Annotated in this window: 76 protein-coding genes (1 of these 76 cut by a window edge); 43 read left to right on the top strand and 33 right to left on the bottom strand. The window is 40.6% G+C overall.

The window, feature by feature from the left end; genetic code table 11:
• The 4 genes from VK159_RS08945 to VK159_RS08930 all read right to left on the bottom strand — a co-directional run.
• Window positions 1-2927: VCBS repeat-containing protein (locus tag VK159_RS08945; protein WP_324229788.1), on the bottom strand; the 2927-nt coding region annotated here is incomplete at its 3' end.
• 2 nt (window positions 2928-2929) lie between these two features.
• Complete coding sequence (locus VK159_RS08940) at window positions 2930-6235, bottom strand: VCBS repeat-containing protein (protein ID WP_324229787.1); 3306 nt, start codon at window positions 6233-6235, stop codon at window positions 2930-2932.
• A gap of 134 nt (window positions 6236-6369) precedes the next feature.
• Window positions 6370-7905 (bottom strand): RagB/SusD family nutrient uptake outer membrane protein, encoded by a 1536-nt coding sequence (locus VK159_RS08935; RefSeq protein WP_324229786.1) that lies wholly within the window; start codon window positions 7903-7905, stop codon window positions 6370-6372.
• 19 nt (window positions 7906-7924) lie between these two features.
• On the bottom strand, window positions 7925-10912 hold the full coding sequence (locus VK159_RS08930; RefSeq protein WP_324229785.1) for a SusC/RagA family TonB-linked outer membrane protein: 2988 nt from the start codon (window positions 10910-10912) through the stop codon (window positions 7925-7927).
• 270 nt (window positions 10913-11182) lie between these two features.
• Between VK159_RS08930 and VK159_RS08925 the strand changes: the two genes are divergently transcribed.
• Window positions 11183-12172, top strand: coding sequence for a LacI family DNA-binding transcriptional regulator (locus tag VK159_RS08925; RefSeq protein ID WP_324229784.1), 990 nt, complete (start codon window positions 11183-11185; stop codon window positions 12170-12172).
• Here VK159_RS08925 and VK159_RS08920 read toward each other — a convergent pair.
• The 3 genes from VK159_RS08920 to VK159_RS08910 are packed head-to-tail and all read right to left on the bottom strand — an operon-like array spanning window position 12167 to window position 14976.
• Window positions 12167-13609 (bottom strand): O-antigen ligase family protein, encoded by a 1443-nt coding sequence (locus VK159_RS08920; protein ID WP_324229783.1) that lies wholly within the window; start codon window positions 13607-13609, stop codon window positions 12167-12169. The two genes, VK159_RS08925 and VK159_RS08920, sit on opposite strands and share 6 nt — an antisense overlap.
• Complete coding sequence (locus tag VK159_RS08915) at window positions 13609-14451, bottom strand: hypothetical protein (protein WP_324229782.1); 843 nt, start codon at window positions 14449-14451, stop codon at window positions 13609-13611. The genes VK159_RS08920 and VK159_RS08915 overlap by 1 nt, the downstream gene beginning before the upstream one ends.
• 48 nt (window positions 14452-14499) lie before the next feature.
• Window positions 14500-14976 (bottom strand): Lrp/AsnC ligand binding domain-containing protein, encoded by a 477-nt coding sequence (locus VK159_RS08910; RefSeq protein ID WP_324229781.1) that lies wholly within the window; start codon window positions 14974-14976, stop codon window positions 14500-14502.
• A gap of 699 nt (window positions 14977-15675) precedes the next feature.
• On the opposite strand from VK159_RS08910, the gene trmB reads away from it, so the two are divergent.
• The 3 genes from trmB to VK159_RS08895 all read left to right on the top strand — a co-directional run bounded on the left by trmB (window position 15676) and on the right by VK159_RS08895 (window position 17017).
• The gene (gene trmB / locus VK159_RS08905) at window positions 15676-16383 is read left to right on the top strand and encodes a tRNA (guanosine(46)-N7)-methyltransferase TrmB (protein ID WP_324229780.1); all 708 of its coding nucleotides are present in this window, start codon (window positions 15676-15678) and stop codon (window positions 16381-16383) included.
• An 81-nt stretch (window positions 16384-16464) separates the two neighbouring features.
• Window positions 16465-16683 carry a DUF5522 domain-containing protein gene (locus VK159_RS08900; protein ID WP_324229779.1) on the top strand — a complete coding sequence of 73 codons (219 nt, stop codon included), beginning with the start codon at window positions 16465-16467 and terminating at the stop codon, window positions 16681-16683.
• On the top strand, window positions 16643-17017 hold the full coding sequence (locus tag VK159_RS08895; protein ID WP_324229778.1) for an MGMT family protein: 375 nt from the start codon (window positions 16643-16645) through the stop codon (window positions 17015-17017). The genes VK159_RS08900 and VK159_RS08895 overlap by 41 nt, the downstream gene beginning before the upstream one ends.
• Before the next feature lie 105 nt (window positions 17018-17122).
• On the opposite strand, the gene VK159_RS08890 is transcribed toward VK159_RS08895, so the two are convergent.
• Window positions 17123-17557 (bottom strand): hypothetical protein, encoded by a 435-nt coding sequence (locus tag VK159_RS08890; protein WP_324229777.1) that lies wholly within the window; start codon window positions 17555-17557, stop codon window positions 17123-17125.
• A gap of 159 nt (window positions 17558-17716) precedes the next feature.
• Between VK159_RS08890 and VK159_RS08885 the strand changes: the two genes are divergently transcribed.
• The 6 genes from VK159_RS08885 (at window position 17717) to VK159_RS08860 (ending at window position 31684) form a co-directional block, all read left to right on the top strand.
• Window positions 17717-21295 carry an amidohydrolase family protein gene (locus tag VK159_RS08885; RefSeq protein WP_324229776.1) on the top strand — a complete coding sequence of 1193 codons (3579 nt, stop codon included), beginning with the start codon at window positions 17717-17719 and terminating at the stop codon, window positions 21293-21295.
• 88 nt (window positions 21296-21383) lie between these two features.
• Window positions 21384-22667, top strand: coding sequence for an MFS transporter (locus VK159_RS08880; RefSeq protein WP_324229775.1), 1284 nt, complete (start codon window positions 21384-21386; stop codon window positions 22665-22667).
• 192 nt (window positions 22668-22859) lie between these two features.
• Complete coding sequence (locus tag VK159_RS08875) at window positions 22860-25997, top strand: SusC/RagA family TonB-linked outer membrane protein (protein ID WP_324229774.1); 3138 nt, start codon at window positions 22860-22862, stop codon at window positions 25995-25997.
• Between the two features lie 35 nt (window positions 25998-26032).
• Window positions 26033-27448 (top strand): SusD/RagB family nutrient-binding outer membrane lipoprotein, encoded by a 1416-nt coding sequence (locus VK159_RS08870; RefSeq protein ID WP_324229773.1) that lies wholly within the window; start codon window positions 26033-26035, stop codon window positions 27446-27448.
• Window positions 27449-27565: 117 nt separating this feature from the next.
• Window positions 27566-28873: a sugar MFS transporter gene (locus VK159_RS08865; RefSeq protein WP_324229772.1), complete on the top strand. Its 1308-nt coding sequence runs from the start codon at window positions 27566-27568 to the stop codon at window positions 28871-28873.
• A 369-nt stretch (window positions 28874-29242) separates the two neighbouring features.
• Window positions 29243-31684 (top strand): PAS domain S-box protein, encoded by a 2442-nt coding sequence (locus tag VK159_RS08860; protein ID WP_324229771.1) that lies wholly within the window; start codon window positions 29243-29245, stop codon window positions 31682-31684.
• 26 nt (window positions 31685-31710) lie between these two features.
• On the opposite strand, the gene VK159_RS08855 is transcribed toward VK159_RS08860, so the two are convergent.
• The 18 genes from VK159_RS08855 to VK159_RS08770 form a co-directional block, all read right to left on the bottom strand.
• Window positions 31711-32934 carry a TlpA disulfide reductase family protein gene (locus VK159_RS08855; protein WP_324229770.1) on the bottom strand — a complete coding sequence of 408 codons (1224 nt, stop codon included), beginning with the start codon at window positions 32932-32934 and terminating at the stop codon, window positions 31711-31713.
• 104 nt (window positions 32935-33038) lie between these two features.
• A complete protein-coding gene (locus tag VK159_RS08850) occupies window positions 33039-35102 on the bottom strand; it encodes an OmpA family protein (RefSeq protein ID WP_324229769.1) in 2064 nt (687 codons plus the stop codon).
• Window positions 35103-35136: 34 nt separating this feature from the next.
• The gene (locus tag VK159_RS08845) at window positions 35137-36162 is read right to left on the bottom strand and encodes a PorP/SprF family type IX secretion system membrane protein (RefSeq protein WP_324229768.1); all 1026 of its coding nucleotides are present in this window, start codon (window positions 36160-36162) and stop codon (window positions 35137-35139) included.
• 51 nt (window positions 36163-36213) lie between these two features.
• Complete coding sequence (locus VK159_RS08840; protein WP_324229767.1) at window positions 36214-39723, bottom strand: gliding motility-associated C-terminal domain-containing protein; 3510 nt, start codon at window positions 39721-39723, stop codon at window positions 36214-36216.
• 288 nt (window positions 39724-40011) lie between these two features.
• Window positions 40012-40584 (bottom strand): DUF420 domain-containing protein, encoded by a 573-nt coding sequence (locus VK159_RS08835; protein ID WP_324229766.1) that lies wholly within the window; start codon window positions 40582-40584, stop codon window positions 40012-40014.
• Window positions 40585-40604: 20 nt separating this feature from the next.
• Window positions 40605-41303: an SCO family protein gene (locus VK159_RS08830; protein WP_324229765.1), complete on the bottom strand. Its 699-nt coding sequence runs from the start codon at window positions 41301-41303 to the stop codon at window positions 40605-40607.
• Between the two features lie 81 nt (window positions 41304-41384).
• Window positions 41385-41822, bottom strand: coding sequence for a cytochrome C oxidase subunit IV family protein (locus VK159_RS08825; protein ID WP_324229764.1), 438 nt, complete (start codon window positions 41820-41822; stop codon window positions 41385-41387).
• Window positions 41823-41859: 37 nt separating this feature from the next.
• Window positions 41860-42531 (bottom strand): cytochrome c oxidase subunit 3, encoded by a 672-nt coding sequence (locus VK159_RS08820; protein ID WP_324229763.1) that lies wholly within the window; start codon window positions 42529-42531, stop codon window positions 41860-41862.
• A gap of 35 nt (window positions 42532-42566) precedes the next feature.
• Window positions 42567-43136, bottom strand: a complete 570-nt coding sequence (locus VK159_RS08815) for a cytochrome c oxidase subunit 3 (RefSeq protein ID WP_324229762.1) — start codon at window positions 43134-43136, stop codon at window positions 42567-42569.
• Between the two features lie 49 nt (window positions 43137-43185).
• Window positions 43186-44103: a heme o synthase gene (gene cyoE, locus VK159_RS08810; RefSeq protein ID WP_324229761.1), complete on the bottom strand. Its 918-nt coding sequence runs from the start codon at window positions 44101-44103 to the stop codon at window positions 43186-43188.
• 36 nt (window positions 44104-44139) lie between these two features.
• A complete protein-coding gene (locus VK159_RS08805; RefSeq protein WP_324229760.1) occupies window positions 44140-45954 on the bottom strand; it encodes a cytochrome c oxidase subunit I in 1815 nt (604 codons plus the stop codon).
• 35 nt (window positions 45955-45989) lie between these two features.
• Window positions 45990-47093, bottom strand: coding sequence for a cytochrome c oxidase subunit II (locus VK159_RS08800; RefSeq protein WP_324229759.1), 1104 nt, complete (start codon window positions 47091-47093; stop codon window positions 45990-45992).
• 52 nt (window positions 47094-47145) lie between these two features.
• A complete protein-coding gene (locus VK159_RS08795; RefSeq protein ID WP_324229758.1) occupies window positions 47146-48423 on the bottom strand; it encodes a quinol:cytochrome C oxidoreductase in 1278 nt (425 codons plus the stop codon).
• A gap of 38 nt (window positions 48424-48461) precedes the next feature.
• Entirely contained in the window at window positions 48462-49130 is a 669-nt protein-coding gene (locus VK159_RS08790; RefSeq protein ID WP_324229757.1) for a cytochrome c, read from the bottom strand.
• Window positions 49131-49140: 10 nt separating this feature from the next.
• On the bottom strand, window positions 49141-49731 hold the full coding sequence (locus VK159_RS08785; protein WP_324229756.1) for a DUF3341 domain-containing protein: 591 nt from the start codon (window positions 49729-49731) through the stop codon (window positions 49141-49143).
• 33 nt (window positions 49732-49764) lie between these two features.
• A complete protein-coding gene (gene nrfD, locus VK159_RS08780) occupies window positions 49765-51207 on the bottom strand; it encodes an NrfD/PsrC family molybdoenzyme membrane anchor subunit (protein WP_324229755.1) in 1443 nt (480 codons plus the stop codon).
• 158 nt (window positions 51208-51365) lie between these two features.
• Window positions 51366-54521, bottom strand: coding sequence for a TAT-variant-translocated molybdopterin oxidoreductase (locus VK159_RS08775; RefSeq protein ID WP_324229754.1), 3156 nt, complete (start codon window positions 54519-54521; stop codon window positions 51366-51368).
• Between the two features lie 72 nt (window positions 54522-54593).
• Window positions 54594-55841: a c-type cytochrome gene (locus VK159_RS08770; RefSeq protein ID WP_324229753.1), complete on the bottom strand. Its 1248-nt coding sequence runs from the start codon at window positions 55839-55841 to the stop codon at window positions 54594-54596.
• Between the two features lie 244 nt (window positions 55842-56085).
• Between VK159_RS08770 and VK159_RS08765 the strand changes: the two genes are divergently transcribed.
• Entirely contained in the window at window positions 56086-56376 is a 291-nt protein-coding gene (locus tag VK159_RS08765) for a DUF6787 family protein (RefSeq protein ID WP_324229752.1), read from the top strand.
• A 56-nt stretch (window positions 56377-56432) separates the two neighbouring features.
• Here VK159_RS08765 and VK159_RS08760 read toward each other — a convergent pair whose 3' ends face one another.
• Window positions 56433-57359 (bottom strand): tetratricopeptide repeat protein, encoded by a 927-nt coding sequence (locus VK159_RS08760; RefSeq protein ID WP_324229751.1) that lies wholly within the window; start codon window positions 57357-57359, stop codon window positions 56433-56435.
• Window positions 57360-57468: 109 nt separating this feature from the next.
• On the opposite strand from VK159_RS08760, the gene VK159_RS08755 reads away from it, so the two are divergent.
• On the top strand, window positions 57469-58032 hold the full coding sequence (locus VK159_RS08755) for a phosphoribosylglycinamide formyltransferase (protein ID WP_324229750.1): 564 nt from the start codon (window positions 57469-57471) through the stop codon (window positions 58030-58032).
• Window positions 58033-58096: 64 nt separating this feature from the next.
• The gene (locus VK159_RS08750; protein WP_324229749.1) at window positions 58097-58834 is read left to right on the top strand and encodes a hypothetical protein; all 738 of its coding nucleotides are present in this window, start codon (window positions 58097-58099) and stop codon (window positions 58832-58834) included.
• A gap of 11 nt (window positions 58835-58845) precedes the next feature.
• Here the strand turns inward: VK159_RS08750 and VK159_RS08745 are convergent, their stop codons facing one another.
• Together VK159_RS08745 and VK159_RS08740 are read right to left on the bottom strand one after the other, a co-directional pair.
• Window positions 58846-59592 (bottom strand): FkbM family methyltransferase, encoded by a 747-nt coding sequence (locus VK159_RS08745; RefSeq protein WP_324229748.1) that lies wholly within the window; start codon window positions 59590-59592, stop codon window positions 58846-58848.
• Window positions 59589-60350 carry a class I SAM-dependent methyltransferase gene (locus VK159_RS08740; RefSeq protein ID WP_324229747.1) on the bottom strand — a complete coding sequence of 254 codons (762 nt, stop codon included), beginning with the start codon at window positions 60348-60350 and terminating at the stop codon, window positions 59589-59591. The genes VK159_RS08745 and VK159_RS08740 overlap by 4 nt, the downstream gene beginning before the upstream one ends.
• 187 nt (window positions 60351-60537) lie before the next feature.
• On the opposite strand from VK159_RS08740, the gene VK159_RS08735 reads away from it, so the two are divergent.
• Window positions 60538-61083 carry a hypothetical protein gene (locus tag VK159_RS08735; protein WP_324229746.1) on the top strand — a complete coding sequence of 182 codons (546 nt, stop codon included), beginning with the start codon at window positions 60538-60540 and terminating at the stop codon, window positions 61081-61083.
• 84 nt (window positions 61084-61167) lie between these two features.
• Here VK159_RS08735 and ric read toward each other — a convergent pair whose 3' ends face one another.
• On the bottom strand, window positions 61168-61905 hold the full coding sequence (ric, locus tag VK159_RS08730; RefSeq protein WP_324229745.1) for an iron-sulfur cluster repair di-iron protein: 738 nt from the start codon (window positions 61903-61905) through the stop codon (window positions 61168-61170).
• A 120-nt stretch (window positions 61906-62025) separates the two neighbouring features.
• Complete coding sequence (gene pbpC, locus VK159_RS08725; protein WP_324229744.1) at window positions 62026-64341, bottom strand: penicillin-binding protein 1C; 2316 nt, start codon at window positions 64339-64341, stop codon at window positions 62026-62028.
• Between the two features lie 192 nt (window positions 64342-64533).
• Between pbpC and VK159_RS08720 the strand changes: the two genes are divergently transcribed.
• Entirely contained in the window at window positions 64534-69909 is a 5376-nt protein-coding gene (locus tag VK159_RS08720) for an alpha-2-macroglobulin family protein (RefSeq protein WP_324229743.1), read from the top strand.
• Between the two features lie 133 nt (window positions 69910-70042).
• Here the strand turns inward: VK159_RS08720 and VK159_RS08715 are convergent, their stop codons facing one another.
• Entirely contained in the window at window positions 70043-70516 is a 474-nt protein-coding gene (locus VK159_RS08715) for a GNAT family N-acetyltransferase (protein WP_324229742.1), read from the bottom strand.
• Window positions 70517-70557: 41 nt separating this feature from the next.
• Between VK159_RS08715 and VK159_RS08710 the strand changes: the two genes are divergently transcribed.
• Window positions 70558-71745, top strand: a complete 1188-nt coding sequence (locus VK159_RS08710; protein WP_324229741.1) for a dipeptidase — start codon at window positions 70558-70560, stop codon at window positions 71743-71745.
• Window positions 71746-71768: 23 nt separating this feature from the next.
• On the opposite strand, the gene VK159_RS08705 is transcribed toward VK159_RS08710, so the two are convergent.
• Complete coding sequence (locus tag VK159_RS08705; protein ID WP_324229740.1) at window positions 71769-75896, bottom strand: hybrid sensor histidine kinase/response regulator transcription factor; 4128 nt, start codon at window positions 75894-75896, stop codon at window positions 71769-71771.
• A 226-nt stretch (window positions 75897-76122) separates the two neighbouring features.
• Here VK159_RS08705 and VK159_RS08700 point away from each other — a divergent pair, with 226 nt between their 5' ends.
• The 27 genes from VK159_RS08700 to VK159_RS08570 form a co-directional block, all read left to right on the top strand.
• Window positions 76123-76866: a hypothetical protein gene (locus VK159_RS08700; RefSeq protein WP_324229739.1), complete on the top strand. Its 744-nt coding sequence runs from the start codon at window positions 76123-76125 to the stop codon at window positions 76864-76866.
• 202 nt (window positions 76867-77068) lie between these two features.
• Complete coding sequence (locus tag VK159_RS08695) at window positions 77069-77821, top strand: hypothetical protein (protein ID WP_324229738.1); 753 nt, start codon at window positions 77069-77071, stop codon at window positions 77819-77821.
• A gap of 210 nt (window positions 77822-78031) precedes the next feature.
• On the top strand, window positions 78032-78514 hold the full coding sequence (locus VK159_RS08690) for a lipocalin-like domain-containing protein (RefSeq protein WP_324229737.1): 483 nt from the start codon (window positions 78032-78034) through the stop codon (window positions 78512-78514).
• Between the two features lie 32 nt (window positions 78515-78546).
• Window positions 78547-79434: a hypothetical protein gene (locus VK159_RS08685; RefSeq protein WP_324229736.1), complete on the top strand. Its 888-nt coding sequence runs from the start codon at window positions 78547-78549 to the stop codon at window positions 79432-79434.
• A gap of 115 nt (window positions 79435-79549) precedes the next feature.
• Window positions 79550-80809, top strand: a complete 1260-nt coding sequence (locus VK159_RS08680; protein WP_324229735.1) for a DUF418 domain-containing protein — start codon at window positions 79550-79552, stop codon at window positions 80807-80809.
• A 2-nt stretch (window positions 80810-80811) separates the two neighbouring features.
• Window positions 80812-81999 (top strand): DUF1624 domain-containing protein, encoded by a 1188-nt coding sequence (locus VK159_RS08675; RefSeq protein ID WP_324229734.1) that lies wholly within the window; start codon window positions 80812-80814, stop codon window positions 81997-81999.
• A 52-nt stretch (window positions 82000-82051) separates the two neighbouring features.
• Entirely contained in the window at window positions 82052-82903 is an 852-nt protein-coding gene (locus tag VK159_RS08670) for a sterol desaturase family protein (protein WP_324229733.1), read from the top strand.
• Between the two features lie 5 nt (window positions 82904-82908).
• Window positions 82909-84387 (top strand): M28 family metallopeptidase, encoded by a 1479-nt coding sequence (locus VK159_RS08665; RefSeq protein ID WP_324229732.1) that lies wholly within the window; start codon window positions 82909-82911, stop codon window positions 84385-84387.
• Window positions 84388-84603: 216 nt separating this feature from the next.
• A complete protein-coding gene (locus VK159_RS08660) occupies window positions 84604-85749 on the top strand; it encodes a serine hydrolase (protein ID WP_324229731.1) in 1146 nt (381 codons plus the stop codon).
• Between the two features lie 33 nt (window positions 85750-85782).
• Window positions 85783-87120, top strand: coding sequence for an APC family permease (locus VK159_RS08655; RefSeq protein ID WP_324229730.1), 1338 nt, complete (start codon window positions 85783-85785; stop codon window positions 87118-87120).
• Window positions 87121-87162: 42 nt separating this feature from the next.
• Entirely contained in the window at window positions 87163-87609 is a 447-nt protein-coding gene (locus VK159_RS08650) for a nuclear transport factor 2 family protein (RefSeq protein ID WP_324229729.1), read from the top strand.
• 13 nt (window positions 87610-87622) lie between these two features.
• Window positions 87623-88783, top strand: a complete 1161-nt coding sequence (locus tag VK159_RS08645; protein ID WP_324229728.1) for a P1 family peptidase — start codon at window positions 87623-87625, stop codon at window positions 88781-88783.
• Between the two features lie 11 nt (window positions 88784-88794).
• Entirely contained in the window at window positions 88795-90270 is a 1476-nt protein-coding gene (locus VK159_RS08640) for an amidohydrolase family protein (RefSeq protein ID WP_324229727.1), read from the top strand.
• A gap of 38 nt (window positions 90271-90308) precedes the next feature.
• Complete coding sequence (locus tag VK159_RS08635; RefSeq protein ID WP_324229726.1) at window positions 90309-91097, top strand: nuclear transport factor 2 family protein; 789 nt, start codon at window positions 90309-90311, stop codon at window positions 91095-91097.
• Window positions 91098-91106: 9 nt separating this feature from the next.
• Window positions 91107-92885 (top strand): DUF885 domain-containing protein, encoded by a 1779-nt coding sequence (locus tag VK159_RS08630; RefSeq protein WP_324229725.1) that lies wholly within the window; start codon window positions 91107-91109, stop codon window positions 92883-92885.
• A 20-nt stretch (window positions 92886-92905) separates the two neighbouring features.
• Window positions 92906-93541: a DUF2306 domain-containing protein gene (locus VK159_RS08625; protein WP_324229724.1), complete on the top strand. Its 636-nt coding sequence runs from the start codon at window positions 92906-92908 to the stop codon at window positions 93539-93541.
• A gap of 41 nt (window positions 93542-93582) precedes the next feature.
• Window positions 93583-94902, top strand: coding sequence for a Zn-dependent hydrolase (locus tag VK159_RS08620; protein WP_324229723.1), 1320 nt, complete (start codon window positions 93583-93585; stop codon window positions 94900-94902).
• Window positions 94903-94909: 7 nt separating this feature from the next.
• Complete coding sequence (locus tag VK159_RS08615; protein WP_324229722.1) at window positions 94910-95845, top strand: hypothetical protein; 936 nt, start codon at window positions 94910-94912, stop codon at window positions 95843-95845.
• Window positions 95846-95848: 3 nt separating this feature from the next.
• Entirely contained in the window at window positions 95849-96802 is a 954-nt protein-coding gene (locus tag VK159_RS08610; protein ID WP_324229721.1) for a hypothetical protein, read from the top strand.
• Window positions 96802-97719 (top strand): hypothetical protein, encoded by a 918-nt coding sequence (locus VK159_RS08605; protein WP_324229720.1) that lies wholly within the window; start codon window positions 96802-96804, stop codon window positions 97717-97719. Before VK159_RS08610 ends, VK159_RS08605 begins: the two co-directional genes overlap by 1 nt.
• Window positions 97720-97729: 10 nt before the next feature.
• Window positions 97730-99046 (top strand): agmatine deiminase family protein, encoded by a 1317-nt coding sequence (locus VK159_RS08600; RefSeq protein ID WP_324229719.1) that lies wholly within the window; start codon window positions 97730-97732, stop codon window positions 99044-99046.
• A gap of 56 nt (window positions 99047-99102) precedes the next feature.
• On the top strand, window positions 99103-100515 hold the full coding sequence (locus tag VK159_RS08595) for an APC family permease (RefSeq protein ID WP_324229718.1): 1413 nt from the start codon (window positions 99103-99105) through the stop codon (window positions 100513-100515).
• An 89-nt stretch (window positions 100516-100604) separates the two neighbouring features.
• Window positions 100605-101378: a DUF2490 domain-containing protein gene (locus VK159_RS08590; RefSeq protein WP_324229717.1), complete on the top strand. Its 774-nt coding sequence runs from the start codon at window positions 100605-100607 to the stop codon at window positions 101376-101378.
• A gap of 63 nt (window positions 101379-101441) precedes the next feature.
• Window positions 101442-103625, top strand: a complete 2184-nt coding sequence (locus VK159_RS08585) for a penicillin acylase family protein (RefSeq protein WP_324229716.1) — start codon at window positions 101442-101444, stop codon at window positions 103623-103625.
• A gap of 166 nt (window positions 103626-103791) precedes the next feature.
• Entirely contained in the window at window positions 103792-105363 is a 1572-nt protein-coding gene (locus VK159_RS08580) for a D-aminoacylase (protein ID WP_324229715.1), read from the top strand.
• An 18-nt stretch (window positions 105364-105381) separates the two neighbouring features.
• On the top strand, window positions 105382-106512 hold the full coding sequence (locus VK159_RS08575) for a P1 family peptidase (RefSeq protein WP_324229714.1): 1131 nt from the start codon (window positions 105382-105384) through the stop codon (window positions 106510-106512).
• A gap of 2 nt (window positions 106513-106514) precedes the next feature.
• On the top strand, window positions 106515-107025 hold the 5' portion of the coding sequence (locus VK159_RS08570; protein ID WP_324229713.1) for an aminotransferase class IV. 326 nt of this gene lie beyond the right edge of the window; 511 of the gene's 837 nt are visible here — the first part of the coding sequence; it begins with the start codon at window positions 106515-106517; the stop codon falls past the right edge of the window.

Raw genomic sequence — 107025 nt, 5'->3', positions numbered from 1 at the left:
ACAGAATTACTCAACATCGATTTACTGAATATGTCGGTAAGTTTTGCTTTTGCAAAATCATCCGCATAAAGAAATTTCTTTTTCAGGAAAGGAAGTTGCTTTTCGAGTTCTCCTTTATTAGCAAAAGGAATTTCTTTCCCGTTCAGGAAATATGTAAGCACCTGTTCCTTTTTGCCATTCTCATCAAAATCGTTGTAATACATCGTAACGGGCTCTGCTGATGTAACTTTCAGTCGGCTGTTTAAGCCAAGATTGCCAGCTACAATATCAAGATCGCCATCATTATCAATATCAACTGGCAATGCAAAATTCCACCAGCCTCTTTTTTCTGTCAATTTCTTTTTACTGAAACTTCCTTTGTTATTGATGAATGCCACGATTCCATCCCATTGTAACGATAAAAGCAGATCAGCATCGCCATCTTTATCCAAATCTGTCCATGAAGATCCAGTAACCATGCCAACAGTTTGCAGCTCTTTACTGTATTGAGCTGTTACATCTTTAAACTTTCCTGTTTTATCATTAGCAAGCAAATAAGAACGGGGTACTTCGCCATAAGCCCAGGGAACAGTTCGGCCGCCAATAAACAGGTCAACAAATCCATCACCGGTAAAATCAGCGACTGCTATACTTCCTGCTGTGATGTAAACATTGTTGACAGCATTTTCAAGCAATGAAAAATTTGCTTTCCCGTCGTTCAGGAATACCCTTGTTTGCTCATATTTGTTTTTGCCGTAGTATTCGTTACCTCCACTAGCAAGAATGAGATCATTGCTTCCATCGTTGTTTACATCCACAATTACAGCATCTGTTATCTCATACATGCTATCTGCTTCCAGTTGTGGTTGTGCTGTTTTTATAAAACGGCCCTCTGCAGTTTGAAGAAACAATGCTGGTTTAAACGTTTTGCTGCTGCCAATAAACACATCTTCCAAACCATCTTTATTTACATCACCTGTTGCTAATGCAGGTCCTTCGGTGGTAAGCATGTTTGGTAATAAATATTCACGGTTAAATTCATTAAACTCATTTTCATGGTGCAAAAACTCTAAACCCGTTGCTTGAGTAATGTCTGTAAACTGTGCCAGCTTCTGCCGTGCAGATACGCTGAATGATGAATAGTCAAATTGTGGGAGTCCTTTTCTATACTGTGTCTTTATGTTTTTACCCGAAACAACAAGCTTTTCATAAGTACGATCCGGCCAGATCAGGATAACAGAATCAACTTTTACATTTTGCAATCCAATGTGGAGTGGTATTTCCATACTGCTTTGAAAACCTCGCACTGGTTGTTTTTCAAAAGCATGAATGTTGCCGGTGCTGTCATATACAAGTACAGTTGCACCAATTGTATTTCGGTTCAGGCTATCGCCCTTTAATTCTAATGAAAGATATTGTTGTTGCTGCCAGTCATTCGATGTGTTTTTATACAACATCACCGCATCATCAATATTGTTGACCACAATATCCAGATCACCATCGTTATCAAGATCAGCATACACAGCACCATTGCTGAATGTTGGCTTATCATTTTTAATCAGTGGAGCTTCATCAGTAAACTGAACATCGCCTTTATTACGGTAAAACTTATTGGGTAATTTGATCTGGGGAAACTTATCAATCACCGTCATTTCCTGTTCACCCAATTTTCCCTCTCTTATTTTTTGTTGAATTTCAGCATCGCCTACATAGTTTACATAATCAATATCATTCAATCGTTTGGGAATACCGTTGCTTACAAAGAGATCTTTCAAACCATCATTATCAAAATCTAACCAAAGCGGAGCCCAACTCCAGTCGGTTGCATACACACCTGCATACAAACCAACCTCGCTAAACATTCCATTGCCCCTGTTGAGTTGTAATGCGTTTCTTGCATACTGGTAATTATAACCGTAACGCAGTTTCATATTAAAGGTTTCATACTCATCTTCACCAAGGCTACGTTTCAGAATGTAAGGATCCTGTGGCAGCATGTCCATTGAAATAATTTCCGGCAATGCATCATTGTTGATATCAGCAATATCCACACCCATACTAAACTGACTGGTATGCATCATCCGTTCAGTCAATTCTTCTTTGAATGTTCCGTTTTGCTGATTGATATATAGATAATCATTTTCATGAAAATCATTACCGATATAAAGATCAGGCCAGCCATCTTTATTGATGTCACTCACACAAATACCCAACCCATAACCAATGGCGGAACTGTTGATGCCGGTTTCCTTTGTTGCATCAATATATTTACCATTTTCATTTTTATAAATGCGATCGCCGCTTAATGGGTGGTAAGTGTTTAAAAAGTTTGTACGTGCAGCAAATGTTCCGTTATGATGAACGGAGTGATTCATCAGGTACATATCAAGATCACCATCCAGGTCATAATCAAAAAAAGCAGCCTGTGTACTGAAGCCGGAAAAATCAAGACCGTATGCAGTTGCCTGATCTTCATAAACCGGAACTCCGTTCCTGATTTCTTTACAGATCAATAATTGATTTTTCCCTTTTAATACTTCATATTGTCCAACCCGACAAACATAAATATCCAGCAATCCATCGTTATTAATATCAACCACACTTACACCTGTACTCCATCCACCATCATTGGGAATGGCAGCTTCCTTTGTTACATCAGTAAACTGTAATGAACCTTTATTAATGAACAATTTATTCTGCGCCTGATTGGCGGCAAAGAAGAGATCGATCAACCCATCGTTATTAAAATCACCTGCACCAACACCTGCGCCATTGTAGAAATACATGTAATTAAACATGTTGAATGCGGGTGTTGCTGTGAGACCATTGGTAAACTGTAAACCAGTTTGTCCGCTCTTCATCAATTCAAACAATGGTTGTTGTTTTGGTGATGAACAGGATACAAGCACTGCAACCAGACTATATAAAAGAATTTTTCTACTGACCACTTTTATTGGTTTAAACGATACAACACAGGCGCATCATTGTTTTGCAGAAACAGAACTGCTTTGCCACTACGAGTTGCTACCCATTGAATATCTCTTACAATTCCCCGTACAAAAATGCCCGATTGCTTTTGCATTAATGTTTGCCATTGCCGGCTCCCTTTATTTAACAACACAGTACCATAGCCGGCATCTAACCTGCCAAACTGTGGAATAAAATCAAACTCATTGCCTGCCATGATCAGATCGGGCTTTCCATCATTATTGATATCCTTTGCTGATATGGCATTGATGCTGCTTAGCTGTGCTAACAAAGGAAGAGGTTGCACAGAAAACTTTCCTTTGCCATCGTTCCATGCAATACAACTGCTGCTGTAATTCACTTGTTTCAACACACACTTTTCCAACACATCAGCTGCAAAAAGTTCCTGGATTGTTTTTGATGCGAAATCAGCATGTTTCAGGTTTTGCTTTTTTAAAGAAGGAATTTGTTCCTGTAATTCACGTTTCAGAAAAACAGGTTTATCTTTTTGATCAATAGATTTTGTAATGATCTTTTCAGGTATTCCGTTTCCATCGAAATCGCTGATGAACATTTTTACCGGGTTGCTGCTGTCGGCATGCAGATAAAAATTATCGCCGTAGTTGCCCAAGATAAGATCATCATCACCATCAGCATCCAGATCAGCAGCTGTTATTGTTTGCCACCAGCCTGATAATTGATTTAATGTTGACGAAATTTCCTCATATCTTTTATTTCTATAAATGAAAATGTGTGGTGCCATCCATTCGCCAATGATGATAAGCTCCTTTTGTTTATCGCCCGTTACATCTGCAAAGACTGCACCTGTAACCATCCCAATAGTTTTAATTGTCGTATTGAGCTGTTGCGTTGCGTCTGTAAATATTCCTTTGCCATCGTTTATCAGAACTGAACTCTGTGGTGATACACCATAATTGTATGATTTACTTCTGCCGCCAACAAACAAATCAAGATCACCATCGCCGTCAATATCATTGGCAACAATTACACCTGTGTTATCAGCATTCGGAGGCAATGCATCTTTATCATAAGTAAAATTTCCTTTGCCATCATTTCGATACAAACGGTTCCTGATCTCTGCCTTTTGCGACGGTTGTGTATGTCCGCCACTGCCGACAATCAGATCAAGATCTTTGTCAGCATCTACATCTATCATCAAGGCTGTTACATCTTCATATAATTTCATTTCTTCAAACAGTGGTTGTTCCTTCTTTTTAAACCCGTTGTTTGTTTGCAGGTATAACTGGCCGGCTTGCCCCATTGCTCCACAGATATAGACATCATCTAATCTATCGTTGTTAACATCTCCCACAGCAGCACGTGGACCTTGTGCGCTAAGCTTAACAGGAATATTCCGCTCATAGTAAAAATCAACAAACTCATTTTCCGTGTGCGTTTCAAATATGCTGTCGGTCTTTACAAAAAGAGCTTGAGTTTCCTTGTATGATTCACTCAGCTTTAATTCGTTTCCGGTTTGTTGAAAAAAATGAATTTGATTGATGCCTGGTTGTTTGATGACTGTTTGTGTAAGGTTGGGCCAAATGATCAGCAGGCTGTCAATTTTTTTATTTCCAATACCAATGGTTTGCCTGTAGTCGCAACTGCTTTGAAAACCACGACTTGGAATTACTTCACGGTTGATGATCTCATCGCCTGCATAGAGTTTTATTTTACTGCCAATGGCAAATGTGTTTTGTTCTTTTCCTTTTAGCTGAACTGTGATATAATTATTCTTCAGTTGTTCGTTTGAATGATTACGATAAACAAATGCCTTTTCGTTTACATTATTTACAACGAGATCGAGATCGCCATCATTATCCAGATCAGCATAAGCGGCACCGTTGCTGAAACTTTTTTGGGTAAACCCATTTGCTTCACCTGCATCAACAAATTCCAGCTCGCCTTTATTATGATAAAATTTATTCAGAATAGGAGTAGATGGCATTTTATTGATCACTTCACTTACTTCTTTCTTTTCACCCGTCATCACCATTCGCTGAATAATTTCATCAGCAAAAAAATCAATAAAATCCTGGTCAGTTACATCATGATAAATGCCGTTGCATACATACAGGTCACTCAAGCCATCATTATCAGCATCAAAAATTAATCCTCCCCAGCTCCAATCACTACCAGCCACGCCGCTGATATGTGCTGTTTCCATAAATGCACCGCTTTGATTATTTACCTGCAATGTGTTTTGCATGTATTGATGATAGAAGCCCTCTTTCACTTTTCTTGTATGCACTTCTACATTATCATAGCTTGCTGTTGTTTTTAACCGGTAATCATCAGCGGGATACATGTCGGTTACAAAAATATCCTGATGGTCATCGTTGTTAATGTCAGCCATATCAGCACCCATTGATGATAAGCTGATATGCTGCATCCGTTGTTCAAGTTCTTCCCTGAACGTTCCGTCTTTCTGATTGATGTAGAGATAATCACGCTCAAAAAAATCATTCGAGATATACATGTCAGGATAATGATCGCCATTGGTATCGCCTACTGTCACCCCAAGCCCAAATCCAATTAAACTTCCGTAAATACCAGCTGCTTCACTTACATCGGCAAACTGTCCGTTATCATTCCTTAACAACTTATCGCCGCCACCCTTAATAAATTCTTCAACCGGCCAATCCTTTGCACGCAGGTTACGTTTGTTACTATAGTTAAGTGTATTTACAGGAATGAAACTGTTGTTGAGTAAATAACAATCAAGATCGCCATCAAGATCATAATCAAAAAAAGCAGCGTGGGTTGTAAACGAAGCATCATCTAATCCGTAGTCTTTTGCTTTTTCTGTAAACGTTCCATTCTTATTGTTGATGTATAGTTCATTCTCCTGCCCAACTCCTTTCTGGTAGCCTGCATTACATACATAGATATCCAGCCAACCATCTGCATTTATATCAACCATTACTACACCAGTGCTCCATTTTTGCTTCTCTACAAAGCCAGCTTTTATACTGATGTCATCAAACTTAAAACCACCTTTGTTCAAATACAGTTTGTTGGGCCCCATGTTCGCTGTAAAAAAAACATCGGGCAAGCTGTCGTTATTAATATCACCAATAGCCACACCTCCGCCATTATAGAAATTGCGATAACTGAAAATATTGAAATCCTTGCTGTCGTCTACCTTGTTGGCAAAATCAATTCCACTGTTTTCAACCAATTCAAAAAGGGTTTTACTTTTTTTATCGTTACAGGAAACAACAGTAAAAAAACAGAGAATGGTAACTACAATTTTTATCCTCAGGTTCATAGCTCAATGTAAGAATGAAAGAAATTCAATTTAGTTGAAAATGTTGAGTTCTATTATCGGTTCATTAATAAATAATATCAAAAAAAGAGGCCACTTAAAGAAGTGACCCCTTTCCCTATTGATTATGATAAAAACTAATAACCGGGATTTTGTGTAAGGTTTGGATTTGCTGCAATTTGCTGTGCAGGAACAGGGAACAATAACCTCGTTGCAGGTGATGTTGTTTTCCTGATTTCACCAGCCTGGAGGAATTTACCAAAGCGGATCAAATCCATTCTTCTCCATCCTTCCCAATACAATTCACGACCACGCTCATCAAGCAATTGATCCAGATTTATTGAAGGGAGTAATGAAGCACCTCTTGATGAATGTGTGCGGATATAATTCACAATACTCAATGCAGTTGCACCATAAGGAGCAACATTGGTAGCAGTACCGCCACGGAGAATTGCTTCAGCCTTCATCAACAATACATCAGCCAAACGGAAGATCACAAAATCATTGTTTACGTTATCGCCATTGTTATAATCAGGCGGATATTTTACAACCCTGATACCTGTAACTTCCAATGTGTTTGGATCAGTTTCTACCGCTTTTACTGCTTTAGTAAATGACAGATTACCGCCTTTACGATCTTTCAATGCAACTCCATTCTGGTTAAACTGTTGACCAAATAGCAAACCAACACGTAAACCAGATACATCAGTCACACCAGGATAGGCATCACCCCTTCTCTTATCGGCTGCTTCAAATTTGTCATAAAAATCTCCCAATGTCGTAAAACCATTCCAACCACTAGGGCTTTGATTGTAGTGTAACGAGCAAAAATATCTTGAACGAACATTTCCACTACTTGATCCACCATAGTTGATACCTGTAAAAAGGTTTTCAGTTGATATTGCATCATTATTTGGCGCAAAGTTGTGATAGAAATTAGTAGAAAGCGTTTTACCTGAAGCAATTACTTCATCGGCCAATGCAATTACTTTGTTCATATCAGCTGCCTGATGAACAGGAGCAGTTCTGTTTGCTACTACTGCTTTAGTAAGATAGGCCTTCATCAATAATGCACGACATGCATTCTTATTTGCTGTATTTACCGGACCATCAGGTAATGCAGCTTTAATGGCTTCTAATTCGGTAATAACGTAATCAAGAGCTGCTGTTCCTACACGTACTTGTGGAATTGCCAATGGGTCGCCGCCCGGTTCACGGTACGGTGCCTGGTTCCAACCCTCAACCATATAAAAATTTGCAAACGCTCGGAGGAATCTTGCCTCAGCACTTTGCTGTGCATTTGGGCTTTTACTTAAAACTTCGGTAGCATTAAACACCACACGACCCAGATTTTCGAATGCTCCACGTACATAGTTATGGTTGGCGTCCCATGTATGTTGGTGTAATACACGCCAGATACCGTTATCGTCCCAGTCGCCACCTCTTGTTGGGCCAACACATTCATCAGTTGTATGTTCCTGGATAGCCCAAAGGTTATCCTGGTTCATAAAGTTGCGTAAATCACCTTCATAAATACTTTTTAAAATATCGCCTGCCGTAACACTTGCAGTATTTGCTCCCGCCAAGGCATCATTATGCTTTTCGTCAATCTTTTCACAACCGATAATGGCAGCAAAAAAGAGAAGAAAAGACATTTGTTTGATATGTTTCATAATCAAATAGATTTTGTTTTTAGAATGATACATTAACACCAAATAAGAATGTTCTTGCTGATGGGTAACCGATATAATCAATACCTACAGAAGGAATACCATTTACTTGCTTATCAGTATTTACTTCAGGATCAAAACCAGTGTACTTGGTTAAAAGGAAAAGGTTTTGAGCAGTTACATAAACTGAAATACCACTGATTTCTTTTCCAACGCTTCCAAACTTGTACGACAAAGTAGTATTGGCAGCTTTCAGATAATTGCCCTTTTCTAAGTAACGTGATGAAGAAGTAATTGGATTTGTAGTTGATTCTCCATTCTTATATAATGCCTTAGCAATATTTCTTGTACCAAGGTTACCAATGGGTAACACAGAATTTGCTGTATTGTTGTAAATCACATGACCAAACGCACCATTGAGGTTTGCAGAAAGTGATAAATTTTTGTAGCTAATTGTAGTGGAAATACCAAGTATGGTCGTTGGGTTAGGATTGCCCATTAAATAAAACACATTGCCATCATCTACATAAATTGACTGCCCTGTCGCCTTATCAATTCCCCTAAAATCCCTTGTATAAAAAGTATTAATTGGTTGTCCGTTTGTGATTAGCTGAGATAAAGTACCAGACATACCTTGACCATTCAACTCACCGGTTTGAATTGGAGCTGGTAAACCGGATACTTCATTCTTAACAAATGTGGCATTCACTCCAAGATCCCAGTTGAAATCCTGTTTTGAAACAATAGCAGCGTTAAGTGTAATTTCTATCCCTTTATTTTCAATCTGGCCATTTAAATTTTCCCATTTTACAGTACCTGGTGAAGGTTGTGGAGCAATATTAGGGTATAAGAGTTGCTTTGTTGTTCTACTGAAAAGATCAATTGTACCCGATAACTTACGGTTTAGCATTGTAAAGTCAATACCAATATTAGATTGAACATCTTCTTGCCATTTCAAATTTTTATTAAACAATTGTACCTGAGGTGTTCCTTGACTGTTCTCATTAAGTACATTTCTTATCAAAGCCGCACCAGCAGGAAACTCTTGATTACCTGTAATACCCCAGCCTCCACGAAGTTTTAAGCTGTTAATGAAATCAACTTTAAAGAATTCTTCGTCTGAAAGATTCCAACCGGCAGAGAATGACGGGAAGAATCCGTAACGGTTATTTGAACCGAATTTACTTGAGCCATCCGCTCTGAAGGTAGCAGTAAGATAATATTTGCTTTTGTAATCAAAGTTCAACCTTGTAAAGAACGATCTGATTTCTTCAACAGGATTATTGAAGGAAAAAAATCTTTTATTTGTGTTAAGGCTGTATTCGAGGATATCAGTATAGTCTAATGGGTCACTGGCTGTACTGTTTGAGGCAAAGTTTCTACCAATCAAATTTACTCCTTTATTCTCCTTACGGAAATATTCATAGCCGAGTAGTCCATTAAAATTAAGTTGTCTGCCTATTTTCTTGTTATATGTAAGCGTCTGTGTAACCGTTTGTGTGAGCAATTGATTATTACCAATAGCGGCGGTACCTTGCCCATTAGGCCAATCATTATTGATTCCGTTATTTTCGAGGTTTACCCAACGGCGTATAGAAGTTCTACGTTCACCTGTACCATAGTTAAAACCATATAAAAGCTTATACTCCAAATTATCTGTGAATTTATATGATGGAGAGAAACTACCTACAATGTTTGTAGTAACTGCATTATCACGAAAACCTTCAATAAATTCAAGTGGGTTAAGTGTTGATCCATCAAAATAATTATTGATCGATCCATCAGGCTTTCTTAACGGACGTGTTGGATTCCATTGCAATGCAGTTGATAATACGTTACCGGTAAACCCTGCATTGTTACTGATTGCGCCAATACGCTCATTTTGCTGGGAGGCTAATAAATTAAAATCAAATCCTGCTCTCTTATTCTTGAGAAATTTAAAATTTGAATTAATACCGGCAGTAAGTTTTTTAAAGCCTGTATTTTTAATGATACCATCCTGATCGAGATAACCAACTGATATACGATAGCGTGCACTTTCTGAACCTCCACTTACCGCTAACGAACTATTGAGTGTATTAGCAGTTGTAAGAATAGCGTCATACGCATCCACATCTGCATTAAAATTTCCGCCGGTTAAGCTGTAATCCTGTAAAGACTGGCGATATTCAGTAGCATTTAATACTTCAATTCTACGAAGGATTGAACTAACACCATAACTGGCATTCAGTTCTACTTTTGGTGTGCCGCTTTGTCCCTTTTTAGTAGTAACAATTACCACACCATTTGCACCACGTGAACCATAGATGGCTGTGGCCGATGCATCTTTTAATACATCAATAGATGCAATGTCGTTAGGGTTAATAAAGTTAAGCGGGTTTGCATCCGGCGCATTTCCTAAACCTGTTACAGATAAACCTGGTCTTGCACTTGATCCATCTACAATTACCCCATCAATAACAAATAGGGGCTGGTTGCCTGATCGCAAAGATGAGTTACCACGAATTTTAAATGTAGTAGCGCCGCCCGGCTGGCCGCTGTTATTAATTACCTGAACACCGGCAACCTTACCTTGAATAAGCTGATCGGGTGCAATCTGCACACCTTGGTTAAAGTCCTTTGCTTTAACAGAAGCAACTGCTCCCGTTAAATCACGTTTACGTTGTGTTCCATAACCAATTACCACCACTTCATTCAATGCTTCATTGGCAACTTCCAATGTAGCGTTTACCACATCGCCGGAAATACTTACTTCGGTAGAAGTATAACCAACAGATGTAATAACTAAAGTGGTTGCGTTGGATGGAACTGCTAGCCGGAATGTTCCATCATTACCGGTGGAAGTAGAGGTCTTTGTTCCTTTAACAGTTACAGTTGCAGACGGAACAGCCTCACCTTTAGGGTCTGTTACTTTACCTGTAATCGTTTTGGTTTGAGCTGAGGCAACTGCCACCAGTACAAACACACCGAACATGGTGAGAATGCCTCTTGCAAGTTTCGTCAAGATCATAATCAGTAGTTTTTAAATTGTTGAGGGGTTATAGACCACAGCTGTCTATGCAGGAAATACCTGAAGGGAGGGTTCAGTTTCAAGGGACTGATCTTCCTGAACCATACTTGTATGGCAACCATGCAATCGATGAGCTGTTAATCTTCTGTGAATTTAAACGAAGTTTTCAGCAAATAGTTCCAACAAAACATGCTAAGTTTATGAAGGAGAACACGCAAACGATTGCGAAAATAATTGCGGTGGAAAAATTATCGACCCTAAACTTTCAATATGGCGAACGCAACACTTAAAAAGATAGCCCAGGTACTGGATATCAGTATTTCTACTGTATCACGGGCACTAAAAAATCATCCTGATATTTCACAAAGCACCAAACAAAAAGTAACGGAGCTGGCTGAAACGCTTGAATACGAACCGAATGCTGTTGCTGTTAACCTGCGTAGTAAAAACACAAAAGTGTTTGGTATCCTTATTCCTTCCATCACGAATAATTTCTATGATTCATTTATAGCAGCTGTGGAAGAAGAGGTGAAACAATCGGGTTACTCGCTTATGATATTACAAAGCGCAGATAATCCTGAAACAGAAATAGAAAACCTGAAGATCTATCGTCAAAACAGGGTGAGTGGCGTGTTTGTATGCCTGGCTAAAGAAACAACTAACCTTGATGCATTTCATAAAATGAAAGACGCTGGCATACCGGTTGTGTTTTTTGACAAGGTGCCTGACGATGATTCTTACAACCGGGTTTGTTTGGCTGATAAGGATGCTGCAGTAATGGCTGCTGAAGCGTTGCTGCAAAAAAATAAAAAAAATATTCTTGCAATTTTTGGTGAATCACAGATGTCAATTACCAAACGAAGGTTAAAAGCATTTCAGGAAACACTGTCCACAACTAAAAAGTTAGCTCTTTCGATTGAATATGCAGGTACTACCGAAGAAGCAGAACATATCAGCAACAGTTACTTTAAATTGAAAAAGCAACCAGACGCTGTTTTTTGCATGAGTGATGAAATATTAACAGGTGTAATGAAGAGTGTTCAGAAACTGAAAATCGGGGTGCCGAAACAGACGGGGATTATCAGTTTAAGCGATGGTTTCTTTCCTAAACTCTACTATCCTGAGATTACGTTTGTTGAAACAAGCGGTTACCGGTTAGGTAAGCTCGCCTGTGAGCGTATGATGCAATGTGTAAAAGGTAAAGAAGAACCTAAAGAAATATTTGTCAGCTCACGTTTTGTTGAAGGTGGTTCTTTATAACACAACAGCTTGTTTGTTTTGTACATTTACTTTCACCTGTAATCTTATCAACAACCCAAGTATAATAAAATAAAGACTGCCGATCTTATCTGTTTCAATCAGATCACTCAAAAGGTTCAAGGTTACGATCATACTTAATACAACAGCACAAAGCATAGCAAATGATCGTTCAAACGGATCACGTAATGTATGATATGCTTTTACTGCAACCGCAAACATGTAAATAAGCAGGCTTATTAATAATATCAAACCGGGTAAGCCTTGCTCAATAGCGATCAATAGAAAATAATTATGTACCGATGATTTTTCTTCGTTACTGCTTACCCATGTTTTAAAAGCGGTAACTGTGTATTCTTTATAATAAGTAGTAAAACTGTTTGGGCCAAAGCCATGCATCTTTTCTTCATTCAGCATTTTTATACCGGCGATCCAGCGGTAGAAACGCTCCATTGTTGACATATCCTTCAATGTATACGTCGCCTCAAGATGCTCATTGAAATCGGTATGTTGGGTTGTTGTATTAAAATCTGGTGCAAACTTTAAATAGTTATCATGTTGAATCAGCCAGAACAAAGCAGCTCCCGCTATGATCAATGCAGCAAGAATAAGCGATAACAAAAAACGTCGTTTTACAGCAATCCATGTAACTGCACCGGATAGAAGACAAAGCCATGCACCCCTTGAATAAGCAAAGAATAATGCAACAATGAAAACAACAATGCAGGCGATGATCCATTTACGCAATCTTCCTTCAGAAAAATGATACCACACGAACAGAATAGGTAACAGGCACACGATAACTGCTGAATAATTTACATGATTACGAAAAAACGGATCAAGCGTTGAGTTGATGGATTCAAATGAAAAGCCTTTGCCTGCATGACGCACCAAACTTATTACAATGGGTACCAGCATTGAAAAGATCAATGCTTTTGATGCAAGTATGAGATCATCTTTAGTACGAAGAAATAATAACCCGCCTGTAACAAACGCCAGCAGGAACCACGATTTTGCCAGGCAATATTTTATACTCAACCACAGTTCATGAGAGAACAAGACCGTCACCAACATCCAAACAAGTTGCAGCAGCACCAACAGCACCAAACTGCTTTTCATTAATTCTTTTGGCAGGAGCGAAGGTTTAAGAATCAGCAACAACAATAATGAACCTGCAAGCATCAGCATCATCGGTTCATCGGGCAAATCTGTTGAGAGAGTAGCAGTAACAGAAAATTCTGTTGATAAAGGAATGGCAAATAGGAGTGCAAAAAAAAGATAGCGTAGGTTTTTGGTAAAGACAAGTATTGCCAACACAACAAATGGCATCAGCAGCAAAATTGTTTCATCAAGTACAATACCCGCAACAAAACAAAAAACAGCAGCAATGGCTGGTAACCACCAGTTGAGGAATTCCTGTTTTGAAACGGCTTGTTGCATCAGCTCACTTTTTGTCTTGATCGCCACTCAACAAACAGCAACAGCAACACAGAAAAGATAAATGATACAATTGCTGCCATGATCATTCCCGCCAATACTTTCGGCTTATCCTTCTTTAATGCAGGAAGTGCTTCTTCAATTACAAACAAAGCGCTTACTTCATTCACACTGGTGTTAAATTGCTGGATCAGCTTCTCCGTTTCGTTCAAGCGACTGATCACATCTGTCTTGCGTGATGTAAGTAATGCATCTGCGTTTGATTGTAACTGCAGTTCGATTTGTTGAAGACTGTCTTTCTGCACATTAAAATCATGTTGCAGCTTACGTAAAATCTCCAGCTTCATGTTGTTCAATGAAGCAATGCTCTTTGCATTTGTTCTTGCTACAATAGCATTGGCAATAGCAGCTGCCAGTTTTTTATCGGTATCCCACACATTTATTTTTACATGGCCAAGCTCATTTTTATGAATGCGGATATTCTCTTTGTATTCATAATCGGCTAAATATTCTGCCTTTTCATTCCCTGCATTTATTTTATAGTGTTTGATCAAATCAAAACTATCAACCATAAACCGACACATCTCTTCAGAACGTGCAAGTGCCATCAAACGATCATTATCAAACTCACCACCATAATAAAAGTATTGCTCCCAAAATTCTGTACGGTAAATATTCGAACGGTCACCTAGATTAGGATTGGCAGCAGTGAACACAGCTGTACTCCGGAAATAAGGTTTTTGCAAATACAGGATTCCACCTGTGAGAACAGTTGCAAGAAACACCAGCAGCAAAGCCTGCATCCAGCGTTTACGGATCACATCAAATACGATATCTAAATTCATATGCAGTATTATTCAAAAGGATCATTTGAAAATCAGTTAATGTAGTTATCAGGCAAGATCCTGTACCACTTCCACTTTGCGGTTAAAACTTTCGTCAAGCGAAATAAAGGTTTCTGTACGTTCGATCCCCTTAATTTTCTGCAACGCATCGTGCAACACAAAACGAAGTTGATTGATATCCTTACACACTACTTCAATAAACATACTATAGTTACCTGTTGTGTAATTAAGGCGAACGATCTCCGGAATTTTGCGCAGGTCTTTTGCAACCGTATCGTACAACGAACTTTTCTCCAGGAATATGCCCACAAAGGCTGTGATATCATAACCCAGGGCTTTGAGATCAACATTAAGCTTGGTGCCCTTCACAATGCCATGTTCCTGTAGTTTTTTGATGCGCACATGAATGGTACCGCCTGAAACAAAGAGTTTCTTCCCCAAATCAGCATAGGAGATCTGTGCATCTTCCATCATTTCAGAAATGATCTGCAGGTCCAGTTTGTCAAGATTCAATTTAGCGCCCATATTGCCAGTGTGTTTTAAAATATTTTCAATATTAAGAATTGTATTTTGAATATCATCGAAAGTTTTAAAATTTTTGTTGAAAATTGTTCAAAGAATTGCAGATATGCTTTAATATTGCACTGTAATCGTTCTTTGAACAACATACTGTGGAGTGATGAAATTTTCGGCAGACATGCCCTCTCGTCTCGGGGGTGGAGATAACAGGATAAAGTCCGGCAACGGAACTAACTGCTCCGTGGAGGTTCGATCCCTCCCTCTACAGCTCAAACAAAACCCAAGATACAAAACCCAAAAAACAAACGCCGACTAAGTGTCTTGAATATTGGATTTTGCACATTGGATTTTCAACTAGTTCTTTTTACACTGTGGGGTGATGAAATTTTTGGCAGACATGCCCTCTTGTCTCGGGGGTGGAGATAACAGGATAAATATAGCATAGAGCCGTTTGGTTAGCAATAACCATTCGACCAGGGTCGACCACTGAACTTTGTGCTACAACTAACTGCTCCGTGGAGGTTCGATCCCTCCCCCTACAGCTTATTTCGGTTGCTTTCCATACCGATCAACTCTGTTCCGTACAGATTTTTCTCATGCTTTTTTTACGATTGCCTTTTGTTTTTACAAAGGGCTCTTTCGTTTTATAGACTTCCTCTTTTTTGTTCTACATTCATTTTACACACAACCCTACCTTTGCCCGCTATGGGACAAAAAAAGCTCATCCGTTTTGCTGAAATAGAAACCTTCCCCAATGTGTTGCAGTATCCGCAGGATATGAAAGGGAAGTGGAATGATTTTTTTAAGAACGATCACCCTATCACCTTAGAACTGGCTTGTGGTAAAGGCGAGTATGCTGTCGGGCTGGGCCGTTTATATCCTCAACGGAATTTTATTGGGATTGATCTCAAAGGCAACCGCATTTGGGTGGGTGCTAAAACAGCGCTGAAAGAAAACTTAACCAATGTTGCGTTTGTGCGTTCACAAATTGACCAGGTGACGAACTATTTTGCTGAAGGCGAAGTAAGTGAGATATGGATCACTTTTCCTGATCCGCAGCTTCGTGCATCGAAACACAAAAAGCGTTTAACACATCCTAAATTTTTACGTTCGTATCAACAACTGCTGAAACAAGGCGGGCTTATTCATTTAAAAACTGATTCACCTGTGTTGTATCGTTTCACCAAGGAAGTGATCAGTTTGTATGATCTGCCATTGCATGCTTCAACCGATGATCTGTATAAAGAAGAAACCATCAGCGATGAATTGAAGATCAAAACACATTACGAAGGATTAGATATTGCACAAAGCAACCGCATCCATTACCTGCAATTCAGTTTACCTGCAACGCCATTACCTGTTGAGCCGGATGCTTTGTTAAAACAATGGGTGTTTGATACGGAGAAAGACTGAACGGACTGATTCTCTGCAAAAAATAGTTGCAACAAAATGGGTTGTGGTTGGTTAAACAATTATTACGCCCACGGGAGACACATGAATAACTTAAAGGAAGGACTGGATTTTTATTATGATGAGCATGATAATATTGTGCTTACTGCCAAGTATCATCTTGACAAAGGATACTGTTGCGGCCATGGCTGCAGGCATTGCCCTTACGATTATGAAGCTGTTCCGGAGCCTCGTCGTACCTTGGTATTAAAAGAGCGTAAAGATGCCCTCCAAAAAACAACCTCAACTTCCCAAAACGGGTAAAGTAAAAGAATATTCTTTTTTCCAGGATGTATATGATGTGGTACGACAGATACCGAAAGGTCGTGTAACATCATATGGTGCTATTGCAGCTTATCTCGGCACCAAACTTTCTGCACGTATGGTTGGCTGGGCAATGAATGGTGCACATAAGGTGAAACCGAAAGTACATGCACAACGTGTAGTAAACCGTAATGGCATGCTTAGCGGCAAAGCACATTTTGAAACACCTACGCAAATGGAAGAACTGCTGAAGAAAGATGGTGTTGCTGTAAAGAATGATACCGTAGTTGACTTTGAAAAAAGGTTTTGGGACCCGGCGGTGGAGTTGGGGTAATGAAAATTAATAACGGACATCGAAACGGCCTTCGGTAACATTTACTTTTTCTCCGTTATTATTTGTTGCAGAAAAAGAAAAACGACCGGATAAAATTCTCAGGGTTTAGTTATGCTTCGTTATAACTAATTCCCCTATATTTTCTGCTGATATTTGGTATAAGAAAAGATTAAAGCCATATTGACCCTTTGCAAAACCTTTCTCCTTTTTTAATTGATAAGTCCTCCCCTCAACTAACAATAAACTATCTGTAGTAATTGATACTCTTGGCAAGAATTCAGAACTTCTATCTACTGCTGCAATATTTAAGAACCAACCTCCGCCTTGTCCATTGCCTAAAAATGGATACTCAGTAATTATTCCAGAGAATCCATCTCCTGATTTTGGAACAAACACTTTCCCATTCACCTTACAACCAAAGGTCATTGCACCAGTAGTTGTTTCAGGTGGCAGTTCCGGTTCTGTGTTTTGCTTTTTGCAACTTGAGCTGAACAACAGCAAACTGAAAAATAAAAAAAATGATAACTGAAGTGCTTTCATAAATCGTGTTGATATCTGCTTCTGCAACAAGTTAATAAACTTATGGCAAGTATAGATTACTTCATTCACGATACTATACCATCAATCCCAATAACCACTAAACAAGAATTCCTTCAAAATCTCAACCTCTTATACTAACTTTCTGCAAAACTAAAAAGTATGAGAAAGACTGCATTCGTGCTGGCCCTTATCGGCTTGTCGGGCCCGCTTGCTGCACAACAACCTGCTAAAGACAGTACAAAAAAAGACACCATGCCTTACACGGCATTTGCAAAACTTCCCCTTAAACCAGAACGTACCATAAAATTCACGGCCAAAGAAGGTACATGGATGAGTGTGGATGTTAGTCCTGATGGACAAACCATCGCTTTCGATCTCATGGGTGATATTTATACCATGCCTGCTGCAGGTGGTAAAGCAACTGCCGTTACAAAAGGTATTGCTTACGAAACACATCCTCGTTTCAGTCCCGATGGAAAGAAAATTCTTTTCACTAGTGATCGCAGCGGAAGCGACAATATCTGGTACATTGATATGGAGAAGAAAGATACCGTGCAGTTAACCAAAGATGCAACGGAAGATTTTCCTGCAGCCGTTTGGACGCCTGATGGTAATTATATCATCGCCAGTAAAGGCCGACGTATTCCCAAGCTCTGGATGTATCATAAAGATGGTGGTGGTGGCACTCAACTCTATGACGGAACATTAAAAACAATTGATCCTTTTGTAAGTGCTGATGGTAAATATGTTTATTACAGTCAGCGTAACGGTTCATGGAATTACAATGCCTTGTTGCCGCAATACCAGATTGGTAATTACGACCGTGATAAAGGAATTACCAATACCATTACTACTCGTTATGGTTCTGCATTTACACCCACGCTCAGTAAAGACGGTCAATGGATGGTGTATGGCAGCCGCTACCAGGATAAAACAGGGTTGGTTTTACGTAATATGAAAAATGGTGATGAGCGTTGGCTTGCCTATCCTGTACAGCGTGATGAACAGGAAAGTATTGCACCACAAGGTGTATTACCCGGTATGTCATTTACACCAGACAGTAAGTTTCTTGTTGCAAGCTATGGTGGTAAAATCTGGCGCATTCCAGTTGATGGAAGTAAAGCAACAGAAATTGCATTTGAAGCAGATCTAAATTTAGAAATGGGCCCACGTTTGTATTTCAACTATGCGATTAAAGATACCAGTGCTGCTCTTGCAACACAAATTCGTGATGGCGTTCCAAGCCCCGACGGTAAGAAATTTGCATTCACTGTGCTCAACCGTTTGTACGTAATGGATTATCCAAACGGAACACCCAAGCGTGTAACCAGTAACAACTTTACAGAAGCCATGCCTGCATGGAGTCCTGATGGTACACAGTTGGTGTTTGTAACATGGAATGAAACTGAGGGAGGGCATTTAATGAAAGCAACGTTTGGCAATAAACCAACTGTAACAAAATTAACAACAGAGCCAGGTTTTTATATGCAGCCGGCCTGGAGTTATAATAACCGCATCGCATTTTTTAAAGCACCGCTTCGCTTATTTAAAGATGCTGAAGATCCGTTCTACAGTGGTGCCGAAGCTGATATTGTATGGATGAATGCAACAGGTGGACCAATAACAAAAGTTGATCTTACTGTGAATGCAGGTAATATTCATTTCACAAAAAATACTGATCGCATTTATTTGAACGGACAAGGTGGTACACTCATATCCTGCCGTTGGGATGGTACCGATCTTAAAACACATGTACGCATCACGGGTATTACAACGTATGGTGCAGTGGCAGATGCAGATGATCATTCAGGTCATGAACATATAACCGGAACAGCAAATGATGTTACATACGTCATGGGTAAACCGATCATGAAAACCAGTTCAGTTAATTATTGTATGTTACCAGAAGGAGCAAGCAATCGTGAACCACAGAATATGCCATCATCAGCAGCTATTATTCTGATGGCACCTGAAGGCAACCAGGCACTGGCACAGGTAAACAACAACGTGTATGTGGTTACTATTCCGCAAACAGGCAAAATGCCAACGATCAATGTAGCAGATCCATCATTCAGCAGTTTTCCATCAAGACAACTTACAGAAATTGGTGGTGAGTTCCCTGCATGGGAAGCCGATGGAAAGAAAATACATTGGAGTTTAGGTAATGGGCATTGGGTATATGATATTGAGCGTGCCCAGTTTGTTGAAGACTCTGTGAAAGCTGCAAAGAAAACAGAAACGCAACGATTGGCTGATAGTGTAAAGGCATTACTTGCACTTGGACCTGATGCAAAAAAACTGGCTGATTCATTAGCGAAGAAAAGTGCTGATTCACTTGCAGCCATTTTAAAAGTTGATACTGCACGTGCAAAACGTGAAGCATTGGCAAAAGAAGAATTAAAAAAGAAAGAAAAATATTCGCCTGCAGAAACACAGGTGAAAGTGTATTATCAGAAAGATCTGCCAACAGGAACAATGTTGCTGAAAAATGCACGCATTGTTACCATGAAAGGTGAAGAGGTCATTGAAAACGGTGATGTGCTTATTGTCAACAACCGCATTAAAGCAGTTGGCAAAACTGGAACACTTACTGTACCTGCAGGAACAAAAGAAATTGATTGCACCGGTAAAACAATTACTCCCGGTTTTGTAGATACACATTCGCACATGTGGACATATTGGGGTTTGCATAAAAACACTTCATGGATCTATGCAGCCAATCTTGCTTATGGTGTAACCACCACAAGAGATCCTCAGACAGCTGTAACCGATGTGTTAACATGGAGTGATATGGTGGAAGCAGGACAAATGCCCGGCCCACGTGTTTACAGCACAGGTCCCGGTGTTGGTTTCTGGATGTATAATTTAAAAAGCCTTGAACAAACACGCAATGTGTTGAAACAATACAGTAAGTATTACAACACACAATACATTAAAATGTATTTAGTAGGTAACAGGCAGCATCGCCAATGGGTGATCATGGCAGCAAAAGAACAAAAGCTGATGCCTACAACCGAAGGTGGTTTGGATTATAAATTGAACATGACACAATTGTTTGATGGTTATCCGGGTCATGAACATGCCATTCCCGTTTTCCCATTGTATAATGATGTAACAAAAACAATTGCCGAAAGTAAAATGGCCTACACGCCAACGTTACTTGTGGCATATGGCGGACCATGGGCTGAAAACTTTTACTACACAACTGAAAGCCCGGTGCATGATAAGAAGCTTAACTTCTTTACACCATACGAAGAGTTGAGTGCAAAATCACGCCGTCGTGCAGGTGGTTTGGGTGGATGGTTTACACCGGAAGATCATGTGTTTAAAAAACATGCACAATCAGTAAATGGTGTTGTGCAACAAGGTGGCTTAGCCGGCGTTGGAAGTCATGGGCAATTGCAGGGTTTAGGTTATCATTGGGAACTTTGGAGTGTGGCAAGTGGTGGTATGAACAATCTGAATGCACTACGCACAGCAACTATTCTTGGCGCAACTGCATTGGGATTAGATAAAGAACTCGGCAGTATTGAGGAAGGTAAGCTTGCTGATATTAATATCATGGATGCAAATCCATTGCAAAACATCCGCAACACCAATACCATTCGCTATGTAGTAAAGAATGGACGATTATACGATGGAAATACATTGGATGAAATATATCCAACCCCACGCAAAATGGATGCAGGTAGCTGGACGAAAACAGCACCAACGGTGACAACTGAAGTGAAGCAGTAAAGAGTTTGAAAACAATATGAATCGCCGCTCACTCAACTGAGCGGCGATTTTCTTTCTGAACGATTAATAATACTTTTGTTCTCCTTCTATGCTTTCCAAAACATTCAACTCTTATAAGCAGGCATTTACAGGTTTATCAAAAGAAACCTGGTTACTATCATGGATCATGCTTGTAAACAGAAGTGGAACGATGGTGGTGCCTTTTCTGAGTTTGTATCTCACAAGTCCTGCAATGGGTTACTCACTCAGTCAGGCAGGTTTTGTATTTGGTTTGTTTGGGGCAGGCGCATTTACAGGAGCCTATATCGGTGGAAGACTTACTGATAAAATTGGTTTTTATAAAATTCAGCTGATCACATTGCTGGGTGGCGGGTTGTTATTTATGGTGTTGGGACAAATGAAAAGTTATCCGCTCATTTGCATCTTTACATTTGTATTGAGCTTTGTGAACGAAGCTTTCCGTCCTGCCAACTCAACAGCTATTGCGTTTTACAGCAAGGAAGAAAACAGAACAAGATCTTATTCACTCAACAGGTTGGCCATTAATTTTGGCTGGGCCGTTGGTAGTGGCTTAGGTGGATTGATCGCACATTTCGATTATGAATTATTGTTTTGGATCGATGGTATCACAAATATCTCAGCAGCATTACTCTTGTATCGATTACTGAAACCACCGGTACAGGAACTAAAAAAAGAATCTGTGGCTGCTTCAACTGTAAAAGCTCTTTCTGCTTACAAAGACAAAGTGTATTTATGGTTTATCCTCTGTTCCTTTTTATTTGCTGCCAGTTTCTTTCAGCTATTCACCAACCTTTCTGTTTACTTTAAAAAAGAACGTGGTTTTTCTGAACCGTTTATCGGCTTTCTCATGGCGGCAAACGGAATCTTTATTGTGTTGACAGAAATGGCATTGATCTATCGCCTGGAAAAAAGGAAGACGCCTTTATTGTTTGTTGTATTGGGTGTACTGCTTACAGCCATTGCTTTCCTCCTGTTGAATTTTTTTAACATCGATCATGTCATGGCAATGATCATTATCCTGTTTATTACAGTTGGTGAAATGCTGTCGATGCCGTTTATGAATAGTTTCTGGATCAGCCGAAGCGATCACAGCAACCGTGGACAATACGCTGCGCTGTATACAATGGCATGGTCGGCTGCACAAACCTTTGGGCCCATGTTCGGTGCAAGGATTGCAGATCAATCGGGCTTCACTGTTTTATGGTGGGTTGTTGGGGCAGTATGTATGCTGTCTGTAATTGGTTTCAACCTTTTACGTAAACAACAAACAGGAGCAGATTCAGTAACATTAAACCAGCAAGAAAAAATTATGAAAGATGAAGTTGCGGCCGCACAGGATATGGCGGGGTGAAAACCCGTTTCTTATTGATCAGAAGCAACGGTCTGCAGCTTGGTTCATCCTCTGGAATTAGTCTTTCACAACTCCTTTCCACTCATCCAATTGTTACTAAATTTTTTCATTATGTGCTTTTAAAAAGAATTTTTTCCGTCTATCTTGTTATATCTCTAAGTCATCATTTCTCTTAAAACCAAAACTAAGCGCATGAGAAAGTTCAAACTGCTCAAACTACTATTGAGCCTACTGCTCATTCCATTGTGTATGCAGGCACAAACCAGGAAAGTAACCGGCAAAATTTCTGATGAAAAAGGCGAGCCTGTTTCATTTGCAACAGTTACCGTCAAGGGAACACAAAAAGCCGTTGTATCAGATGTAAATGGCATCTTTTCAATTGAGCTAACCGGCAATCAAAAAACGCTGGTCATCAGTTCAGCCGGTTTTGAAGATGTAACGGTTGATGTATCATCAACAAGTGAAGTAAACGTTACACTAAAAGCTGGTACTGCTTTAGGCGAAGTTGTTGTTACAGCATTCGGTGTTCGTCAACAAAAAAAATCATTGGGTTTTGCAGCAACAGAGATCAACAACAAACAGTTGATGGAAAGCAAACAACCCAATCTGGTGAATGCAATACAAGGTCGTGTGGCCGGTGTGCAGATCAATTCAACCGGTGGCGGCCCGGGTCAAGGCGCTAACATTGTTATCCGTGGACCAAAAAGTGCATTGGGTAATAACCAGCCATTATTTGTAATTGATGGTGTTATTGTCGATAATTCAACTGTAACAGAAGGGGGCAATGCAAATCTTCGTGGTATGAGTAACCGCATTGCTGATATTAATCCTGATGATATTGAAAGCATGAGTATCCTGCGAGGTGGTGCTGCTACTGCTTTGTACGGTTTCCGTGGAAGTAACGGTGTCATTGTTATTACAACCAAGAGTGCGAAGGCCGGTAAAATGCGTGTAAGCTATAATGCAACTTACGGTGTTGAAGAAGTAAATAAGTTTCCTGATGTACAGACAACGTATACACAAGGTTACCGCAGTAATAACCAGATCTACTACAGCTCTACAGATTTCTTTCCAAGTTGGGGACCCACAGTTGCTGCCGCAAAGGCATTGGACCCAACACATCCAGATAAGATCTATCATCACTATGCAAGAGCATACCAACAGGGTAACCAATTCCGTAACACACTCAACGTAAGTGGTGGTAACGAAAAAGCATTGGTGAATACATCGTTCAGTTACTTTACCCATAACGGTGTTTTACCCAACACGAATTACAGTAACTGGAATGCACGTGTAAATGCTGTTCTGAAATTGAGTGATAAACTGCAGTTTAATCCATCTTTCAACTATATCAACAGCGGTGGTCTTCGTTATAATGCAGATCGTTTTAATGAAAGTCTCAGCTACTGGAGTCCACGTTGGGATGTGAAAGATTATAAAACAGCTGATGGTGCGCATAAAACCTACGGCAACAACAACCCCATCTTTGGTGCATATTATAACACGTTCAAAGATAATGTTGACCGTATGCTTTCTAATCTTGCGCTTACATACTCACCTGCAAACTGGTTAGATATTTCTTACCGTCTTGGTTTGGATTTCACTTCCGATAACCGACGTGCAACTGCACCCGGACAAATAGCAAGACCGGGTGTTGTTAATTTCGGCGATAACCCACTGGGCTTTGTTGGTGAGTACAGAATATTGAACAAAGTACTTAACAGCAACCTGCTTGTTACCGGTAAGTTTAATTTCGGTGAGAAACTTACACTCAATGCAAGAGCAGGTCATGATGTTGTTGACATCAATTATAACTTTCAACAAACACAGGGATCTGAGCTTGACATTATCGGGCTTACTACATTAAATAATGCAAGAGTAATTACACAAAACAGCAGACGTACCCAGTTACGTACCATGGGTATTTTTGCTGATGCTACGCTTGGTTACGATAACTTCCTGTACTTAACACTTACAGGTCGTAATGATTATGCAAGCTCAGTAGCAAGTGGCAACAGCAGTTTCTTTTATCCAAGCGTAAGTCTTGCTTATGTCTTCAGTCAACATTTTAAAATGCCCGACTGGATCTCTTATGGTAAGTTGAGAGGCTCATTTGCACGTATTGGTATTGCACCTGTTGAACCATATTTAACCAACACCTATTATAACAGCGCATTCGGTCAACCTGTAAACGGCGTTAATGGCTGGACAAGAGATGATGTGAAAGGATCAGAAAACCTGAAACCTGAGTTTACCGATAACCGTGAAGTAGGTTTGGAAATGCAGTTCCTTAATAACAGAGTTGGTTTTGATGTAAGTTTTTACCAGATTAACAGTAAAGATGTGATCAACCGTGTACTTGTTCCAACTTCAACCGGCTTTACATCGTATGTACTTAACTCGGGTGAAATTGAAAACAAGGGTATTGAACTGGCAGTGAACGGAACTCCCATACGCAACAACAATTTTACATGGGAAGTAAATGCCAACTTCACAGCAAACCGTAATAAGGTTGTTCGTCTTGCAGAAGGTTTAAATGAAATTGTAATTGCATCACAGTTTGGTTATTTGTCAAGTGGTGCTACACAAAAATGGGTGGTGGGTCAACCCGCAGGTGGCTTATATGGTGTTGCCTACACTCGTTATTACGGATCACAAACCGATGATCGTGTAACTTTGCGTCGTGATCTTCCATTACTGATAGCAAGCACCGGTAACCTTGCAGGATTCCCGATACGTGATGCTACCAATCAACGTTTGCTTGGTAATTCACTGCCAAGATTTATGTATGGAGTAAGTAATTCATTTACCTACAAGCAATTCAATTTGTCATTTTTGTTTGATATGCGTGCAGGTGTACAACGCTTTAACCAGTTAGGCAACTTCATGAGTGCATTTGGTATTGCCAAGTATACAGAAGACCGTAACGATTTCAGAGTGTTCAATGGCGTAATTGCAGGAGGTGCAGCTAATACGCAACGTGTGTGGCTCGGCATGGAGGTTGGACCTGATGGCCGTGATTATGATGATGGTTTTTACCGTAACATACATCGTGGCGTTACAGAAAATTTTGTGGAAGATGCAGGCTGGGTGCGTTTACGCAACCTCAGTTTATCTTATACACTTCCCGCAAAAGTATTGGCTAAAACAAAATATATCAAAGGTGCATCTTTCACAGTCACTGGTAACAACCTTTGGCTCAGCACACCATTTACCGGCTTTGATCCTGAAAACAGTTCAAATCCTTCCGGCAGCAATGCAGATGGTTTTGCCGGCTTCAGCTATCCGGGTGTACGCAGCTATTTTGTAGGCATTAACGTAAACTTTTAATGCAGTACAATTTTATCATGCTTAAATCACAGATTATGAAAAAGAATTTCAAACTATATAAAAGCATCGCAGCGATACTACTGATGCTCATTGGTTTTACGGGATGTAAAAAATATCTCGATATCAACAACGATCCAAACAGGCCAACAGAACCAACCATCAATGGTATTCTTGCTGCAACTACACAAAATACCGGGTTGAATGTTTTTCGTGCAGCCAATGTGAGCAACTATTATGTTCAATATTTTGCATCGCCCAATGCCAACTCGCCAACAGACATATATGACCGTGTTGACTTCAGCACCACCTGGCGTTTGCTTTACGATAATATGGCCGACATTTATGATCTTGAGCAGCTGGCAATTAAAACGGGAAGTACTGCACATCTTGGCATGGCAAAAGTAATGATGGCCATCAACCTCAGTCTTACAACCAACATGTGGGGTAATGTTCCTTTTAGCGAAGCATTGTCAGGAAAAAACCTGAGCCCGAAATATGATAATGCACAGGAACTGCATACACGTTGTTTAACATTGCTTGATGAAGGCATTGTTGAGTTACGTAAGAACCCAACCATAACAGTTACTGCGAATGCTGATTTTCTTCATGCCGGTAACCGCACTTACTGGATACGGACTGCCTTCAGTATGAAAGCAAGATTGTTGAATCAATTGAGTAAAACACCCGGTTACAGCGCTACTAATGTTTTAGCTGCTGTTGACAGTGCTTATACAGCTGCTGCACAGGAGGCGAAAGTATCAGTGTTTACATTACGTAACCCGTGGGCAACTCTTGCACGCAACAATGCTGCACTTGTGTTAGATGCATGGCTCAGTACAAATATTATTCAATCAATGAACGGCGTTCGTTATGGTTATGTTGATCCACGCATCAGCCGGTTTACCGACACAACAAGATATGGCGATTACCGTGGTACACGTAATGGCGCAGGACGTGTGGGAACAGGTACCAGTCGAGACGAATGTTATCTCACAACAAATGGTTATTACAGTGCCGATGCCGCTCCATTGTTTGTCATTACACTGGAAGAAGTTAAGTTCATTGAAGCTGAAGCTGCATTACGTGCAAATAATGCATCAAGAGCATACACTGCATATATCGCCGGCATTACTGCTCATATGAATAAACTCGGCATCTCTTCAGGAAACAGAGACACTTATTTGGCCCTGCCGGCAATTGGAGTTGGCCAGGGTAATCTTACACTACCCATCATCTTCCGTGAAAAATATATCGTGATGTTCCTTAGCCCGGAAGCATGGGTGGATGCACGACGTTTCAATTATTCATACACAGGTTTTCAATTACCATTGAGCGCATTACTTGCTCAACCGATCCGACGGTTAGATTATCCATCAACTGAGCAATCATTGAATTCAGGTAATGTACAGCAAGTAGCTGCATTAACAGATCGTTTATGGTGGGACCTCTAATTTCAGTTAATATAACAGAAAAAGCCGCATCAGTTGATGCGGCTTTTTTCTTTGTGCAAACGGTTGTTTTCTGCTTTCAGCATTGATTAACTTATTTTCAGGGCTAAAAGAAACTGCATGCAGCAACAAACAATACAGATGATTATCCCAAAAAAGGAAACCAACCTTATCCCGATGATTATGATCTGCGCCCTGTTTTTCATTTTCGGGTTTGTAACATGGGCAAACGGCACATTAATTCCTTTTTTCAAACTCTCATTCGGCTTAACTGATTTCCAGGCTTTCTTTGTTACGTTCTCGTCGTACATGGCCTATTTCTTTTTGGCTTTGCCTTCGTCGTGGATACTAAAAAAAACAGGATTTAAGAACGGGCTCGTTCTTGGTTTGCTCATACTAGGTGTTGGCTCGTTATTATTTATACCTGCTGCAAAATCAAATTCATTTGCATTGTTTCTAACAGGAATATTTATACAAGGTTCAGCACTTGCGTTATTACAAACTGCTGCAAATCCATATCTCACTATTATTGGTCCAATTGAAAGTGCTGCAAAACGTATCAGCTTTGCAGGCATCTGTAATAAAACAGCAGGCATACTTGTTCCTATTATCATGGGTACATTGTTTCTTAAAAATGCAGCAGCTATTGAAAAACAAATTGAAACAGCCACAGGCATTGAAAAACAACATCTATTGCAGGAAGTATTGGGCCGTGTGAACATGCCGTACATTGTTTTAGCCATTGTTTTTTGTTTATTCTCCTTGCTCATAAAATTCACGCATCTACCGGAAGTACAGGTTGAAGAAGATGTAGTGGATGAAGGAAGTGGTGAAGTAGTGCATCATAAAAGTATTTTCCAGTTCCCGCATTTATTCCTTGGTGCATTTTGCATTTTCGTTTACGTTGCTGCCGAGGTTATGGCCGGTGATATTATTGGTGTGTATGGAAAAGAACTCGGTATCAGTGCTGATATTTCCAAATTCTTTACTTCGCTCACCTTGGGTGGAATGTTGATTGGTTATATCGCAGGTATCATTGCCATCCCGAAATATATTTCACAACAGAAAGCATTGCGCATCTGTGCCATGCTCGGTATCATATTCAGTATTGCCGCATATTTTACCGGTGGCTATGCATCGGTAACTTTTATTGCATTGTTAGGATTAGCCAATTCATTAATGTGGCCTGCTATTTTCCCGCTTGGCATCAGTCACCTTGGTAAGTTTACCAAAACAGGTTCGGCTATTATGATCATGGGTATTGCGGGTGGTGCTATCTGGCCAATGATTTATGCATATTTAAAAGATAACCTAAAACTTGATTTTCAACTGGCATTTTTTATTGCGGTGTTACCATGCTATTTATACATACTCTACTTTGCCGTGAGCGGACATAAAGCAGGTTTGAAAAAAAGATACACAGCATAATCATACTTCGCATCCTTAACTGAATTAAACAATTTCTGAATAAACGGTAAGTTGACAGAAGTGAGCAACAGGAAATTTAGGTGATGATGTTTCAGTAACTAATATGATTGTTTGTTTATTCAATACGTTCAGCATGCTGAACGTATTTTTATTTTCAGCTGAAACAGTAACCGTCTTCAGATTCACATCAGCCTTCAATCCAACACAAACAACATACTACCTGAGTTTAGCTAAGCCATACGAATACATATTTAAAATACTTGTAATTCTTACACATGTTTCATAATTTTAAAAGAGCTTACTTAATGTTTGTGCAAAACCAAATCCACAGTTTATTCATCCGTTTTGTCAAAATAAGTAATGAAATCTATGAAACTATCTATCCGGAGTTCAATACTTTCAGCATTGTTGCTTTTTACAATTCTCATTGTATCCATTGTATATATTACCATTCGTCGAACAGCAACATTGAAAGATACCAACGAGGAATTAATGTATTCAGAAGAAATACGCTACGAATTACAGCAGCTACTGCTTGCTGTGCTCGATAATGAAACAGGCGCCCGTGGTTATGTTATTACCAGTAATGAAAGCTTCCTTGAACCTCTTTATGCGTCTGAGCGAACATTAAAATCGTATACCAGTCAGCTTGAACATCGTATTCAGAATCCTGCCATCAAGTTGATCTTTACAGACTCATTGAAACCCCTTATCAGTAAGCGGATCGTATTTTCAAGATTAATGATTAAAACAAAAATGCTGCACAATCCTGATGAAGTGCTGGCATTGGTTGCAAGTGGTGTAGGGAAAAGATATACCGACAGTATCAGACACTATGGTGTAAAAATAAATGCTTTACAAAATTCTCATCTGCAGCAAAAGCGCAGTAATAATGAGCGTGCGCTTCGGCAAATGAATATTTTCTTATTTGCCATGCTATTCAGCATCTTCTTTCTATCAGTCCTTAATTTCAGATGGATCGTTCTGTATTTCAGAAAACAAAAACAAACAGAAGAAGAACTTGAAGAAAAAGTGCAGAAGAAAACAAAAGAAGTACTTGAAGGTGAAGTAAGGTTCAGGAAAATGATCGAACAGATTTCAGATGGTTTTTTCTCGTTGGATGTTAACTGGCGTTTTACTTATATAAATGCAAATGCTGCACAACTGTTCAAGCAAAGTAATCAATCGGTTACTGGCAAAAACATTTGGGAGTGTTTCCCGGAAACAGTGGGCGGCGAAATTCATACCGCCTTTCAACAGGCCATGAGCTCACAAAAGGAAGTATTCTATGAAGGTTACTCTACTTATTTTAAACGCTGGACCGAGATCAGTATTTATCCTGCAACAGACGGATTGGTGATTTATTTCAGAGACATCACAGAAAAGCGTTTGGCCGAAATGGAAGCACAGCGGAGCCAGGAACAGTACAAAACATTAATTGAACGCATCAGCGATGCATTCATTGCTGTTGATCATGAATTCCGCTATACATTTCTAAACAAACAGGCTGAAGAACTGATCCATAAGAAAGCAGACGATCTCATAGGCAAAACAGTCTGGGAAGTATTCCCTGATGCAGTTGGCTCAGATACGTTTCGTGCATTTGAAAAAGCAATGAAAGAACAGGTTTATGTAACCAATACAGATCATTATCCGGCACTTGATCTTTGGCAGGAGAACCATATCTATCCGTCGAGTGATGGTCTGTCTGTTTTTATCCGCAACATTACTAAACTGAAAAAAAATGAGATTGCAGCAAGGAACAGCGAAGAGATCAGGCGCATCATTATGAACTCTTCACTTGATGCTATTATTTGTGTTGATAACAGCAACAATATCATTTTCTGGAATAACCAGGCTGAGAGTCTTTTTGGTTGGACGTTTGATGAAATAAAAGCAAAGGCTTTCCATGAAACAATTATTCCGATGGCCTATCGCCGGTTCGCAGAAAAAGGCATCCTGCATTACCTGCATTCAAGAAATACTGAAAGCTTAGATCGTATAATCGAGACAACAGTTGTAAATCGGGAGGGCAAAGAATTTCCAGTTGAGTTCTTCGCTTTAAAAGTACTTACCGATAACAACAGTTTTACCTGCGCCTATATTCGTGATATAAGTAATCGTAAAGAGCTTCAACAACAACTGATCAGGCAGCAGAAAAAAACGGCAAGGGAAATTACTGCCACTGCTATCGATGCACAGGAAAAGGAGCGTAATGCAATCGGTCAGGAATTGCACGACAACATCAATCAACTGCTTGCCGGAACAAAACTGTTATTACAGATGATTCAAAGCAATCCTCAAAAACATACGCAATATCTTGCCATGTGTGTTGATGCCATAAACCAGGTAATGAATGAAAACAGGCGTATTGCGCACGAAATGGTGACACCTTTTTTAAACCAGGAAACACTTGTTGACCTGATCTACAAAATTGCAAACAGCATGCTTGCCTTTGTGGGTATTGATGTGGAAGTTGAGCTTAACAACTTTAACGAAGACAGCCTGAACGAAAAACAAAAACTCACACTTTACCGGATTGCGCAGGAGCAGTGTACGAATATTATTAAATATGCCAATGCTTCTAAGGTAATCTTTGCACTTGAATCAAATGAAATGTCAGTTCGATTAACCATCAGTGACGATGGCGATGGTATGCCAACAAAAGCAGCAAAAGATGGTATTGGTTTAAAAAATATTGCAAGCCGGTTAAGTGTGTACAATGGCACAATGGATATTATAACAAGTCCGGGTAATGGATTTATGTTATCGGTTGAATTGCAGACGGAAGATTTGTACCAGGGGGTTTGAGTTTATACTGGCTGAATTAACCCTGATTACTTTTTCATTTTCTTCACTAACTCAATCAATTGCCTTTTTAAGCTCTCGCCATCAGTTGGTTTTGCGGCATTACCATCCACGAGCTTTCCATCCTGATCGATTATAACATAAGTAGGATATCCCAACACTTTGTAGTAAGCTGCCAACAAACTTTGTTTATCCAGCAACTGCGTACCTTTGTAGTTATACTTCTTAATCGCATTTCTCCAGTGTTCTTCATTTATATCAACCGAAACAGGAAGAATTGCAATGGGTAAATCCTTTACTTCATCCATTAAGCGGTTAATAGCAGGAATGCTTTTGACACATGGACCGCACCAGCTGGCCCAAAAATCAATGAGTATAATTTTTCCCTTGTATGATGAAAGTGAAACTGTATCAGCTTTTAATGCAGGAAGAGAAACATCATATAGAGAACGCATATTCTTAACTCTCTTAAAGGTGGCGCTATCGAGGTAATGGGAGAAAAGCTGCCAGTTATCGCTACGGGCAAAAGCATCATTCAAGATATACTTACCAAAAGCACTTTGCTGAACACGTGGACTGAACGATTCAAAATAGTTCATGATTGTGTCTACGGGATATAACCGAACATACCGTTTGAAAATTGCTCCGGAAAAATAGGAATCGGGATGTGCTTTAATATAGTCCAACGCTATAGCGGATCGTAATTCTTTCAATAAGCTGAGTCTGTTTTGAAAATCCTGCATTCGTTTTTCCCGGGCAGCTGTATCAGCAGGATCTTTACTCCTTAAAAATTTGCTGTATGCTCTTGCGTACTTTTCATCAGACCGTAGAAGAATACTGTTTTGCATTTCCCACTTCCGTTTTTCCGTTTGCGCAAGTGATCCGGTAACTCTGTCTTGCACTATATTGGAATCTATCATTGTTAACTCTACATCAATATTTCCTTCTTCAACAATTAAGGTGTAATAACTTGAATCCTCAAACAATGCGTTAGGTTTACAAATAAAGATAATTTCAGCCGACCGGTTCACAGTTCCAGATAAATGAAATTTTCCATTTCGCAAGACAACACGCTCACGAAAACCTTGATTCTTATTACAATCAAAATACAGGTAATAGATGGTATCTGAATAGGGGTTGTTGATCGTTAGGTCTACATTAAACTGCACGCAAGAATCAACAAACTTGAACTGGGCGAAAGATTGAGTTACCGCCAATAATAAAAAAAAGAGAAGCAAGGGCTGTTTTTTCATTTGTAAGCATATGTTCTTTAAAAATAATAATCCTTTCTAAAAAAGCCCTTAAAAAATACAAAAAGCCGCATCTCTCAATGCGGCTTAAATTTATCCTATCAATCTTATTCTTCTTCCTTCGGCGGATAAGAAATATTGATCAACCCTCTTCTGTTCTTCGCACGGCCATCGGCATTATCACGACCATTGATCACTTCCATTTCCAGTGGGCAACATTCACCAAACGATTCAAAGTTGATACGTGCTGTATCCAATCCTTTTGCAATAAGGTAATCTGCACACGCTTTTGCACGCTTATCTGAAAGTACTTTGTTGTATTCAACTGTACCTAAACCATCGGTGTAACCGCTGATCTGTACAATGGCTCCCGGGTTTTTCACGAGGATATCATACAATGAATCGAGTTTGAATGCTGCATCATCTTTAATGTTATGCTTATCAAAATCAAAGTAAACAGTTACAACCGTTTCAGGCGTAAGAATGATTTTGCGTTCAAGCACAACGTCTTTATTTGTAAACTTATCAGTGCTCCAGTCTTTTTCGTCAGTATTTACAATTGTAATATCGCTTTGTTTTTCGCTGTAGCGATGCTTACTTACCGTTACATTTCCTGTAACATCGGTATCCACTTCAACTGTATAACGGCCAGTTGCATCAGTCGTTGACTTCAGTTGTTTACCGCCTGCATTGATCAATACTGTTGCGCCGCTTATTGGCTGATTATCTTTTTTATCGATCACCAGTCCGGTAATGATCTTCTTCTTCGGTGCTTTACTTACAGTATATGTTTCCAGGCAACATTCTGATCCACGATCAGAACTGAATACTGCATTGCGCAATACTGATGATTTATCATTTGTATGATAGTACACATCATCTCTTATTGAGTTAACCGGATGTCCCATATTTTCTACTTGCTTCCAGGCAGTTTCCCAACCTTTTGCTGTAAAGAGATCATACCCACCCATTCCCTGTTTTCCGTTCGAAGAAAAAACAAGCGTACTGCTGTAGCTGTGATAGAAAGGAGCTTGCTCATCAGCTGCTGTATTAATAACAGCACCTGTGTTTACGGCTTCACCTGTTGTACCGTCGGCTTGTAAAGGAGCATACCAGATATCAAAACCACCTGCGCCACCGGGGCGATCAGATGAGAAGAATAAATATTTTCCATCAGTAGAAACATAAGGTTGTTTGCTGCTGTGGCCTTCTGCGTTCACTGATGTTAGCGCAACAGGTGTGCTCCATCCTTCACCTTGTTTTGTTACAAGATAGATGGCAGAACTCTTACGACTATTGCTGTTTTTCCATTGCGTGAAATAAATACGATTGCCATCGGCGCTTACACTCGCAGCTCCCTGGTTAATGGCTGCTTCACTTGTTGGAAGAGAAACACTCTCGCCAACTTTAAATTCATTGTTCTCCAATGTTGCAGCAAATACACGACTGTGATATGGATTTACACCTGCTGTTGCTGCAGTATCTGTTTCAGTGCTTGTGATCAAAAATTGATTACCTCCTAAATGCGTGGCAGCAAATACACCCTTACCTGTACCGTTTGAAAGAGATGTTTTATTAAGCGTGTACATAACCGTATCAGGACGCACCAATTGTGTTTTGATAAACTTCAATGTTTGCAATTCATTTTCTGCAGCTGCTTTCAACGGATCGTTGGCAGTTACATTGCTGAGAAAGCGATTCACACTTTCCGCTGCATCATCATATTTACCAAGACTGCGCTGACATACTCCGTACCAGTACCATGCATCATTATACTTTGATGGCTCCTGTTCTGCAACAGTTTTGTAACGCTCTGCCGCTTGCGGAAAATAATTTGCCAGGCGAAAACTTTCAGCCTGTTTATAAATGATGTCATTTTTTGTTACGCCTTTGCCCATGCCACTTCCCTGGCTGTTGCGTTTTGCATTGAGCGGAAAATCAGCTTTTGATTTTTCTTTGGCACCGGGTTTCAGAAATTGCTCATACAACTGTGCGGCTGTATAATAATCACCAGATGCATAATAGGCATTGGCCTGAACAATACGTTTGTCCTGTGCTTGTGTTTGTACAAAGAGAGTGCAGGCCATTGCCGAAAGAACAATTTTTCCTGCGGTTTTATATACAATGTTCATTGTAGAAGCTTTTTGTTGAAGAGAGATATTGGGTTTCATTTTTTCTTTAGGTTTAACATTCACTTCAATAAGATTATAAACGTGGGCAACGGATCCAGTCAAAGATGCTTCTGGTTCCGCTGCGTTTGATATATGAAAGACTTAATTCAAAACTGTTTACATTTCTTGTCATTGATCCCAGCTTCGAAGCATTCACATCATAACTCAATCCCACAATAAAATTTTTCCAGTCAACTCCAACAAAAGGAGCAATGGCATCTTTCAAACGATAGTAGCCGCCAAACATAAAATCAGTTTCTTCATTTACATTCAGCTGTACGTATGTTCCAATCATTGCTTCCATAGCTGTGCCCTGTTGCATATACAATACATGCGGCACAATGCTGGTACGTTCAGATAAATTAAAACTTAAACCACCGTGCAGCACATAACGCAATGGAATGGTATTAAGACTTACACTTTGTGCTGAAATGATCGGATCTTTCGGTCGATTGATATGAAAAACTGAAAGCCCAGCAAATGCATTTGTTTTCTTATCAGGCGTTGCATCATAATACAAAACACCTGCACCTGCATCAAACGTAGTGGAATTTGTATTTGCAAATGATTCGCTTGTTGCATTAGAAGCATTATACCCTGTAATAGGATTCCATTGGTCACCCCATTTGAATTTTGATTGATCTACTTTACGGTTAATTAAACCGGCTTGTATCGCCAACACTAAACGGTGATTATTATCTGCTCCAAACTTTACACCGGTGTATGCAACAGAACCATAAGCGTTGAAATAGTTAAAGCCACCATCACCCGCTTTTTGATTCATTAAGTTGATACCTACTGCAATGTTTTTATTTGTTCGTGTATCGAACGATAAGCCGGTAGTGCTGTATGGATTAGTTACACTTCCCCACTGATTGCGGTACACTGCAGATATTCTGTAATCTCCATCACTGCCGCCCGTCATTGCCGGGTTGGTATACATGGGATAGGTGTAGTTCTGTGTAAAATGCGGATCTGTCTGGGCAACCGATTGAAGCATGCCGAGCATCAACAGACATGCTGTAAGCAAACCGTGTTGTGTGATGAATTTATTTTTCATTGTATTGAACAGATATAAGATTTTAAATATGGTTATCAGGTTAATAGTATTTTATCGAACTAGTGTAATTGAGCCTTTGAGATCAACAGTGCGGCCATCGGTCATCACTGCACGTAATGCATACACATACACACCCACCGGTTGCGGTTTGCCTTTATGTGTTCCATCCCAACCTTGTGTTTGACTGTTGAGGAAGGCAACCTGCTGGCCCCACTGGTTAAAGATGCGCATCTCCACTTTGTTGATATAATTACCATAGATCATCACCCTGTCGTTCTTGCCATCATTGTTTGGTGAGAACACATTCGGCACAAATACTCCTTTATCCAATGCTTTTACGGTAATGGTATAAGTTCTCGGCGTACCGATACAACCGTTGTTACGTGGTGTAACAGTTATTGTTGCCGTGATATCTGTATTGCCAGAATTGGTTGCAGTAAACTGTGGCACATTACCAGTACCAGATGCTGCTAAACCAATTGCAGGGTTTGAGTTGGTCCATGTTACAGATGCGCCTGCAGGTGTAATTGTAAAGTTTGTTGCTGGCACAAGTGTACCATCGTTCACCGTAATATTTGCCGGAACAGTTACTGTTGGTACTGTACTTACTTCAACAGTATAAGTTTGTGCAACTGCACATTGTCCTGCTGTTGGTGTAAAGGTATAAATAGTTGTTCCTGCTGTTGCGCTGCTTACTGTTGCAGGAGTCCATGTACCTGTTATATTATTTACAGATGTTGTTGGCAGCGCCTGAACAGCTGCACCCACACAAATAGAAGCAGTTGTTCCAAAGCTGAATGTTGGTGTAACAATTGGATTCACTGTAACAGTGAATGTTTGTGTAGTTGCACAAACACCTGCTGTTGGTGTAAAGGTATAAGTACCGTTTGCAGTGTTGCTTACTGTTGAAGGACTCCATGTTCCGCTTACCCCATTATCAGAAGTATTTGGCAGGGCAGGAACTGTTCCGCCAGAACAAATAGTAAGTGTTGTTCCAAAACTAAATGTTGGAACTGTGTTTGCAACAACAGTAACGTTCAATGTTGCGCTTGTTCCGCACTGTCCTGCGTTTGGTGTAAAGGTATAAGTGCCGCTTGTTGTGTTACTGATTGTTGCAGGGCTCCAGGTACCGGCGATACCATTTGTTGATGTGTTTGGTAATGCAGGAGCAGCTGAACCGTTACAGATACTTAACGTTGCACCAAAGCTAAATGTTGGTGCAAGTATCGGGTTAACCGTTACATTAACTGTAACCGGCAGTGCGCATAGGCCCGCCGTTGGTGTAAACGTATAAGAACCACTTGTGGTATTACTTACTGTTGATGGGCTCCATGTACCAGTGACCCCGTTGTTTGATGTTAACGGAAGTGCTGGTGCTGTTGCGCCTTCGCAAATGCTTGTTGCAAAACTAAACGTTGGTGTAACATTTGGTGAAACCGTTACATTAATTGTAACAGGAAGCGCACACAACCCGGCTGTTGGTGTAAATGTATAAGAACCACTTGCTGTATTGCTTACTGTTGATGGACTCCACGTACCAGTAACGCCATTATCTGATGTTGTTGGTAACAAAGGAGCTGTTGCGCCACTACATATTGTTGTAGCAAAACTGAATGTTGGCGTAACGTTCGGTGTAACTGTTACATTAACTGTAACAGGTAACGCACACAGCCCTGCTGTTGGTGTAAACGTATAGGAACCACTGGCTGTATTACTTACTGTTGATGGACTCCATGTACCGGTAACGCCATTATCTGATGTTGTTGGTAACAAAGGAGCTGTTGCGCCACTACATATTGTTGTAGCAAAACTGAATGTTGGTGTAACGTTTGGTGTAACTGTTACATTAACTGTTACGGGTAACGCACACAGCCCTGCTGTTGGCGTAAATGTATACGAGCCGCTGGCGGTATTGCTTACTGTTGATGGACTCCATGTACCGGTAACGCCATTATCTGATGTTGTTGGTAGCAAAGGAGCTGTTGCGCCTTCGCAAATGCTTGTTGTAAAGCTAAACGTTGGTGTAACATTCGGAGTTACTGTTACATTAACAGTAACAGGAAGCGCACACAACCCGGCTGTTGGTGTAAACGTATATGAACCACTGGCGGTATTGCTTACTGTTGATGGACTCCATGTACCGGTAACGCCATTATCTGATGTTGTTGGAAGTATGGGAGCAGTTGCAGCATTACAAATTGTTGTTGCAAAGCTGAAAGTGGGTGTAACATTTGGTGTAACCGTTACATTAATTGTAACAGGAAGTGCGCACAACCCGGCAGTTGGTGTAAACGTATAAGAACCACTTGTGCTATTACTTACTGTTGCAGGACTCCATGTACCAGTAACTCCATTGTCTGATGTTGAAGGAAGTCCAGGAGCTGTTGCGCCTTCGCAAATGTTTGTTGCAAAACTAAACGTTGGTGTTACATTTGGTGTTACAGTTACATTGATCGTTACAGGATTTGCACACTGTCCTGCTGTTGGCGTAAATGTATAAGAACCACTTGCTGTATTGCTTACTGTTGATGGACTCCACGTTCCATTCACACCGTTATTTGATGTTGGTGGAAGCACCGGAGCAGTTACGCCTTCGCAAATGCTTGTTGCAAAACTAAACGATGGTGTAACATTTGGTGTTACAGTTACATTGATCGTTACAGGATTTGCACAAACACCCGGATCGGGGGTGAATGTATAAGAACCGCTGGCTGTATTGCTAACTAATGACGGGCTCCAGGCACCATTCACACCGTTGTTTGATGTTGATGGTAAAACAGGAGCTGTTGCACCTTCACAAATACTTGTTGTAAAACTGAATGTTGGTGTGGTGCGTGGTGTTACCGTAATATTGATCGTTACAGGCAAACCACATTGTCCAGGGGCTGGTGTAAATGTGTAAGAACCACTTGCAGTATTACTTACTGTTGCCGGGCTCCATGTACCAGTAAGACCATTGTTTGATGTTGTTGGTAATATTGGTGCTGTTGTGCCTGAACAGAAAGGCGGTATTGCTGTGAACGAAGGAACAATGATTGGGTTTGATAAGATCACCCCGGAAAACAAGTTGGTTGTATTTCCGTTTTCTGTGATTGTAAATCCTGCATACACACCTGCGTTCAGACCGGTAATGGTTGCCTGGCCTGCACCATTTGCAACAATAGCAACTGGACCAACAGCATTGCCATCATCGGTGTAATTAATATCGTAACTGGTACCGGGTATTAATCCATTGATCGTTACCGATCCGTCTGTTCCGTTACAGGTAGTAGGATTGGAACTTGAAATGGTAGGTGCAAAAAAAGCATGATTGTTTGCAGTAGTAATTTGGTCATCAGTAAGATTCCAATTACTCAACAAAGGGAAATCACCAAGTGTAAATGCAATAGTGCTGGCATTATCAAATACGTTCGGGGAAAAACCCGCTACAGTATAATCGGATTGATTACTGTTGGCACTTCTTGCAGATGCAAATGTTCCAAATGATTGGGCTTGTGAAAAGAATGAAAGTAACAGAAACAATATTGTTCCTGTAAAGGAAATTGGATTTTTTGGGTTCATTTTTTAGCTGTTAGTTCAGGTTAATACGGAGAATTAACGCATAAACATAACACAATCATTATACTTTTTAAAGCGATACAGTATTTTTCCTTAAAAAATGTGTGTTTCTACTTACGGTGTCGGGAACACGAAAATGAGTACTCTTCATGATCAAAAAACGTATTAAGCTTTGCAGCAATTACTTTTTTACAATGCTGATTTCACAGTTAACTAACCTATGTACACACTGATAACTACGAACTGCGCAGATAATTCAAAATTGACAAAAGGGAATAGTTCAAAAAACCTTTAGCTGTAATAAGGGCTTATCATTAAAAACACAATTACACCGGTAACAGCAACATAAAGCCACAATGGCCATGTAATACGTGCAAGTTTCTTGTGTTTATGAAACTCAGCGGTAAGTCCACGGTAAGCAGTAAATAAAATAAAAGGAAGGATCAATCCGGCAAGAATAATATGTGTGATGAGAATAAAGTAATAGACAATTTTAACAAGACCCGATCCTCCATAACTTGTTTCACCTGTAAATAAATGATGACAGATATACGACACCAGAAACATCACTGAAAAACCAATTGCCCAAAGCATTAGTTTCTTATGCGTACGGTAACGTTTGTCTTTAACTGCAAACAACGCACCCAGTAACAGTAAAGCAACAAACGTATTGATCAATGCATTAAACCTTGCAAAAATGTGTTTATCAAAACCAAGATTAATATTCAGCTCTATACGACTAAGGAAAGCTACTGCTACAAATACAATAATGCTCACCGCAAAAATCAGGATGTATGCCAGTTTATCATTCTTTTCAATCGCCGGTGGTAATTTTCCACGTTTGTGTTCTCTACTGTACGACATAGTTGTTTATTCTTATAGCGTTATTTACGGAACAGGTTTCGCTTTTTCTTTTTGTCTTTTTCCAAAAACAACAATCCAATATCTCTTGCCATCTTTGCCATTGCAATGGAATCGGTTCCATCGTACCAGCCACGTATTACACGATCTTTATCTAGCAGATAAAATTTATTCGTGTGAAGAAAAGCTGTATCAACTTCTCCTCCATCAATGGTTGCCGCTTTAAATTCATCATAGGCAAGCTTGTAAATGGTTTGTTTATCGCCAGTTAAAAACCACCAGTTGTTATGCCTCACTTTATATTTATCCGCATAACGTTTCAGTGCTTCCACAGTATCTCTTGCCGGATCAACCGTTAACGAAATAAAATGCACCAGTGAATCTGTCTTCAGAAATGCATCCTGCATCTTCTTCATATTACGAGTAAGCGTGGGACATGGATTGGGGCAACGTGTAAAAAAATAATCCACTACCAATATTTTCCCTTTCAACGAATCAACACTTACTGTTTTCCCTAATTGATTCGTAAACGTGAAGTTGTCAACTTTATGCCATACAGTATCTTTCACCAGCTTTCCCTTCACTGTTTTTTCTGTTACCGAGTCAAAAAAATAGTGACGGGGCATATCCACAACACCTTCGCTCTGGTACTTCACGATAAGATAAGCTGTAACGGGGATACCAACAGCCAGTAATAAACCAAAAATTCCTTTTTTACTCATACACTTTTCATTCGCTGCTAAAAAAATCGTCCCGATACTCCACGAAGGAAAACCGGGACGAATATGAATCAGATAAAATAATTATTTCAACCCACCTTCATGAGCTCCGCCGTGTGCCGGTTCAACTTTCTGTTCGTACTTAACCGGATCTTTCGGACGATATTCATTACGGAGATTTTTCCATGAATCACCATCCCACAAAAATGCAATGATGAACCAGATGAACAAAGCCAACGGTACAACAATGGTCATGATCAAATTACGGATCTCATCACCAAGGTGCATGAAAATAGAAACGATATAAAATGCTTTCGCCAAAGAAAGGATAACAATGATCCCTTTAATCGCAATATCTAATCCTGCGCTGAAATCAGTTCCGTATAATAAATAACCGAGTGCAAGTTCAACGATGGTAATGCCTGAAAGAATCCAGGTTGTTCGCCAGATCCTTTTTTTCGAATCATCGCCCGGTGCATCGTGGGGCATTGTTACTTCACCGCCAAATGTTTGATGTTCCATATATAAATTATTTCTGAATGATAGTTATTGAATAGAGTTAAACAAGATAGAAGAATAAGAATACAAACACCCACACGAGATCTACAAAGTGCCAGTATAAACCGATCTTCTCGATCATGAGGTAATGACCTCTTCTTTCAAACACACCACGCCATGCCATGATGGTTACAATTATGTTGATCACCACACCGGAAAATACGTGGAAACCGTGGAAACCTGTAATAGTAAAAAAGAAGTTAGCAAAATTGCTTGAAGCAACAGTACCATCTGCATTCGGGAAAGGATTGCGACCCCACCATGCACCTTCATGGTGTAAGTGATTCCATTCCCATGCCTGGCAACTTAAGAACGCCAATCCACCAACGATAGTCCAGATCATCCATTTAACCACACCTTTCTTATTTCCATGATGACCTTCATGTACTGCAAGTACCATTGTAACAGAACTTACAATGAGGATAAATGTCATTAAACTCACAAACACCAATGGCAATCCATTACCTAAAAACGGGAAGGACTGAAACACAAAGTTTGGATCGGGCCATGAAATACTGGATACACGTACTGTACCGTACGCAATCAAAAATGCGCCGAATGTAAACGCATCACTCATTAAGAAATACCACATCATCAACTTGCCATACTCCACATTGAAGGGGCTTTTACCGCCACTCCACCATTTTGTGTTTGCTGCTACTGTTTGTGCCATTTATCTGTTTTTAATTGTTCTCAAAAAATTTACGCTCAGGATACCAGTAAGAAAAATGCAAACAGGTAGATCCATAAGAGATCAACAAAATGCCAATACAAACCGGCTGTTTCAACAGGCGCCGTACTGTAGAATTTTGTTTTGGTATTATATGCACGCAAAAATAAAACCACCAGTGCAATGATACCGCCAACTACATGCAAAGCATGCACACCGGTTATGATATAAAAGAACGATCCCGCCACACTATCCTTAAATGTTATTTTGCTTGCCCACAGTTCAGAAAAACCAATGAACTGTGTTGCTACAAATGCTAACCCTAATACTGCAGTTACCGAGATGAGCAAACGGTATCTCGCCATTTCTCTTGCAGCCATCGCTTTTTGAGCAAGAAAAATAGTGATACTGCTTGCAACGATTAATGCAGTTGATAAATAAAAGATCTTCGGCACTTGCACAGCTTCCCAACCTGCCTGGTTACTCTTTACAATGTATGCGCTGGTGAAACCGGCAAACATCATTGTGATACTTCCAATGGCAATCCATAAGGTAAACTTATGCGGATGCATTTTTTGTGTTCGTTCGCTACTCATAACCTTCTCCATCTTTCAAACGCTTTTTATCATTACTGCCGAAGCAGTTTCTTTTCAATTATTACAGTGCAAGCTTATCGGCCAGTAATGCAAGCAATACAATTGGTAAATAAATGTAGCTGCTGAACATTACTCTTCTTGCACTCTTTACATCCATGTTGAAATATAACCTGACACATTGTATAACCATAAACAGGTTAGCGCCAACGAGTACCCACATGCTTACAACACCACTCATGTTAAAGAAAAACGGTAACATGCCCACAGGTATCATCAACAAAGAATAAATCACTGTTTGAATGGCTGTAAATTTAGTTGGTCCTTGTTGCGAAGGCAGCAATTTGAATCCTGCTTTGCTGTAATCTGTGTGTGCCACCCATGCTATTGCCCAGAAATGAGGAAACTGCCAGAGGAACTGGATGGCAAATAAAATCCATCCACCCGTCCATGAAAAGTTTTCTCCATCATAAGCTGCTGCCCAGCCAATGAGGCATGGCAGTGCGCCGGGTATTGCACCTACCAGTACAGCAATAGAATTTACTTTCTTCAAAGGCGTATAAACAAACCCATAAATAAATAAACTCAGTAATGCTAAACCCGCAGCATACCAACTGAAATACAACCATAAAATCAAAGAACCAATTATTGCAGCAATAAAAGCAAATGCTGTTGCTTCCTGCACACTCATTCTTCCACTTGCTACAGGCCTGTTACCTGTTCGCTTCATCACTGCGTCTGTATCTTTTTCTGTTATCTGGTTGATGGCATTGGCACTACCTGTTACCAACATACCACCTAACAATAACAACAGAATACTTCCAAAATCATATTCTACTACATTGGGCGCAAGCATGTATGCGATCACACTGCTGAACACCACTGTAAAACTGAGCGTAAACTTGATGAGCTGCTTGTAATCATCGATCTTGCCCATCACTCCCGACTTCACCTGTTTCTTATCTTCCGGTTGATTGCTCAATTTGTATTATCATAATGACACTTTTGTGTCTGTCAATTAATGCTTGCTTTCATCAGCGCTAACCGGTGTGGTTTGCGGAATGAACTCTTTTCCATCTTTTGCATAATCATATGCCCAACGGTGCACTTCAGGAATTTCACCAACCCAGTTACCATGGCCAGGATTGATTGGTGTAGTCCATTCCAAAGTGTTTGCACCCCAAGGATTTTGTGTTGTTACTTTTCTACCTTTCCAGATGCTGTAGAAGAAGTTAAAGATGAACAGTATTTGCACCAGGAATACAATGATGGCTACTATACTGATGAATTTATTCAATCCATCATAATGCTTGAATGATTCCCAGATATCGAACTTGTAGTAACGGCGTGGCACACCTGCCAACCCTTGATAGTGCATTGGCCAGAAGATAAGGTAAGCACCGATCATCGTTACCCAGAAGTGAATATAGCCGAGTGTGTTGTTGAGATAACGGCCATACATTTTAGGATACCAATGATAGATACCTGCAAACATTCCGAACATACTTGCCACACCCATTACAATATGGAAGTGAGCAATTACGAAATACGTATCATGCAGGTGAATATCCAATGCTGAGTTACCAAGGAAGATACCTGTTAAACCACCTGAAATAAATAAGCTCACAAAACCCAATGCAAAAAGCATAGCTGGCGTGAAGCGGATATTACCTCTCCAGATAGTCGTTAACCAGTTAAACACTTTGATGGCACTTGGTACCGCAATCAACAACGTTAACAACACGAAGAACGCACCGAGGAACGGATTCAAACCCGTTACAAACATATGGTGAGCCCAAACAAGGAACGCTAGGATTGTGATGGCGAACAAAGAACCAATCATCGCCATGTAACCAAAGATTGGTTTACGGCTGTTTACTGATAAAATTTCTGATGCCATACCCATCGCCGGTAAAAGGATGATGTATACTTCAGGGTGACCTAAGAACCAGAACAAGTGTTGATAGAGAATTGCACTACCACCTTCGTTCGGTAAGGCTTGTCCGTTTATATAGATATCACTTAAGTAGAAACTTGTTCCAAAGTGACGGTCAAAGATCAACAAGATAAAGCCTGAGAACAATACAGGGAATGATAATACACCCAATACTGCTGTAAAGAAGAATGCCCATATAGTGAGTGGCAACCTTGTCATGCTCATACCTTTTGTACGCATGTTCAATACAGTTGCGATATAGTTCAAACCACCTAGTAAAGATGATACCACGAACAAGGCCATCGACACAAGCCATAGATCCATCCCCACTTTAGAACCGGGTGATGCTTCACCCAATGCACTCAATGGAGGATAAGCTGTCCAACCGCCACTGAAAGGTCCGGTTTGTACAAACAAAGAAGACAACATGATGATACTGGCAGTAAAGAAGAACCAGTATGAAAGCATATTTAAGAATGGTGATGCCATGTCTCTTGCACCAACCTGTAAAGGAATAAGGAAGTTAGAGAACGTACCACTTAAACCGGCAGTTAATACAAAGAACACCAACACCGTTCCGTGCATGGTTACTAATGCATAATAAGCTTCAGCTTGTAACTGTCCGCCTTTTGCCCATTCGCCGAGGAGTGTTTCCATCCAGGGGAATTTTGCATCCGGGTAGCCGAGTTGTAAACGGAAAATAACCGAGAACAAACCACCTAATAAAGCCCAGAACATACCGGTGATCAAAAACTGTTTTGCTATTGTTTTATGATCCTGGCTGAATACATACTTCGTCAAAAACGTTTCATGGTGATGACCATGATGCACTTCATCATGCGTTTCATGCGGAACGCTTACTACTGAAGTGTGTACGTGTGATGTCTCGTTACTCATAATCTCTTTTTTATTCAGTTCTATTGACTATACAATTATTTATTCATGGCTACAGTTGTCTTAACTGCAGCAGGTACTGCTACTGTAGAATCAGCAGCAGGTTTAACAGCCGATGGATCCTTGTCAGGAAAAGCCGCATAATAGTTTGGCTTTTGCTTCGCCATCCAGATATCAAACTCTTCCTGCGTAACTACTTCAATAATACCTTTCATTGAATAGTGACCGTTACCACACATCTGATCGCAGGAAATTTCAAACGCAAAATTCGGATTACCGGTACGCTCTTTCATTTCTTTGGTTGTGTACTTAGGTGTAAACCAGAGTGTGGTTGGAATACCCGGTACCGCATCCATCTTTAAACGGAAATGGTTCAAACCAACATCATGAATTACATCACGACTGCCAATGATCAGTTTCACCGGGCGGTCTTTTACAATGTACATGGTTTGTGTGGTTACCACATCATCAAAATTTGTAGCATCTGCTTTCAGTTTCAGATCAGCATTGTCTTCCCAGATCTGTCCGAAAGGATTGCTGTTTTCATCACTGATCACTTTAAAATATGTTTTACCGAATTGCTTGTCTTTACCCGGGTAACGCATCATCCAGCCAAATTGCTTTCCAACAATCTCCACTTCAAGTGCGCCTTTCGGAGCATCAGATGTAATACGGAACCAGAAACGCAAACCAAACACAACTAATACAGTTAAGAAGATAGCCGGTACAACTGTCCAGATCAATTCCAACTTATTGTTATGTGGAAAGAAGAATGCTTTACGGCCTTCTTTCTCCTGGTATTTCCATGCGAAGTAGAACAACAGGAACTGTGTGATCACGAATACCAATCCTGTAACTGCAGTTGTGATCATGAACATCTCATCGATCTTTTCACCTTCAACAGATGCAGATCCTTGTGGGAACAATGTTGTTTTGTACAACAACTTATTGCAGTAGTACACACCAATGAAACCTACAATCATAAAACCAAGCAGCATAAAGCCGTTGATACGGTTGTTTTGTTTGCGTGATGTTTCTTCACCTTTTAATACACTCACATACTCGCTGGCCTTCGCAATCTGGAAGATAACAATGAACACCAGGAGGGCGGCTGCAATGATCAGATATGTTGTAGTAGTCATAGCTTGCGCAAATTATTTATAGTTCGTCAATTCTTTTTTCTTTGTTCAATCATCAGGTATGGTGAATAATACTTTCTTTCACCAACGGATGATTTTTCGGTAATAACGGTGCTTTTGTTAAGTGTTTTGCCGTGAGATAAATCACTAAACCAAGGAAACCGGCACTCACACCCAAACTGTACACGAAATGACTGATCGGGTTTGAATCTTTACCTAATTCTTTCAATGGACCAGGTGTAACCATTTGGTAGAAATCTAACCAGTGACCGAAGATGATGATCACAGACATTAATGTTACTACTGTATAGTTACGTTTTGAACCACGACGCATCAGAATAAGCAATGGTGCAAGGAAGTTAATGATCAAATTAAGCAAGAACATTGCTCTGAATGGACCATCGCCTTTGCCACCAAAACCTAAACGGTCAATAAAGTATTCTGTTTCTTCCGGTTGGTTACTGTACCAGATCAACATGAACTGAGAGAACCAGAGATAAGTCCAGAAAATAGAGAATGCAAACATGAACTTACCAATATCGTGGATATGCTCTTCGTTCACAAATTCGAGGTAACCATGATTTTTCAGGTACACCACAAACAACATCATCAATGATAAACCTGCAACCCATGAGCTTGCAAATGTGTACCAGCTATACATAGTGCTGTACCAATGTGCATCGATACTCATCAACCACATCCATGGCAACGTACTCAACACAGTTAAACCATACGTAACGAGGAAGGCAGCAGCAATTTTTAACGACTTCCAGTAGAAAGAACGATCGCCTTGGCCGGCAAGATCTTCAGCCAATGAATTTTTACGGAACCAGTTACGGAACCAGATCCATAAACCAACTGCAGTGATTGATAATACTGTATAGAAAACAGGATTTAAGAATCCGCTTTTCGCTTTTAATTTTTCATCGAGATGTGCTGCATCTTTCCAATGATAGATATGATGATCATCAGAGATCCAAACGTAAGCTAACAGGATAACAACTGTAATCGGACCCAACACATTCAAACCACCGGAGATAGCTTCAGGCACACGACGGAACACCAACGGAAACCCTGCCTGTGCAAGTGTGGTAGCAGCTACAAAAAAGAAGCTCGCTGCAACTACCAATAACCAATAGATACTGTTTTGCATTAATGCCATCCAGAATTTGGTTGCACCATATGCTTCAGCTCCATGTTCTTCACCATGACCACCGGAGAATGGATGCAGAAATATAATGCCCAGTATGAGTGTTAACACACCCACACCCATCAATGCATAGCTCCATTTTTTTAATCCGCCCGGTATTTCAAATTGTTCTTTCAGTGCCATTGAACTTCGTTTATAGTTGAATGTTAGTTTGGTAATTCTTATTTCGACGCCTTGGTTGTATCTGCAACAGGAGCAGCAGTTGTTGTATCTGCAGCAGGAGCTGAGATAGTTGCACCGCCCGGTTGCAATTGTTTAATGTAGCGAATGATCATCCAACGCTGCTTTGTACTAAGCTGAGATGCATAACTACCCATCAGGTTTTTACCATAGGTAACAGAATACATCATCTGTCCTTCAGACATGTTCTCATACTTCGCATCACCTACCAGGGTAGCAGGTTTTGCAGGGTATGGACCATCACCACCTTTATACAAAGGCCCATTGCCATCTAATTTCTCACCATGACAAATACCACAGTTGATCTTATACAACCTTGCTGCTTCAATAATTTCTTTATCGCTCAGCTTTGGCAAAGGATTCTGTATTTGCTTTGATGCAACATAATTCGCTGTATCACCTGCTTTGTCAATTGCCAACGGGAAATAAGCAACATCGCCACGTTTTACTGTTCCTGCAACAGGTGTTGCATCGTAGTAAATATTAGCATCTTTTAAATGGCTGTGATCAGCATAAGTTTCTACTGCACGGCTGTAAGCCATATCGGGCATATAGATTCTGCCTGTATCACGGCGTGGGCCGTTGTTGCAGGCTGCTGCTGCCAATACTACTGTAACCAATCCAATTGTAACAATCTGTGTTGAACGCATTTCAATATGTTTATGCTGTAACGATTTCTTCTTTTTCAAATGCTTTTCTTGTTTTGTCGTAACGACCAAGCCACCAGCCTGTTTCTGCATCTTTCTCAAATATTTCTACTGCACCTGCACTTTTAAAGAAAGCTTTGACTTCCTCGATGTTTGTTTTTTCTGTAACCTCAATCGGCATTACAAACAGATCATCTGTTGCACGCAGGTGGAAGTGATCTTTGCGCACAAACGGTGCCAGCTGACACAGGTAGCAGAACGTTAACACCATGCCTACTGCAGCGCATAATACCGTTAATTCAAACACAATCGGAATAAACGCTGGCAACGGCAAATTAGGCTTACCACCAATATTCAAGGGCCAGTCTTTGGTAAACACCCAGCTCATAAATGTTAGAGCGGTGGTTGTACCCGTCATACCATAAATGAAGCCGGCAGTGTGTAGGCTGGTATCACGCAAACCCATTGCATGATCTAAACCATGAATTGGAAAAGGCGTGTACACATCATGAATCTTGTAACCTGCCTTGCGTGTATTTTTTACCGCAGGGAACAGCGTTTTTTCATCATCAAAGCAGCCAACTACGAATTTTTTTACAGACATATTTTTTAGCTTTTAGCTTTCCGTTTTATTCAATTAATGTGCATGCACCTGTTCGTGTGCAAATTCTTCCACTGATTGTGCTTCAATCGGATCCATTTGTTCCTTGTAGCTTTCACCATTTTTCTTGAGAATATGTTTGATCTCAGCAATGGCAATTACAGGGAAGTATTTGGAGAAAAGGAAGTAACAGGTAAAGAACAAACCAAATGATCCGAGGTAGAAACCAACTTCCCAAATGGTAGGACGATAGTACACCGACCATGAAGAAGGAAGGTAATCACGGTAGAGCGATGACACGATGATCACAAAACGCTCGAACCACATACCAATGTTCACCACAATACTCATTAAGAAAGTAAAGGCGATGTTGCGGCGGAGTTTCTTCACCCAGAACAACTGCGGAGTAATTACGTTACAGGTCATCATCAACCAGTAGCTCCATCCATAAGGACCGGCAATCCGGTATTTGAAGAAGATATCCTGTTCGTACTTCACAGCACTGTACCATGCCATGAACAACTCAGTTAAGTAAGCACAGCCCACAATTGAACCGGTTAATACAATAACCTTGTTCATGTTTTCGATGTGGCTGATGGTAATATAATCTTCCAGGTTCATGATCTTACGTGTAACCAACATCAGGGTTTGCACCATGGCGAAACCGGAGAAGATGGCACCCGCAACGAAATAAGGAGGGAAGATGGTAGTATGCCAACCGGGAATAACCGACGTGGCAAAGTCAAAAGATACGATCGTGTGTACTGATAATACAAGTGGCGTACTCAAACCGGCTAACACCAGTGATAAACTTTCATGACGTTGCCAGTGCTTGGTTGAACCTGTCCATCCGAAAGAAGCAACACCATAAAATGCTTTTGCCCATTTCTTTTTAGCACGGTCACGCAAAGTGGCCATATCAGGAATCAAACCACTATACCAGAATAAAAGAGATACCGTAAAGTAAGTAGAGATCGCAAATACGTCCCACAACAAGGGTGAGTTGAAGTTTACCCATAAAGGACCACGTGAGTTAGGATAAGGCATTACAAAGAAAGCCATCCATACACGACCCATGTGCCAGATCGGGAACTGGCCCGCACAAATAACCGCAAAGATGGTCATGGCTTCTGCCGCACGGTTTACACCTGTTCTCCATCCCTGACGGAAGAGCAACAAGATCGCAGAGATCAACGTACCGGCGTGACCAATACCTACCCACCATACGAAGTTGGTGATATCCCAACCCCATCCGATGGTTTTATTCAGGTTCCACATACCTGTACCGTACACCACCTCTTTGTAAAGGCTCACTACACCAAACAACAGGAGGGCCACCGAAATAATGAAACCGATCCACCACAAACGTGTGGGAGCAGCTTCCACCGGCTTACAAATATCCTCTGTAACATCGTGGTAGGTTTTGTGACCATCAACCAATGGTTCCCTAACCTGTGATTCGTACCTTAATAATGACATACTTGTTTTCGCTTTTAGCTTTCAGCTTTCGCAGTAAGCTTTGGTTTTATGTTTTGTACTTAGCTCCAGATTCTTTGTTCGTCTTCTGTTGCGTCGCACTCTTCAACTTTTTTAACTCTGTTCAACAGCTCCCTCCTTCGTCGGGATGACAGCAGATATTAATGTGCTGCTTCAGTTGTTGCTGCTTCTTTTGCTTCTGAATGCGCTTCACCATGTCCGCCTTCTTCTTCGTTACCAACTGTACGGTCGGTATTACGCAGTTTCGCCATGTAACTTACGTTTGGCAATACGTGCAGTTGCTCCAGTACATAATAAGTACGGTTAGCAGCTTCAGTTGTACGCACTTTACGAATCGCACTTTCTTTGTCATTCACGTTACCAAACACGATAGCGTTTGTAGGACAAGCTTGCTGACATGCAGTTTTGATATCACTGTCAACCAGTGGACGGCTTTCTTTCTTAGCATTGAGTTTTGATTCCTGTAAGCGTTGTACGCAGAAAGAACATTTTTCAATTACACCACGGCTACGAACAGTAACATCAGGATTCAACACCATACGGGTGAGATCATCATTCATATCCAGTGTTACTTCATTGATTCTTCCGCTTTCTACCAATGGATTCTGATTGTCTTTAAAGCTATCGGCACCATTCCAATCGTGCCAGTTAAAGCGACGGACTTTATAAGGACAGTTGTTGGCACAATATCTTGTACCGATACAACGGTTATACGTCATCTGGTTCAAACCTTCACTGCTGTGGTTGGTTGCTGCTACCGGACAAACGTTCTCACAAGGAGCGTTATCGCAGTGTTGGCAAAGCATTGGCTGGAACACAACATCCGGGTTTTCCATATCACCGCTGAAATAACGGTCGATACGTAACCAATGCATATCGTGATATTTCGCAACCTGAGTCTTGCCAACAACAGAAACGTTGTTTTCTGCACTACAAGCAACTACACAGGCGCCACAACCATTACACAAGTTCAGATCTAAACTCATTCCCCATTTAATACCTGGCTTATCAAACACCGGATACATGGTTCCTTGTTCTTCCAATCCTTCTGTACCACCGTAATCTTTCAACTCGGCCATACGTTCGTTGATGAAGTGCTTCGGATCTTTTTTGAATACCGCAAGACTTGTTTCCTTCACTACTTCAATACGATTGCCATAAGTGCTATGAGTTTGCATCTGCGCAATGTCATACATCTTATCTGTCTTTTCAACTGTTACATCGAAAGCAGCGTAATCATATGTTTGCCCGTTAAAGCTTGCAAACGGATAAATGTTTTTGCCCACTCCTTTTGCCGCACGTCCCACTTTTTCACTTCGTCCATAACCGGTTGCTATAGCAATCGTGTTGGCGTTTGTACCGGGTACAATAAGCAATGGAAGTTCAATTGGCTCTCTTCCTGCAACAGTAATTTTCAATACAGGCTTAGGAGGCTCTACCTCATACGTATCAAGATTCATGTCGGGGAATAATTCCTTCTGCAATGCAGGAGAAATAATTGCATAGTTATCCCAGCATGCACGTGTAATTGGATCAGGCATTTCCTGCAACCATGGGTTGTTGGCCATTTTACCATCACCAATACTTACTTTCTGATAGATCACCAGTTCATGCTTGCCTGTTTTCTTTGCAGCACTGAGTTTAGCAACGGCATCTGTTAATGCAGCTGCGTTAAATGAGGCACCTGCAACAACAGGAGCAGCCGGTTCAATTACACCATCCTGCAATGCTTTGTCGAAAGCAAGTTGCCCGCCGAGTTTTGTGATCCAGTAATTCTTGAAATATGTTTCGTAATCCGCAACAGTGCTGCCACTCCATTTCAACAATGAAGTTGCAAAAGCTCTTGTTTTAAATAACGGATGAATTGTAGGTTGAATGAAAGAGAGGTAACCAGCTTTTGCTTCAACATCGCCCCAGCTTTCTAAATAATGATGATCAGGAAGAACATATTTACACTCAGCAGTTGTTTCATCTTCACGTTCGTTGAATGAAACGGTGAGTGCAACTTTCTTCCATGCTGCTACAAATTTCTTTGTGTCGTTGTAAGTATAAACAGGGTTTGCACCGAGTACCAATACAGCACCAACATTGCCGGCATTCATATCAGCAATCAGTTGTTCCATATCAGCATCAACACCCTTGCGGTAGTTAACCGGTGTACCGAAGTTGACTGTTTTGCCTAATGCACCAATTTGTGCATTGATAGCGTTTACAAGTATCTGTGCATTTACATTATTGCTGCGGCTTACTACTAAGGCGTTCCCACCGGCAGCTACTAATTCTTTCGCAGCAGCATCAATACCTGCAGCCAAACGTTTATCAGTAATAGCAGGAGCTGTAACAGCACCGCCAACTTTTGCATATAAATTCAATAACACCGCACCAAGTTCACTTGGTTTGTGTGTGTAACGCTCATCGGCACTAGCACCCGTCATGCTGTACATCGCTTCAAACTGGAAGTGACGGCTCATGGTTGGGTTCTTCTCATCGATCCTGCGACCTGTAGCATATTGCTTTGCAAATTCAACCGGGCTCAACCATGTACCAAGAAAATCGGCGCCAAAGCTTACGATCACTTTTGCCTGGTCGAAATGATAAGAAGGAATTGCACGTTGTCCAAATGATGCTTCGTTTGCCTGCAACATACCGCTGTATGAAACAGCATCGTAAGTTACATGCTTGAACGTTGGATATTTTGCTTTGAATTCTTCAATTACAGCAGCAACAGAAGGAGAATTCAATGTAGAACTTAATAAAACAATTTGTTTGCTTCCAACAGTTGCCAAAGCAGCGGCAATTTTTTTATCTACTGCTTCGTATGTTGGAGCTTCTTTAAAACCATCGCCTGCTTTCTCCATCGGGTAACGAACACGGGCAGTGTCGTACAAACTAAGTACAGAAGCCTGCACTCGTTGTGAAGTACCACCTTTGGTGAAACCCATTTCGTTTCCTTCCAGTTTAATAGGACGACCGTCTCTTACTTTCGCTAATACCGGCACCACATCACCATCTTGTATAAATGTAGTGGCATAATAATTCGCAACACCGGGAACAATATCAGCAGGTTTGTTAAGAAAAGGAATGGCCTTTTTTACGGGAATTTCACAACTGGCAGCCAATGTAGCGGCAGCCGTGCTGAAACCGAGATACTTTAAGAAATCACGGCGTGGCGTTTTGGCTCCGTTATCATCCATCTCAAACGGGAGATCTTCTTTAAACTCGTTCTCCGCATCGTTGATGTATGCCTTTGTATTGTTCAGCTCTCCGAAACTTTGCCAATATTTTTTCTTGCTCATATGCTTGGTAGATAGCTAATTTGAAAATTTGTCCTTCGACTTCGCTCAGGATTAAAAATCAGACTCCGATTATTAATAGTGACATTTTTGACATTCAGTACCACCGATCTTTTCAACGGTTACACTATCCATTTTGCCGTTTTTGATATCGTTGTGGAATTTCTCGTACATGCTGTAAAAGCCGTTTTCCTGAAACTTCACATTTGTTTCACGGTGACAGTTGATACACCAGCCCATGCTCAAATTGCTGAACTGATAAACTTCACCCATGTTCTGAATTTCACCATGACAGGTTTGACATTGTACACCACCTGCTTTTGTGTGCTGTGAGTGATTGAAGTATACATGGTCGGGCAGGTTGTGAATTTTGATCCACTCGATTGGTTTGCCTTCACCAGTGTATTTATTTGCTGCCGGATCCCAGCCAGCGTATTTGTATAATTTCTGAATTTCTGCAGTACCGTTTACTTCTGAACCATCTTCACGCACGAGTTTCTCACCCTTGTACTCATTGATAGCCATGTGACAGTTCATACACACATTCACACTTGGAATGTTTGCATGTTTGCCTTCCATAGCACCTCCATGACAATACAAACAGTTTACCTGGTTGATGCCTGCGTGTACTTTATGCGAATAGTAAATTGGTTGTTCGGGTTGATAATTTGTCTGGCGACCCAAACCAATTGCACCCTGTGCAAAGAAGTAACCAGCAACAATAAAGAAGAGGATGGTTAAGGTTGACATGTAAGCCTTGTTTCTCCAGAAAGGAATTGGCTCACCACGTACAACACCTTCTTTCTCATCGGTTAACTTCTTCAGGTTGCTGTTGATCTGTAATAAAATCAGGGTAACAATAGCTAATACCAAAGCAAGGATTCCGAAGAGGAGTGAATTATCTTCAGCTGGTGCATCAGCTGCTACTGCACCCGGAGTTGCACCAGGAGCTGGTTTAGATGCTTCTGCATTGATATAAGTAATGATCGCATCGATCTCGGCATCAGCTAAACCAGGAAAACCAGTCATCAATATGCCATTATACTCTTTGATCAGGTTAGCCGCATAAGTATCTGTTTTTGCGAAGCCAGCCGGATTGTGAATCCATGCATATAATTTTTTACGATCACTCCATGGCCCACGTCCCTCAACACCTGCAAGTGCAGGGCCGGTCAGTTTCTTACCAACTGCATGGCAACTTGCACAATTGGCCTGGAACAAAGCTTTCCCATCCTGTGCAAACAACTTTTCAGTAATCAATAATGAAACTAAGACCAGACAGAGCGTGACCGACTTTCGGAGTAGTAATTTTGGTTGATTCATAACGTTCTGGAACCGATTGTGATTAGGAAGAATATCCTGTTATACAGGCTGCAAAAATAGGGGAGGATACTGACATAATATCCACAGTTTCAAAAAAAATTTTACTTAGTTGTGACTTGAGAATGAACAAATTGCTGCGCTTCGGACCTTTCAATTCATCCTGAAAAAACTGAATGGCTTTGTTGCACTGTGTTTTTTATAATGTGTGTTGTGGTTAAACAAAGTTTTCCCCGATTTTTGTGTGATGTTTGAAAAGCTGCGTAATAAATGGAAGGTGGGTCCGCTTCAACTGGCCCTCATCTTATGCACTTTTGCCATTGGCGGCAGCCTCACCGGTTTTTTGGGAAAACGTATCATGCCCCTGTTTGGCATTGAAGCTCCCTGGCTCTATATTCCCGTCTATATTGTGTTGATCACGCTCATTTGGCCGTTGATGGTATTAGTAGTCAGCATCCCGTTCGGCCAGTTCCGGTTCTTTGCCGGTTATTTAAAAAAAATGGGGCAGCGGATTGGATTGGTGAAAAAAGCACCTTAAATCCTGCTGAATGGGACTTGCGTGGTTACTAAGGAACAAACGGTTTCAAGCAAAACTCAGAACGAAAAATGGGGTCGCTTTAATTCTCCTAGCATCGCTTCAGCAGCCATGTAACCAAAGCTTGCCCATTGCGGTCCTTCAGTTACTCTTCGAAGAAGATCTACTCCTTCAGCAGCATGACCAATACTCAGGTAATAATTTCCAAGTCCAAAACCGATCGTTGCATTTGAAAGCGGACTGGTATCATCCAAAAACTTGGTTCTGATCTCAGCCGGGTTTTGTTCTCCTTTATATATTAACAGGATGGTTTGGTAATCCGTATTCTCGATCAGCTTTGTTTTCTTATGGATCTTTTTGAGCAAAGCATTCGCCTTGGCCACCTTATCCAGCTTCCACAACGTTATATAATACCAATTGGCTGTGGCCACGTACATGTCGGGGTTATTGGAAACCTTCAGGCATTTTTTATAGGCTTCTTCCGCTTTCGCATAATCCTTCTTTAAATAATAAGCCAACCCGAGATGGTACCAGATGTTCGATTGGAGACTGCTGGTGGGCGTGTTCTTTGCATTGGGTATGCCGTCTGGTTCCATCTCATCCTTCTTTCCTTTGATCAGTTCACCCGCTTTTTCAAAATCGGCAATGGCCTTATCGTAACAACGGGTGGTGAGATAACGGTGGCCACGGTGGCGGTACATTCTTGCATCGGTTGGGTGAAGGGTTATTCCTTTGCTGAAGATGGTAATGGCTTCATCGTATCGGGCGAGATAAGCTAATCGTCGTCCATACCATATTATATGATCAGCTTTACTGCTGTCGGTCTCATAATTTTTCTTTGCAGTCTGCAGATTGGCGTTCAGTTTCAGAAGAGCCGAATCAGAAAAAACAGGAGCAGCATAGCTTTTCCCGTTACAGGTACTGTATTGTGCATGCAGTACATGAAAAGAAATCAGCAGGGTACAAAAAAGAAACAGCTTTTGCATTAGAGAAAGTTACAATTTTGCACGAAATGAAACCGGGCATCTTCATTCTCAAAAAAGAAAGAGACAGTTGTACGGTTACATCTGGTCGATAAACAATAATAAATAACAGATGACAAGTATCGCCATTTTCGCTTCCGGTGCCGGGAGCAATGCCCGAAAGATCATTGAACACTTTTCCCAGCACCCAAAAGTACGGGTTGAACTGATAGTTTGCAATAAACCTCATGCAGGGGTATTAAATATTGCTGATGAGCATGGCATTCCTACCTTATTATTAGATAAGGAACAGTTTTTTCGTGGCAATGCCTATGTTGATGAATTTAAGGTTGATGATATTGAGTTTATTGTATTGGCGGGATTCTTATGGAAGATACCCGATGCACTTATTCATGCCTATCCCGGAAAGATCGTTAACATTCACCCGGCTTTATTACCGAAGTATGGAGGTAAAGGCATGTATGGAAATCATGTACACGAAGCAGTGATCGCCAACAAAGAAACCGAAAGCGGTATTACAATTCATCTTGTTGATGAAGTGTATGATCATGGAAAGATCATTTTCCAGGCAAAGTGTGAGGTGAAGGAAGATGACACGCCCGATACATTGGCAGCACGTATTCATGAACTGGAGCACAAGCATTATGCAAAAGTGATTGAGCAGTTGGTTTCGTAAAAGCTTCCTAAAATAATTACAAGACCCACTTTTTTCAGTTTTAGCGATTATCATTGCAACAGTTTTGAAGAAACTTACCCTTTATATCATTGTTTTCCTGTTTGCCAAAACCGGTGCCGCCCAAATACAATTATCGGGCACCGTGTACGATAGCACCAAGCGTAATGTGGTGATGAGTGTGCAGGTGATCTGTACCTGTGGCACCATGAGTTTTACTGATAGTGCCGGAAACTATTCCATTTATGTGGGTGCAAAAGATTCTGTTTTCTTTTTCTTCAGCAACCGGCCCACGCAGAAATTTTCTGTTGCCTCCATTAAAGATTATTCAGCGTTTGATATTTCAATACAGATGCATGTGCCGGGACGTTACAAACAGCTGAAAGAAATTATTGTGTACGGTAAGAACCGCAAACAGGATTCCATTGATAACCGTGTACAGTACGATAAAGTATTCAACTTCGATAAAGGCGGCGTTCGTTTCTCCGGCTCTAATCCCGAAGCAGGCATGAGTGCAGGTATTGATCTTGATGCGTTGATCAATGTATTCCGTTTCCGGCGCAACAGAAGTATGGCCCGTTTTCAGGAACGATTGATCCGTGAAGAACAGAACCGTTATATCGACTATCGGTTTAATAAAACCATTGTACTGCGTTTGACTACGTTGAAAGACGGACCGGCTCTTGATGAATTTCTGCAACGTTACCGCCCCGAGTATGATATTCTTACACAGGTATTGGATATTGAACTCTATCAATATATTCAAACTGCAGCAAAAGCTTTTCAGCGGGAGAAAGGGTTGTAGAAAGCACCTGCTCACGGCAACGCCGCAAAATAATAATTCAGCTTTTGGTAGTACTGTTCTTCAAATGACGTTTTGCTGAGTGCCTGTTCCTCTTTTAAATAATTCTTCAACAGTGAAATGGTATAACCAAGATCAGCAAAGAAGGTAAACAGTTCGGCAGGCGTTGTATCATACACATCAGAACCACCAAGCCCACATTCAAATACGATCACCGGTCTGTCACGTTTGATCAATTGTGCTGCGCCTTTCAATACTCCCAGCTCGGCTCCTTCCACGTCGATCTTCATAAAATCGATCTTCTTGTTTTGTTGCAACAACACGTCATCAAGTCTTGCTGTTTTTACCTCAATGGTTTCATCGGTTTCGTTGGTACGATCGTAATTGCGTTTTTTAATACCACTGTAAGATGGGTTACTGGTAACATGGTTGAAACTGCTGTTACCATTTGCATTACTCAAGGCAAGATCGAATAACACAATATTTTTCTGTTGCCGGTATTTTACACGAAGCGATTCAAAGTGACCCGGCAGTGGTTCAAACCCAAAATGAGTGCCTTTGGGCGATTGCTGCAGCAACACATCCAGTATATCACCGTTATGCGTACCCACATCAACCGTGTTGCTGTGTGCAGTACATACTTTACGGATGATCTGTTTGGTCTGGCTGTCGTACTGTTGATTTCTTGTAAACACAACAGGCAGCTTTTTTACCAAACGTTTCAAGCGAAGTAAGATGCCGGTATTGCCAGATAAATTCAATTGTTTGATCGTTTAAAATTGAGCATAACCAAATCCCGTTCTGTTGGAACGATTTTATCCAGGGCCGAAGTAACAGGTAACACAAGTTTCTGCAACCAAACAGAAACTTCCGTAGGTTTTTCTCCTTCCTTCCTGCTCTTGGGATTAAACACTTTCCGTATAAAACCACAGGCATAATAACTTACAGGGGTTGCAACGGGCCTGGTTGCCTGCAATGCAAAACCAAACTCCCCGAAAACGGATTGATAGTAAGAAACCGGACGACCTTGATTTGATTCATGGCCTTTGATATTATTTTCAATACGTTCAAAGATGTAGATCTCTTTAGTTGTGATGCGACATAACTCAGCAATCAGTTTCTTTAGCGATGCGGTGTTTGTATTATGTTGCAACACTGTAATTGTAAACGAAAGATCAAAATACTTATCGGGAAATTCCAACTCTGTGCCATTGGTTTTCTTTAACTGAACAGGTTTCCCTGCCAACTGTTTTTCGGCAAGCTTCAACATTTCCGCCGACACATCACAGCCCCATAACTCTGCCGGATTCATCAACGATACCTCGTACAAATTCCCACCCGGCCCACTACCAAGTTCAAGTACCTTTTGATTTTTAAATGGAATTGTTTTCAGCAGCTTTAATAAAACACTTCGTTTATACCTGTAGTAAGGTTCGTCATCACCGGCAATGATGTTTCCATCTTCACGGTTTCCGATCTCTGTTGCTACAGCATTCCAGTATTTTTCAGGCGAGTACATTCTATATTTTATAGCAAGATAAACCGTTTTACAGATAAAGATTTACTTTGCCGTAAACTCAATTGTTACATTTCGTTGGTCGGGTGACGCAACCACTGCTGGTTTCAGATTTCAATCATCATACAACAAACATCACTCACACTATTTCCCGTTTCAGTTGTACTTTGCTCTTTCAAAAGTTTCGAACATGGAACAAACAAATCTCGGCATAGGCACACGCCTGCAACATACACAACACGGTCCAGGTGTGATCGTTGGCATCCGTTACGCCACGTATTTAATTTCATTCATCCACAGCGGTGTAAAAGAAATTGATAAAACGGATGCGGCACTTGATGAGATCATCCCCGAAAATGTAACCGAAGAAATTGAAACGCACAGCGAAGTAGAAAGATCGCTGTTGAAAATTTTACGTTTATGGAACGGCGTGAGCGAAGTTGTTCCGCTCGGCGAAAAATGGGAAGGCGGCACCATGCTCCTGCAACCCAAAGACAAATCACTAAAGCCCAAAGAAATTCCTGTGGAAGATTTCTTTCACAAAATTGTGATGCTGCGTGATCGTTTGCGTGTGCTGGAGCAAAACATCAACAGTAACAAAACCCTCAGCGACGAAGAGAAAGTAAACATCCAGCAATACATTACCCGTTGCTACGGTTCGCTCACTACGTTCAATGTGCTGTTCAAAAACAAAGAACAGTGGTTTGTGGGCGAAAAAAGCAGCAAAGAAGATTAAGCAGAAAGGCCGCAATACTGCGGCCTTTGTTTTTTCTCATGTTGATGTACGTTAACCGTTGTTTAAAATACTCCCGCCCTTTATTTACAAGTTTGCCTGTGCAATCACTTCCTGTTCCAGCGTTTTTGCTTTCGGAAAAAGAATATTATTCTCAAGGTGAATATGCGTGTGCAGATCATCTTCAAACTCTTTCAATTTAGCATACAACACACGATAGGTGTTACAAGCTTCCGGTGGTGCCGTGTACTGATCGCTGAGCGTAGCAATTTCGTGAAAATGATCGCCTGCATATTCATGCTCGGCTTCCATCATCGTGATCGGATTTTTCACGGTACCGAAATGTGGTGCCTGAATTTTTACGTTGTTACGTTTAGCTGCTGCCAGTTGGCTTACATAAGGAAATAAAATGATCTCTTCTTTTTCGAGATGATGCGCCAGTTCATCGGCTACTTCATTGTACAAGCGTGCAATGGCTTTTGTTTCCGGACGATGCCCACCATGCACCAATGCTACCTTGTTTGCATACTGACGGATGAGTTCAAGATTATTCGTTACATAGCCATGATGTTTTTCTACAATATAGTTTGCCAGTTTATCTAACGGCCACTCTTTGAAATTTGTATCTGTTGTTGGAGTTGACTGACCAATGCGGTTCAGTTCTTCGGTCAACTGTTCGTACGAGATATTCTTTTTTACACAGATCTCCTCCACTGTTACTTTTCCACCACAGCAAAAGTCGATACCGAATTTTTTAAATACATCAGCCGTACGGTAATCTTCGGTTACCAGTTCGGCCACTGTTCTTTCGTTTGTTGCATTCATGATTGATAGAATTTGTTGCAACGAAACTACTGCCGTTCAAAAACAAGCATTATGAGGCAAATCATAAATAAAAACTGTGACGGTAAGATTACAATACAGCCCACATCAGCCGTTCGGGCCTCACAGATCAACATACTTCACCATGATCTTAATATCCCTGTTGCGGCCTTTATCATCGGTGCAGGAAATTTTAATGTTGCCTTCGGTTGGTAAAAAGAATTGTTTGCTGCCTGCATCGGTTGTTTTGTAGAATTGATTATTGATGTACCAATAAACACGACTCACATCGTTACCGGTTTCGCAAACGAGTTGTAACGGTTCCGGATTTTTTTTGCTGATGAGATATTCAGTTCCGTTCACCGGTGATTTGATCTGCGGTGCGCCCGAAGCAAATATTTTTTCGCATTGCGGATTATGTGGTGGAATTACTTCAACTGCTAAACCATTTCCCTGCATCCAGTTCTGCACTTCGGCAGCAATGAGTTTGTAGCCTTTTCGTTTGAACCCTGTTTCGGGTTCGCAACTTTTGCAATAGCTGATCTTTTCATCGGCACTCACAGCAATTTCTTCAAAGTTGTTACAGGTTTGCGTTGATGAAATACCAGGAACAAAATAATCCAACACCAAATTGGTACAATGTGCTGATGGCGGCAATCCTGTTTCGCTGCAGATCTTCCGTTGCTCAAGTTCTTTCGGCGGCGTAAACCATGCACGGTCGGCATCGTAATCGAGTGTATTAAAAATGCGGAAGAGCAAAGGCGTGGCGGTATGTGCACCGCTTAACTCTGCATTGCCGTCTCCCGAAAAATTCCCGACCCACACGCCTACTGTATATTTTTTATTGTAGCCGATGCTCCATGCATCTCTTCGTCCGTACGAAGTGCCCGTTTTCCAGGCGATCTTCGGTAAATGTGCCGTTGCATCCCAATGCAAGGGAAAGTCAGGTCGGTTGATGCGGCTGAGAATATCGGTGACCATATAACTTGCATCCGCCGAAAGAATGCGTTGCGGTTTTGATCCGCCATCGTGTTGCACAAACAACGGTCGGTAATACATTCCTTCTGTTGCAAAACAACTGTACATACCCGTTAGTTGTTCAAGTGTGGCACCACATCCACCAAGGATCAAACTCAACCCCAATGCTTTTTGTTTGGCCTGTATTTGTTTGAAGCCGATGCTGCTGAGTTGCTGAATCATTTTATCCTTGCCCAGCATGTTCAATGCTTTTACCGATGGTATATTGAGCGAATGCTCCAACGCATACTCCACTGTAACCGGACCGTTGAAATTTTTATCATAGTTCTCGGGTGCATAGCCTGCGTAATTCACCGGCACATCGTTCATCATTTTTTTGGGTGTAAGCAAGCCTTCATCAAAACACAAACCATACAACAAAGGCTTTAATGTACTGCCCGGCTGACGAACCGCTGCTGCACCGTTTACCTGTCCACCATCAGTTGTATCAGTAAAGTCGCCGCTGCCAACATACGTAATCACCTTGTGCGTTTCGTTATCGATGATGATAACTGCTGCATTGCGTATCTTACTCAACCGAAGCGTTCGCACATAATCCTGCACCAGCTTTTCAGTTTTGTATTGTGTGTTGAGTTGCAGGTTGGTTTTAATGATCGGCCCGCCGCTTTGTTTTAGTTTGTAGGCAAGATGCGGTGCAAGCTTAGGCACCACGCCACGTTTTGCTGTTAACGGTTCGGCCAACGCATCTTCAATTTCTTTTTTGGTAAACACTTGCTCTTTTGCAAAACGGTTGAGCCATTTGTTGCGTTGTTTTACAATTTCATCGTTATGCTTTCCAATTACCAATGATGATGGCCGGTTGGGGATGATGGATAAAGCAGTTATCTCAGCCAACGAAAGATGATCAGGATTTTTACCGAAGTATAAAATAGAAGCCGACTTTACGCCTTCGATATTACCACCGTATGGTACAAGGTTGAGGTAGAGTTGCAGGATTTCATCTTTGCTGTATTTCAGTTCGAGTTGCAAAGCCCTGAACATTTCAATGAGTTTGTTGCCGATGTTACGCTTTTTCGGCTCCAATGCTTTGGCCACCTGCATGGTAATGGTACTGGCGCCGGATGTTCGTCTGCCGGTAAATACATTCATCACAAACGCACGACCAACTGCAATTGGATTGATACCGAAATGACGATAGAAATACTTGTCTTCTTTCTGAACAATGGTTTTACGGAGCAACGGTGAAATTTCTTCCAGCTCGGTTTTCATGCGCCACTGTTCATCACTGGTAAGAAAAGCGTGGATCACTTCGCCTTTATCGTCGGTAATAATAGTGGAGTATTCTATTTTATCGGGCAGCGGAAAAATAAAATGCAGGATAAAAAATAAAACAATGAAGCCAAGTACAGCGATGCCTGTTCTTCGAAAGATTTTTTTCCACGACGGTTTTGGTAGCTTCATATTTGCGATGGCATTACCTGTTATAAATGTAGGATGTAAATAAACAGTTACAACGCAGTTGCTTTGCAGTAAGCTAATATTTTACATCATTTATATATTCTTTAATAAATAACACTTGGAAATATGATGAATGTTGTATTAAATTCAACTTCAAATTATCTCCACTTCAAACGTCTTTCAACTTTAACCTTTATGCGCAACCGCCTGCACCTGCTGTTTGTAACAGTAGCAGTTTCTCTTTTTGTTTCCTGTAACCGTAATGCCGTAAAACTAACCGACAGCAATGCCAAAGGCGAAATTCAGCAATTACAAAATCTCGTGTTCCGGTTTAATAAAAACCTGGTGCCCGATTCTTTGCTCAACCGTTGGGATTCGATTCCTTATGTGGAGTTTGAACCCAAGATCAGCGGACGATTCCGTTGGGAGCATGGCGACGAACTGATCTTTTCTCCATCTGCGCCGCTTTCACCCGCTACTTCATACAAAGCAAGTATTAATAAGGAAGTGTTGGCTTTCACCAAATACAATAAAGTATCTGTTGATGAACCGCTGGAGTTTTATACCCCCGAACTGAAGTTGGAAAACTCAAACATCACCTGGGTATTGGATGATGCAACCAACAAAGCAATACCGCAGGTTGATCTTTATTTCAACTATGTGGTTACGCCTGCAGCCTTAAAAGAAAAGCTGAAAGTAAAACTGGATGAACAGGAGAAGGATTACAGTGTGCAAACCATCAACAACGATCGCAAGGTATCGATCCGGCTGTTAAATGTAAAAACGGAAGACCGTGATTACAATACAACCGTAACACTCGATAAAGGTTTGGTGCCCGATGGCGGAAAGAATGCAACCAAAGAAGCCATCGAAGAAAAGTTCACGATTCCGTCGCCTTACACGCTTACTGTTACCAATATGGAAGCCAGGCATGATGGATTATCGGCAACGGTGAAAGTATTCACTTCGCAACAGGTGGTGGCCGATGTGTTGAATCAATACATCAAACTCAACCCCGGCGTAAAGTATGACGTGGAAGTAGAAGATGATGGTTTCATTATTACCGGTGATGCGTTTGATGTGAGTAAAACCTATGAACTGTTATTAACGAAAGGTCTGCGTGGTAAACTTGGCGGTACGTTGAAAGAAGATTATAAAGAAACGGTTGCCTTTGGCGAACTGGAACCGGATATTGCATTCGGTAACAGCAAAGCCGTTTATCTTTCTTCACAGGGAAATAAAAATATTGAGATCAGGATCAGCAATGTGCCCAAGGTAAAAGTGATCATTTCTAAAGTTTATGAGAACAACTTACTCGCTGCACATAAATATGGTTACTATCCCAAAAACAGTGAAGATGATTATTACTACGATGAAGAAGGTGGCGATGCAACGTTGGGTGATGTGATCTACGAAAAAGAAATTGATACCCGCAGCTTACCAAAACTCGGCGGCAGTCGTTTGTTCAATTTCAACATTGCCGACCGTGTGAAAGATTTCAATGGCATTTATCATTTGCAAATTCAATCAACTGAAGATTATTGGATCAGGGACCGACGCTTTATTTCACTCAGCGATATTGGCTTGATAGCTAAAGAAGGCAAAGAAAAAATGCTGGTGTTTGCCAACTCCATTAAATCAGCGGCATCACTAAGCGGAGTGAACGTTTCTGTATATGGCAGCAACAATCAACTGCTCGGCACAGGAACAACCAACAATGATGGTGTGGCAGAAGTTGCCTATGCACGAAAAGAATACAGCGGTTTTAAACCGGCAATGGTGATTGCAAAAACGGCTGATGATTTCAACTACTTACCATTTTTTAATACGAAAGTAAATACAAGTCGTTTTGATGTTGGTGGTAAAGCATGGAGCACAACCGGCATGGATGCATTCATTTATGCAGAGCGTGATATTTATCGTCCCGGTGAAAGAGTGAACGCAAACATTGTATTGCGTACCAACGATTGGAAAACTCCCGGCGAATTACCGGTGAAGCTCAAGTTCATTATGCCGAACGGGAAGGAAATGAAAAGCTTCCGTAAAATGCTGAACGAACAAGGTTCTGCTGAAGTAAGTATTGATCTGCCAGTTGCTGCCATCACCGGCAGTTATCAACTCGAATTATATTCCGGCAACGATGTATTGCTCAGCAGCAAATCATTCAGCATTGAAGAGTTTGTACCTGATCGTATTAAAGTGGCGGCATTACTCAGCAAAGAATTTTTAACTGTTGGTGATTCGGCTTCATTACGCATCAATGCAACCAACTTTTTCGGACCACCTGCTGCCAATCGCAAATACGAAACAGAAATTCAATTCAAGCAGGCTTACTTCTCTCCTGATAAGTATGATCGTTATACATTTTCGTTAAGTAATCAATCTTCGTTCTTCGATAAAGTGGTAAAAGAAGGAACAACCGATGCAAACGGAAATGCAACCGAAGGCGTGAGCGTTCCTTCACTTTATAACAATCTCGGTTTGTTGCAGGTTGATATTTATACAACCGTGTTTGATGAAACAGGCCGGCCTGTAAGTAAACTCACCAAGGCCGATGTGTTTACTCAAAAAGTGTTTTATGGTTTGGGTTATGACGGTTACTGTTATTATCCGTTGAATCAGAGCATCAAGTTTCCGTTGATCGCTTTAAACAAAGATGAAAAAGTAGTAAACGCAATGTCTCGTGTGCAGGTGATCAAACATGAATACAGAACCGTGTTAAGCAAGAGCGGCGATTACTTCCGTTACGAATCGCAGAAAGAAGATAAAGTGATGAAGGAAGATGTAGTAACCATCATGGGTGAGAATACCAACTACGCGTTTGTTCCCCGTCAACCCGGTAATTATGAAATACGCATTTATGCACCGAACGCCGATACCTATGTGAGCCGCAGTTTTTACAGCTACGGCAGTTGGGGTGGCAACAACAGTTCGTTTGAAGTTAATACTGAAGGACAAATTGATATTGAAACCGACAAGAAAGAATATGCCACCGGTGAAAAAGCAAAGCTCTTATTCAAAACACCTTTCAGCGGTCGTATGCTGGTAACATTTGAAACAGATCATGTGGTATCTTATCAATACATCAATGTTGAAAACCGTTCAGCTTCGCTTGATCTTAATATTGCTGCAGAGCATTTACCAAATGTGTTTGTAACTGCAACGCTCATCAAACCACATACAACAGGCGATATCCCGTTGACTGTGGCACATGGTTTTCAATCGTTGAAAGTAGATGAGAAGAGTCGAAAGATCGATGTGCAGATCACAGCGAACAAATCAACACGCAGCCGCACACATCAAAAGGTAAAAGTAAAAGCAGCGCCGGGCAGTTATGTTACACTCGCTGCAGTTGATAATGGTGTATTGCAGGTGAGCAATATGAAAACACCTGATCCGTATTCTTACTTCTATCAAAAGAAAGAACTGGGTGTAAATGCATTTGATCTTTATCCGTTATTGTTTCCTGAATTGCGTGCACGGCTCAGCAGCACCGGTGGTGATGGAAGTGATATGGAAAAACGCAACAATCCCATGCCAAACAAACGCATCAAAATTTTGAGTTATTGGAGCGGTGTGCAAAAAGCAAATGGTAGTGGTGATGCAGAATTTGAATTTGATGTACCACAGTTCAGCGGTGAAATACGTTTGATGGCTGTTGCTTATAAGAACGAACAGTTTGGTTCGGCCGAAGAAAATATGAAAGTTGCTGATCCAATTGTGATCAGTGCAGGGTTACCACGTTTCTTAAGCCCGGGTGATACCGTACTTGTTCCTGTTACATTGAGCAACACAACAAAAAATGCAAGCAGTGCCAGTGTAAAAATAAATGTAAGCGGGCCGTTGCAGGTTGTTGGCGTAAGTACTCAACAGGCTCCATTGCCAGCTAATGCAGAAAGCAGGGCCGTGTTCCAGGTTGTTGCTCAACAACGCATCGACTCAGGTCGCATCCGTATTGAAGTAAAAGCAATGGGCGAAACATTCTTTGATGAAACACAGATCACTGTTCGTCCGCCATCCACCTTGCAAAAAGAAAGTGGCAGCGGCAGCATCAATGGCGGTTCATCACAAGCCATCAATATACCTGTCAACAGGTTTATGCAGGGCAGTGCCGATTATCAACTCATCATCAGTAAATCGCCTACGTTGGAATTAAGTGATCAATTAAAATATCTCGTGCAGTATCCTTATGGTTGTACAGAACAAACAGTATCGGCTGCATTTCCGCAACTATATTTTGCTGACCTGGCCGATCAACTCAAACCAAACAAAGGAGCTTCTGCTACTTCTGTTGCCAATATCAACGAAGCTATCCGCAAAATAAAAATGCGGCAGTTGTACAATGGCGCTGTTACGTTATGGGATGACGAAGGCACTGTTCATTGGTGGAGTACCATTTATGCTGCACACTTTTTATTGGAAGCACGCAAAGCCGGTTATGATGTTGATAATAGTTTGGTTGAAACCATGATGGGCTATCTCATGACCCGTTTAAAAACAAAAGAAACCATCGATTATTATTATAACCGCACTCAGAAAAAGAAAATTGCGCCAAAGGAAGTTGCGTATAGTTTATATGTGTTGGCATTGGGCAACCGTGCACAGATCAGTGTCATGAATTATTACAAAGCCAATCAAAACATGTTGGCTCTTGACAGTCGTTATCTTTTATCTGCGGCGTATGCATTAAGTGGTGATAAGAAAAGTTATGCGGCGATGTTACCATCTTCCTTCAGTGGAGAAATAAGTTTACCGCAGACGGGTGGAAGTTTTTACAGTGACGTACGTGATGAAGCCATTGCACTCAACACCTTGATGGATGTTGATCCGGGCAATGCACAAATACCACTCATGGCAAGACATGTATCACAATTCTTAAAAGAACGTCGCTGGTTAAGTACACAGGAACGTGCATTTGGATTTTTAGCATTGGGCAAACTTGCACGTACAGCAGCAAAAAGTAATGTAACAGCTGATGTTGCTACCAATGGTAAAACAGTAGGTAAACTCAACGGCACAGATCTGAAACTGAATGCAAAACAATTGGGTTCTTCCAACATACAGGTTGCAACAAAAGGTAGCGGACTTTTATATTATTATTGGGTGGCAGAAGGAGTAAGTGCAACCGGTGATTATAAAGAAGAAGACAGTTACCTGAAAGTGCGTCGCCAGTTTTATAACCGTTATGGTCAACCGATTACAGGTAATACGTTTAAACAAAACGATCTCATCGTTGTGAAAGTAACCATTGAAAAAAGTTTCTCCACTTTAGTTGAGAACGTGGTGATCACCGATCTGTTACCTGCCGGTTTTGAAATTGAAAATCCACGCACCAAAGAATTGCCGGGTATGGATTGGATCAAAGATGCATCAAACCCAACTGCATTGGATGTGCGTGATGACCGTATTCATTTCTTTGTTGATCTGAATAGTGGAAGACAGAGTTATTATTATGCAGTGCGTGCAGTATCGCCTGGTAATTATCGCATGGGACCTGTTAGTGCCGATGCGATGTACAATGGCGAATATCATTCGTACCATGGTGCAGGTGTTGTGAAAGTGATACAGTAAGTATTGCTTAGGAATGCCATATCTATAACAGGTTGATGATATCAATCAGATTGCAGTAGATATGACATACCTAAAACAAGAAGTCCGCATTTCATCAAATGATAAAATGCGGACTTTTCTTTATTGATCAAATTCAAATCAAATCTTTCTCCATATAAACCACTTCATCCAACGGATTTTCATAATAAGCGGTGGTTTCCACAAAACCATATTGCCTGTACAAACCAATGGCAGGTTGTAATTTCTCTAAGGTGTCGAGTTTCATTTTTGTATAACCCAGCATCTGCGCATCTTTAATCAGTTGCTCCACCAACACTTTCCCGATCTTATGTTTACGATAAAACGGTTTTACATAAAGCCGCTTCATTTCGCAACTACCTTTTTCACGCAAGGGTTTCAGGGCAACGCAACCGGCCACCTCGTTATTCCACTTGGCCAGGTACAAAACACCTTTCGGGGGCCCGTAAAATTTCAACGGATCTTTCAACTCATCTTCAAAACTCTGGAAACAAAGATTTTCATCCAGCTCCGTTTCATATTCCCGAAACAGCTTCCTCACCTCATCCATCAACCAGCCTTCCTGCTGTATATAAATTAACTCCGTCATTTTTGTATACCTTAACTGCAAACTTACAATCTTAGCTGCTCATGTTACTACGAATTTTGCTTTTATTATCAGCACCGTCTTTCGTTTTTGCCCAGAATTATAAAAAGATCCATAAAGCCAGTGTGTTAGTGGATACACATAATGATATTCCTTCATCTGCTATTGAAAAGAAAGTAGCGTTTGATGCAGATCTGAGAGGGCAAACACATTCCGATCTCAACCGCATGTTTACAGGTGGTGTGGATGCTCAGATGTTCTCGATCTTTTGTGGCGGCGAACAAAAAGAACCTTATGCATTTGCCAACCAGGAAATGGATAGTGTGTATGCATGGGTCAACCGAAATCCTTCAAAAATGATGTTGGTGTACTCGCCTGCTGATTTTAAAAAAGCCATGAAAGAAAAAAAGCTGGCGACCATGTTTGGTGTCGAGGGCGGACATATGATCGAGAATGATTTATCAAAACTCGACGCATTGCATAAAAGAGGCATGCGTTATATGACCATTACCTGGAATAATTCCACACCATGGGCAACCAGTGCGGCAGATGAAACAACCTCTAGTGGTGCATTGAACAGCGAGGGAAAAAAAGGATTAACAGAATTTGGCAAGCAGGTTATCAAACGCATGAATGAATTGGGTGTGATGGTTGACATCAGTCATGTGGGCGAACAAACATTCTGGGATATTACAAAGATCACAACCAAACCAATCATTGCTTCACATAGTTGTGTCTGGAATTTATGTCCGCACAGAAGGAACTTAAAAGATGAGCAGATCAAAGCCATTGCAACAAGTGGTGGTGTGATCTTTCTGAATTTTTATGCAGGGTTTATTGACAGTACCTATGAAGCCAAGCGTAATGTGTTACTGCAGCAATACCAACCGGAGATCGATTCGCTCATCAAACAAAATATGCAACCCGATTATGCACGGATCATCACCGCAGAAAAATACAAAGATCAACTGTTGAGTATTCGTCCTTCATTATCTGTTTTGCTCGATCATCTCGATTACATTGTAAAACTTGTTGGTGTTGATCATGTAGGTATGGGTAGTGATTTTGATGGTATTGAAGCACCGCCATTAGAGTTGAATGGTGTGGAAGATTATCCGCTCATCACTAAAGCATTATTGGAAAGAGGTTACAGTAAGAAAGATATCAGGAAAATATTGGGTGGTAATTTTGTGAGGGTGTTTGAGGCGAACATGAAGCACACCGTACAATAGTTTTAAAAGAATTTTTCAGCTTTCTATTTATTGATAGTGACCCGCCAATCCTGCGGTGTTACACCGTATTCCTGTTTGAATACTCTTGCAAAATAACCGGGATCGTTATACCCGCAATCCAACGCAATGGTTGCAATGCTTAATGAAGGATTGGCTAATAATTCTTTGGCTTTATTCAAGCGTATGATGCGGATAAACTTATTAGGTGAGCAACCGGTAAGCGCTTCCAGTTTGCGATGCAGTTGCGAGTGACTCATAAAGATCAATTTGCACAATTGCTCCACACTGAATTCATAGTTGGTGAAATTAGCTTCCACCAGTTCTCTGACTTTTTTCACAAACTCATGTTCAGTTTTTTCTTCTGCAACAATTTCTGTTCCTTCTGTTGATGTAGTTTCAGCATTATCTGCAATACCCATTTGTTTGCTGTAATACTCCTGCAAATTTTTCCGCAGCTCCAATAGTTTTTTAATACGCAGCAGCAACTCTTCTTTATGAAACGGTTTTTCTAAATACACATCGGCACCTTTTTCCAATCCTTCCAGTTTGCTTTGCATATCAGCTTTTGCAGTAAGCATAATGATGGGAATATGACTGGTGCGTTCATCTTGCCTCAATTTCCTGCACATTTCAAACCCATCAATAAATGGCATCATTACGTCGGTAATGATCAGATCAGGAATCATTTCAATTGCAATTTCAAATCCTTCTTTTCCATCTTTACCAACCGCCAGTTTGTATTGGGGCAGGCAGCTTGCTGTATAGGCTACAACATCTACATTGTCTTCTACCAGTAAGATCAACGGTGTGGTTGCTGTTGTATGTTCATTGTTAATGATAATAGGTTCCTTTCGTGCAGAAACAGGTTCAATAGCAGGTTCTTTTGTAAATGCAGGAACGGTTACTGCAACTTCTTCCGCATTTGCTTTTTGTAGAGGTAATGTGATAGTAAACTCAGTTCCTTTCGTTGCACCTACCGGCGGACTTTTTACAGCAATGGTTCCGTTCATGAGTTTTACCAGTTCTTTGGTAAGCGCAAGACCAATTCCTGTACCTTCTGCTTTGCGTGTATGACTGTTATCCAGTTGATAAAAACGATCGAAGATGTGCTCCAATTGGTTTTCAGGAATACCAATGCCTGTGTCTTTTACTTTCAAAACCATAACAGTAGTACCGGGTTCTTCCGCTGCTTCCTGCGAAATACTTACATACACATTGCCCTTTGCCTGAGTAAACTTCAACGCATTGGATAAAAGATTGGTAATGATCTGTCGTAACTTTTCTGCATCATACGCTACCACCAACTCATCTGCATCCGCTAAAAAGTGAAATTGTTTTTGCTGACTTGCTGCCAATGATTGAAATGATTCTACCACATAACGTAAAAAATTGATGACATCGCCTTTTACCAAATGCAGCGTCATCTTTCCATCTTCCAGCTTCGACAGATCAAGCATTTCATTTACAAGGTTGAGCAAATGCTTTCCGTTGCGAACGATCATATCCATTCCTCCATCAAGATGCTCTTCAGGCTTTTCTTTTACCTGCTGTGCCATTCCCAAAATAACGGTAAGTGGTGTGCGGAATTCATGGGTGATGTTCGCATACAGTTGTGTTTTCAGTGTATCTAATTCCTTTACACGTTTTGCTTCCTGCTGCTCGTAATGTAATTGCGATTGCAGTTTCGCTTTATTGATCCTGAATAAAAAATAGGCTCTTGCTGCAAAGCCGATCAACAGCGCATAAAAAAGATAAGCCTTCCATGTTCGCCACCAAGGTGGCAGCACTCTTATCTGCAGTTCTTTTATTTTATCACTCCATACACCCTGACTGTTGCTGGCTTGTACTTTAAAAATATAATTGCCGGCCGGCAGATGTAAGTATGTAGCATTACGTCTTGTACCACTTTCTACCCAGTCTTTATCAATACCAACCAACTGGTAGCGGTATTTATTCTGATCGGGTGCCGTAAAATCAAGCGATGAAAATTCAAGCGTTAAAATATCCTGTGCGTGATTTAAGGTAATGGACGGAGCATATTCGATCGTCTGTTTCAGTAGTCCGGTTTTATCATTTGGCAATACCACTTCATTACCTACTAAAACACTTGTGATAAACACATTTGGTGAAATACCATTTTGCAAAACGGCTGCCGGATTAAAAACGTTTAGCCCATTAACACCACCAAATGCCAGATCACCGTTGGGAAGTTTTGCATAAGCGCCTGTATTAAACTCATCGTCCTGCAAGCCCGACGCTTTTGTGAAATGCCTGAACAACCATTGGTCTTGTTTTTCTTTCTTGCTATTCAGCAAACAAAAAATACCGTTATTGGTACTGCCCCAAATATTACCTGCACCATCAGTCAACAATCCATACACCACATTATTGCAAAGACCTTCTTTGGTTGTGATATGTGTAAATTGATCGGTTGTTTTATTCAGGCGATTGAGACCGCCGCCTTTTGTCGCTATCCACAAAATGTTGTTATCGAACGCATCATTGATGATGCATGACACATGGCTGTAATTCAACGCTGTTTTATCAGCAGCGTTTGTTTTGTACCATGTAATTTTTGGCGGCGCGGCAGCATTGAATTGAAAATTAATTTTTGCGAGGCCGTTTTCGGTTCCCGCCCAAAACACACCGGTTGCATCTTCATGCAAAGCATTTATCTGTGCACCTTTCAGCATCGGGTTGGCAGCATCGGTGTTGATTGTAAATTTTTTATACGCTCCTGTAAAAGGATTTAATACAATCAGCATTCCGCCAAGACCTGTAACCCATATATTGCCTTTGCTGTCTTCAAGTTTTGGTTCCCACAATTCTTCTTCCCTGTTAACATTGATCTTGTAAGTAGTTGAAACTTTTGTGACGATGTTTAATTTTTCAATTACTTCATCATAATTATTGGCACTGTAACCGCTTTTACGGCGCAAGCCCCAAATGGTAAAGTCTTTGCCCATAAAAAAATCACTGCCATCAAACAACAGCTTTTCTTCTTTACCGGATAAATTTTTTCCATCAATATCAAACCTTTTTAATTCGCCCCAGCCTCTTATAAAAACCTCGTTGTTTGGCAACCCCATTATTTTACGCACACTAAAACCACGATCAATATGATGAAATTTTTCCGTTTCGTTGCTGTACTTGCGCAAGCCGTAACCATTCGTGCCCACCCAAACAAGCCCCGAACGGTCTTTGTAAATTCTTGTTGGTGTTACTTCTGAAAAACTATACAGTCTTGTTTGTTCCGGGTCAACCGGGCTGCCCCGCTTCCAGTTTTTAATATCATAAATTTCCAGCCTGCCCGAATCGGTGATGCCCAGCCAAAATCTTTTTTTATCCATTTCGTGAAAAAAAACTCTGCCATGACCTCTGACGATATCTTTTGAAAACAGTGGATAAGCGTTGGTATCCTGCACTTGGCTAAAGAAAAAATCATCAGCCCACACACTGCCATCTGCAGCGGGTGCAGTTTGACCAAATACAAAACTATTCTTTCGCCATACAAGCGACAGATCGTTGGGCAGCAATTCATAAACCTTATCAGAAATGATCCAGACTTTCTTACGGCCGTCCATATACATGCACGAAACATTTTGCGCCCCCGGTACCGTTAAATGTGTAATTACAGGTTGGGAATTATTTTCCAGAAATTCATTGGGCAACGAAATAACATTTAAACTCTTCTCCTGCGGAAATACAAGAAACTTTCCATCAGGCAGTTCAATGACAGGTAAAAAAACTTTATTGCCGGATAGGCTGTTGGCATTTTTGGGATTGTGTGAAATGCGCCGAAAACGATTACGGGTTTTATCGTAAATATTAATGCCATCATCCGTACTTACCCAAAGCCTGCCTTTACTGTCTTCAAAAAGGCAGTAAATATTGTTATTGCTGATGGAGTACGGATCGTAGCTGTCGTGGGTATACACTTTAAAGCTATACCCATCGTAGCGGTTAAGCCCGTCTTTGGTGCCAAACCACATGAAGCCGTCTTTATCCTGCAGTATATCATACACATAACCTTGCGATAAACCATGAGAGGTGGTCAACTGCTTATACTTCAACTGACCCGAGACAGGCACAGCCAGCCAAACCCCAAAAAGGATCAGCAGCAGTTTAGACGTAATGTGGCTTGGGTGCATTTGCTTATAAAGATAAACGAAGCCTTATTTTTTACTGCACTTGTCTTTTGCTAAAGCACTTGTTTCCGCACAGAATGATGAATTTATCCTGCTGCTGCACAATTTGTCCTGTTGATTGAAGAGAAACTGAAGTTGAATGGTTGATTTGTACTCACCAAAATTTTGGTTTGGTATGAGCTTTACAAAGCATTTTAACCACATTGTTCCTAAACCAAAACAAACAAGTATGAAACAGAAAATTGCTGTCAAGCTCAGCGCATTCCTTCTTTTAATGCTGACAATTTCTTTTGCCGGTATCGGCCAAACCAAAAACGTAATATCTACACACCGGGTATTTCCTAAAATTGACAAGATCGCAGAATTTGAAAAGGCCGTTGCCAACCATGCCCAAAAATATCATTCCGGCGATAACCACTGGCGTGTGTTTGCCATTCAATCGGGACCGGATCTTGGCGGCTATCATATCACCGAAGGACCAAAAAGTTGGGAAAGTGAAGATGCAAGAGGCGATATCAGCCCCGAACACCAAAACGACTGGAATAAAAATGTAGCTGTCTATTTAACTGACAAGCAGAGCGGCGGCTACTCCGTTTACCAGGAATCGTTAAGCACCATTGCCTTGGGCGATTTTACTGATAAAATCCAGATCACGCATGTATATCCTAAACCCGGGCAAGGTGATAATGTGGTAGCCATTCTTAAGAAAATAAAAAAAGCATGGGAAGCTTCAGGTGTAACTGTTGCTGTGTATGTAAGCAGTTCTTCGGGCCCAACACAATATACCTTAACAACAAGGTATAAGCAGGGATTGAAAGAACGGGCTGTTGGTTTCCGCAAACCGTTTAAAGAAGTGTATGAAACTGCAAACGGTGAAGGTTCTTATGCACAGTACTTAAAAGATATAGCAGAGTACACTCAGGAAAGCTGGAGCGAATTATTGTTTATGCGTAAAGACTTAAGTTCGAAATAACCCTTTTTCCATGTTGATAGTTAAACAACCTCATCATACTTAAAAGTGGTGGGGTTTGTTTTGTTATCATTTAAATGGAGTTAGCCATCTTATTCAGCCGCCTTGGTTCCTGTCTTCACGAAACACGGGCATGATAACTAATTGGATGGTGAAGACACGAACCAAGGCTTTGAGGTAATAGCCATTTGAAACAAAAAAGAAAATGAAAAAAATCTTATTCCCTCACATCGAAAAATGGTTCCTCTTATTTATACCCTTGGTTGTTGCGGGTTTTTATCCAAGCTATTGGAGTAAGTTAACCGTTAACAAAACAACGGTACAACATATTCATGCCTTCTTTATGTATTTATGGGTAATCATGAGTATTGTGCAGCCCTGGTTGATCATGAAGAAGAAGACCAGCATTCATAAAATTGTTGGCAAAGTAAGTTATGTGTTGATTCCTTTAATCGTAGTATCAGGTTACATACTTATTCAGGCCCGCTACGAACGAATACTTCTCCGCATCCAAAATGAAGTAGCAACGGGTAAATTGAACATTACAACTGAAGAGGTACTCAACAGAGTAGCCAGTTCACAACGGCTTGGAATTATTTTCCTTCTTATGCTCATTGTCTTTTACATACTGGCCATTGTCAATCGCAAAAGATTTCTCCATCATGCAACGTATATGATCGGTGCCATATTTACTTCCATTGACCCAGCTTTAGATCGAATGATTGGACATTGGGCAAAAGCCAATAAAATAGAGCCTAACTTTTTCATTGAATATGGTTCACAACTTTTTGCACTCATTCTATTGCTTGCCCTTGCTGTTTACCAACGTTCGAAAAAACAATCGCTGCAACCTGTAATGATCGTGATTGGTATTTATGTAATTAGTTTTTTGATCATTGATTTTGCTGGCAAAACTGCTGCCTGGCGATGGTTTGCGGAAAGCTTTTTATTTCGATAAACAATAAAATCAGCTCTGCGAAGTCTTAAAACTTTGAAGAGCGGATTGTGAAGTCTCGGTATTAAGAATTAGATTTAAATACCCGCTTCCCTCCTTCAACCCAAATCCATCTCCCCTTGAGAAAAGTGTGTATGCTTTCCTTGTAACTCCCTATGTGTTTGCCATCGACTTTACATCAACAATGCATTTCTTAATAAGTAAACTATTAACATGAGAAAAATAATTCTGGCCATCCTCTGTTTTCAATTTGCATGTATTTTCTCAACTGCACAAAAAACAAAACCTGCCAAAGGTATTGCCGGTATATGGCAATTGGTTGAGTTTGCTGATTATGATTCTGTGTCCAATACATGGATAAACCGCTACGGAAAAAATCCAAGAGGTTATTTTATCTACTCGCCCGGTGGTATTTTAAGTATTAATGTTTCCAGCGATACTCCCCTTAAAATGACAGAAGAAGGATCAAAAAATTACACGATTAATTTTCATGAATTTTTCAGCAGTCATTCATTCGGATACTTCGGTACCTATACTTACGAACCTGCAAAAGGGCAAGTGATTCATCATGTAAAAGGAGGTACACTTCCTTTTTATACCGATACAGAACAGCCCCGGCAAATTCAACTGAAAGGCGATACAGCAATAATTGGTGATAATATAAGAACAAGAAGGGTACTTGTGCGTGTGGAATAACAAATCAAATCCTAACTACTAATACAATCATTATGCAACGCAGAACATTTATCAAAAACTCATCACTCACAGTGATCAGCATTAGCGCATTCGGAGGGTTGAACTGGAATGGAAACAAGTATGAAGGCGATACTCCTACTACAACTGATATTCTTGGCCCTTTTTACCGACCCGGTGCACCTTTACGCACTAATTTAAGATTACCCGGTTCCAACGGAGCTCCGATCGTTTTGAAAGGAATCATTTTTAAAGAAGATGGAAAAACACCCGTCAACAATGCATTTGTTGAGATCTGGCATTGCGATGAACATGAAGTGTATGATAATGCATCGGACGATTACAATTACCGTGGCGCACAAAAAACAAAAGCCGATGGGAAGTATGCATTCAAATCAATTTTGCCAGTTCCCTATAAAGCCGACCCGAACAATGAAGCATCTTGGCGGCCGGCTCATATACACCTGCGTGTGTCTGTTCCCGGTCAACAGGACCTGATCACGCAACTTTATTTCAAAGGTGGTAAATATGTTGAAACCGATACCTGGGCTTCCGCTCCACAGGCTATAAACAGAATACTTGATGTATCAAAGAATGCATCAGGAGAAAGTGAAGTTATTTTTAATGTAACAATGCATAAGGAAATTCCACTTGATAAAAAAGTGTACGATAAGATTACAGGCTTGTACAGTATGGACGACGACAGTAAAATTGAGTTTATACAGAACGACGATCTCTTATTTATGAAACGCAATGGTCAATTAATGGCAGGATTAACGTACAAAGGAAACAACAGCTTTGAGGGAGGAATTGGATTTCCAAAAGTTCGTTTTGAAATATTAACAAATGGTGGATCGAAAGCAGTTATTACAACTCAAACCAAGACTTATACAGGTGAAAAGTATTTAAAGTATAATGAGTGAGAAATGACAGCAACAGATTACTTGTTGCATTTGCATACCTCAAAACTTCTGTCTACCTTATGCTCTCCGTTCGAATCGACGAAATTCACCCCTTCTACCAACCAAAACCACTTCCATGCAACAAGCATTTATACCTGTGCAATTAAACGAGCGGATAAGTATCATGGACTCGCTTCGGGGAATTGCGATCCTCGGAATTTTTATAGCGAACCTGGGTTCCGGTTTTTCCTTTTACGATGCTACGTTGAACAACAGCGGCCCATTCTTCCATCCGCTCGATAAAACATTCCAGTTTTGGCAACACGTTTTTATTGAAGGAAAATTCTATTCCATTTTCAGTTTGCTGTTTGGCTGGGGCATGGCCATCCAGTTAAAACGAAGCGAAGTAAAGGGATTAACGCCGGTGAAGTTTATGCGCAGGCGTTTAACGTTTATGTTCTTGCTTGGTCTTGCTCATTTGCTGTTATTATGGACGGGAGATATCGTTGCGTTTTATGCATTGGTGGGGTTTGTGTTTTTATGGATCAGAAAATGGAGCGAACGGAAATTATTCATCACCGCTATTGTTATGCTATGCTTACCTGTGCTCATTTATTTCCTGCGCATGAAATGGAATGTATTGCTGGCGCCTGCAGGTTTGCTTTATGGCACAGGTACAACAGTTGATTCGTATTTAACAGGTTCGAAATCTTTTGACGAGTTCTTGATCAACCTGAAAACAGAAAATTATTTTTTCCAGTTAAAAAGCCTGGTGGCAGGTGTGTTTTATCGTTTTGGTGATTTAATTTTTCAAAGCCGGCCTTTAAAGGTATTGGGTATGTTTATTCTTGGTTATCTGCTGGGTCGAAACGATCGATACACTCAACTCATCGCCAATAAAAAATTATTATGGACGATTGCAGGTGCCGGTTTGGTCATTGGCTTGCCTGCCAATTATCAATTATCGAAGTTGATGGAAACAGGTTTGTATTATCAATTAAAGATCGAAGGCTTTTATCAATCTATTGCATATGCCTTCGGAGTTGCGCCATTGGCACTTGCTTATGTAGCGCTATTTTTTCTGTTTGCACAAACAGGAGTTGGTAAAAAAGTGACGGCTGTGTTACAACCTGTTGGTAAAATGGCATTCACCAATTACATCACACACTCCATTATTGGTACGCTTGTATTTTATGGTGCAGGTTTGGGTCTTGCCCGTGAAGTAGGCCCTGTTTACTATACGATGCTTGCATTCCTTGTGTTTATCGGGCAAATCATCGTGAGTACTGTATGGTTAAAGTATTTCAATTACGGACCCATTGAATGGTTATGGCGAAGTGCAACGTATAAAAAATGGCAGCCGTTTAAAAAGAAGCCGTCAACAAATAACGTATAGTCATGGAATCAACATTAACAACAAAACGGATTACGTCCATCGATCTGCTTCGGGGATTGGTGATGATCATTATGGCATTGGATCATGTTCGTGATTATTTTCATGCAGATGCGTTTCAATTCGATCCGCTTGATCTCGAAAAAACAACGCCTGCTTTATTTTTTACACGATGGATCACTCATTTCTGTGCTCCCGTTTTTATCTTTTTGGCAGGTACTTCTGCGTTCATCAGCGGACAACGAAAATCGAAAAAAGAACTATCACTCTTTCTTGTAAAACGTGGTGCATGGTTGATATTACTGGAGCTTACAGTAATTAATTTTTTCTGGAATTTCGATTTGGCTTTTCATAATATCTATTTCATTGTCATTTGGACATTGGGCATCAGTATGATTTTTCTTGCCGCATTCATTCATTTACCCTTTAAATTAATTCTGTTGATCGGTATTGTTTTGGTGGGGGCTCACAATCTTCTTGATCCAATTCATGTACCCGGAAATTCACTCAACGCATTTGGATGGGCCTTACTCCACGATCAGATGTTTTTTTCATGGCAGGGTAAAAATGTTCTTGTTGGCTATCCCGTTCTCCCATGGATTGGTGTAATGGCGCTTGGTTACTGTTTTGGCACTTTGTTTACAGCTGTATACAACCAGCAAAAAAGAAAACAGATGTTGTTGCGCATCGGAGGCTCGGCGGTTGTGTTATTTATACTCCTTCGTTTGATCAATGTATATGGCGACCCTGTTCCTTGGAGTGAGCAATCTACTCCCCTCTATACGTTCCTTTCATTTTTGAAAGCCAATAAGTATCCGCCTTCGTTACTGTATATCTTAATGACACTTGGTCCTTCGATCTTATTTCTGGCAGTTACAGAAAACATCCGTAACAGTGTTTCGAAAATTATTTCAATTTATGGCAGAGTACCCATGTTTTATTATCTGTTACATATTTTTCTGGTGCATGTTTTAGCAATGTTAGCCGCAGGCTTATTTACCGACTATAGCTGGAGCATATGGATTTTAAAACAGCCGCTTTGGTTTACGGAAGAATTAAAAGGCTATGGCTTTTCACTTGGCGTCGTTTATCTTGTTTGGGTAATCGTTGTTGTTGGTTTATATCCATTATGTAAGTGGTACGACAGGTATAAAACCAATCATAAAGAAAAATGGTGGCTCAGTTATTTATAAATACAACCTGATGGTTGCGCACGCAATATTCAAATTACCCAAAACCACAGCAATGGAACTCATTAACAAACTGCTTGCAATCAATTCCAATTACATCTTAATTGGCTTGATGATTCTCTTCTATTCACTCGAACAATTGCTCGGCAATCAATTCAAGTTCGACAAAAGACCGCAACACCTGTTTCAAAACAGCTTGTTCTATGTTGTCTTTTTCCTCTTGGGCATTCTCTGGTCTTTTGTTTCTGTATTTAGTATTGAGTGGTTGAACAATCATCAGATCGGGCTTTTCTATTTGGTACAACTACCTCTCTGGTTAAAATTATTAGTTGGCGTTGCATTGTTCGATCTGGTGAGTTACTGGTTTCACCGCCTGTCGCATGTGGTGCCGTTTCTCTGGCGTTTCCATCGTGTGCATCACAGCGATACCACGATGGATGCATCCACTAATTTCCGCGGACACCCATTGGAAAGTTTTCTTTGGTTTGGAAGTAGTAATATTCTTTCGGCTGCTGTTTTTGGTCTTGACCTTCTTACACTCGGATTGTATTTATTTATTACGATGATTTTCTTTGTACTGCAACATTCCAATCTTCGTTTTCCGAAATGGCTCGATAAAAGTTTAGGGTTAGTGATCACCACACCTAACATCCACAAAGTGCATCATGAGCAGGACCAACACTATACCGATTCAAACTTCTCCGATATTTTTATTGTATGGGATCGTCTGTTCGGCACCTATAAAAGTAAACCGGTTGAGCAGATCAAATTAGGATTGAAAGAATTTGAAGAGGAGAAAAAACAAACGTTTTGGTATTTGATGAAGAGTCCATTTTTAGAAATAACAAGAGTTGAGTCAGGAGAACTAAATAAAAATACTAATGCTATCACACAATTGAATAAATAAATATAATGAATAAACTATCTCTTGTTTTTGTTCTGCTGGTTGCAAGCTCTGCTTTTTCGCAAACGGGAATGAAAGTACCTGTTGCTGGTCTGGCTGCTATCAAACAATCGGATTTAAAAAACGATTTGTATCAACATGCTGATGCCCGGTTTAAAGGCCGTGGTGCAGGTACCATCAACGAACTGAATGCTGCCGTTTGGGTTGCAGAAAAATACAGAAGTCTCGGTCTAAAACCAGCCGGTGAAAACAATTCTTACTATCAGTATTTTAATATGTGGCGCAACAGGATCGCTTCCGTCAGCAGTGTATCCATCAATGGCCGCTCCTTATCATTGTGGAGCGAAGTTGCGATTGCACAAATGGCAGCAGTTGCTTTAGATCAACCGATTGTTTACCTCGGAAGTATTTCATCTGTTGATTTGAATAACATTGATGTAAAAGGAAAGGTCGTAGCCTTTGATGCAGTACCGGGCATACTAAATTACAACATGTCATTACCCGGCTGGCGCTATCAACGGTTTATGATGACAAAATATGGAAATGCTCTCGTTGCCAAAGGAGCTGCTGCACTTATACTCCTTGCCGATCAAGAAACCGAAACAGCATGGCCCGATGCAATAGAAAATTTTAAGGAAGGCAGTTTTGATTTAGAAGGAGGACCCAATGAAAAAGTAACAGCAACCGTACCGGTACTTTGGCTACACAAGTCCGCACAAAAAGAAATTGCAACCAATACCGCCCGACTGAAAGCAAACATTGTTATTGAGCGCTACAGTTATCCTTCTGTAAATCTCGTGGGCCTTATTGAAGGAACAGACCCTGTACTTTCAAAAGAATATGTTCTGTACAGCGGCCATACCGATGCACATGGCATTCGCAACAACATTGATGGAGACAGTATTTATTACGGAGCAGATGATAATGCCAGTGTTAATGTAGCCATGTTTGCTGTAGCCAGGGCATTTAAAAAAAATCCCGGTAAACGTTCGGTACTGTTTGTGATCCATGGTGCTGAAGAGCGTGGGCTTTTAGGCTCAAGGTGGTATTCATCGCATCCAACGGTACCCATTCAAAATATTGTAGCGGTTTTAAATGGAGATATGATTGGCAGAAACCATCCGGATAGTGCTACCGTTTTAGGCATACAACCTCCACATCGTACATCAAACGAACTCACGAAAATGGTATTGGATGCAAATAACGAAGGACCAAAATTTAAATTAGATACACTTTGGGATAAAGTGGAACATCCTGAATACTGGTTTTTCAGAAGCGATCATCTACCCTATGCAAGGTTGGGTATTCCATCCCTCATGTACACCACGCTGCTGCATCCCGATTATCATACGCCAAAAGATAATGCAGCGAATATTGATTATGATAAACTCAAAAAAATAACGGACTGGATGTATCGTACCGGATGGAAAGCAGCGAATGCAACACAACGACCGGACAGAGTACCCAATTTCAAATTGGAGCGGTAATACTTTGAAGAGCAGAATAAGAAACAATAGCAACATTGGAATCGTAACATACGTTGTGCCCTTCGTGAAAATCTTTGTGTGATTTGTGCAACTAAAATCATTCTAATTAAGAGTAACACAAAGAATACGAAGAAGGCACAAAGTCCGCAAGCAGAAATAGAGCGAGGTTATTGTTAACAACCATAAGTTTGAACTAAAGAAATGAAAATGGAAATTATGAGAAAAATAATATTGCTTCTTTTGATAGGTCTGAATACGTCCAAGATTCATGCACAACAAACTTATTTTCCCGATGCAGACTGGCAAACAAAAAAGCCCGAAGAGTTAAAGATGAATAAAGTTTGGCTCGACAGTGCAGTAAGCTTCGCATTGAAAAGTGAAAACAAAGTTGAACGTGACTTGCGTATTGCCAATATGAAATCGTATTCACGTGAACCGGGTTATAAAATGATCGGGCCAATGAAAGAAAGAGGCGGCCCTGCGGGGTTGGTGATCAGGAACGGATACATCGTTGCACAATGGGGCGATGTAAACAGAGTTGATATGACGTTTAGTGTAACGAAAAGTTATCTCTCCACTGTTGCAGGCTTAGCTGTTGACCAAGGCCTCATCAAAAATGTACATGATAAAGTAGGTCAATATGTGTGGGGCGAATTATTTGAAGGGCCACACAATTCAAAGGTTACCTGGGATCATTTACTTACACAATCAAGTGATTGGAATGGCAGACTATTTGGTTTAGATGACTGGGCCGATCGTCCACCAAGAGACGGAACAATTGATGAATGGAAAAACCGCAAGCTGCTTGAACCCGGAACCAATTATGAATACAACGATGTACGTGTAAATCTCCTTGCCTATTCGTTGTTGCAGGTTTGGCGTAAACCATTACCTGTTGTGTTCAAAGAAAAGATCATGGATCCCATTGGTGCATCTACTACATGGCGTTGGTTTGGTTATGAAAATTCATTTGTAACACTTGATGGCTTAACGATGCAATCAGTAAGTGGCGGCGGACATCATGGCGGCGGCATCTTTATTAATACATTGGATCACGCACGGTTTGGTTTGTTGTTTCTGCGAAACGGCAAATGGAAAAATCAACAACTGCTTTCTGAAAAATGGATCAACGCTGCAATACAGCCATCAACAGCAAATAAAAATTACGGTTACCTGTGGTGGCTCAACACAGAACAGAACTGGAAAGGCATTTCAACCAAAGTATATTATGCAAATGGTTTTGGCGGCAACTATATCATCATCGATAAAGAACATGACCTTGTAGTTGTTACCCGATGGATGGATGACAGTAAGGTGGCAGAAATGCTGAGCCTCGTTATTAAATCGATCGAAGCGAAATAATTTCCAAACAATAGCAACACTGAACCCAACCACATGAACCCGATTTCAAAAAAAGAAAATTTAAAACGAGAAATCGGCGTACGGTCACTCACATTAGCAATTCTGAATATTACAGCAGGTTCTGGCATCTTTATTATTCCAGCAATCATTGCGGAAGATCTTGGTGCTGCTGCTATTCTTGCTTACCTGGTTTGTGGTGCACTGATCTTTTTGATTGGTCTTTGCTTTGCCGAAGTAGGTTCTAAAACTTCTGTAAGCGGTGGCGTGTATAGTTATATTGAAAATGCATTTGGTCCTTATGCAGGATTTTTAGCGAACAATATCTATTGGCTGGGAGGATGCATTGTATCAGATGCAGCCATTGCGAATGCACTGGTTGATACATTAAAATATTTTTTTCCGTTCTTGAGTAACGAAATCTACCGGGCTGCATTACTCGTGTTTGTATTTGGCAGTATTGCATTGATCAATATCCGCAGTGTAAAAAACGGTGTGCGGTTGATCGAGTTTGCAACGCTCGGAAAATTAATTCCACTGATAGCAGTAGTAGTGGCAGGAGCAGCATTTCTGTCATCCGAAAATTTACGTTGGACGATTGAACCAACATTCACCAACCTCGGTGCAGCATCCTTGCTTTTATTTTTTGCATTCATTGGATTAGATGGTCCATTAAGCAATGGCGGCGAAATAAAAAATCCAAAACGCACTGTGCCACTTGGAATATTTTTAGGTATAACGGCAGTCTTAGTTTTATATATATCTATTCAGTTGGTAACGCAAGGTGTGCTGGGCACATCCGTTACTGCACATAAAGATGCGCCGTTGGCTGCAGTGGCAAACATTGCGTTTGGAAAGTGGGGAGCCGTCATCATTATTGCAGCGAGTGCACTTTCGATGCTCGGTGCATTGAGTGGCGAAATACTTTCTATTCCACGGATCTTATTTGCCGGCGCAAGAGATGGCTTACTGCCAAAGCCATTGGCAAAAGTTCACGACCGTTACTTTACGCCACATGTTGCCATTGCATTTTATGCGTCGTTGGGTTTAATACTGGCAATATCCGGTGGCTTTAAACAATTAGCTACCATTGCCAGCGCAGCGGTATTGATCATTTATCTGGGCGTTGTATTGTCTTCGGTAAAACTCAGGAGAAAAGATACCGCAACAACCGAAAAAACATTTCGTGTGCCTGGTGGCATCATTGTTCCATTGTTGGCTGCTGCCGGTATTGTTTGGCTGTTGTCCAATTTAAGCAGACAGGAATTTGCGGGCATTGGCCTGTTTATGATCGTGTTCTCTATTGCCTATTTCACTATGAAACAGGTAAAAAAGAAAAAGCAGGAACAAGAGAACAGTGGTTTGAAAGACTAACAACTTCATTATAAAAAAGTACAGACAAAACAATTCCGCATCATGCAAAAAATAAACCTCCTGCTTGTTTTATTACTGCTCTCATCAATTACATTGGCTCAAACTACAAGCAGTGAACAGGTAATTGTTCAGCAAACGATTGTAAAACTATTTGATGCTTTATCTAATCGTGACTCTGTGAGCCTGAAAGCATGGAGTACCGCAGATATTACATTGTACGAATATGGCGAGCTGTGGAATATTGATACGCTGATACATAAAGCAATTAAGCTGAACACAGCAAAGGAGTTTGTACGTACAAACACATTCGAGTTTATTCATACAACTGTAGACAACAAGATGGCATTGGTTAATTATCTTCTGCAATCAGTAATAATGAGAGATGGGAAACAGGCAACAGTACAATGGCTAGAAACAGTAGTGCTGATAAAAGAACGGAATCAATGGAAAGTAAAGCATCTTCATTCAACTCTCATTAAACGAAGTTAAAAACACTACTTATATGAAAAAGAATATTATAGTTGCTGGATTCATGCTATGTCATCTGCTTGTCGCTGCACAAAAACAACGTGCAAGAGATATCGGAATCCCGTTTGATGGAACGCCCGGAAAATTCAATGCCATTACTGACGTAAAAGGTGTGGAGGTTGGTTACAGCACCATCATTTCGGGAACTGGTAAAAACATAAGAGGTAAAGGTCCCGTAAGAACCGGCGTAACAGCCATCTTACCAAGAGGTATGAATAATAATCCTGTTTATGCAAACTGGTATTCACTCAACGGTAATGGAGAAATGACAGGTACCACATGGGTAACAGAATCGGGATTTTTAGAAGGCCCTGTTATGATTACGAATACAAACAGTGTGGGCACGGTTAGAGATGCTGTATTAAAATGGTATGTAAAGAAAGGTTGGTACAAAGAAGATTTTTGGTACACCTATCCGGTTGTTGCAGAAACCTATGATGGCTTCTTAAATGATATTTATGGCTTTCATGTAAAAGAAAGCAATGCATATGAAGCATTAGACAATGCAAAGAGTGGTTTTATTAAAGAAGGAAATATAGGTGGCGGAACGGGGATGAGGTGTTTGGGGTTTAAAGGCGGCAGCGGCACTTCATCAAGAGTTGTAAAAATAAAAGACTCCACTTATACTTTGGGTGTGTTTGTACAGGCAAACTTTGGAAGAAAAAGTAATCTTCTGATTGCTGGTGTGCCTGTTGGTAAAGAATTGATAGATACTTTAAATAATGAGCTAAAAGCGCCTCCATCATACCGGCAGGAAGGGGATGGTTCTATTATTGTGGTTGTTGCAACAGATGCACCAATACTTCCGCATCAGTTAAAAAGAGTTGTTCAACGAGTGTCGCTGGGTATTGGAGCAGTGGGTGGGCAAGGCACGAACGGTTCAGGTGACATTTTCATTGCTTTCTCAACCGCAAATCCAACCGCTTTTCAAAGAGCAGATTTTACAAAAGTTGATGTATTGCCGAATGATGAAATCAATCCATTGTTTGAAGCAACTATACAGGCAACAGAAGAAGCCATCATCAATGCAATGGTTGCTGCAGAAACCATGGAAGGTATTAATGGAAACAAATCGTATGCCCTGCCACATCAATTAGTGATTGATCTATTAAAAAAATATAAGCGGATCAAATAAAAAACATCAACATGAAACAATTACTCATTGCAATATTCTTCACACTTTCACTTACGGCTTTTGCTCAATCAAACATTATTTATGATGTAGTATTAAAAGGTGGCCGTGTGATTGATCCCGAAACAAAACTGGATGCCATCAGAAATGTGAGCATTCTCAACAACCGTATTGCACAGATCAGCAGCGAACCATTGCAGGGAAAACAAGTCATTGATGTAAGCGGATTAGTTGTAGCGCCGGGTTTTATTGATCTGCATATTCACGGCCGCAGCAATGTGGAGCAGGAATACCAATTGCACGATGGTGTTACAACAGCCCTTGAATTAGAATGGGGAGTTGAGCATTTGGGTAAGTGGTACGAATCAAGGAAAGGAAAAGCACTTATTAACTACGGTGCAAGTGTAAACTGGCCTTTTGAACGCTTTAAAGCAATTGGCAACTACCAAAAGGCTGTAGATAGTTTAATGCAAATGACACTGAAGGGAGAAGCAAACATTGGGGAAATGACCAACACTATCTTACGGGCTTCTGCTGAAACGATTACTCCCGCTGCATTGAATCAAACATTGGTAAACATCAAAACATCGTTGGCTGATGGTGGTATTGGCATTGGTGCACCCATTGGCTATTTGCCCAAAACAAATCCCCATGAAATGTTCCAGGTGTATAAACTGGCTGGTGAGTTGCAAGCCCTCGTGTTTTCGCATGTAAGGCAACCTGATATTATTTCTATACAGGAAGCAATAGCTGTTGCAGTACTTACAGGAGCACCGCTGCACATTGTTCATATCAACAGTATGTCGCTGGGAAATATCGGACTGTCGCTGGAAATGGTAAATGCAGCAAACAAAAAAGGTTTTGACATCAGTACCGAACTATACCCTTACACCGCCGCTTCCACTTCGCTGCAAAGTGCCATGTTTGATGAAGGCTGGCAGCAACGGCTTGGAATAAGCTACGGCGATTTACAATGGGTGGCAACAGGCGAACGGCTTACCAAAGAAACATTTGATGCTTATCGTAAAACAAGCGGTGTGGTGATCATTCATGTGATGAAACCCGAATGGATCAAAATGGGTATTGCAGCTCCTGCTGTTATGATTGGTTCCGATGGAATGACGTATGCAAAACTGGCACATCCACGCACTGCCGGAACTTTTTCGAGAGTATTAGGCAAATATGTACGGGAAGACAAGGTGATTGATCTAAACACTGCTATTGAAAAAATGACTTTGCTTCCTGCAAAACGTTTGGAAAACATTGCACCCATGATGCGTTTTAAAGGAAGAATACAGGTTGGTGCCGATGCAGACATCACCATCTTTAATCCCAACACCATTATTGATAACGCAACTTTTGAAAATGGGCTGGAGTTTTCTGCAGGTATTGAATATGTAATGGTGAATGGAAGTTTTGTATTGAAGAATGGAAAAACAGTAGCCAACGTTTTTGCGGGGCAGGCGGTATATGGAAAGTTTAAAAAGTAATGCCTGAGTATTCTGTAGTTTTTAATAAAAAAAACGAAATGACCAACGTTCGACTTTCTTTAATGATTCTTTTCTCGCTGTTTAACTTTAGTTTAAAGGCTCAGAATAAAGACTCAATAGCTGTTATGAAATCCGTCAACAATTTCGTTACAGCTTTTAATAATTTTAATTGGGCCGCTTTTCGGGAATCATTCACTGACGATGCAACTATTTTTTATCCTTATTGGACTCAAGCAAGACGGATACAAGGCAGACAAGAAATTGAAAAAGCCTGGTTGAATATTTTCCCGGAATTTGTAGACATCAATAATAGCAGAAAACTACAAATAAGCCCGAAGGACATCCAACTCCAACTCTACCAACAAAATGCAATTGTTACATTTCATTTGGGCGACGGATTAAATTCATTATCCAGAAGAACCTTACTAATGATAAAGGAAAAAGGAAGTTGGAAAATTGCTCATCTTCACGCCTCTTCTGTAACGAAAGACCCTGTTGTTTCAAAAGACACAAGCAAACTAAACATAGATATATTAAAAGCTTCGCCTGCAAATGTCAAATTATTGTTAGAAAACGAACATATAAGAGTGCTTGAATATACCCTGAAGCCCGGCGAAAAAGATACAGCGCATACGCACCCTGCCAAATCTTCTTATGTAGTAACCGGAGGTAAAATAAAAGTACATCTTGAAAATGGTGAAACCATTACAGTTGATGAAGTGGCTGGAACAGCTTCGTGGATGGGTTATGCAGGTAAGCACTATGTAGAAAATATAGGCAACACAACCATAAAAATTATAATAACGGAAGTTAAATCAGTGAAATAAATTTTTAACATGAAAAAAGTAAACCCAACTCTTTTGATCATTGCATTGCTGCATCTTTTTTCTTCTTCCCTTTTGGTACAAAAGAAAAATCAACCAATTCAACTGGAGTCAATGCTGGAACAATATTCAAAAGAATATTATGCACTAAATCCATTGCAGGCAACAGAAGCAGGCATCAACGAATACAATAGCCAGATTGAAATTACCATCAGCGAAGACTATATAAAAAAAGCAAAAGCACTTAATCAAAAATATCTCACCCAATTAGCTGTCATAAACAAAACAGGTTTAACAGCATCTCAGCTATTAAGTATTGATGTGCTTACCTACAAGCTAAAATCAGAAAACGAACGACTAAATAATTTGTTGGGCTTTTACCGCCCTGTTGATCAATTTGTATTCAGCTTTTCAACCAAGTTTGCAACATTGGGTTCCGGAGCAGGTTTTGTTCCTTTCAATACCGAAAAAGATTATCGGGATTTCATCAGCCGTATGAAAGGTTTTCAAATCTGGGTGGATCAGGCAATTGCTAATATGAAAAAGGGTGTTGCCCAAAATAACAGCAACCCAAAGGCTGCAATGGAAAAAGTGCCACCACAATTAAAGCCACTGTTTGAAACTACTTTACAACAAAATGTTTTCTATAAACCCTTATTAAAGCTGCCTACCAATATTGATAGTGCTGCTGCAATTCAGTTAAAGAAAGATTATTCTGATGCAATTGAAAATATGTTAAAACCGGCCTATAAAAAATTGCATGACTACATTACTACTGAGTATATTCCAAAAGCAAGAACAACATCAGGCTTATTAGATAATGAAAAGGGCAAGAAAGAATATGAATTGTGGCTAAAGTATTACACCACAACAAACATTACCGCCGAACAAATTTTCAATTTAGGACTTCGTGAGGTTGCCCGTATCCGCAAAGAAATGGATTCTGTAAAAACACAAGTGGGCCTTAAAGGCGATTTAAAATCCTTTTTTGAATATGTAAAAACCAATCCGAAATTCTTTCCATTTAAAACCGAAGAGGAAGTGTTGGACAGATACAGAAGTTTTCTCGATAGAATGTCGCCGCAACTAAACATCCTTTTCAATTTAAAACCAAAAGCAAAATTTGAAGTAAGGGCTACAGAAAAGTTTCGGGCTGCCGGTGCGAATGCTCAATATATGCCAGCATCAAGAGATGGAAAACGGCCTGGCATTTTTTATGAAGTTATTCTTGATCCGGCTCAGTACAATTATTTCTCCATGGAAGATCTGTTTCTACACGAAGCTATTCCCGGGCATCACTACCAGTCAGCTATTCAACAGGAAGCCGATATTCCGGAATTCAGAAAAGTATACTGGACAAGTGCTTTCGGGGAAGGATGGGCTTTGTATGCAGAAAGTTTAGGAACTGAATTAGGCATGTACACAGACCCTTATCAATATTTAGGCAGACTTAATGGTGAAATTGAACGGGCTGTTCGGTTAGTGGTTGATGCCGGCATCCATTACAAAGGATGGAGCCGTGAAAAAGCGATTGCTTATGTGTTGGAGAATCAACCCGTATCATCTGCTGAAGCAGTTCAACGGATAGAACGGTATATGGTTACAGCCGGACAGGCAGTAAGCTATAAAGTAGGTGAGTTAAAAATTATTGAACTGCGTGAAAGAGCAAAAAAGAAATTGGGGAACAGGTTTGACATTAAAGAATTCCATGATGAAGTATTGAAAGATGGTTGCCTGCCTCTGATTATTTTGGAGACAAAAATTAACCGGTGGATTCAAAGCAAGCACTGATGAAAAATTAAAAAACAATTATGCTAAAGAAATTTTCCATTGCTGTTTTCTGGTTCGCCTTCTTCGGTTTCTTTTTGTACAAACTGATTCCGAAGTACAAGTATCTTACAAATAGTTCTCTTGAACATTGGGGAGATAAGAGCACCTTTGATAACAGCATTTTTGCACTGCATATTGTTGCCGGCATCGTCGTTTATTGCACAGCCATCCTTCAATTCACACCTTCCATTCGTAACAACTACATTTCCTTTCATCGTGCTACAGGTAAGCTTTATATTATTTCATCCCTGCTTTGTATTACTACGCTGTACATCATGATACCTAAAACCTGGTGCATTGGATGCAGGCCATCACAACTTACAGTAACCAGTTTATGGCTGCTGTTTATAACACTTGCTTTCTATTTCATTAAGCAACGACAAATAGTATTGCATCAACGTATGATGATCAGCAGTTTTATTTGTGCAGCTTATTTTGTTACGGTAAGAGTAATTGACGCTTATACAATGGATATATTCTATGCGCTGTTTCCAAATAAAGACACGGCTTATCTGGCTTCAGATGTATTTGTGTGGCTGGTTCCATTGCTTTTATTCTGGATGTATTGGTTGATAAGAGACAGAAAAGAAAGAAGATACAGGATGGAAATTGTTTAGCGGATTTAATACCAGTGTTCCTATAAAATAAATTACAAATTATGCAACGCAGAAACTTTATTCAACAATCATCACTCACTGTAATTGGTTTGGGTGTATTTGGTTCCTTACTTTCAAATACTAAAAAAGCAGGAGCCACTTTAAGCGTAAACAGCAAACGTATTGAAAGCCGCATTTTTGAACTGGCAAAATTTGGTGTGGATGAAAAAGGAAGAGGTTACCGTGTTGCTTATACCAAAGGTGATATCGAAGGCCGTGCATGGTTTATGGAACTGATGAAAAAAGCAGGGCTTGATCCAACCATTGATGCTGCAGGTAATATTATCGGCAAACGCAAAGGAAAAAATGCATCACTCAAGCCCATTGCATTCGGTTCGCATATTGATATGGTGCCCGATGGTGGCAACTATGATGGTACACTTGGTTCCATCAGTGCATTGGAAGTAATTGAGATACTCAATGAAAACAATGTTGTTACGGAACATCCGTTGGAAGTGATCATTTTTGCCAATGAAGAAGGTGGTACCATTGGAAGTATGGCAATGGCTGGTCATTTAACCCCAGAAGGATTAAAACAAAAAAGCCAGAGCGGATTCGCACAGGCAGAAGGCATCAAAACTCTTGGCGGTAATCCTGCTAACATTCAATCAGCCAAACGTAATAAAGGCGATATCCATGCATGGTTAGAATTACACATTGAACAAGGCGGCATTTTAGAAAGAGAAAAGATACAGATCGGTGTGGTGGAAGGTATTGTTGGTATTGTGCATTGGGAAGTTACGGTTGAAGGTTTTGCCAATCATGCTGGTGCCACACCCATGAACCTGCGACAGGATGCGTTGCTGGCTGCTTCTCAATTTATTATTGCAGTTAACGAAGTGGTGAACAGTGTAAAAGGCACACAAGTAGGTACTGTTGGAAAAATTGCAGTACAACCCGGAGCATACAATGTTATTCCCGGTAAAGTTGTGTTAGGATTAGAGATCCGTGATCTGGATGCTGCAAAAATTGAAATGCTCTTTAAAGAAATGGAGAAGCGGGCAGCAATCATTGCCACATCAACCAAAACAAAGATCAGTTTTGAACGGCAGGCGAATGAATCAAAGCCTGCATTGACCGATAAAAAATTACAGCAGATCATTAATATATCAGCAAAAGCATTGGGCTTTACTACAAAGTTTATGCAAAGCGGTGCAGGTCATGATTCACAGGAAATAGCAGAGATCGCTCCTGCTGCTATGATCTTTATTCCGAGTGTTGGCGGCATCAGTCATTCACCCAAAGAATTTTCAAGAGCAACAGATATGGCCAATGGAGCAAATGTGTTGTTGCAAACCATTTTGAAAATTGATAAAGAATAATTCAATTATGCAGGAAGAAGAAAATAAAGAAAGTCCACCGTCAACAGACGACAGTCCACAGCACGAAGCACAGTTGAATATTTCTTTAAATGATGAAACCATTGTACCTGCTGTTAAAACATCAGACATCATAAATCCACCATCAGACATAAAAGATATGGAAGTACATCATCATGCCCACGACCATGCCGCACCGCATCATAAGAAAAACTGGAAATCTTATTTCTGGGAATTTTTAATGTTGTTCCTAGCAATTACACTTGGCTTTCTTGTAGAAAATCAACGTGAGCATTATATAGAACACCTCCGTGCAAAAGAATTTGCAAAATCTTTAATAAAAGATCTGGAAAGCGATAAATTATCATCAGACTTTCATCAGATAAAGTCGGAGCGTTACATTGTTTTCGTAGATAGCCTGCTTCAGGTTTCTAAAACAAAGCTGGAAGGTAGAAATGCCGCAGCATTTTCCTTTTACACCCGATTTTTATACTGGACCGAAGCATTTTCGTGGAACAGGGCCACGTTTGAACAAATTAAAAATTCAGGTAGCCTTCGTTATTTTAAGAACTATTCGTTGTTAGAAAAATTAATGAAGTATGAAGCCATGGTAAATCAAACGGAAGCAGAATTCAGTAATCACCAAACAAGAGGCAATACTTTATTGAACAGCATCAATGAAATTATCGACCCATCTTACCACCAGCTTTTATCTAAATACAGAATTGCATCTATTGATTCGTTGTCATCGGCATTAATCGAAAATTACCTTTCAATTAAAACCGAATCGCTCGAACCAAAAAGGGATAAAATAATGGTACTGTTGAATATGGCCATAGTACAGCAACGAAATCTGCGTTTTAATATTGATATCCGGTTAAAGCCGACGAAGTTGCTGGCTGATGAATTGATAAATGAACTTAAGAATGAATATCATCTCAAATAATTTATGGAAGAAAATAAATCCATCCACAACGAAGAGGAAGCAAAGCCACCAAGCAACGAACGACAGTTGAACAATTCTTCAACTGATGAACCTATTGCGGAATCTGACCAACCCGTAACTCATAACCCACAACCCGTAACTCAACCAGATATGGAAGTACATCATCATGCCCACGACCCTGCTGCCCCACATCATAAGAAAAACTGGAAAAGTTATTTCTGGGAGTTTTTAATGTTGTTCCTCGCTGTGTTCTGCGGATTTTTGGCTGAGTACCAGTTGGAGCATAAGATAGAAGCAGAGCGTGCTAAAAAATATATGTACGATATGGTAGAAAATTTGAAGTATGATACCATTCGTTATAACCGAAACCTGCGTAATAACGAAATTTTAGGCAAGCAACTGGATACTTTCAGGGCTGAAATAAGCCAGGCAGTAAAAGGTCAAATAGATGGCAATCGGCTATATGAATTATGGATTAAGACTGCAAATTTCAATTCAGTTGTGTACAACCGTACAGCTCTTACACAATTAAAAAACTCCGGTAGTTTTCGTTTAATAAAAAATGATAAGCTGTCTTCCTCCATCAGCGATTACTATGAACGTAAGATATCGGCATCTGAAGAGCAGGAAGAAAAGCTAAGAAGATTGAGCGAACGGCTCAGCGTTACCAGTGCACAATTTTTTTATTATGAAGCTTTAGAAGAAATGCTGTCAACGGAAACAATATTTAAAGAAATGACTCCGGACTCAATTGCCAAAAGACTGGACAAGGTTTTACATAGCGATTTACCACTAACGCTTTTAAACAGCAATCCTGCAGATCTAAAACTTTTATACAACGATGTGGCTATGAAAGAAGATGCAATGAAAAAGTATAATGCCTTTTTGCGTTGGTCAAAAGAAGCTGCGATTGCATTAATGATGGAAATTAAAGAGGAATACCAATTTGAAAAATAATGGAAGAGAACAACCCAATCCACAACGAAGAAGGAAAACGTCCTCCGTCAACAGACGATAGTCCACAGCAAGACGCACAGCTGAACACTCCTTCAACTGATGAACCTATTGCTGAAGTTGAACAACCCATAACGTATAACCCACAACCCGTAACTGAACAAGATATGGAAGTACATCACCATGCCCACGACCCGGCTGCCCCACATCACAAGAAAAACTGGAAAAGTTATTTCTGGGAATTTTTAATGTTGTTCCTCGCCGTGTTCTGCGGATTTTTGGCAGAGTATCAGCTAGAGCATGTAATCGAAAACAGCAGGGAAAAACAATTCATTAAATCTTATATAGAAGATCTGAAAACAGATACGGCTTCCATCAACCGAAATCTTGCTTACCAAAAATCAAGAAAAGAACAGTTGGATTCCATGATGAAATTTTTAGAAACACAAACGATCAAAGGCAATGAGAGTGAATTTTATTATTTGGGCAGAGTTCTTATACGAACCAGGCGTTTTCAACCGAGCGACAGAACCATTACCCAGTTAAAAAATTCAGGAGCATTACGGCTTATCCGGAATGAACAGGCAGCGGACAGCATTATCAGTTATCAGAAACTGGTTGAAACAATTCTTGGGAATATATCAGACGAGCGGGATGAGCGAAGAGATGTCGATCCGTTGATGTCACTCATATTTGATCCCTATGTTTTTGATAAAATGCTGGACGATAATAACATTATTCATAAACCTGCTGGTAGTCCACCGCTACGTTCGTATGATGCTTCGTTGCACAAGGACTTAGCTTATCGAATTCATCAATTAAAAGGAAGTAACAGGATTCTCGATACGAGGCTCACACAATTGCGTGAAAAAGCAGCAGGCATTATTAGCTTTTTACAAAAAGCATATCATCTTGAATAAAACATCACATATGAAACAAATCACAGCATTTTTTCTTGCAGCCTTCTTTGTTGTTAGCTGCAACTCCAATAAACAAGAACGTCCTGCCGAAATATTTTACATGCCTGCGGAGTGGGAACAACATGATGCTGTTTGGCTCGGTTGGGAAAAAGACAGTCTGCGTGGTTATTATCCTGCTGTTGTAAATATCATCAAAGCATTGGCAGGAAATGTTACGGTGAAAATCGCTTTTAACAATGATACATTACTGCAAAAAGCAAAAGCTTATCTCGCATCGCAAGGCGTTGACAGCAGTATGTACAAAACCTATATCATGCCTGGCGATCGTTACTGGATAAGAGATCATGGTGCAGCGTTCTTAGTGAATGGAAAAGGAGAATTAGGTGTTGCAGATTTTGCATGGAACAGTTATGGTTATCCGGGATTCCTGGAAGAAAAGTATAGCGGTAATAAAGACAGTGTTGATCATTACATGAATCTGCGTAAGGAATTTCGTTTGAAAACTGCAAAGGTTGACAGCCTGATGGCGGCTGCAGAAGGGGCAACAATTTTAAAAACAGATGTAAAACATGAAGGTGGTGCCATTGAAGTAAACGGAGCAGGTACATTGATCCTGTGTGAAGCAACTGTTCTTCAACGCAACCCTGATTTGAAAAAAGAATACATTGAAACAGAATTTAAACGTGTATTGGGTGTAAGCAATATCATCTGGGTGAAAAAAGGATTGGCTGATGATCCGCAGAATTTCTTCCGTCGTATAGCACCCGGTTATTATGGTGGTGGCACGGGTGGACATACTGATGAGTTCGTACGTTTTGCAAATGCAAATACTATTATGCTTGCATGGGTTGATGAAAAAGAAAAAGATCTCAATCCCATCAATCAAATGAATTATGAACGCATGAATGAGAATTATAACATTCTCAAAAATGCAAAAGATCAGGATGGAAAATCGTTCACCATTATAAAAGTTCCATTGCCAGACTTGATTACCAAGAAGATAAAGGCAAGGGAAAAAATTGATTCCCTCGAAGTAACATTTGATGTGGACATGAAGAGTTTTGTTGCCGCAGAAGCACCGGCTGTTGGTGACGGTATTTTACGTGTACCCGCAGGCAGTTATATGAATTACCTCGTAACAAATAAAACCGTGTTGTTACCCACTTACACAGCTCATGGTTCTTCAAGAGAGAAAGAAGAACAGGCGCGGAAAATTTTTGAAGAGCAATTTCCCGGAAGAAAGATTGTATTCATTGATGCCATTATGCAAAACTGGAGTGGTGGTGGCATTCATTGCAGCACACAACAACAACCGAAAAAGAAATAAAAGAAAACTGTTTAAAGAAAAGCTGTTTACTTTAGTAGAAACGCATTCGAAAATTAATGAATAACGAAACAACCACTTCTTCCAATAATCAAACCCCAACACTAAAGCGTGCATTGGGTGTTGGTACCGGTGTTTTATTAGTGGCCGGTATGATGATCGGCTCAGGTGTGTTCAAGAAGATCGTTCCCATGGCGCAAACAGGTTTGAGTGAAGGATGGATCGTTGCTGCATGGATCGGCGCCGGTATCATTACCATGTTTGGTGCGTTTACCATTGCCGGCCTTGCCAATTTAACCGAAGAGTCAGGAGGTGTGTATGAATACCTGCGGCTTTCATTCGGCAATTTCTTTTCCTTTCTTTTTGGGTGGACCGATTTTACAACTATTGGTTGTGCGTCCATTGCTGCTCTTGGTTTTATTTTCGCTCAAACGGTGAATGTATTTGTTCCATTAGGCAACCCGTTTCAATCGTTGGAACATCTTTCAATTGCAGGGTTTATTTTTCCTTTTGCGGATAGTGGTATCAAATTGCTGGCCATTGCTGTGATCGTATTACTTACGTGGGTGAACTATCGTGGTGTGCAAAATGGCGGTCTTATCAACAACATCATCACATCAGCTAAAATACTCGGCATTCTGTTACTCATTATCCTCGGATTATCTTACTCAGGTGCAGGTACAACACAACAGGTTATTACAAACGAACCAACACAGGAGCTGCATGGTATGGCTTTGTTCAGTGCAGTATTAGCTGCTATGCTCAGTGCGTTTTGGGCATACGATGGCTGGAGTAATATTTCGTTCATTGCCGGTGAAATAAAAAATCCGAAACGCAATATTCCCATAGCCATCATGAGTGGTGTTGCCATCGCTATGTTACTGTATGTGTTAGTGAATGTGGCATATATGCATGTACTCCCGTTGCAGGCGTTAAAAGCTATTGATCAAAGCCAGATCGGTGCTGCGGTTGTTGCAGAAACATTATTAGGAAAAGTTGGGCAAACACTTATTGTTTTGCTCATCATGATCTCGGTATTTGGTGCCATCAATGGAATTATTCTTGCACATGCACGCATCTATTACCGTATGGCGCAGGAAAAGTTCTTCTTCAAAAAAGCTGCGAACGTACATCCTGTGTATCGCACACCTTCGGTGGCTTTGCTTTACACAATGATCTGGAGTTGCATCCTTGTTATATCAGGCACGTTTGACATGCTCACCAACATGGTGATCTTTGCAGGCTTTCTGTTTTACAGTTTGGTGGCAATAGCCTTATTTAAAATGAAACGCAACGGAACCATCAAAGCAAAAGTGATCGGATATCCGGTAATCCCTGCTATCATCACGCTCTTTTCGATTGCACTGCTCATTAACACCGTGCTCACCCAACCGAAGCAATCCATAATTGGCGCAGCATTAGTAATAAGTGGCGTACTTTTTTATTTTTACTTCAAAGGAAAGGCGAAATGATATCAAACCTAAATCAGTATGTTCTGTGACTAAGTTCACTTAATCTGTTTGCTTCCTTAGTTAGTTTTGCAGTTGAAAATATTATTCCGTTGAAGCATTTCCTCTTCCTTGCATTATTTACCTGTCCGTTCAATTTCAGTTTTGCGCAACGCAGCCGTGAAGTACAAACACAAAATCATTTCTGGACAAGCGTTAATACACAGGCACGCATCAGTAATAAATGGTCTGTTATTGCTGATCTGCACATACGCCGCACAAACTATTTAAAGAATAATAATTTTTATTATACCAGGGTTGGAGCGGCCTATCATATCAATAAAAACCTGAGCGTTTCACTTTCAGGAGGACATATGTGGCTCGCCAATAAAACAGCTACCACTGAATTATTTGTAAATGAAAACAGGCTGGTACAACAAATTCAACTTAATCAGCCGGTAGATAAAATACAACTATCGCAACGTTTGCGGATCGAAGAGCGCTGGATCCAGAAAGTAGTGAACAGCGAACTGACAGATACCTACAGGTACAGCACACGTTTCCGTTACCTGCTGGCTCTTTCAATTCCACTGAGCAATAATAAATACATTCCTTCGCTTGCCTTTGCTGATGAGTTGATGATGCAAACGGGTAAGGATATTATCTATAACAACTTTGACCAGAACCGTTTCTTTGCCGGCATCAAACAACAGATCACTCCTTCATTAGCCGCCGATTTTGGTTATATGCATGTGTGGCAGCAACGGCTGAGTGGCTACCAGTATAATCGCAACCACACTATTCGCTTATTCTTTTACTGGCAGCCCGATTTCCGCAAAAAAAAATCGCCACCGCCAACAGCACAAAACAGCCTACCGTTACTGTAATGCTTTTTGCAGGCATGCAACGAATACTTAGCTTAGTGGAACAGACCAACTCTACTTACAGCTATGAAGTATTTTCTTGTTCTTCTTTTGCTTCCGTTACAAATTTTTGCTCAAACGTTCTCACAATCAGAGATCAAACGTTGGAAACAGCAGGCCCAACGTGTAACCATTATTCGTGATAACTGGGGTATTCCGCACATCTATGGAAAAACAGATGCCGATGCTGTGTTTGGTTTGTTGTACGCACAATGCGAAGATGATTTTAAACGGGTGGAGGCAAACTATATTGAAAAGCTGGGCCGCAAAGCAGAAGTTGCAGGCGAGGGTGAGTTATACAACGATCTGTATTTGCGTTTAGTGATTGACAGTGCTGAAGCAGTTGCTGATTACAACAAGGCTCCTCAATGGTTAAAAACATTATTACAGGCATATGCTGATGGTATTAATTATTATCTCTATACACATCCAAGTGTTAAGCCGGCATTGCTTACTCGTTTCAAACCATGGTATCAACTATTGTGGACCGATGGAAGTATTGGCGCCATCAGCACAGGTGATATAACAGCCGAAGATGTAAAAAATTTATATGGCAATACAAGTGCAACCATTGCTTATCGCCCAAAAGAATTTGTTGACAACAGCAGCGGTTCCAATGGATTTGCTATTGCTCCATCAAAAACAGAAAGCGGCAAAGCGATATTGTATATCAATCCGCATGTAACATTTTATTTCCGTCCGGAAGTGCATGTGGTAAGTGAGCAGGGATTGAATGCATACGGTGCCGTTACATGGGGACAGTTTTTCGTGTACCAGGGCTTTAATGAATATTGTGGATGGATGCACACCAGTGCCAATGTGGATGTAGCCGATATGTATGCAGAAAAGATGAACGGCAGTGGAACAAGCATGACGTATGAATACAACAATGAAAAACGTGCGGTAAAACAAAAGCAAATCAGCATTAAAGTGAGGCAAGGTGATCAGCTCATTACAAAAACATTTACAACTTATGCAACGCATCACGGTCCGGTTATGGCAAAACGTAACGGACAATACATCAGTGTACGTTCAAGCAACCGTATGATCAATGGTTTGTTGCAAAGCTGGCAACGTACCAAAGCAAAAGGTTTGGATGATTATAAAAAAGTAATGGCGCTTCGTGGCAACACAAGTAACAGCACTGTGTTTGCAGATTATAAAGGCAACATTGCTTACTGGCATGGCAACTATGTTCCAAAAAGAGATACAAAATTCAATTGGAGCAAAGTGGTTGATGGCACAACACCCGCAACTGAATGGAAGGGTTTGCATGATGCGGAAGAAGCCGTGCATGTATACAATCCATCGACAGGTTGGATTCAAAACTGCAACTCCACTCCGTATACAGTGAGCGGCGAAGCAAGTCCAAAGAAAAAAGATTATCCTGCTTACATGGCCCCCGATGGAGAAAATTTTCGTGGCATTAACGCAGCAAGAGTATTGAGCAAAGAAAATAAATTCACGATTGATAAAACCATTGCTGCAGGTTATGATACCTATTTGTCTGCGTTTGAAGTGCTGATCCCTGCGCTGGTGAAAGCCTATGAAACTGGCGTGCAACCGGGCGACAGTCTGCATCGTTCATTGGCGGCGCCCATTGCTGTTCTTTCAAACTGGGACTTCCATTCTTCAAATCATTCCATTGCCACAACATTGGCGGTTGAATGGGCACAACGTTTAAATGCATCCATCCGCAAAATTTATATAGAAGATGGTGAAGACGACCAGGTAACAGCCACCAAACGTTTTGCTGCAACAGCTATTCCACTGCAATTATTAGCTCCATTGAATGAAACGGTAAAGCAATTGAAACAGCAATTTGGTACATGGGAAATTCCGTGGGGAGATATTAACCGTTATCAACGGGTGAGTAATGATCTTGTTCAAAAGTATGATGATAGTAAGATCAGCTATCCCGTTCCGTTTGCTTCTGCGTTATGGGGCATGTTGCCTTCTTATAACAGTCGCACTTTCCAGGGAACAAAAAAACGCTACGGCTTCCATGGTAATAGCTTTGTCTGTGCGGTTGAGTTTGGAGATAAGATAAAAGCAAAATCGTTACTGGCCGGCGGTAACAGTGGCGATCCCAACAGTAAACATTTCACTGATCAATTAGAAATGTATACCAAGGGACAATTTAAAGATGTGTTGTTTTACAAAGAAGATGTGCTGAAACACGCAGAACGAACCTATCATCCTGGCGAATAGTAACAAAGGGTTGCCAACCTTTTGAAGGTTGGCAACCCTGATAGAATTAAGTCAACCCGATGAATAAGTTTTAACTTGTAATATCTCTTTGTGTTCTTCGTGAAATTCTTTGTGCACGTCGTGAAAAAATTTACCGCAGAGAACACGACAATCATAATTCAACAACATGAAATCAATTTTCAGCTTTCTGTTTTTGCTTCCGTTGTTTGCTCTTGCGCAGCAATATGATGTATTAATCACCAACGGAAAAATTCTCGATGGTACAGGCAATCATTGGTTCTATGCCGATCTTGCTGTGAAAGACGGAAAGATCGTTGCCATTGGCAAATTGAAACAGCAAGATGCGAAACGTGTAATTGATGCAAAGGGATTGATGGTGGCACCCGGCTTTATTGATGTACACACACATATTGAAGGTGAAGAAAAACGAACGCCCACAGCTGATAATTTTATTTACGATGGCGTTACAACGGTGGTAACGGGCAACTGTGGTTCATCACAGGTTGATATGAAAAAATACTTTGCATTCATTGATAGTTTGAAAACGTCGATCAACATTGCAGCACTCATCGGTCATAACGATGTTCGCAGAACAGTGCTTGGTCGTGCAATGAAAGATCCTACCGAAACAGAAATGCAACAGATGATTTCATTGGTGGAAGAAGCCATGAAAAACGGAGCAGTAGGTTTTTCAACCGGACTGATTTATATCCCCGGCACATATTCCAAAACTGATGAAGTGGTGAAACTTGCAGGTGCTGCCGCAAAGTATAACGGTGTGTATGCAAGTCATATCCGCAATGAAGGTGATAGTGTGGCAGTCGCTATTCGGGAAGCCATACAGATCGGTTATCTAAATAAAATGCCGGTTGAAATTTCACATTTCAAAGTGAGTGGTCAACAAAACTGGGGACGCAGCAAAGAAACCGTTGCCATGATCGAAACAGCAAGAAGAGATGGTGTGGATGTAACCATTGATCAATATCCTTACACTGCCAGCAGCACTTCGCTTGGCACATTGATACCCGATGAAATTTTAGCTGACGGACAAGATTCAATTGTTGCACGATTGAACCGACCGGATGTAAGGAAATATGTAATTGCATCGATGTTGAAAAGTTTAAAGAAACGCAAGCTAAAGCATTTCAGTTATCCTGTGGTTGCCAATTACCGTTTTGATACCACACTCAATGGAAAAAGTATTGAACAGGTAAATCTTATTAAAGGAAAAAAGCATAAAGCAAAAGCAGAGGCAGAAACAATTATTGAAATGGTGATCAACGGCGGCGCACAAATGGTGTTTCATGGTATGAGCGAAGCTGATGTAAAACGAATTATGCAATACCCATTCAATATGTTTGCAAGCGATGCAGGTATTCGTGCATTTGGTAGTGGTGTGCCGCATCCACGTGGCTATGGTACAAACGCAAGAGTATTGGCGAAATATGTGCGTGAAGAAAAAATACTCACGTTGGAAGAAGCCATACGCAGAATGACATCGCTCCCAGCACAAAAATTTCAACTAAAAGATCGTGGTTTGTTGAAAGAAGGTATGGCTGCTGATATTGTGATCTTTGATGCAGCAACTGTAAAAGACAATTCAACATTTGAACAACCGCATCAATATTCAACCGGCTTTACGTTTGTGTTGGTGAATGGCCAGGTTGTTGTTGAAGATGGAAAGCATAACGGCACAAGAAGCGGTCGCTCACTCAAAGGACCGGGCTTTCAATTGTAAATTTGTCAATCAACAGGAATGAAATTTCTTTCTTTCATCATTTGTACCTGCTTATTTATTTCTGCTTTTGCGCAGGAACGAAAACCGGCTGAAGCATATGGCATCAAAATAGGTGTGATGCAAAAAGGTGCTACCAATTCAATAGTGGATGTGGCAGGTGTAAAAGTTGGCCAGGTTACATTGATCGTTGCCGACAGTATTCGCACCGGTGTAACTGCTATTCTACCGCATAGCGACAATCTGTTTCAGCAAAAAGTACCTGCTGCAGTTTACACCGGAAATGGTTTTGGTAAACTCGCAGGCACCACACAAATAAAAGAACTCGGCAATATTGAATCGCCGATCATCTTAACCAATACATTAAGTGTTGCAGAAGGAATCAATGGCGTTATCAATTACACACTTGCACAAAAAGGAAATGAACAGGTGCAATCGGTGAATGCTATTGTTGGTGAAACAAATGATGGTGCGTTGAATGATATACGTGGCAAGCATGTAAAAGTTGATCATGTATTGCAAGCGATCAATACAGCATCCACTCAAAAACCTCAACAGGGAAATGTGGGTGCAGGTACCGGCACAGTTTGTTTTGGATTTAAAGGAGGTATTGGTACTGCTTCCCGAAAACTGCCTGCATCGTTAGGTGGTTATACCGTTGGTGTGTTGGTACAAACAAATTTTGGAGGTGTGTTGCAGATCGATGGTGTGCCTGTTGGCGAAAAGCTGGGGCGTTATTCATTCAGCGATCAATTACAAAATCCGGTTGATGGTTCCTGCATGATCGTTGTTGCTACCGATGCTCCGCTCGACAGTCGTAATCTCGAACGTTTAGCCAAACGTGCTTTCATGGGTTTAGCAAAAACAGGCGGCATTGCATCAAACGGCAGCGGCGATTATGTGATCGCTTTCTCCAACAACGCATCTGTGTTGATTGCGCACGACAGCAAAACTTCCACCATTACAACAACGGTATTACGTAACGATGAAATGAGTCCGCTGTTCATGGCAGCTATTGAAGCAACAGAGGAAGCCATCATCAATTCTTTATTTATGGCAACAGATATGAAAGGTAAAGGCGGACGAACCATTGAATCCTTACCGTTAGATAAAGTAATTCCGATCTTAAAACAATACAATCGCATCAACTGAGTATGTGGGCATTCATCAACAATCAATTTGTAACAGTAGATCAGGCAGTATTGCCGGTAAGTGACCTTTCGATCCAACGTGGTTATGGCGTATTTGATTTTTTTCGCACAGCAGAACATGTGCCACTGTTCATCGATCATCATTTAGATCGTTTGCGACATTCAGCTTCAGTTCTGCGCTTACAGCTTCCGTATAACAATGTTGAGTTGAAAAATATTGTTCGTGAACTCATCAGAAAAAATAGTCTTTCAAGTTCCGGCATCCGCATCACCGTAACCGGTGGCAATGCAATTGATACGTACACACCCACTACACCAAATCTCATCATCACACAAAGCACATTAACGATGGATGCAGCGTTTGATCCGTCAAAAGGGTTACATCTCATCACCGAAGAATATGTACGTGAATTGCCAACGGTAAAATCGATCAACTACCTGATGGGTGTATACCTGCAACAGAAAGTAAAAGATTCAGGTGCAAGTGATGTGTTGTATGTAAAGAATGGATTCA

This window comes from Lacibacter sp., from assembly GCF_035299325.1.
Lineage (GTDB): Bacteria > Bacteroidota > Bacteroidia > Chitinophagales > Chitinophagaceae > Lacibacter.
This window is presented reverse-complemented; position numbering and strand designations above follow the sequence as displayed.

Excerpts from the sequence above, each read along its gene's own strand:
- VK159_RS08720 (WP_324229743.1), top strand. The coding sequence starts at position 64,534 with ATGCGCAACCGCCTGCACCTGCTGTTTGTAACAGTAGCAGTTTCTCTT.
- VK159_RS08840 (WP_324229767.1), bottom strand. The coding sequence starts at position 39,723 with ATGAACCCAAAAAATCCAATTTCCTTTACAGGAACAATATTGTTTCTG.
- VK159_RS08600 (WP_324229719.1), top strand. The coding sequence starts at position 97,730 with ATGAAACAAATCACAGCATTTTTTCTTGCAGCCTTCTTTGTTGTTAGC.
- VK159_RS08930 (WP_324229785.1), bottom strand. The coding sequence starts at position 10,912 with ATGATCTTGACGAAACTTGCAAGAGGCATTCTCACCATGTTCGGTGTG.
- VK159_RS08845 (WP_324229768.1), bottom strand. The coding sequence starts at position 36,162 with ATGAAAAATAAATTCATCACACAACACGGTTTGCTTACAGCATGTCTG.
- pbpC (WP_324229744.1), bottom strand. The coding sequence starts at position 64,341 with ATGAAGCTACCAAAACCGTCGTGGAAAAAAATCTTTCGAAGAACAGGC.
- VK159_RS08575 (WP_324229714.1), top strand. The coding sequence starts at position 105,382 with ATGAAATTTCTTTCTTTCATCATTTGTACCTGCTTATTTATTTCTGCT.
- VK159_RS08670 (WP_324229733.1), top strand. The coding sequence starts at position 82,052 with ATGGAACTCATTAACAAACTGCTTGCAATCAATTCCAATTACATCTTA.
- VK159_RS08800 (WP_324229759.1), bottom strand. The coding sequence starts at position 47,093 with ATGACTACTACAACATATCTGATCATTGCAGCCGCCCTCCTGGTGTTC.
- VK159_RS08820 (WP_324229763.1), bottom strand. The coding sequence starts at position 42,531 with ATGGCACAAACAGTAGCAGCAAACACAAAATGGTGGAGTGGCGGTAAA.
- VK159_RS08640 (WP_324229727.1), top strand. The coding sequence starts at position 88,795 with ATGAAACAATTACTCATTGCAATATTCTTCACACTTTCACTTACGGCT.
- VK159_RS08795 (WP_324229758.1), bottom strand. The coding sequence starts at position 48,423 with ATGGCACTGAAAGAACAATTTGAAATACCGGGCGGATTAAAAAAATGG.
- VK159_RS08785 (WP_324229756.1), bottom strand. The coding sequence starts at position 49,731 with ATGTCTGTAAAAAAATTCGTAGTTGGCTGCTTTGATGATGAAAAAACG.
- VK159_RS08630 (WP_324229725.1), top strand. The coding sequence starts at position 91,107 with ATGAAAAAAGTAAACCCAACTCTTTTGATCATTGCATTGCTGCATCTT.
- VK159_RS08790 (WP_324229757.1), bottom strand. The coding sequence starts at position 49,130 with ATGCGTTCAACACAGATTGTTACAATTGGATTGGTTACAGTAGTATTG.
- VK159_RS08860 (WP_324229771.1), top strand. The coding sequence starts at position 29,243 with ATGAAACTATCTATCCGGAGTTCAATACTTTCAGCATTGTTGCTTTTT.
- VK159_RS08915 (WP_324229782.1), bottom strand. The coding sequence starts at position 14,451 with ATGAATTTAGATATCGTATTTGATGTGATCCGTAAACGCTGGATGCAG.
- VK159_RS08910 (WP_324229781.1), bottom strand. The coding sequence starts at position 14,976 with ATGGGCGCTAAATTGAATCTTGACAAACTGGACCTGCAGATCATTTCT.
- VK159_RS08755 (WP_324229750.1), top strand. The coding sequence starts at position 57,469 with ATGACAAGTATCGCCATTTTCGCTTCCGGTGCCGGGAGCAATGCCCGA.
- VK159_RS08855 (WP_324229770.1), bottom strand. The coding sequence starts at position 32,934 with ATGAAAAAACAGCCCTTGCTTCTCTTTTTTTTATTATTGGCGGTAACT.
- VK159_RS08805 (WP_324229760.1), bottom strand. The coding sequence starts at position 45,954 with ATGAGTAACGAGACATCACACGTACACACTTCAGTAGTAAGCGTTCCG.
- VK159_RS08815 (WP_324229762.1), bottom strand. The coding sequence starts at position 43,136 with ATGGAGAAGGTTATGAGTAGCGAACGAACACAAAAAATGCATCCGCAT.
- VK159_RS08675 (WP_324229734.1), top strand. The coding sequence starts at position 80,812 with ATGGAATCAACATTAACAACAAAACGGATTACGTCCATCGATCTGCTT.
- VK159_RS08615 (WP_324229722.1), top strand. The coding sequence starts at position 94,910 with ATGCAGGAAGAAGAAAATAAAGAAAGTCCACCGTCAACAGACGACAGT.
- VK159_RS08595 (WP_324229718.1), top strand. The coding sequence starts at position 99,103 with ATGAATAACGAAACAACCACTTCTTCCAATAATCAAACCCCAACACTA.
- VK159_RS08940 (WP_324229787.1), bottom strand. The coding sequence starts at position 6,235 with ATGAACCTGAGGATAAAAATTGTAGTTACCATTCTCTGTTTTTTTACT.
- VK159_RS08645 (WP_324229728.1), top strand. The coding sequence starts at position 87,623 with ATGAAAAAGAATATTATAGTTGCTGGATTCATGCTATGTCATCTGCTT.
- VK159_RS08900 (WP_324229779.1), top strand. The coding sequence starts at position 16,465 with ATGAATAACTTAAAGGAAGGACTGGATTTTTATTATGATGAGCATGAT.
- VK159_RS08610 (WP_324229721.1), top strand. The coding sequence starts at position 95,849 with ATGGAAGAAAATAAATCCATCCACAACGAAGAGGAAGCAAAGCCACCA.
- trmB (WP_324229780.1), top strand. The coding sequence starts at position 15,676 with ATGGGACAAAAAAAGCTCATCCGTTTTGCTGAAATAGAAACCTTCCCC.
- VK159_RS08880 (WP_324229775.1), top strand. The coding sequence starts at position 21,384 with ATGCTTTCCAAAACATTCAACTCTTATAAGCAGGCATTTACAGGTTTA.
- VK159_RS08875 (WP_324229774.1), top strand. The coding sequence starts at position 22,860 with ATGAGAAAGTTCAAACTGCTCAAACTACTATTGAGCCTACTGCTCATT.
- nrfD (WP_324229755.1), bottom strand. The coding sequence starts at position 51,207 with ATGTCATTATTAAGGTACGAATCACAGGTTAGGGAACCATTGGTTGAT.
- VK159_RS08585 (WP_324229716.1), top strand. The coding sequence starts at position 101,442 with ATGAAGTATTTTCTTGTTCTTCTTTTGCTTCCGTTACAAATTTTTGCT.
- VK159_RS08830 (WP_324229765.1), bottom strand. The coding sequence starts at position 41,303 with ATGAGTAAAAAAGGAATTTTTGGTTTATTACTGGCTGTTGGTATCCCC.
- VK159_RS08825 (WP_324229764.1), bottom strand. The coding sequence starts at position 41,822 with ATGGAACATCAAACATTTGGCGGTGAAGTAACAATGCCCCACGATGCA.
- VK159_RS08635 (WP_324229726.1), top strand. The coding sequence starts at position 90,309 with ATGACCAACGTTCGACTTTCTTTAATGATTCTTTTCTCGCTGTTTAAC.
- VK159_RS08620 (WP_324229723.1), top strand. The coding sequence starts at position 93,583 with ATGCAACGCAGAAACTTTATTCAACAATCATCACTCACTGTAATTGGT.
- VK159_RS08605 (WP_324229720.1), top strand. The coding sequence starts at position 96,802 with ATGGAAGAGAACAACCCAATCCACAACGAAGAAGGAAAACGTCCTCCG.
- VK159_RS08865 (WP_324229772.1), top strand. The coding sequence starts at position 27,566 with ATGCAGCAACAAACAATACAGATGATTATCCCAAAAAAGGAAACCAAC.
- VK159_RS08770 (WP_324229753.1), bottom strand. The coding sequence starts at position 55,841 with ATGAATCAACCAAAATTACTACTCCGAAAGTCGGTCACGCTCTGTCTG.
- VK159_RS08710 (WP_324229741.1), top strand. The coding sequence starts at position 70,558 with ATGTTACTACGAATTTTGCTTTTATTATCAGCACCGTCTTTCGTTTTT.
- VK159_RS08700 (WP_324229739.1), top strand. The coding sequence starts at position 76,123 with ATGAAACAGAAAATTGCTGTCAAGCTCAGCGCATTCCTTCTTTTAATG.
- VK159_RS08680 (WP_324229735.1), top strand. The coding sequence starts at position 79,550 with ATGCAACAAGCATTTATACCTGTGCAATTAAACGAGCGGATAAGTATC.
- VK159_RS08850 (WP_324229769.1), bottom strand. The coding sequence starts at position 35,102 with ATGAAACCCAATATCTCTCTTCAACAAAAAGCTTCTACAATGAACATT.
- VK159_RS08650 (WP_324229729.1), top strand. The coding sequence starts at position 87,163 with ATGCAAAAAATAAACCTCCTGCTTGTTTTATTACTGCTCTCATCAATT.
- VK159_RS08890 (WP_324229777.1), bottom strand. The coding sequence starts at position 17,557 with ATGAAAGCACTTCAGTTATCATTTTTTTTATTTTTCAGTTTGCTGTTG.
- VK159_RS08705 (WP_324229740.1), bottom strand. The coding sequence starts at position 75,896 with ATGCACCCAAGCCACATTACGTCTAAACTGCTGCTGATCCTTTTTGGG.
- VK159_RS08835 (WP_324229766.1), bottom strand. The coding sequence starts at position 40,584 with ATGTCGTACAGTAGAGAACACAAACGTGGAAAATTACCACCGGCGATT.
- VK159_RS08655 (WP_324229730.1), top strand. The coding sequence starts at position 85,783 with ATGAACCCGATTTCAAAAAAAGAAAATTTAAAACGAGAAATCGGCGTA.
- VK159_RS08665 (WP_324229732.1), top strand. The coding sequence starts at position 82,909 with ATGAATAAACTATCTCTTGTTTTTGTTCTGCTGGTTGCAAGCTCTGCT.
- VK159_RS08660 (WP_324229731.1), top strand. The coding sequence starts at position 84,604 with ATGAGAAAAATAATATTGCTTCTTTTGATAGGTCTGAATACGTCCAAG.
- ric (WP_324229745.1), bottom strand. The coding sequence starts at position 61,905 with ATGAATGCAACAAACGAAAGAACAGTGGCCGAACTGGTAACCGAAGAT.
- VK159_RS08580 (WP_324229715.1), top strand. The coding sequence starts at position 103,792 with ATGAAATCAATTTTCAGCTTTCTGTTTTTGCTTCCGTTGTTTGCTCTT.
- VK159_RS08775 (WP_324229754.1), bottom strand. The coding sequence starts at position 54,521 with ATGAGCAAGAAAAAATATTGGCAAAGTTTCGGAGAGCTGAACAATACA.
- VK159_RS08935 (WP_324229786.1), bottom strand. The coding sequence starts at position 7,905 with ATGAAACATATCAAACAAATGTCTTTTCTTCTCTTTTTTGCTGCCATT.
- VK159_RS08715 (WP_324229742.1), bottom strand. The coding sequence starts at position 70,516 with ATGACGGAGTTAATTTATATACAGCAGGAAGGCTGGTTGATGGATGAG.
- VK159_RS08925 (WP_324229784.1), top strand. The coding sequence starts at position 11,183 with ATGGCGAACGCAACACTTAAAAAGATAGCCCAGGTACTGGATATCAGT.
- VK159_RS08870 (WP_324229773.1), top strand. The coding sequence starts at position 26,033 with ATGAAAAAGAATTTCAAACTATATAAAAGCATCGCAGCGATACTACTG.
- VK159_RS08690 (WP_324229737.1), top strand. The coding sequence starts at position 78,032 with ATGAGAAAAATAATTCTGGCCATCCTCTGTTTTCAATTTGCATGTATT.
- VK159_RS08920 (WP_324229783.1), bottom strand. The coding sequence starts at position 13,609 with ATGCAACAAGCCGTTTCAAAACAGGAATTCCTCAACTGGTGGTTACCA.
- VK159_RS08695 (WP_324229738.1), top strand. The coding sequence starts at position 77,069 with ATGAAAAAAATCTTATTCCCTCACATCGAAAAATGGTTCCTCTTATTT.
- VK159_RS08735 (WP_324229746.1), top strand. The coding sequence starts at position 60,538 with ATGGAACAAACAAATCTCGGCATAGGCACACGCCTGCAACATACACAA.
- VK159_RS08885 (WP_324229776.1), top strand. The coding sequence starts at position 17,717 with ATGAGAAAGACTGCATTCGTGCTGGCCCTTATCGGCTTGTCGGGCCCG.
- VK159_RS08625 (WP_324229724.1), top strand. The coding sequence starts at position 92,906 with ATGCTAAAGAAATTTTCCATTGCTGTTTTCTGGTTCGCCTTCTTCGGT.
- VK159_RS08895 (WP_324229778.1), top strand. The coding sequence starts at position 16,643 with ATGCCCTCCAAAAAACAACCTCAACTTCCCAAAACGGGTAAAGTAAAA.
- VK159_RS08765 (WP_324229752.1), top strand. The coding sequence starts at position 56,086 with ATGTTTGAAAAGCTGCGTAATAAATGGAAGGTGGGTCCGCTTCAACTG.
- VK159_RS08760 (WP_324229751.1), bottom strand. The coding sequence starts at position 57,359 with ATGCAAAAGCTGTTTCTTTTTTGTACCCTGCTGATTTCTTTTCATGTA.
- VK159_RS08740 (WP_324229747.1), bottom strand. The coding sequence starts at position 60,350 with ATGTACTCGCCTGAAAAATACTGGAATGCTGTAGCAACAGAGATCGGA.
- VK159_RS08685 (WP_324229736.1), top strand. The coding sequence starts at position 78,547 with ATGCAACGCAGAACATTTATCAAAAACTCATCACTCACAGTGATCAGC.